The sequence below is a fragment of the Streptomyces sp. Y7 genome, assembly GCF_043195415.1.
Lineage (GTDB): Bacteria > Actinomycetota > Actinomycetes > Streptomycetales > Streptomycetaceae > Streptomyces.
Window position 1 is genome coordinate 57,672 of the sequence record NZ_JBIDDQ010000006.1, and the last position, 114,795, is coordinate 172,466.

Annotated in this window: 99 protein-coding genes and 5 tRNA genes (2 of these 104 running past the window's edge); 36 read left to right on the forward strand and 68 right to left on the reverse strand. The window is 70.7% G+C overall.

Features of this window, described 5'->3' with window-relative positions:
- The 11 genes from lepB (ACGFW6_RS17710) to proS all read right to left on the reverse strand — a co-directional run.
- A protein-coding gene (gene lepB / locus ACGFW6_RS17710; RefSeq protein ID WP_393510032.1) for a signal peptidase I crosses the window boundary here: on the reverse strand, window positions 1-324 show its 5' end (the start). Its footprint begins 450 nt before the window's first position; the window shows 324 of its 774 coding nt (coding positions 1-324); it begins with the start codon at window positions 322-324; the stop codon falls past the left edge of the window.
- 130 nt (window positions 325-454) lie between these two features.
- Window positions 455-1,420, reverse strand: coding sequence for a signal peptidase I (lepB, locus tag ACGFW6_RS17715; RefSeq protein WP_393510035.1), 966 nt, complete (start codon window positions 1,418-1,420; stop codon window positions 455-457).
- Complete coding sequence (gene lepB / locus ACGFW6_RS17720; protein ID WP_393510038.1) at window positions 1,308-2,399, reverse strand: signal peptidase I; 1,092 nt, start codon at window positions 2,397-2,399, stop codon at window positions 1,308-1,310. Before lepB (ACGFW6_RS17720) ends, lepB (ACGFW6_RS17715) begins: the two co-directional genes overlap by 113 nt.
- Window positions 2,392-3,168 (reverse strand): signal peptidase I, encoded by a 777-nt coding sequence (gene lepB / locus ACGFW6_RS17725; RefSeq protein WP_393510041.1) that lies wholly within the window; start codon window positions 3,166-3,168, stop codon window positions 2,392-2,394. The genes lepB (ACGFW6_RS17720) and lepB (ACGFW6_RS17725) overlap by 8 nt, the downstream gene beginning before the upstream one ends.
- 60 nt (window positions 3,169-3,228) lie before the next feature.
- Complete coding sequence (rplS, locus tag ACGFW6_RS17730; RefSeq protein WP_018531094.1) at window positions 3,229-3,579, reverse strand: 50S ribosomal protein L19; 351 nt, start codon at window positions 3,577-3,579, stop codon at window positions 3,229-3,231.
- A 133-nt stretch (window positions 3,580-3,712) separates the two neighbouring features.
- A complete protein-coding gene (gene trmD, locus ACGFW6_RS17735) occupies window positions 3,713-4,546 on the reverse strand; it encodes a tRNA (guanosine(37)-N1)-methyltransferase TrmD (RefSeq protein ID WP_393510044.1) in 834 nt (277 codons plus the stop codon).
- A complete protein-coding gene (rimM, locus tag ACGFW6_RS17740) occupies window positions 4,546-5,097 on the reverse strand; it encodes a ribosome maturation factor RimM (RefSeq protein ID WP_393510047.1) in 552 nt (183 codons plus the stop codon). The genes trmD and rimM overlap by 1 nt, the downstream gene beginning before the upstream one ends.
- Window positions 5,098-5,275: 178 nt before the next feature.
- Complete coding sequence (locus ACGFW6_RS17745) at window positions 5,276-5,515, reverse strand: RNA-binding protein (RefSeq protein ID WP_003973401.1); 240 nt, start codon at window positions 5,513-5,515, stop codon at window positions 5,276-5,278.
- Between the two features lie 2 nt (window positions 5,516-5,517).
- Window positions 5,518-5,937, reverse strand: coding sequence for a 30S ribosomal protein S16 (gene rpsP / locus ACGFW6_RS17750; RefSeq protein WP_393510050.1), 420 nt, complete (start codon window positions 5,935-5,937; stop codon window positions 5,518-5,520).
- A 398-nt stretch (window positions 5,938-6,335) separates the two neighbouring features.
- Window positions 6,336-6,932, reverse strand: a complete 597-nt coding sequence (locus ACGFW6_RS17755) for a hypothetical protein (RefSeq protein WP_062709177.1) — start codon at window positions 6,930-6,932, stop codon at window positions 6,336-6,338.
- Window positions 6,933-7,193: 261 nt separating this feature from the next.
- Entirely contained in the window at window positions 7,194-8,609 is a 1,416-nt protein-coding gene (proS, locus tag ACGFW6_RS17760) for a proline--tRNA ligase (protein ID WP_393510055.1), read from the reverse strand.
- A 199-nt stretch (window positions 8,610-8,808) separates the two neighbouring features.
- On the opposite strand from proS, the gene ACGFW6_RS17765 reads away from it, so the two are divergent.
- Window positions 8,809-9,666, forward strand: coding sequence for an SAM-dependent methyltransferase (locus tag ACGFW6_RS17765; protein WP_393510058.1), 858 nt, complete (start codon window positions 8,809-8,811; stop codon window positions 9,664-9,666).
- A 31-nt stretch (window positions 9,667-9,697) separates the two neighbouring features.
- Here ACGFW6_RS17765 and ftsH read toward each other — a convergent pair whose 3' ends face one another.
- From ftsH to ACGFW6_RS17795, 6 genes are all read right to left on the reverse strand, one after another.
- Window positions 9,698-11,635: an ATP-dependent zinc metalloprotease FtsH gene (ftsH, locus tag ACGFW6_RS17770; protein WP_393510061.1), complete on the reverse strand. Its 1,938-nt coding sequence runs from the start codon at window positions 11,633-11,635 to the stop codon at window positions 9,698-9,700.
- A gap of 106 nt (window positions 11,636-11,741) precedes the next feature.
- Window positions 11,742-13,295 (reverse strand): signal recognition particle protein, encoded by a 1,554-nt coding sequence (gene ffh / locus ACGFW6_RS17775; protein WP_393510064.1) that lies wholly within the window; start codon window positions 13,293-13,295, stop codon window positions 11,742-11,744.
- Window positions 13,296-13,379: 84 nt separating this feature from the next.
- Window positions 13,380-15,827 carry a [protein-PII] uridylyltransferase gene (locus ACGFW6_RS17780; protein ID WP_393510067.1) on the reverse strand — a complete coding sequence of 816 codons (2,448 nt, stop codon included), beginning with the start codon at window positions 15,825-15,827 and terminating at the stop codon, window positions 13,380-13,382.
- A 28-nt stretch (window positions 15,828-15,855) separates the two neighbouring features.
- Complete coding sequence (locus ACGFW6_RS17785; protein ID WP_003997576.1) at window positions 15,856-16,194, reverse strand: P-II family nitrogen regulator; 339 nt, start codon at window positions 16,192-16,194, stop codon at window positions 15,856-15,858.
- The gene (locus tag ACGFW6_RS17790; protein WP_393510072.1) at window positions 16,191-17,537 is read right to left on the reverse strand and encodes an ammonium transporter; all 1,347 of its coding nucleotides are present in this window, start codon (window positions 17,535-17,537) and stop codon (window positions 16,191-16,193) included. Before ACGFW6_RS17790 ends, ACGFW6_RS17785 begins: the two co-directional genes overlap by 4 nt.
- A gap of 336 nt (window positions 17,538-17,873) precedes the next feature.
- Window positions 17,874-19,367 carry a hypothetical protein gene (locus tag ACGFW6_RS17795; protein ID WP_393510075.1) on the reverse strand — a complete coding sequence of 498 codons (1,494 nt, stop codon included), beginning with the start codon at window positions 19,365-19,367 and terminating at the stop codon, window positions 17,874-17,876.
- Between the two features lie 457 nt (window positions 19,368-19,824).
- Here ACGFW6_RS17795 and ACGFW6_RS17800 point away from each other — a divergent pair, with 457 nt between their 5' ends.
- The gene (locus ACGFW6_RS17800; RefSeq protein WP_393510078.1) at window positions 19,825-20,481 is read left to right on the forward strand and encodes a bifunctional DNA primase/polymerase; all 657 of its coding nucleotides are present in this window, start codon (window positions 19,825-19,827) and stop codon (window positions 20,479-20,481) included.
- A gap of 86 nt (window positions 20,482-20,567) precedes the next feature.
- On the opposite strand, the gene ftsY is transcribed toward ACGFW6_RS17800, so the two are convergent.
- Window positions 20,568-21,779 carry a signal recognition particle-docking protein FtsY gene (ftsY, locus tag ACGFW6_RS17805; RefSeq protein WP_393510081.1) on the reverse strand — a complete coding sequence of 404 codons (1,212 nt, stop codon included), beginning with the start codon at window positions 21,777-21,779 and terminating at the stop codon, window positions 20,568-20,570.
- Between the two features lie 105 nt (window positions 21,780-21,884).
- Here ftsY and ACGFW6_RS17810 point away from each other — a divergent pair, with 105 nt between their 5' ends.
- Window positions 21,885-22,856, forward strand: coding sequence for an LLM class flavin-dependent oxidoreductase (locus ACGFW6_RS17810; protein WP_393510084.1), 972 nt, complete (start codon window positions 21,885-21,887; stop codon window positions 22,854-22,856).
- A gap of 118 nt (window positions 22,857-22,974) precedes the next feature.
- Here the strand turns inward: ACGFW6_RS17810 and ACGFW6_RS17815 are convergent, their stop codons facing one another.
- The 4 genes from ACGFW6_RS17815 to ACGFW6_RS17830 form a co-directional block, all read right to left on the reverse strand.
- Window positions 22,975-24,390, reverse strand: coding sequence for a sugar porter family MFS transporter (locus ACGFW6_RS17815; RefSeq protein WP_393510087.1), 1,416 nt, complete (start codon window positions 24,388-24,390; stop codon window positions 22,975-22,977).
- 230 nt (window positions 24,391-24,620) lie between these two features.
- Window positions 24,621-28,205, reverse strand: a complete 3,585-nt coding sequence (gene smc / locus ACGFW6_RS17820; RefSeq protein WP_393510090.1) for a chromosome segregation protein SMC — start codon at window positions 28,203-28,205, stop codon at window positions 24,621-24,623.
- A gap of 236 nt (window positions 28,206-28,441) precedes the next feature.
- Window positions 28,442-28,645, reverse strand: a complete 204-nt coding sequence (locus ACGFW6_RS17825) for a hypothetical protein (RefSeq protein ID WP_030048901.1) — start codon at window positions 28,643-28,645, stop codon at window positions 28,442-28,444.
- A gap of 382 nt (window positions 28,646-29,027) precedes the next feature.
- Window positions 29,028-29,309 (reverse strand): acylphosphatase, encoded by a 282-nt coding sequence (locus ACGFW6_RS17830; protein ID WP_393510093.1) that lies wholly within the window; start codon window positions 29,307-29,309, stop codon window positions 29,028-29,030.
- 151 nt (window positions 29,310-29,460) lie between these two features.
- Between ACGFW6_RS17830 and ACGFW6_RS17835 the strand changes: the two genes are divergently transcribed.
- Window positions 29,461-30,621 (forward strand): CAP domain-containing protein, encoded by a 1,161-nt coding sequence (locus ACGFW6_RS17835; protein WP_393510095.1) that lies wholly within the window; start codon window positions 29,461-29,463, stop codon window positions 30,619-30,621.
- Window positions 30,622-30,799: 178 nt separating this feature from the next.
- Here ACGFW6_RS17835 and ACGFW6_RS17840 read toward each other — a convergent pair whose 3' ends face one another.
- Window positions 30,800-31,879, reverse strand: coding sequence for a tyrosine-type recombinase/integrase (locus tag ACGFW6_RS17840; protein WP_393510096.1), 1,080 nt, complete (start codon window positions 31,877-31,879; stop codon window positions 30,800-30,802).
- Window positions 31,879-32,139, reverse strand: coding sequence for a hypothetical protein (locus ACGFW6_RS17845; protein ID WP_393510097.1), 261 nt, complete (start codon window positions 32,137-32,139; stop codon window positions 31,879-31,881). The genes ACGFW6_RS17840 and ACGFW6_RS17845 overlap by 1 nt, the downstream gene beginning before the upstream one ends.
- Window positions 32,140-32,154: 15 nt before the next feature.
- Here ACGFW6_RS17845 and ACGFW6_RS17850 point away from each other — a divergent pair, with 15 nt between their 5' ends.
- From ACGFW6_RS17850 to ACGFW6_RS17860, 3 genes are all read left to right on the forward strand, one after another.
- Window positions 32,155-32,652, forward strand: coding sequence for a hypothetical protein (locus ACGFW6_RS17850; RefSeq protein WP_393510098.1), 498 nt, complete (start codon window positions 32,155-32,157; stop codon window positions 32,650-32,652).
- Between the two features lie 471 nt (window positions 32,653-33,123).
- The gene (locus ACGFW6_RS17855) at window positions 33,124-33,432 is read left to right on the forward strand and encodes a hypothetical protein (RefSeq protein ID WP_393510099.1); all 309 of its coding nucleotides are present in this window, start codon (window positions 33,124-33,126) and stop codon (window positions 33,430-33,432) included.
- 337 nt (window positions 33,433-33,769) lie between these two features.
- Window positions 33,770-34,225, forward strand: coding sequence for a hypothetical protein (locus tag ACGFW6_RS17860; RefSeq protein ID WP_393510101.1), 456 nt, complete (start codon window positions 33,770-33,772; stop codon window positions 34,223-34,225).
- Window positions 34,226-34,462: 237 nt separating this feature from the next.
- Here ACGFW6_RS17860 and ACGFW6_RS17865 read toward each other — a convergent pair whose 3' ends face one another.
- On the reverse strand, window positions 34,463-35,053 hold the full coding sequence (locus ACGFW6_RS17865; RefSeq protein WP_393510103.1) for a flavodoxin family protein: 591 nt from the start codon (window positions 35,051-35,053) through the stop codon (window positions 34,463-34,465).
- A gap of 108 nt (window positions 35,054-35,161) precedes the next feature.
- On the opposite strand from ACGFW6_RS17865, the gene ACGFW6_RS17870 reads away from it, so the two are divergent.
- Entirely contained in the window at window positions 35,162-35,563 is a 402-nt protein-coding gene (locus tag ACGFW6_RS17870; RefSeq protein WP_393510105.1) for a winged helix-turn-helix transcriptional regulator, read from the forward strand.
- Here ACGFW6_RS17870 and mutM read toward each other — a convergent pair.
- From mutM to recG, 8 genes are all read right to left on the reverse strand, one after another.
- The gene (mutM, locus tag ACGFW6_RS17875) at window positions 35,536-36,396 is read right to left on the reverse strand and encodes a bifunctional DNA-formamidopyrimidine glycosylase/DNA-(apurinic or apyrimidinic site) lyase (protein WP_393510108.1); all 861 of its coding nucleotides are present in this window, start codon (window positions 36,394-36,396) and stop codon (window positions 35,536-35,538) included. The two genes, ACGFW6_RS17870 and mutM, sit on opposite strands and share 28 nt — an antisense overlap.
- A 130-nt stretch (window positions 36,397-36,526) precedes the next feature.
- Complete coding sequence (gene rnc, locus ACGFW6_RS17880; RefSeq protein WP_393510111.1) at window positions 36,527-37,315, reverse strand: ribonuclease III; 789 nt, start codon at window positions 37,313-37,315, stop codon at window positions 36,527-36,529.
- 19 nt (window positions 37,316-37,334) lie between these two features.
- The gene (gene rpmF / locus ACGFW6_RS17885; RefSeq protein WP_003951102.1) at window positions 37,335-37,508 is read right to left on the reverse strand and encodes a 50S ribosomal protein L32; all 174 of its coding nucleotides are present in this window, start codon (window positions 37,506-37,508) and stop codon (window positions 37,335-37,337) included.
- Between the two features lie 2 nt (window positions 37,509-37,510).
- Entirely contained in the window at window positions 37,511-38,155 is a 645-nt protein-coding gene (locus tag ACGFW6_RS17890; RefSeq protein ID WP_393510113.1) for a YceD family protein, read from the reverse strand.
- Between the two features lie 138 nt (window positions 38,156-38,293).
- A complete protein-coding gene (locus tag ACGFW6_RS17895) occupies window positions 38,294-39,379 on the reverse strand; it encodes a cell division initiation protein (protein ID WP_393510116.1) in 1,086 nt (361 codons plus the stop codon).
- A 61-nt stretch (window positions 39,380-39,440) separates the two neighbouring features.
- On the reverse strand, window positions 39,441-39,920 hold the full coding sequence (gene coaD / locus ACGFW6_RS17900) for a pantetheine-phosphate adenylyltransferase (protein ID WP_393510837.1): 480 nt from the start codon (window positions 39,918-39,920) through the stop codon (window positions 39,441-39,443).
- A 26-nt stretch (window positions 39,921-39,946) separates the two neighbouring features.
- On the reverse strand, window positions 39,947-40,564 hold the full coding sequence (gene rsmD / locus ACGFW6_RS17905) for a 16S rRNA (guanine(966)-N(2))-methyltransferase RsmD (RefSeq protein ID WP_393510840.1): 618 nt from the start codon (window positions 40,562-40,564) through the stop codon (window positions 39,947-39,949).
- A gap of 79 nt (window positions 40,565-40,643) precedes the next feature.
- Window positions 40,644-42,851 carry an ATP-dependent DNA helicase RecG gene (gene recG / locus ACGFW6_RS17910; protein WP_393510119.1) on the reverse strand — a complete coding sequence of 736 codons (2,208 nt, stop codon included), beginning with the start codon at window positions 42,849-42,851 and terminating at the stop codon, window positions 40,644-40,646.
- A gap of 189 nt (window positions 42,852-43,040) precedes the next feature.
- Here recG and ACGFW6_RS17915 point away from each other — a divergent pair, with 189 nt between their 5' ends.
- Window positions 43,041-44,879 carry an HSP90 family protein gene (locus tag ACGFW6_RS17915; protein WP_393510122.1) on the forward strand — a complete coding sequence of 613 codons (1,839 nt, stop codon included), beginning with the start codon at window positions 43,041-43,043 and terminating at the stop codon, window positions 44,877-44,879.
- Window positions 44,876-47,806 (forward strand): tetratricopeptide repeat protein, encoded by a 2,931-nt coding sequence (locus tag ACGFW6_RS17920; RefSeq protein ID WP_393510124.1) that lies wholly within the window; start codon window positions 44,876-44,878, stop codon window positions 47,804-47,806. The genes ACGFW6_RS17915 and ACGFW6_RS17920 overlap by 4 nt, the downstream gene beginning before the upstream one ends.
- A gap of 360 nt (window positions 47,807-48,166) precedes the next feature.
- On the opposite strand, the gene ACGFW6_RS17925 is transcribed toward ACGFW6_RS17920, so the two are convergent.
- Complete coding sequence (locus tag ACGFW6_RS17925; protein WP_393510127.1) at window positions 48,167-49,843, reverse strand: DAK2 domain-containing protein; 1,677 nt, start codon at window positions 49,841-49,843, stop codon at window positions 48,167-48,169.
- A 256-nt stretch (window positions 49,844-50,099) separates the two neighbouring features.
- Here ACGFW6_RS17925 and rpmB point away from each other — a divergent pair, with 256 nt between their 5' ends.
- Window positions 50,100-50,285: a 50S ribosomal protein L28 gene (rpmB, locus tag ACGFW6_RS17930; protein WP_003993230.1), complete on the forward strand. Its 186-nt coding sequence runs from the start codon at window positions 50,100-50,102 to the stop codon at window positions 50,283-50,285.
- A gap of 118 nt (window positions 50,286-50,403) precedes the next feature.
- Here the strand turns inward: rpmB and thiD are convergent, their stop codons facing one another.
- Together thiD and ACGFW6_RS17940 are read right to left on the reverse strand one after the other, a co-directional pair.
- Window positions 50,404-51,195 carry a bifunctional hydroxymethylpyrimidine kinase/phosphomethylpyrimidine kinase gene (gene thiD, locus ACGFW6_RS17935; RefSeq protein WP_393510130.1) on the reverse strand — a complete coding sequence of 264 codons (792 nt, stop codon included), beginning with the start codon at window positions 51,193-51,195 and terminating at the stop codon, window positions 50,404-50,406.
- Entirely contained in the window at window positions 51,192-52,160 is a 969-nt protein-coding gene (locus ACGFW6_RS17940; protein ID WP_393510132.1) for a thiamine-phosphate kinase, read from the reverse strand. Before ACGFW6_RS17940 ends, thiD begins: the two co-directional genes overlap by 4 nt.
- A gap of 206 nt (window positions 52,161-52,366) precedes the next feature.
- Here ACGFW6_RS17940 and ACGFW6_RS17945 point away from each other — a divergent pair, with 206 nt between their 5' ends.
- Window positions 52,367-52,600, forward strand: a complete 234-nt coding sequence (locus ACGFW6_RS17945) for an Lrp/AsnC family transcriptional regulator (protein WP_393510135.1) — start codon at window positions 52,367-52,369, stop codon at window positions 52,598-52,600.
- Window positions 52,601-52,620: 20 nt separating this feature from the next.
- The gene (locus ACGFW6_RS17950; protein ID WP_393510138.1) at window positions 52,621-53,130 is read left to right on the forward strand and encodes a DUF3515 domain-containing protein; all 510 of its coding nucleotides are present in this window, start codon (window positions 52,621-52,623) and stop codon (window positions 53,128-53,130) included.
- Between the two features lie 30 nt (window positions 53,131-53,160).
- Here the strand turns inward: ACGFW6_RS17950 and ACGFW6_RS17955 are convergent, their stop codons facing one another.
- The 3 genes from ACGFW6_RS17955 to ACGFW6_RS17965 form a co-directional block, all read right to left on the reverse strand.
- Window positions 53,161-54,318, reverse strand: coding sequence for a D-alanine--D-alanine ligase family protein (locus ACGFW6_RS17955; RefSeq protein ID WP_393510141.1), 1,158 nt, complete (start codon window positions 54,316-54,318; stop codon window positions 53,161-53,163).
- A 157-nt stretch (window positions 54,319-54,475) separates the two neighbouring features.
- Window positions 54,476-55,486 (reverse strand): NAD(P)H-dependent glycerol-3-phosphate dehydrogenase, encoded by a 1,011-nt coding sequence (locus tag ACGFW6_RS17960; RefSeq protein WP_393510144.1) that lies wholly within the window; start codon window positions 55,484-55,486, stop codon window positions 54,476-54,478.
- On the reverse strand, window positions 55,483-56,265 hold the full coding sequence (locus ACGFW6_RS17965) for a lysophospholipid acyltransferase family protein (RefSeq protein ID WP_393510147.1): 783 nt from the start codon (window positions 56,263-56,265) through the stop codon (window positions 55,483-55,485). Before ACGFW6_RS17965 ends, ACGFW6_RS17960 begins: the two co-directional genes overlap by 4 nt.
- 170 nt (window positions 56,266-56,435) lie before the next feature.
- On the opposite strand from ACGFW6_RS17965, the gene cofC reads away from it, so the two are divergent.
- Window positions 56,436-57,074 (forward strand): 2-phospho-L-lactate guanylyltransferase, encoded by a 639-nt coding sequence (gene cofC / locus ACGFW6_RS17970; RefSeq protein ID WP_393510150.1) that lies wholly within the window; start codon window positions 56,436-56,438, stop codon window positions 57,072-57,074.
- 88 nt (window positions 57,075-57,162) lie between these two features.
- Entirely contained in the window at window positions 57,163-57,366 is a 204-nt protein-coding gene (locus ACGFW6_RS17975; RefSeq protein ID WP_393510153.1) for a hypothetical protein, read from the forward strand.
- Window positions 57,367-57,431: 65 nt separating this feature from the next.
- Here the strand turns inward: ACGFW6_RS17975 and ACGFW6_RS17980 are convergent, their stop codons facing one another.
- The 4 genes from ACGFW6_RS17980 to leuC form a co-directional block, all read right to left on the reverse strand.
- A complete protein-coding gene (locus ACGFW6_RS17980) occupies window positions 57,432-58,076 on the reverse strand; it encodes an HU family DNA-binding protein (RefSeq protein WP_393510156.1) in 645 nt (214 codons plus the stop codon).
- A 137-nt stretch (window positions 58,077-58,213) separates the two neighbouring features.
- Entirely contained in the window at window positions 58,214-58,444 is a 231-nt protein-coding gene (locus ACGFW6_RS17985) for a hypothetical protein (RefSeq protein WP_393510159.1), read from the reverse strand.
- A gap of 265 nt (window positions 58,445-58,709) precedes the next feature.
- A complete protein-coding gene (gene leuD, locus ACGFW6_RS17990) occupies window positions 58,710-59,303 on the reverse strand; it encodes a 3-isopropylmalate dehydratase small subunit (protein ID WP_393510162.1) in 594 nt (197 codons plus the stop codon).
- A gap of 6 nt (window positions 59,304-59,309) precedes the next feature.
- Window positions 59,310-60,740, reverse strand: coding sequence for a 3-isopropylmalate dehydratase large subunit (gene leuC, locus ACGFW6_RS17995; RefSeq protein ID WP_393510164.1), 1,431 nt, complete (start codon window positions 60,738-60,740; stop codon window positions 59,310-59,312).
- A gap of 201 nt (window positions 60,741-60,941) precedes the next feature.
- Between leuC and ndgR the strand changes: the two genes are divergently transcribed.
- A complete protein-coding gene (gene ndgR, locus ACGFW6_RS18000; protein WP_048580622.1) occupies window positions 60,942-61,658 on the forward strand; it encodes an IclR family transcriptional regulator NdgR in 717 nt (238 codons plus the stop codon).
- A gap of 206 nt (window positions 61,659-61,864) precedes the next feature.
- Here the strand turns inward: ndgR and ACGFW6_RS18005 are convergent, their stop codons facing one another.
- A complete protein-coding gene (locus tag ACGFW6_RS18005; protein WP_393510843.1) occupies window positions 61,865-62,374 on the reverse strand; it encodes a DUF4188 domain-containing protein in 510 nt (169 codons plus the stop codon).
- 90 nt (window positions 62,375-62,464) lie between these two features.
- On the opposite strand from ACGFW6_RS18005, the gene ACGFW6_RS18010 reads away from it, so the two are divergent.
- Window positions 62,465-63,118 carry a MerR family transcriptional regulator gene (locus ACGFW6_RS18010; protein WP_393510168.1) on the forward strand — a complete coding sequence of 218 codons (654 nt, stop codon included), beginning with the start codon at window positions 62,465-62,467 and terminating at the stop codon, window positions 63,116-63,118.
- A gap of 50 nt (window positions 63,119-63,168) precedes the next feature.
- On the opposite strand, the gene ACGFW6_RS18015 is transcribed toward ACGFW6_RS18010, so the two are convergent.
- The 10 genes from ACGFW6_RS18015 to ACGFW6_RS18060 all read right to left on the reverse strand — a co-directional run bounded on the left by ACGFW6_RS18015 (window position 63,169) and on the right by ACGFW6_RS18060 (window position 69,581).
- Window positions 63,169-63,241, reverse strand: a tRNA-Glu gene (locus ACGFW6_RS18015).
- Window positions 63,242-63,269: 28 nt separating this feature from the next.
- A tRNA-Gln gene (locus tag ACGFW6_RS18020) sits at window positions 63,270-63,341 on the reverse strand.
- Between the two features lie 20 nt (window positions 63,342-63,361).
- A tRNA-Glu gene (locus tag ACGFW6_RS18025) sits at window positions 63,362-63,434 on the reverse strand.
- 62 nt (window positions 63,435-63,496) lie between these two features.
- Window positions 63,497-63,569 (reverse strand) — tRNA-Glu (locus ACGFW6_RS18030).
- A gap of 39 nt (window positions 63,570-63,608) precedes the next feature.
- A tRNA-Gln gene (locus ACGFW6_RS18035) sits at window positions 63,609-63,680 on the reverse strand.
- 91 nt (window positions 63,681-63,771) lie between these two features.
- The gene (locus ACGFW6_RS18040) at window positions 63,772-64,503 is read right to left on the reverse strand and encodes an HAD family hydrolase (protein ID WP_393510171.1); all 732 of its coding nucleotides are present in this window, start codon (window positions 64,501-64,503) and stop codon (window positions 63,772-63,774) included.
- 36 nt (window positions 64,504-64,539) lie between these two features.
- The gene (locus ACGFW6_RS18045; RefSeq protein ID WP_393510174.1) at window positions 64,540-66,753 is read right to left on the reverse strand and encodes a FlgD immunoglobulin-like domain containing protein; all 2,214 of its coding nucleotides are present in this window, start codon (window positions 66,751-66,753) and stop codon (window positions 64,540-64,542) included.
- Window positions 66,754-66,919: 166 nt separating this feature from the next.
- The gene (gene gltX / locus ACGFW6_RS18050) at window positions 66,920-68,404 is read right to left on the reverse strand and encodes a glutamate--tRNA ligase (protein WP_393510177.1); all 1,485 of its coding nucleotides are present in this window, start codon (window positions 68,402-68,404) and stop codon (window positions 66,920-66,922) included.
- Window positions 68,397-69,182: a fumarylacetoacetate hydrolase family protein gene (locus ACGFW6_RS18055; protein WP_393510180.1), complete on the reverse strand. Its 786-nt coding sequence runs from the start codon at window positions 69,180-69,182 to the stop codon at window positions 68,397-68,399. Before ACGFW6_RS18055 ends, gltX begins: the two co-directional genes overlap by 8 nt.
- A gap of 216 nt (window positions 69,183-69,398) precedes the next feature.
- Window positions 69,399-69,581, reverse strand: a complete 183-nt coding sequence (locus tag ACGFW6_RS18060) for a hypothetical protein (RefSeq protein WP_393510183.1) — start codon at window positions 69,579-69,581, stop codon at window positions 69,399-69,401.
- Window positions 69,582-70,143: 562 nt separating this feature from the next.
- Here ACGFW6_RS18060 and ACGFW6_RS18065 point away from each other — a divergent pair.
- From ACGFW6_RS18065 to ACGFW6_RS18105, 9 genes are all read left to right on the forward strand, one after another.
- Window positions 70,144-73,878, forward strand: a complete 3,735-nt coding sequence (locus ACGFW6_RS18065; RefSeq protein ID WP_393510186.1) for a nitrate- and nitrite sensing domain-containing protein — start codon at window positions 70,144-70,146, stop codon at window positions 73,876-73,878.
- A 9-nt stretch (window positions 73,879-73,887) separates the two neighbouring features.
- The gene (locus ACGFW6_RS18070; protein WP_005479910.1) at window positions 73,888-74,301 is read left to right on the forward strand and encodes a roadblock/LC7 domain-containing protein; all 414 of its coding nucleotides are present in this window, start codon (window positions 73,888-73,890) and stop codon (window positions 74,299-74,301) included.
- A 113-nt stretch (window positions 74,302-74,414) separates the two neighbouring features.
- A complete protein-coding gene (locus ACGFW6_RS18075) occupies window positions 74,415-74,813 on the forward strand; it encodes a DUF742 domain-containing protein (protein ID WP_003997626.1) in 399 nt (132 codons plus the stop codon).
- On the forward strand, window positions 74,794-75,369 hold the full coding sequence (locus ACGFW6_RS18080; RefSeq protein WP_030051303.1) for an ATP/GTP-binding protein: 576 nt from the start codon (window positions 74,794-74,796) through the stop codon (window positions 75,367-75,369). Before ACGFW6_RS18075 ends, ACGFW6_RS18080 begins: the two co-directional genes overlap by 20 nt.
- A gap of 387 nt (window positions 75,370-75,756) precedes the next feature.
- On the forward strand, window positions 75,757-78,993 hold the full coding sequence (locus ACGFW6_RS18085; RefSeq protein ID WP_393510189.1) for a nitrate- and nitrite sensing domain-containing protein: 3,237 nt from the start codon (window positions 75,757-75,759) through the stop codon (window positions 78,991-78,993).
- A gap of 10 nt (window positions 78,994-79,003) precedes the next feature.
- A complete protein-coding gene (locus ACGFW6_RS18090; RefSeq protein ID WP_004983065.1) occupies window positions 79,004-79,417 on the forward strand; it encodes a roadblock/LC7 domain-containing protein in 414 nt (137 codons plus the stop codon).
- 95 nt (window positions 79,418-79,512) lie between these two features.
- Window positions 79,513-80,085, forward strand: a complete 573-nt coding sequence (locus tag ACGFW6_RS18095) for a DUF742 domain-containing protein (RefSeq protein ID WP_030948717.1) — start codon at window positions 79,513-79,515, stop codon at window positions 80,083-80,085.
- Window positions 80,066-80,647: an ATP/GTP-binding protein gene (locus ACGFW6_RS18100; RefSeq protein ID WP_026248371.1), complete on the forward strand. Its 582-nt coding sequence runs from the start codon at window positions 80,066-80,068 to the stop codon at window positions 80,645-80,647. The genes ACGFW6_RS18095 and ACGFW6_RS18100 overlap by 20 nt, the downstream gene beginning before the upstream one ends.
- Before the next feature lie 114 nt (window positions 80,648-80,761).
- Window positions 80,762-83,917 (forward strand): NACHT domain-containing protein, encoded by a 3,156-nt coding sequence (locus tag ACGFW6_RS18105; protein ID WP_393510192.1) that lies wholly within the window; start codon window positions 80,762-80,764, stop codon window positions 83,915-83,917.
- A 68-nt stretch (window positions 83,918-83,985) separates the two neighbouring features.
- Here the strand turns inward: ACGFW6_RS18105 and ACGFW6_RS18110 are convergent, their stop codons facing one another.
- From ACGFW6_RS18110 to ACGFW6_RS18120, 3 genes are all read right to left on the reverse strand, one after another.
- The gene (locus tag ACGFW6_RS18110; protein ID WP_393510195.1) at window positions 83,986-84,177 is read right to left on the reverse strand and encodes an acyl-CoA carboxylase subunit epsilon; all 192 of its coding nucleotides are present in this window, start codon (window positions 84,175-84,177) and stop codon (window positions 83,986-83,988) included.
- A gap of 46 nt (window positions 84,178-84,223) precedes the next feature.
- Window positions 84,224-85,807: an acyl-CoA carboxylase subunit beta gene (locus ACGFW6_RS18115; RefSeq protein ID WP_393510198.1), complete on the reverse strand. Its 1,584-nt coding sequence runs from the start codon at window positions 85,805-85,807 to the stop codon at window positions 84,224-84,226.
- A gap of 154 nt (window positions 85,808-85,961) precedes the next feature.
- Complete coding sequence (locus ACGFW6_RS18120; protein WP_393510201.1) at window positions 85,962-88,283, reverse strand: polysaccharide lyase 8 family protein; 2,322 nt, start codon at window positions 88,281-88,283, stop codon at window positions 85,962-85,964.
- A 129-nt stretch (window positions 88,284-88,412) separates the two neighbouring features.
- On the opposite strand from ACGFW6_RS18120, the gene ACGFW6_RS18125 reads away from it, so the two are divergent.
- Window positions 88,413-89,024: a YceI family protein gene (locus ACGFW6_RS18125; RefSeq protein ID WP_393510204.1), complete on the forward strand. Its 612-nt coding sequence runs from the start codon at window positions 88,413-88,415 to the stop codon at window positions 89,022-89,024.
- Window positions 89,025-89,061: 37 nt separating this feature from the next.
- Here ACGFW6_RS18125 and ACGFW6_RS18130 read toward each other — a convergent pair whose 3' ends face one another.
- Window positions 89,062-89,631, reverse strand: a complete 570-nt coding sequence (locus ACGFW6_RS18130) for a YdeI family protein (RefSeq protein ID WP_393510207.1) — start codon at window positions 89,629-89,631, stop codon at window positions 89,062-89,064.
- A 60-nt stretch (window positions 89,632-89,691) separates the two neighbouring features.
- The gene (locus tag ACGFW6_RS18135; RefSeq protein ID WP_393510210.1) at window positions 89,692-90,303 is read right to left on the reverse strand and encodes a TetR/AcrR family transcriptional regulator; all 612 of its coding nucleotides are present in this window, start codon (window positions 90,301-90,303) and stop codon (window positions 89,692-89,694) included.
- A 74-nt stretch (window positions 90,304-90,377) separates the two neighbouring features.
- On the opposite strand from ACGFW6_RS18135, the gene ACGFW6_RS18140 reads away from it, so the two are divergent.
- The 3 genes from ACGFW6_RS18140 to ACGFW6_RS18150 all read left to right on the forward strand — a co-directional run bounded on the left by ACGFW6_RS18140 (window position 90,378) and on the right by ACGFW6_RS18150 (window position 93,773).
- The gene (locus tag ACGFW6_RS18140) at window positions 90,378-91,355 is read left to right on the forward strand and encodes a DMT family transporter (protein WP_393510213.1); all 978 of its coding nucleotides are present in this window, start codon (window positions 90,378-90,380) and stop codon (window positions 91,353-91,355) included.
- A 111-nt stretch (window positions 91,356-91,466) separates the two neighbouring features.
- Window positions 91,467-92,633 carry a Cmx/CmrA family chloramphenicol efflux MFS transporter gene (locus ACGFW6_RS18145; RefSeq protein WP_393510216.1) on the forward strand — a complete coding sequence of 389 codons (1,167 nt, stop codon included), beginning with the start codon at window positions 91,467-91,469 and terminating at the stop codon, window positions 92,631-92,633.
- Window positions 92,634-92,990: 357 nt separating this feature from the next.
- Window positions 92,991-93,773, forward strand: coding sequence for a S1 family peptidase (locus ACGFW6_RS18150; protein ID WP_393510219.1), 783 nt, complete (start codon window positions 92,991-92,993; stop codon window positions 93,771-93,773).
- A 141-nt stretch (window positions 93,774-93,914) separates the two neighbouring features.
- Here ACGFW6_RS18150 and ACGFW6_RS18155 read toward each other — a convergent pair whose 3' ends face one another.
- The gene (locus ACGFW6_RS18155) at window positions 93,915-94,931 is read right to left on the reverse strand and encodes a GlxA family transcriptional regulator (protein ID WP_393510222.1); all 1,017 of its coding nucleotides are present in this window, start codon (window positions 94,929-94,931) and stop codon (window positions 93,915-93,917) included.
- A 153-nt stretch (window positions 94,932-95,084) separates the two neighbouring features.
- Between ACGFW6_RS18155 and ACGFW6_RS18160 the strand changes: the two genes are divergently transcribed.
- The 4 genes from ACGFW6_RS18160 (at window position 95,085) to ACGFW6_RS18175 (ending at window position 99,062) form a co-directional block, all read left to right on the forward strand.
- Window positions 95,085-95,663 (forward strand): cysteine hydrolase family protein, encoded by a 579-nt coding sequence (locus ACGFW6_RS18160; RefSeq protein WP_393510224.1) that lies wholly within the window; start codon window positions 95,085-95,087, stop codon window positions 95,661-95,663.
- Between the two features lies 1 nt (window position 95,664).
- Window positions 95,665-96,393, forward strand: a complete 729-nt coding sequence (locus ACGFW6_RS18165; RefSeq protein WP_393510227.1) for an isochorismatase family protein — start codon at window positions 95,665-95,667, stop codon at window positions 96,391-96,393.
- 183 nt (window positions 96,394-96,576) lie between these two features.
- Entirely contained in the window at window positions 96,577-97,722 is a 1,146-nt protein-coding gene (locus ACGFW6_RS18170; protein WP_393510230.1) for a hypothetical protein, read from the forward strand.
- Window positions 97,723-97,829: 107 nt separating this feature from the next.
- Window positions 97,830-99,062 (forward strand): MFS transporter, encoded by a 1,233-nt coding sequence (locus tag ACGFW6_RS18175; protein WP_393510233.1) that lies wholly within the window; start codon window positions 97,830-97,832, stop codon window positions 99,060-99,062.
- Window positions 99,063-99,100: 38 nt separating this feature from the next.
- Here the strand turns inward: ACGFW6_RS18175 and ACGFW6_RS18180 are convergent, their stop codons facing one another.
- Window positions 99,101-100,453, reverse strand: a complete 1,353-nt coding sequence (locus tag ACGFW6_RS18180) for a hypothetical protein (RefSeq protein ID WP_393510236.1) — start codon at window positions 100,451-100,453, stop codon at window positions 99,101-99,103.
- 104 nt (window positions 100,454-100,557) lie between these two features.
- Window positions 100,558-103,584 carry a glycoside hydrolase family 3 N-terminal domain-containing protein gene (locus ACGFW6_RS18185; protein ID WP_393510239.1) on the reverse strand — a complete coding sequence of 1,009 codons (3,027 nt, stop codon included), beginning with the start codon at window positions 103,582-103,584 and terminating at the stop codon, window positions 100,558-100,560.
- Window positions 103,585-103,822: 238 nt separating this feature from the next.
- Here ACGFW6_RS18185 and ACGFW6_RS18190 point away from each other — a divergent pair, with 238 nt between their 5' ends.
- Window positions 103,823-105,685 (forward strand): lectin, encoded by a 1,863-nt coding sequence (locus tag ACGFW6_RS18190; protein ID WP_393510242.1) that lies wholly within the window; start codon window positions 103,823-103,825, stop codon window positions 105,683-105,685.
- A gap of 539 nt (window positions 105,686-106,224) precedes the next feature.
- Here ACGFW6_RS18190 and cimA read toward each other — a convergent pair.
- The 6 genes from cimA to ureA form a co-directional block, all read right to left on the reverse strand.
- Complete coding sequence (gene cimA / locus ACGFW6_RS18195; protein WP_393510245.1) at window positions 106,225-107,829, reverse strand: citramalate synthase; 1,605 nt, start codon at window positions 107,827-107,829, stop codon at window positions 106,225-106,227.
- Window positions 107,830-108,147: 318 nt separating this feature from the next.
- Window positions 108,148-109,434, reverse strand: coding sequence for a TolB family protein (locus tag ACGFW6_RS18200; protein WP_393510248.1), 1,287 nt, complete (start codon window positions 109,432-109,434; stop codon window positions 108,148-108,150).
- Between the two features lie 114 nt (window positions 109,435-109,548).
- On the reverse strand, window positions 109,549-110,148 hold the full coding sequence (locus ACGFW6_RS18205) for a TetR/AcrR family transcriptional regulator (RefSeq protein WP_393510251.1): 600 nt from the start codon (window positions 110,146-110,148) through the stop codon (window positions 109,549-109,551).
- Between the two features lie 9 nt (window positions 110,149-110,157).
- Complete coding sequence (locus ACGFW6_RS18210) at window positions 110,158-111,198, reverse strand: agmatine/peptidylarginine deiminase (protein WP_393510254.1); 1,041 nt, start codon at window positions 111,196-111,198, stop codon at window positions 110,158-110,160.
- Between the two features lie 9 nt (window positions 111,199-111,207).
- Window positions 111,208-112,917, reverse strand: a complete 1,710-nt coding sequence (locus ACGFW6_RS18215) for an urease subunit alpha (protein WP_393510257.1) — start codon at window positions 112,915-112,917, stop codon at window positions 111,208-111,210.
- A complete protein-coding gene (gene ureA / locus ACGFW6_RS18220) occupies window positions 112,914-113,618 on the reverse strand; it encodes an urease subunit gamma (protein WP_393510260.1) in 705 nt (234 codons plus the stop codon). Before ureA ends, ACGFW6_RS18215 begins: the two co-directional genes overlap by 4 nt.
- Window positions 113,619-113,747: 129 nt before the next feature.
- On the opposite strand from ureA, the gene ACGFW6_RS18225 reads away from it, so the two are divergent.
- A protein-coding gene (locus ACGFW6_RS18225) for a cytosine permease (RefSeq protein WP_393510262.1) crosses the window boundary here: on the forward strand, window positions 113,748-114,795 show its 5' portion. It continues 380 nt past the right edge of the window; 1,048 of the gene's 1,428 nt are visible here — the first part of the coding sequence; the start codon lies at window positions 113,748-113,750; the stop codon falls past the right edge of the window.

The following is a 114,795-nucleotide window of genomic DNA, read 5'->3' on the forward strand; positions in this document are numbered from 1 at the left end:
GGTCGCGACCACGCGCTTGACGACGGGCGCGTTGGTCACCCAGGTCTTGTCGGTGAAGACGACGACGTCGCCCCGGCGGACCTCGTCGCCGTCGACGCGCTCGGCCAGGACCCGCGCACCCGCGCCGATCGTCGGCGCCATCGAACTGGTGGGCACGGTGTACGGCCGGTAGACCACCGCTCCCCAGGCGAACCCGCCCAGGAACAGCACCAGGCCCAGCGCCACGGCCAGTCCGGACAACCGCTGTCCGGTCCGGCTGCCCGCCGGGCCCCTGTTCGCGCCACCGTCACGCGGCGCCGTACGTGTCGTGCTCTCGCCACCCATGGATCCGCACCCTACCCGGCGGTACCGACAGGGGTCAGCCCCTCCCGAGCGCCCGGAACCACCGGCTCGGCAAAGCTTTCCCCAGCGCCGGGCGCCGACCGGAGCCGGGCCCGGGGCGCGGCAGCCGCGCTCAGCGGGTCTCCGCCGCCGCGACCTGACGCCGGCGCCAGAGGACGAACGGCATCGCACCCGCCAGCGCCAGCCCCTGCGGCGCGACCGTGAGGGCCGCGGAGCGGGCGTTCAGGTTCTGCTCGAAGGTGTCCGGGACCGGCAGGGTGTCCCAGCGGTTGATCGGCCAGGCGATGACGATGGCGCGGCCGACGACCTTGTCGACGGGGACCATGCCGTGGTTCGCGTCGGACTGGTTGTAGCGCGAGTCCCGGGAGTTCTGCCGGTGGTCACCCATGACCCAGATGAAGCCCTTCGGGACCTTCACCGTGAACTGGCCGCCCTGTTCGTCCTGGCTGCACGGCGTGTTGCCGGGGTACACGTACGGCTCGTTGAGCGCCTTGCCGTTCACCGTGAGCGGGCCGGTGCCCTCGCACTTGACCGTGTCGCCGCCGACACCGACGACGCGCTTGATGAGGTCCTTCTCCTCGGCGGACGGCATCAGGCCGATCCAGCTCAGGAAGGTCTGCAGGGCGTTGGGATCCGGGGTCGGCTCGCCGGCCAGCCAGTTGTCGGGGTCGTGGAAGACGACGACCTCGCCGCGCTCGGGCTCGGAGCCGAACCAGGGGGTGAGTTTGTCGACCAGGACGCGGTCACCCTGCTGGAGGGTGTTCTGCATCGAGTCCGAGGGGATCGAGAAAGCCTGCACCAGGAATGTCTTGATCAGCAGCGCGAGGACGAGCGCGATACCGATCAGGATCGGCAGCTCCTTCCAGAAGGAGCGCTGCTTCTTCGCGGGGGCGGCCCCGCCCGACCCCTGGCCGTCGGTCGGGGGCTGCCCGCCCGACCCTCCGCCGTCGCCGTCAGAACCGGGCTCATTCCCGGAGGTCACGGCGCCGTCCGCGGCCGGGTCGGCTGCTTCCACGGGGTGTCCGCGGTGCTCCTCGCCGTCGTGCCCGGACCGTGCGCCAACCGCCACATCCCCCACGCCAACTCCTTACTCTGTGCCGCTGCCTGCCCCATAGACGACGCAGGCCCACCACTCCCATAACGAGCGGGAGTTCCGCAGGGGTCGGGAGCTGGATCGTTCCGTTCGAATCGTCGGAAGCAACCCTATGCGACAGCCGGGGAGACGCGGTCGACCCCGTCCCCGAGTCGGCGACCGAAGCGTAGGTGTTCGGCTCCTCCAGGGTGGTCCAGTGCCCGAGCGGCCAGGCGATCCACATCGCCCGTCCGACGACCTCCTCCTCGGAGACCGTGCCGCCGTAGTCCTGGTCCTGGTGTACGCGGGAGTCCGCGGAGTTGGCCCGGTGGTCGCCCATCACCCACAGGCGGCCCTGCGGGACGGTGATGTCGAACTTCGCCTCGGAGGGGGCGTTGCCGGGGTACAGATAGTCCTCGTTCAGGGGAACCCCGTTGACGGTGACCCGGCCCTGCGTGTCACAGCACTTGACGCGGTCGCCGCCGACGCCGACGACGCGCTTGATCAGATCCTTCTCGTCGTCGGACGGCAGCAGGCCGATGAAGGTGAGCGCCTCCTTGACCTGCTTGACGACGACGGGATCCTCCTTCTTCACCGTCGTCTGCTCGTCCTGGAGCCAGCCGCCGGGGTCCTTGAAGACGACGACGTCACCGCGCTGCGGCTTGGAGCCGAACCAGGGGGTGAGCTTGTCGACCAGGACACGGTCGCCGATCTGGATCGTCGCCTCCATGGAGCCGGAGGGGATCACGAAGGCCTGGACGAGGAAGGTCTTCAGGACCAGCGCTATGAGGACCGCGACGCCGACGAGGAGGGGTATCTCCTTGATCGCCGAACGCCTGCGCCGTCGTTTGACCTTGCGCTGGAGCTTGCGCCGCTCCGCGCGCGTGCGGCCGCCGGCGGGGCCGGACGCGCGCCGGGAGCCGGTGGGCAGGAGATTGTCCGCCGCGCTGCTGGGGACGCCGCGGGGCTTGCCACGGTTACCCATGCGCGCCCGCCCCACCGGATGCCTGCGCCCGAGGGGCGCTCCGGCCGGCGCCCAGCGCCCCCTCGGCCTCGGCGGCGGGCACGCGCGCGTACGCGTCGGGACGCTGGAGTCGGGTCCAGTGCGCGGTCGGCCAGACGATCCAGTCGGCGCGGCCGATGACGTCGTCGACCGGGATCATGCCGCCGCCGGGCGAGCCCAGATGGTCGCGGGAGTCGCTGGAGGCGCTGCGGTGGTCGCCGAGGACGAACAGGCTGCCGTCGGGCACGACGACGTCGAAGCGGACCTGGGACGGGCTGTCGCCGGCGTACAGGAACGTCGACTCGTCGACCGACCGGCCGTTCACCTGGATCCTCCCCTCCTTGTCACAGCAGACCACGTGGTCTCCCCCCACACCCACAACGCGTTTGATGTAGTCCGCATCCCCGAAATACCCGGATCCGTCGAACACCACAACATCACCGCGCCGCGGATCGGCACCGAAACGGTACGCCAACTTATTTACGAGAACGCGGTCCCCGATCCTCAATCCGGACTCCATGGATCCGCTGGGAATCTCGAACGGCCGTACCACGAACGAGTTGAGCAGCAGCAGAAACACGAGCAGGACCAGCAGGGTCAGGCTGATCCGCCCGCCCGGCAGCCACTCGGCGATCCGCGGCACCAACGCGAAGCGCGACCGTCCCTCCGGGCCCTCCGACTCCGAGATGTCCTCGGGTTCGGAAGGGCTGGAGGAGCGGTCGCGCTCCGTGGGCTGTGCTTCGGTGTCCATCGGGGCCAGATGTTATCCGGCCCCGCTCGGGACCCCGCGGGGGCGATCCCCCTGAAGCGCTCAGTTCTCGCGCTTCTCCTTGATCTTCGCCGCCTTGCCGCGCAGCTCGCGCAGGTAGTACAGCTTGGCGCGACGCACGTCACCCTTGGTGACGAGCTCGATCTTCTCCACGATCGGGGTGTGCACCGGGAAGGTGCGCTCGACGCCGACGGAGAAGGAGACCTTGCGGACCGTGAAGGTCTCGCGCACGCCGGCACCCTGGCGACGGATCACAACGCCCTTGAACTGCTGCACACGGGAGCGGTTGCCCTCGATGACGCGGACGTGGACGTTGACGGTGTCGCCGGGGCGGAAGGCCGGGACGTCGCTGCGCAGCGACGCGGCGTCGACGGAGTCGAGCAGGTGAGACATTTCGTCTGCTTTCTTCGCTGATGCCACAGGTCATCAACGGAACTAGATGTTCGGTGAGAGTGTCGTGGGCGTCGGGGCGGGCGTCGTGTCCCCCTGTGGCAGGGGCGCACGCCGGACGGCGCACAACAGCGGCCTATTCTTCCACGCCCTCGGTCCTGCGCCAAAATCGGCCGAACGGCTCCCCCTCCGGGTCGGGCGTCCAGCCCAGGATGGAGAGCATCTCGCGGTCCTTCTTGTCGAAGGCTCTGGGGTCGCAGCGTGCGATGAGGTCGGGCCGGTTGGCGGTCGTACGCCTGAGCGCCTCGTCGCGGCGCCAGCGGGCGATCTTGCCGTGGTGGCCGCTGAGCAGCACGTCGGGGATGTCCCGGCCGCGCCACTCGGGGGGCTTGGTGTAGACGGGGCCCTCCAGGAGGCTCGCCATCGCGCCGGGCGCGAAGGAGTCGTCCCGGTGGGACTCGGCGTTGCCGAGCACGCCGGGCAGCAGGCGCGCCACGGCCTCCGTGATGACCAGGACGGCCGCCTCGCCGCCGGCGAGGACGTAGTCGCCGATGGACACCTCGTGGACGGGCATGCGGGTGGCGTACTCGTCGATGACGCGGCGGTCGATGCCCTCGTAGCGGGCCGGCGTGAAGATCAGCCAGGGGCGCTCGGAGAGTTCGACGGCGAGTTCCTGGGTGAACGGGCGGCCGCTCGGGGTGGGCACGATCAGCGTGGGCGCGCCGGCGCCCCGCTCGTAGCCCTCCGCCAGGACGGAGTCCAGCGCGTCGCCCCAGGGGTCGGTCTTCATGACCATGCCCGGCCCGCCGCCGTAGGGGGTGTCGTCGACCGTGTTGTGGCGGTCGTACGTCCAGTCCCGCAGGTCGTGCACCTGGACATTGAGCTGCCCACGCGCGCGTGCCTTGCCGACCAGGGAGACGTTCAGCGGCTCCAGGTACTCGGGGAAGATCGTGACGACGTCGAGCCGCATCAGCCCTCGGCCTCCGCGTCGCGCGTCGAGACGATCTCGGCCCGGTCGTCGATCAGGCCCGGCGGCGGGGTGATGACCGCCCGCTGCTCCTCCAGGTCGATCTCCGCGACGATCTCCTCGACGAAGGGGATCATCACCTCGCTCCCGTCGGGCCGCTCGACGATGAACAGGTCCTGGGAGGGCAGGTGCGAGATCTCGGTGATCCGGCCGACCTCGACGCCGTCGGCGGTGACCACGTCCAGGTCCATGAGCTGGTGGTCGTAGTACTCGTCCTCCTCCTCGGGCAGCGCGTCCGGGTCGACCTCGGCGATCAGGAGGATGTTGCGCAGTTCCTCGGCGGCGGTGCGGTCGCGCACGCCCTCGAAGCGCAGGAGGAGGCGGCCGCTGTGGACACGGCCGGTCTCGATGGTGAGCGGGCCCGCGGAGGCGGGATCGGTGGTGAGTACGGCGCCGGGGGCGAGCCGGAGCTCCGGCTCGTCCGTACGTACCTCGACGGTGACCTCGCCCTTGATGCCGTGGGCGCGGCCGATCCGTGCGACTACCAGCTGCACTGTGCTTGCTCTCCTGTCGGACTGACGGACGACTGCGGGCCGCGGGGCTCGCAGGAGGGGCCACGGAGCCCGCACGACGGACCTCGAAGCCCGCACGACGAGCCGCGAGGCTCATACGACTGCGGGCCGGGGAAGGCCCAGTGGCCCTCCCCGGCCCGAGCCGGTGCTGTGTTCGGCGTCAGCGGACGTGGTCCACGTCGACGAGGTCGACGCGGACACCGCGGCCGCCGATGGCGCCCACGACGGTGCGCAGAGCACGCGCGGTGCGGCCGTTACGGCCGATCACCTTGCCGAGGTCGTCGGGGTGGACCCGGACCTCGAGCACGCGCCCGCGACGCAGGTTGCGGGACGCGACCTGCACATCGTCAGGGTTGTCGACGATGCCCTTCACGAGGTGCTCGAGAGCCTCCTCGAGCATGCTCAGGCCTCGGCCGACTCGGACTCGGCGGCAGCCTCGTCCTTCTTCTCCGCCTTCTTCTTCTGGGTGATCGCCTCACCCTTGCCCTCGTCGTCGCCGCTGAGGGCCTCGAACGACGGGCGCGCCTTCTTCGGCTCGGCGACGAGCAGCGGAGCCGGGGCGGGCTCGCCCTTGAACTTCTGCCAGTCGCCGGTCTTCTTCAGAATGGCGAGGACGGGCTCGGTCGGCTGCGCGCCGACACCCAGCCAGTACGCCACACGCTCGGCGTCCACCTCCATGACCGACGGGTTGTAGGTCGGGTGGTACTTGCCGATCTCCTCGATCGCACGGCCGTCACGGCGGGTGCGGGAGTCGGCGACGACGATGCGGTAGTGAGGCGAACGGATCTTGCCCAGACGCTTCAGCTTGATCTTGACTGCCACGGGAGTGGGTTCTCCTGGTTTTGACGTGGTTGGGCACGGCGAGAGAGCCGCGTGGGGTTGCGGTACCCGAGTGCCCGATGGACGCGTCAGCCGGAGGAGAGAGGGGTCCTGTGCGGCTGTCGAGTACAGCTAGCCATTGTGCCACACCCCGCGGGTCACCTTGGCCGAGGGGGCGGGAGCCGTGCTCGGGCACGACTGCGAGGCACCCGGCGTTCCGGGTGCCGTGGGGGTCGGCCGCGCAGCCCGCCGCCTGCGGGGTGCCGTCCACCCGTGCCGCCCGGCGACACGACTGCCCGCAGGCCCTGCGGGTCACGGCGGCACCCCGACGCGCCGGCGTCCGTACGCCATACGTCCCGACCGGCAGCCACGAGATGCCGGTGCCCGACGACGAGGCGCTGTTACGCCGCTCCGACCACCTCGGGGATCCGGAACGGCTTTCCGCAGCCGCCGCACACGATCGGGGCCTGGGCCAGGACCGAGGGGACGACGCGGACGTTGCGGCCGCAGTCGCAGACCGCCTTGACGCGGACGCCGCCACCGGAGGAACCGTGACGGGCGGCCGGGCCCCGGAAGGTCCGGCTCGTGTCGGCCGAGGTCGCCGCGGTGTGGGCCTTCAGCGCGCGCTGGAGGCGTTCGATGGTCGGCCGGTAGCGCCGCTTCGCCTCGGGGTTGAGCGTGACCAGGGAGAAGCCGCTGCTCGGATGCGGCTCCTCGGGGTGGTCCAGGCCCAGCTCCTCGGCGATCGAGAGGAATCTGCGGTTGTGGTAGCGGCCGGCGCGGGAGGTGTCGCGGACGCCGCGCGCGGCGGCGATGCCATGGACTGCCTCGTGAAGCAGTCGCTCGAAGGAGAGCTCGTGACCGCACGCGGACGACGACTCCCCGATCAGGGACTCTGGCGCGGCGAGATCCGGCAGCTCGGGGTGGTACCGCTGAATGTCGGCCCACGCCTGCGCCAGCTCTGCGGCGAGTACAGGTGGTGTCTGTGTCGTGCTCACGTAATGACAACGAGCCGGAGTGCCGCAGTGTTCCGATTCCGGGGCATCCCAAATAATTTGCACGTACCCGTCAGTTGCGAATGATGCGCCACGACGAGGGCGGGTGCGCCGATCTGCGGAGAAGCCTCACAGCTCATACCAAGCTGGTGCGTAGTCTGACGTACGCGCCGACGAGTAGCCCGTGTCCACCCGCCGGACCCCGTGTGGTTCGCGAATGCGCAAGAGGCGTTTCGGTCGCTCTCGCTCCCCAGGAGCGTCACCTCAGTAAGCGCGCGCGACGACGGCGACGTTACCGGGTGCGTCGTCGGCGTCCGGCACCGACCCGTCCTCGGCGACCAGACACCGTACGGTCACGGCATGCGCGGCCAGTCTGGCCTCGCCTTCTTCGCCGAGCGTGGCCCACGGCAGGCGCGCCCAGCCGCCGGCGCCGGTGGCCTCGACGGCCTCCTCGATCGTCGCCACGTCCGAGGTGCGGGATTCGCGCCGCTCGCGGGACTGGCGCAGCAGCAGAGCCTGGTCCTCCTCCAGGATCGCGGGCAGCAGCCCGGCCATGGCGTCGAGCGCGACGGGCTCCTTGCCGCCCGGGATCCGCCGGGCGAGCATCGCCGTGCCGCTCTCCAGGTCACGGGGCCCGACCTCGATCCGTACCGGCACGCCCTTGAGTTCCCAGTCGACCGCGCGGCGCCCGAACGGCGTGTCCGTGCGGTCGTCGACGTGGACGCGGACGCCCGCGGCGCGCAGCCGGTCGCCGATCTCGCGGACCTTGGCCAGAACCGGCTCGTCCCCCTTGATCGCGAGGACGACCGCCTGGACGGGCGCGAGCCGCGGCGGCACCCGCAGTCCGTCGTCGTCGCCGTGGGCCATGATCAGGCCGCCGACCATCCGGGTGGAGGAGCCCCAGGAGGTCTGCCAGACGTACTCCTCGCGGCCCTCCTTCGACAGGTAGCGGGTGTGGAAGGCCTTGGCGAAGTTCTGGCCGAGCTCGTGGCTGGTGCCCATCTGGAGGGCCTTGCCGTCGCCCGTCATCGCTTCGAGGGTGAGGGTGTTGATCGCCCCGGCGAAGCGCTCGCTCGCGGTCTTGCGGCCGAGCACCACGTCGATGCCCAGGACGCCGACCATGAAGTCGGCGTACACCTCCCGGTGGATGTGGGCGGCGTAGTCCCGGGCGTCCTCGTAGGTGGCGTGGGCGGTGTGGCCCTCCTGCCAGAGGAACTCCGTCGTCCGCAGGAACACGCGCGGGCGCATCTCCCAACGCACCACGTTGGCCCACTGGTTGATCAGCAGCGGCAGGTCGCGGTAGCTCTGCACCCACTTGGCGAAGTAGTCGTTGATGATCGTCTCGGAGGTGGGCCGGACGACGACGGGCTCCTCGAGCTCCTTGCCGCCGCCGTGCGTGACGACGGCGAGTTCGGGCGCGAAGCCCTCGACGTGCTCGGCCTCCCGCCTCAGGTACGACTGCGGGATGAAGAGCGGGAAGTAGGCGTTGGAGGCACCGGCGCGCTTGATGCGGGCGTCCATCTCGGCCTGCATCCGCTCCCACAGCCCGTACCCGTACGGCCGGATCACCATCGTGCCGCGCACCGGACCGTTGTCCGCCAGCTCGCCCTTGCTGACGACGTCCTGGTACCAGCGCGGGAAGTCATGTGCCCGTGGCGTAAGAACGGGTGCCTTTGCCATGGCCAGATGGTACGGGCCCATGTTGCCGGAATGTGAATTTCGGCCACGGACGGCCGGATCCCGCAAGCAGGGCCCCGAGACCCCTGGACGCGACGCATGGCGCGGAGTTTCCTGGCATACGGGGGAGCGTGAGCGCCTCGTCACAGGGCGCTACGGCATCGGGCACAGGGACAACTCTCGGCGGAATGGGGCGCTTTACATGACACCTACGCTCGTGCGGCAGCACCTCTCCCATACGGGCGCGACACCCCGTGTGGACCCGTGTGCACGCGCGCGTGACTGGTCCGAGATCCAGGAGCGGATGCTGGTGCCGCTCTACGAGGCCGTCTACGAGCGACTGGAAGTGGGCCCGGACACCCGGCTGCTGGGCCTGGGCTGCGGCAGCGGGCTGGCCCTGCTGATGGCGGCGTCCAGAGGCGCGGCCGTCACCGGTGTCGAGACCGGCTCCCCCGAACGACTGACGCTCGCCCGGCAGCGTCTGCTGCCCGCGGCCTGGGACACCCGCGCGGGGGGCGACGTCCGACTCGTCGACGGCTCGCCCGAGGACGCGGCCGGCGCGGAGACGCCCGCGTACACCCTGGTGACCGCCTTCGAGCCGATCGGGTGCCTCGCGGGGGACTCGGAGGGCCTCGGCGAAGGGCTCGCGGCCGTCACCCCGCTCGCCGAGCGGGGGGCGCCGGTGGTGCTCGCGGGCTGGGGCCCGCCGGAGCGCTGCGCCACGTCGTCGGTGCTGCGGGTCGCGACCAAGCTGGCCGAGCCCCTGCGCAGCACGGGGAGTTGGCGCCCGGCCCTGCGCGACGACCTGGAGGAGGTCGCCCACCGCGCGGGCCTACGGCCCGACGGTTCGGGGCGGGTGGCCTGCCCCTTCGGCTACGCCGACGTCGACAGTGCCGTACGGGGGCTGCTGTCGACAGGGTTGTTCGACGCGGCGATCCGGGCGACCGACCAGGTCCAGGTCGACAAGGAGTTGGCCGAGGCGCTGCATCCGCACCAGCGGCGGGACGGCACGGTGTGGATGCCGAACGTGTTCCGGTACCTGATCGCGCGCGTGCCCTGAGCCCGGGCGGGCGACCCCACCGGGCGTGGCTCTACTCGGCCTCGTCCTTCTTCAGCCGGGTGATCCCCGCGATCCGGTAGGCGTCGGCCTCCTCCAGCGTCTCGTGCTCCAGCAGGGCCTCCGCGAGCGCGTCCAGCCGGCCGCGGTGGTCGCGGAGCTTGCGGAGCGCCTCCTCGTAGCAGTCGTCGACGATCCGGCGCATCTCGGCGTCGATGGCGTCGAGTGTCTGCGGCGCGGCGGAGAGCCCGTACGCCTGCTGGGCGTCGCTCGGCAGGGCCGACAGCCGGCCCACGCGCTCACTCATGCCCCAGCGGGCCACCATCCCGCGTGCGATGTGGGTGACCTGTTCGAGGTCGTTCTCCGCGCCGGTGGTGACGACCCCGTAGACCACGTCCTCGGCGGCCATGCCGCCCAGGGCGCCGATGATCCGGCCGCGCAGGTACTCCTCCGAGTGCGCGTACCGCTCCACCTCCGGGGTCGACATCGTCACGCCGAGCGCCCGGCCGCGCGGCACGATGGTGATCTTGCGGACGGGGTCGGCGCCCGGCTGGAGCATGCCGAGCAGGGCGTGCCCGCTCTCGTGGAACGCGGTGCGGCGGCGGTCCTCCTCGGGCATCACGAGGGTGCGTTCGGCGCCCAGCTGCACCTTCTCCAGGGCCTCGGAGAGGTCTGCGGCGGTGACCTGTTCCTGGCCCCGCTTGACCGCGAGCAGCGCCCCCTCGTTGGCGAGGTTGGCCAGATCCGCACCGGTCATGCCGGGCGTCTTGCGGGCCAGCTGGACGAGGTCCACGTCCTCGGCGAGCGGGATGTCGCGGGTGTGGATCCCGAGGATCGCCTCGCGTCCGCGGCGGTCCGGCGGGGAGACGTTGACGACCCGGTCGAAGCGGCCGGGCCGGGTGAGCGCCGGGTCCAGGATGTCGGCGCGGTTGGTCGCGGCGATGACGATCACGCCCTCGGAGCCGGAGAAGCCGTCCATCTCGGTGAGGATCTGGTTCAGCGTCTGCTCGCGCTCGTCGTGACCGCTGACCGAGGCGCCGCCGCTGCGCACCCGGCCGATGGTGTCGATCTCGTCGATGAAGATGATCGACGGCGCCACCTTGCGGGCCTCGGCGAACAGCTCGCGCACCCGTGAGGCGCCGACTCCGACGATCATCTCGATGAACTCGGACGCCGAGGCGGAGAAGAACGGCACGCCCGCCTCACCGGCCACCGCCCGCGCCAGCAGGGTCTTGCCGGTGCCGGGCGAGCCCGCGAGCAGCACGCCGCGGGGCATCTTCGCGCCCATCCTGCGATAGGCGTCGGGGTGTTCGAGGAAGTCGACGACATCGTCCAGCTCGCCCTTGACCTCGTCGATGCCGGCCACGTCGGCGAACGTCGTGCGGTGCTTGCCCGGCAGAAGCTCGACCGGTTTGGGCGGCGCCTTGCGCCCGAACATGCCGCCCGCGCCGCCCCGGCCGCCGGCGAACCGCCGGGCGATGAAGAGCCACAACGCGACGATGATCACGAGGGGCGCGAGCGAGATCAGCAGGTTGACCAGGAGGCCGCGCTGCTTCACGACCGGCTGCGCGGTCACCGTGACGTCGTTCCTGCTCAGCTCCTGCCAGAGGTCGTCGTCGGCGAAGGCCGGGCGCTGGGTCTTGAACTTGGTGTACTTGCCGTCGCCCTCGGGGTTGTCCCTGGAGCTCTTCAGCTCGCCCTGGATGGCGTCGCCCTTGGAGTAGATCTTGGAGACGTTGCCGTCGTCGACCTGCCGGCTGAACTCCGTGTAGGAGATCGTCGGCTCGCTGCCCTCGTCGAGGTACGTCAGTCCGATGTACGCCAGCAGGAACACGATCACGCCGGTGACCAGCAGGCTCCACCAGCGGCCGCGTGGGCGCCGGCCGCCGGACTTCCTGGGTGGCTCGTCCGGGGTGCCCTCGGTGCGCCACGGCTGGTCAGGGGCCTTGCGTGGTGGCGCCGCATCGCTCATATCTGGACGTTACGGCAGACAGCGGGCCATGGCACGCGCAAAGGGCGCCCCTCGTGGAGAGGGACGCCCTTGCCGCGTACGGGAGGAGACGGTCCTGCGAGAGCCGTCAGCCCATGAACTTCTTGAACTCGTCCGGCAGCTCGAAGTCCTGGCCGGCCTGCTGGCCCGGCAGTCCGAGGGCGCCCCCGGCCTGCGCCGCGGCGGCCCGGCGGGCGGCCTCCTCCTGCTCCTGCTGCTTGCGCTTCATCGGGTTGCCGGAGCGCTGCTTGCCCTTGGCCTTCTTCGGCTGCTTCTTGGTCCGGCCCGGACCGCCGCCCATGCCCGGCATCCCCGGCATCCCGGGCATGCCGCCGCCCTGGGCCATGCGGGACATCATCTTGCGGGCCTCGAAGAACCGCTCGACGAGGTTCTTGACCGCGCTGACCTCGACGCCGGAACCCTTGGCGATACGGGCGCGGCGGGAGCCGTTGATGATCGTCGGCTCCTGGCGCTCGGCCGGGGTCATCGACTTGATGATGGCGGCCGTGCGGTCGACGTCCCGCTCGTCCAGGTTGTTGATCTGGTCCTTGATCTGGCCCATGCCCGGGAGCATGCCGAGCAGCTTGGAGATGGAGCCCATCTTCCTGACCTGCTCCATCTGGGCCAGGAAGTCGTCGAGGGTGAAGTCCTGGCCCTTCTTGGAGGCCAGCTTCTCCGCCATCTTCTGGGCTTCGGCCTGGTCGAAGGTCTTCTCCGCCTGCTCGATCAGGGTGAGCAGGTCACCCATGTCGAGGATGCGGGAGGCCATCCGGTCCGGGTGGAAGGCGTCGAACTCGTCGAGCTTCTCGCCGTTCGACGCGAACATGATCGGCTTGCCGGTGATCTGGCGGATCGACAGGGCGGCACCACCGCGGGCGTCACCGTCGAGCTTGGAGAGCACCACGCCGTCGAAGCCGACGCCGTCGCGGAAGGCCTCGGCGGTGTTGACCGCGTCCTGGCCGATCATCGCGTCGACGACGAAGAGGATCTCGTCCGGCGAGACCGCGTCACGGATGTCCGCGGCCTGCTGCATCATCTCCTGGTCGATGCCCAGGCGGCCGGCGGTGTCCACGATCACGATGTCGTGGACCTTGGCCTTGGCGTGCTCGATGGAGTCCTTGGCGACCTTGACCGGGTCGCCGACGCCGTTGCCCGGCTCGGGTGCGTAGACCGCGACGCCGGCGCGCTCGGCGACGACGCTGAGCTGGTTCACGGCGTTCGGGCGCTGGAGGTCGGCGGCGACGAGCAGCGGCGAGTGGCCCTGCTCCTTCAGCCAGTGGGCGAGCTTGCCCGCGAGGGTGGTCTTACCGGCGCCCTGGAGACCGGCCAGCATGATCACGGTCGGCGGCTGCTTGGCGAAGCGCAGGCGGCGGGTCTCGCCACCGAGGATCGTCACGAGCTCGTCGTTGACGATCTTCAGGACCTGCTGGGCCGGGTTCAGCGCCTTGGAGACCTCGGCGCCGAGGGCACGCTCCTTGACGTTCTTGATGAACGTGCGGACGACGGGCAGCGCCACGTCCGCTTCGAGGAGCGCGATACGGATCTCGCGCGCGGTGGCGTCGATGTCCGCCTCGGAGAGCCGTCCCTTGCCGCGCAGGTTCTTGAAAGTCGCTGAGAGGCGATCGGAGAGAGTATCGAACACGGCGCTCGCGGTCCTCGGGGTCGGTGGCAGCTGGGAATCGCCCTCCAGGGTATCCCGGCGGCACAGGTTGCCGGGATCCCCGGTTCAGCCCCGCAATGTCTCCTCCAGCTTGCGTGCCACGGCCGCCGCCTCTTCCCGGGGCAACGGAGCCCCCTCGGGCCCTGTGACATAGAACGCGTCGACGGCGTTGGCGCCCAGGGTGCTGACGTGCGCGCTGCGCACCCGCACGCTCGCGTCCTCCAGGGCCCGGCCGATCCGGAACAGCAGCCCCGGGGCGTCCTGGGCGCGCACCTCGATGACCGTCGCCAGCCGGGAGGCGGCCGGATGCACGGTCACTCTCGGCGGCGGTGCCACCACGCCCCGGCGGCGTGGATAGGCCGCGTCCCGCTCGGCGAGACGGCCGGCGACGTCCAGGGAGCCGTCCAGCGCCCGTACGAGGTCGGCGCGGAGCCGGGCGGCCTGCGGCAGGGAGCCGTACTCGGCGGCGACCCGCCAGTTCAGCAGCAGGACGGCGCCCTCGACGCCGTCGGGCAGGTCCAGGGCCCTCAGCTCGGCGGTGCGCACGGTCAGGCGGTGCATGGCGAGGACTCCGGCCACGGCGGGCAGCACGCCCGGCTGGTCGGGGACGGCGATGACGAGTTCCACGCCGAGCGGCTCGGGATCGTCCGGTGCCTGCTCCTCGGTCGGCGGCTCGGTCTGGGCGCGCAGCGCCAGTACGGGGCTGCCGGTGGCGATCGCCTCGATGGCGAGCCGTTCCTGCTCCGCGGTGGGCGCGGCGGCCTCGGGCTCGTCGGGGTCGTCACCGGCGAGCACCGCGCCGACCCGTTTGACCAGGTCGGCGACGAGGGAGCCGCGCCAGGACGACCACGCCGCCGGGCCGGTGGCCAGGGCGTCCGCCTCGGTCAGGGCGTGCAGCAGCTCCAGGGTGCCCTGCGAGCCGACGGCCTCGGCGACCGAGCGCACGGTGGCCGGGTCCTCCAGGTCGCGCCGGGTGGCCGTCTCCACGAGCAGCAGGTGGTGGAGGACGAGGGTGGAGAGCACGGCCACGTCGTCGCGGTCGAAGCCGATGCGCGCGGCGACGTCCTTGACGATGATCTCGCCGGCCACCGAGTGGTCGCCGGGCCAGCCCTTGCCGATGTCGTGCAGCAGCGCGGCGACCAGGAGCAGGTCGGGGCGGTGGACGCGGCGGGTGAACTCGGAGGCGCGCACGGCCGTCTCGATCAGATGCCGGTCGACGGTCCAGATGTGCACGGCGTTGCGCTGCGGGCGGCAGCGCACCCGTTCCCAGTCGGGCAGGAAGTGCGTGATCAGCCCCTCGGCCTCCAGCGCCTCCCATACGTCGACGGTCGGCCGGCCGGAGCCCAGGAGGGTGACGAGCTGCTCACGCGCCTCGGCGGGCCAGGGCGTGGGCAGCGGGCGCACGTTCGCCGCCATCCGCCGTACGGCGTGCAGGGAGAGCGGCAGTCCGGCCTGAGCGGCGGCGGCCGCGGCGCGCAGGGGGAGCACGGCGTCGCGGTCGGGGCGTGCGGCGCGGGCGAGCACGACCTCGCCGTCCTGCTCCACGACGCCCTCGGCGAGCGGGGAGCGCTCGGCGGTGGGCTTCCCGCCGCCCAGCATGGCGCGCAGACGTGGCCGTACGGCGCGCGCCCTCAGCACGCGCCCCACTTCACGCCAAGTGACATCACTCGCATACGAGATGACACGGGCCGCCTCGTACACCTGCCGCAGCAGCGTGTCCGCGTCGAGCAGCCCGAGCTCGGCGGCGACCTGGTCCTGCTCCTGGAGCGAGAGCCGGTCGGTCGCCCGCCCGGTGGTCAGATGCAGGGCGTCGCGTACGTCGAGGAGCCGGCGCCGGGCGTCGTCGAGGCCCTCGCGCGGGGCGTCGGCCAGCCAGGACGCGGCGACGGCCCGCAGGATGGTGGCGTCCCGCAGCCCGCCGCGGGCCTCCTTCAGGTCGGGTTCCAGGAGGTACTGCAGCTCGCCCTGGCGTTCGGCGCGCTCGGCGGACAGTTCCTGGAGTTCGGGCAGCCGCTTGGGCGCCTGGTTGCGCCAGTCGGCGAGGACCGACGTGCGCAGTCCGGCCGTGAGGCCGAGATCGCCCGCCACGTGCCGGGCGTCCAGCAGGCCGAGCTGGACCTTGAGGTCCTCGCCGGCGGTCCTGCGGGCCTCGGCCGGCGTCCGCACGGAGTGGTCGAGGGCGAGGCCGAGGTCCCAGACGGGGTACCAGATGCGGTCGGCCAGCGCGGCCACCGCCTTGCTGTCGCCGCCGTCGTGCAGCAGGAGCAGATCCAGGTCGCTGCGCGGGGACAGCTCACCGCGGCCGTAGCCGCCGACGGCGACCAGGGAGACGCCGCGCAGCCCCTCGGCACCGGCCGCGAACAGGCCGGTCAGCCACTCGTCGGTCAGTTCCGCGAGGGCGGCACGGCGCGGCGGCCCGGACCGCGCCCCCTCGGTGAGGAGACGCAGCCGGGCCGCCGCGTAGCCGCTGGGTCCCGAGTCCTCTGCATCCTTGGAAACGTCCGTGCTCGTCACCCAGCGACTCCTGTTCTGTTTCCCTGCCTCAGAGCGCGTCGGGCCCGCGCTCGCCGGTCCGTACCCGTACGGCCGTCTCGACCGGCAGGGACCAGACCTTGCCGTCACCGATCTTGCCGGTGCGGGCGGCCTTGACGATGACGTCGATCAGCTGCTCGGCGTCGTCGTCCTCGGCCAGGACCTCGATGCGGATCTTCGGGACCAGGTCGACGGTGTACTCGGCACCGCGGTAGACCTCGGTGTGGCCCCGCTGACGACCGTAGCCGCTCGCCTCGGTGACCGTCAGGCCGTGGACTCCGAAGGCCTGGAGGGCTTCCTTGATCTCGTCGAGCCGGTGGGGCTTGACGACGGCGGTGATGAGCTTCATGCGTCCACCTTCTTGCTCGCGGCTGCCGCGACCGGGGCCGGGGCGGCGGCGGTGCGGGCGGCACCGCCGCCGGCACCGCTGAAGTCGTATGCGGTCTCGGCGTGCTCGGCCTGGTCGATGCCGGCCACCTCGTCGTCCTCGGAGACCCGCATTCCGATGGTCTTGTCGAGGATGAAGGCGAGGATCGCGGAGACGACCAGCGAATAGGCCAGGACCGCGAAGACACCGGCGCACTGCTTCCAGAACTGGTCGAGGCCGCCGCCGTAGAAGAGACCCTTGACCTCGGACTGGCCCTTGCCGCTGGCGAAGAAGCCGATCAGCAGGGAGCCGACGACACCGCCGACCAGGTGGACGCCGACGACGTCGAGCGAGTCGTCGTAGCCGAGCTTGTACTTCAGGCCCACCGCCATGGCGCACAGCAGACCGGCGATGGCACCGACGGCGATCGCGCCGAGCGGGGAGACCGCGCCGCCGGACGGGGTGATGGCGACCAGACCGGCGACCGCGCCGGAGGCGGCGCCCAGCGTGGTGAACGCGCCGTGCCGGATCTTCTCGTAGATGAGCCAGGCCAGCATGGCGGCGGCGGTGGCGACCTGGGTGTTGACGAACATCAGCGCGCCGACGCCGTCGTCGTTGCCGAGCCACGAACCGGCGTTGAAGCCGAACCAGCCGAACCACAGCAGGCCGGCGCCCAGCATGACCAGCGGGAGGCTGTGCGGGCGCATCGGGTCCTTCTTGAAGCCGACGCGCTTGCCGATGACGAGGATCACACCGAGCGCCGCGGCACCCGCGTTGATGTGCACCGCCGTACCACCGGCGAAGTCGATCACGCCCAGCTCGAAGGCCCAGCCACCGGCGCCCCAGACCCAGTGCGCGACCGGGAAGTAGACGAGCGTGGCCCACAGCGCGACGAACAGCGCCCAGGCGGTGAACTTCACCCGGTCGGCCAGCGCACCGCTTATCAGGGCCGGTGTGATGATCGCGAACATCAGCTGGAAGACCATGAACACGAAGATCGGGATGGTGTAGCCGTCCCACAGTTCGGTCAGGCCGATGTTGCTGAGGCCCACCCAGTCCGAGTTCCAGCCGATGATGCTGCCGGAGTCGGTGCCGAACGCCATGGAGAAGCCGTACAGCACCCACAGGATGGTGACGATCCCCAGGCTGATGAAACTCATCATCAGCATGTTCAGGGTGCTCTTGACGCGGACCATGCCTCCGTAGAAGAAGGCCAGGCCCGGGGTCATGAGCATCACCAGGGCAGAACAGATGAGCATGAAGCCTGTGTTGGCGGACGACAGCGTGGGTGCGTCCGCCGCAAGCGTGATGGCGGCTGATGCCATCGGCGTCTCCTCGTCGATTGGTACGGCCCCGTGCGGGCGAAGCCTGAGCGGAATGAGGGGTGGGCCGGTTATGCGCCAAGAGATTGGCGCAGCGCCGTTTCGGTGGAAGCCCCTCGTTGTTTCGCCGCCGTGACGAAGGCGCCCTGCGTGTTACGCGTCGATGAACTGCCGGATGTCCGGCCGCCTGATCGTTATCGTGGCGCAACCTTCGAAGAGGGAAAAAAGGCCGGCCGCGGTCGGCCTTCCGATGACCTGGCATGGGGGAGCCGAGTCGGGCAGTTCGGGAGGGCCGGCCGCGGCCGGGGTTCCGGGATTCCCAGGGATCGCCCCTGGGGATCAGACCGCCTCGGCGGTCTCCGGGAGCTCGATGGCGAGCTTGTCGGTGAGGTCCACGACCTCGGCGAGCTCCCCGAAATCGCGTACGGCCGTGTCGACCGTCTTTCGGATACGAGTGTTGACGCGTTCGGAGCGCACCTTCTTGGCGACCGCCATGGCCTGCTCGGCATAGACCGCGCTCTGCTCGGGCTCGCGCCGCAGCAGATGGACCGTGGCCACACCGATGAGGTTCAGGGCGTACGACCGCTGGTGCTCGCCGTCCTTCGCGAACAGGTCCACGGCCTGCTGCATCAGCGGCTCGGCCAGCGAGGCGTAGGTCGGGCTGCGGCCGGCGACATAGGCGAGGTCGCGGAAGGAGTGGGAGTTCTCCCCGTACAGCTCGGCCTCGGAGAAGAAGCGGATCCAGTCCGGGTCCGGCTCGTCCCACTCGTCGGAGTCGGCGAAGGTGTCCTCGGCCATCCGGACGGCCCGCTTGCACTTGCCGGGCTGGCCCATGTTGGCGTACGCGCGGGCCTCCATCGCATACAGCATCGACTGGGTACGCGGGCTCGCGCAGTCCCGGCTGCCGTACTGCGCGAGATGGATCAGTTCCAGGGCGTCGTCGGGCCGGCCGAGGTGGATCATCTGGCGGCTCATGCTGGACAGCACGTATGAGCCGAGGGGCCGGTCGCCGGCCTCCTTGGCGGCGTGCAGCGCGAGGACGAAGTACTTCTGCGCGGTGGGCTGCAGCCCGACGTCGTACGACATCCAGCCGGCCAGCTCGGCCAGCTCGGCGGCGACCTTGAACAGCTTGCGGGTGGTGGACTCGGGCTGGGGCTCCTGGAGGAGATCGGTGACCTCGTGCAGCTGGCCGACGACCGCCTTGCGGCGCAGGCCGCCGCCGCACTGGGCGTCCCACTGCCGGAACATCACGGTGGTGGACTCCAGCAGGTCCAGCTCGGGCTTGGACAGCCGGCCGCGCGCACGTGAGGACGGGACGGCGCGGGACTCGTGGTGCGGGGCGGGCGGCGCGGGAACCAGCCAGCGCTGCATCGGCTCGATGAGCGCCGGGCCCGCGGACAGGGCCAGCGAGCTGCCGAGGAAGCCGCGCCGCGCCAGCATCAGGTCGCTGCGCGAGAACTCGCTGAGCAGCGCCACCGTCTGCGGGGCCGTCCAGGGCAGGTCGACGCCGGAGACGGAGGGTGACTGGCGCGGGGCGCGCAGGCCGAGGTCCTCGACCGAGACGACGCAGCCGAAGCGCTCGGAGAACAGCTCGGACAGGATCCTGGGGATCGGCTCGCGGGGGTTCTCGCCGTCCAGCCAGCGCCGTACGCGGGAGGTGTCGGTCGAGATGTGGTTGGCACCCAACTGGCGGGCCCGGCGGTTCACTTGGCGGGCGAGTTCGCCCTTCGACCAGCCGCTGCGGACGAACCAGGACGTGAGGAGCTCGTTCGGGCGCTTGTCAGCGTGCGATGCGCCACCGGCACTCGTACCGCCTTCGCTGTTGCCGCTCACTGGAACGCCCCCATCCCTTGGACCACTTGTCACCGAGTGCGCCAAGCCCTATCAGAATGCCGGTAAATACGGTCGGCCGTCCGGCAGTTCTCACCCTTCGAACGGAATGCCGACTTGCCTGCGGCATACCCACGAGCGCATGTGCCCCGAAGCTCCGTGCACACACGGTAATCCTACGATCACTGCTCCAGCCATGGCGATCCCTGAATCGCCACCATTCGCCACCCCTTCGAATGAACTCACGGTCGCCTGTACGCGATTCACTTGACATAGGACGGCCGGAAGTGGGCGGAGCGAAGCACTCAGGGGCGCGTGTTGCCCAGCCCACCACCCGGGGCACTTCGAAGCGCCGTGTGGACCGAGCGGCGCGAAACGGGTACCGGTCACCGAGGAACACACAGGGTCACGTTCCGCATTCGCGTCGTAACCACCGGCGCGCTGGACCGTTGGAGGGGGCATGGGCTTCACGATCGGCGGCATCCGAGAGATGCGATCCGGCTCGCGGCGACGCGGCCGCGCCTCGGAGTGCACCGCCGTCGCCGAGTTCACCGGACTGTGGGGCTGGGACACGGTGCCCGGCGCGCGCGCCGCGGCGGGCGCCTGCTCGTGCGGCCGCTCCGACTGCGCCGCGCCCGGCGCACACCCCCTGGACTTCGCGCCCCAGGTCCCGGCCGGCGCCACGCTCGACGAGGTCACCAAGGCGTGGTCGGAGTTCCCGGGCGCCGCCGTGATGCTGCCGGTCGGGCGGGCGTTCGACGTCATCGAGGTGGCCGAGCCCGCCGGACGGCGCGCGCTGACCCGGCTCGAACGCATGGGCCTGCCCCTCGGCCCGGTCACCGCCACCCCCGACGGCCGCGCGCACTTCTTCGTCGCCCCCGGCGCCGCCGCCGAGCTCCCCGAGATCCTCTACCGCATGGGCTGGGACGACCCGACCCACCTCGATCTGCGCGGCCTCGGCCCCGGTGAGCACATCACGGCCCCGCCGTCCGACCGGGGCGGTCTGGGCCCGGTGCGCTGGCTGCGTCCGCCTGCGCTGGACACCGCGACGAAGCCGCCGGCGGCCCGGCTGCTGCTGGGCACGCTGGCCTACGTCGCGCACAGGTCGCGCGCATAGGCGTACACAGCGAAGCGCCCGCCTCCCAACTGCACCTTGGAGGGCGGGCGCTTCTTGCACCGCGTACCGAAGTCGGTGGCCCGGTGTCACTCCCCGATAAGGGCGTCAACGAACGCCTCCGGCTCGAACGGCGCCAGATCGTCGGCGCCCTCCCCCAGCCCGATCAGCTTCACGGGCACGCCCAGCTCGCGCTGGACCGCGACGACGATGCCGCCCTTGGCGGTGCCGTCCAGCTTGGTCAGCACGATGCCGGTGATGTCGACGACCTCGGCGAAGACACGGGCCTGCACGAGGCCGTTCTGCCCGGTGGTGGCGTCCAGCACGAGCAGCACCTCGTCCAGCGGCGCGTGCTTCTCCACGACCCGCTTGACCTTGCCGAGCTCGTCCATGAGGCCGGTCTTGGTGTGCAGGCGCCCGGCGGTGTCGATGAGGACGACGTCGGAGCCCATCTCCTTGCCCTCCTTCACCGCGTCGAAGGCGACGGAGGCGGGGTCGCCGCCCTCCGGACCGCGCACGGTGTAGGCGCCGACGCGCTCGCCCCAGGTCTGGAGCTGGTCGGCGGCGGCGGCACGGAAGGTGTCGGCGGCGCCCAGCACCACGCTGCGGCCGTCGGCCACGAGGACGCGCGCGAGCTTGCCGGTGGTGGTGGTCTTGCCGGTGCCGTTGACGCCGACGACCATCACGATGCCGGGCTTGCTGGCCTCGGGCTCGGTCTTGACCACGCGGTCCATGTCGGTGCCGACCAGCTTCAGGAGCTCCTCGCGCAGCAGGCCGCGCAGTTCCTCCGGAGTGCGGGTGCCGAGGACCTTCACGCGCTCGCGCAGGCCCTCGACCAGTTCCTGGGTGGGGGCCACGCCGACGTCGGCGGTGAGCAGCGTGTCCTCGATCTCCTCCCAGGTGTCCTCGTCGAGATGCTCACGCGACAGGAGCGTGAGCAGCCCCTTGCCGAGTGCGGTCTGCGAACGGGAGAGCCGGGCGCGCAGCCGGACCAGGCGGCCGGCGGTGGGCTCCGGCACCTCGATCTCGGTCGGCGGGAGCTCTTCGACGACGGGCGGTTCCTCGACGGCGACTCCGGTCGAGCCGTCGGGAAGGTCCACCTCCTCTATGGTCCGGCGCTCTTCGTCGCGCGGTGTCTCGGCCTCGTCGCCGACGTGCGGCTCGGCCGGTGGGGCGGTGATGTCGGGCGCGGCGGGCGGCGGCGGGGGCAGCTGCTTCTTGCGACGGCTGCCGACGATGAGCCCGCCGAGCGCGCCGAGCACGACCACGGCGATGACTACAGCAAGGATGACGATGTCCATAACCCGTCCAGTATCGGCCATGGAGTCCGGCGACACCCCTCTGGATGTCTGACACACCGTCAGCTAACGTCCGCCTTCATACCCGCCCGGTGAAGGGGGACCCCCATGCCCGTCTCGGTCGTACGCTTCAACCTCGTCGAGCCCGACGCAACCCCCGCCTCGCTCGCCGCCCGCTACCGGGCGGCCCTGGAGATGGCCGCGTACGCCGACGAGCACGGCATCACCACGGTGCAGACGGAGGAGCACCACGGCGCCGAGAACAACTGGCTGCCGTCACCGTTCGCCTTCGCCTCCGCCGTCTTCGGCGCCACGCGGCGCGTCGCGGTCACCGTCTCGGCGATCATCGGCCCGCTGCACGACCCGCTGCGGCTCGCCGAGGAGATCGCGGTCCTGGACCTGCTCAGCGGCGGACGGCTGGTCACGGTCGCCGGGATCGGGTACCGGCCCGAGGAGTACGCCCTGTTCGACGTGGAGTGGAAGCAGCGGGGCCGCCTCCAGGACGAGCTGCTGGAGACGCTGCTGAAGGCGTGGACCGGCGAGCCCTTCGAGTACCGGGGCCGTACGGTACGGATCACCCCGCGCCCGTTCACCGACCCGCACCCCCTGCTGCTGGTCGGCGGCTCCTCGAAGGCCGCCGCCCGCCGGGCCGCCCGCCTGGGCCTGCCGTTCTTCCCCAGCGCGCATCTGCCGGAGCTGGAGGCGTACTACAAGGAGCTCCTGGTGGAGTACGGCACCGAGGGCTGGACGATGATGCCGGCCGCCGAGACGCCGCTGCTGCACATCGCCGAGGACCCGGACCGGACCTGGGCCGAGCACGGCCGCCACTTCCTGCACGAGGCCCGCACCTACGCCTCCTGGCAGTCCGGCGAGATCCGCTCGGCGGTGAAGTCGGCGGCCACGACGGTGGAGGAGCTGCGCGCCGAGGGCGTGTACCGGATCGTGACGCCCGAGGAGTGCGTGGCGCTGGGGTTCGACAACTACGTGCTGCATCCGCTGTCGGGCGGGATGCCGCCGGAGGAGGGGTGGCGGAGTCTGCGGCTCTTCTGCGAGCGGGTGCTGCCGGCGCTGGACGCCTGACCCGTCGCACACGACACCGCCGCCCCGGCTCGGGCAGTGGCCGAGCCGGGGCGGCGGTGGGGTCACGGGGAGAGGGGCAGCGGGGACTTGGCCCTTCCCCCCGAGTTCAGGGGGCCGCTCAGCCCATCTCCTCCAGCTTCTTGCCCTTGGTCTCGGGCACGAACTTGAGGATGAAGGGGATGGAGAGGAAGGCGAACACCGCGTACATGACGTAGGTGAGCGACAGGTTCCAGTCCGCCAGGTCCGGGAAGGTGATCGTGATCAGCCAGTTGGCGATCCACTGGGCCGAGGCGGCCACGCCCAGGGCGGCGGCGCGGATCTTGTTCGGGAAGACCTCGCCGAGCATGACCCAGACGACCACACCCCAGGACAGGGCGAAGAAGAGGACGAAGGCGTTGGCGGCGATCAGCGCCACGTAGCCCTGCGCGGTCGGGAGCGGGTCGCTGCCGTTCTGGAAGGAGAACGCCCAGGCGGCCGCCGCGAGCGAGATGCCCATGCCGATGGAGCCGATGAGGGCCAGCGGCTTGCGGCCGATCCGGTCCACGAAGATCATCGCGATCACGGTGCCGATGATGTTGATGATCGAGGTCTCGAACGAGTAGAAGAACGAGCTCGACGGGTCGACGCCGACGGACTGCCACAGCAGGTTCGAGTAGTAGAAGATGACGTTGATGCCGACCAGCTGCTGGAAGACGGAGAGGCCGATACCGATCCACACGATCGGCAGCAGGCCGAACTTCCCGCCCAACAGGTCCTTGAACGTCGACTTGTGGTCGCTCTTCATGGCCTGCTCGATCTCGGCGACGCGGCCGTCGAGGTCGGTGCCGCCCTCGACGTCGGCGAGCACCTTCTTCGCGTCGGCGACACGGCCGACGCTGATCAGGTAGCGCGGGGACTCGGGGATGGCGAAGGACAGCAGGCCGTAGATCACGGCGGGCACGAGCATCACGCCGAGCATCCACTGCCAGGCCTCCAGGCCCGCGATGGTGCCACGCTCCTCGCCGTCGGCCATGTTCAGCAGGGCCCAGTTGACCAGCTGCGAGATGGCGATGCCGATGACGATGGCGGCCTGCTGGAAGGAGGCGAGCCGGCCTCGGTAGGCGGGCGGGGCGACCTCGGCGATGTAGGCCGGGCCGATGACCGAGGCCATACCGATGGCGATACCGCCGAGGACACGCCAGGCGGCGAGGTCCCACGCGGCGAACGGCAGACCGGAACCGACGGCACTCACCGCGAACAGCACCGCCGCGATCTGCATGACGCGGATCCGGCCGATGCGGTCGGCTATGCGGCCGGCGATCGCGGCGCCGAGGGCGCTGCCGAGCAGGGCACTGGCGGCGACGGTACCGGTGACGCCCGAGCTGAGGTCGAACCGGGCCTGGATGCCGCCGTTGGCTCCGTTGATGACGGAGCTGTCATAACCGAACAGGAAGCCGCCCATGGCGGCTGCCGCGGTGATGAAGACGACGTGCCCGAGATGTTCGGGGTGGGCCGCCTTGGCTCCTGGTGTGGACGCCTGCGCTGTGCTGGTCACGTGTACTCCTCGGGCACCGGCAACGCTGCCGGGTGGGGGACAGCCGCTTCAGGCCGTGATACCTGAAGTTAAAAGCAACGTGGGAGACCCTATGCCTTCAAGTATCGAAGTCAATAGGGAGGCTGCTGTGACTTTAGAGACGCATCCGAGTAGCAAGTGTTCACTTCTTGAAGTGAAGGTGAAGAGGTGAAGGGCGGTCGGGGCAGGCCCGCGGCCGAGCAGCCCGGGGGTCAGCGCAGCTTCTGGCTGATGACCTTCGACACGCCGTCGCCCTGCATGGAGACGCCGTACAGCGCGTCGGCGACCTCCATCGTGCGCTTCTGATGGGTGATCACGATCAGCTGGGAGGCTTCCTGGAGCTCCTGCATGATGCGGATCAGCCGCTGGAGGTTGGTGTCGTCGAGGGCGGCCTCGACCTCGTCCATGACGTAGAACGGGCTCGGCCGCGCCTTGAAGATCGACACCAGCATCGCGACGGCGGTGAGTGAACGCTCACCACCCGAGAGCAGCGACAGCCGCTTGACCTTCTTGCCCGGCGGACGCGCCTCGACGTCGACACCCGTGGTGAGCATGTTGTCGGGATCGGTCAGGATCAACCGCCCCTCACCGCCCGGGAAGAGCCGACTGAAGACGCCCTCGAACTCCCGGGCCGTGTCCCAGTACGCCTCGGTGAAGACCTGCTCGACGCGTTCGTCGACCTCCTTGACGACCTGGAGCAGGTCGGCGCGGGTCTTCTTCAGGTCCTCCAGTTGCTCGCTGAGGAACTTGTGCCGCTCCTCCAGCGCCGCGAACTCCTCCAGGGCGAGCGGGTTGACCTTGCCGAGCTGCTGGTAGGCCCGCTCGGCGGCCTTGAGCCGCTTCTCCTGCTCGGCCCGCACGAACGGCTTGGGCTGGTTGCGGGGGTGCTCGGGGTCGTCGGGAAGCTGCTCGCCCTCGGCGGCCAGGGACGGCGGTACGAGCTGGTGGGGGCCGTACTCGGAGACGAGTCCGGCGGGCTCCACGCCCAGCTCCTCCAGCGCCTTGGTCTCCAGCTGCTCGATCCGCATCCGTTTCTCGGCGCCGAGGACCTCGCCGCGGTGCACGGAGTCGGTGAGCTTGTCGAGTTCGGCCTTGAGGTCCCGGCCGGCGTTGCGGGCGGCGGTCAGCTCCTGTTCGCGCAGGGCCTTGGCGGATTCCGCCGCGCCGCGCTCCTCCTCGGCCCGGGCGAGGGAGACCTCTACATGCGCCAGCAGCTGCCGCGCACCGGAGGCGACGGCCTCCGCGACGGCCGCTTCGTGGCGCAGCCGCGCCCGCCGCTGCTCGGCACGCGCGCGTGCCTCGCGTTCGGCGCGGGCGGCCCGGTCCAGCGAGTCGGCCCGTCCGGCCAGTCCCTTGACCCGCTCCTCGTGCGTACGGACCTGGAGGCGGGCCTCCATCTCGGTCTGCCGGGCGTTGGCGCCGTCGGCGGCGAGCCGGTCCCGGGCCGAGGTGTCGGGCTCCTCCTCGACCGGCATCTCCTCGGCCACGGCGAGCCGCTCGGCCAGTTCCTCGGCATCCATGAGCGCCTTGTCGAGGGCCTCCTGGGCCCGCGCGGCGGCGGCGACGGACCGCTCGGCCTCGCCCGCGGCACCGCGCGCCTGCCCGGCGAGCCGGCCGAGCTGCTGCGCCACGGACGACTTCTCCCGGTCGGCCGCCCTGCGCCGCTCCCCCAGTTCCTCGACGAGCGCCGCACATTCCTTGCGCCGCTCGGTGGCCGCGTGCTGCGCGCCGGTGACTTCCTCGCAGCGGACGGCCAGCTCTTCGAGTTCGGCGGCGGCCTCGTCCACGGAGGCCTGCACTTCGAGGAGGCTGGGTGCGCCCGCGGAGCCGCCGTGGGCGAAGTGGGCGCCGAGGAGGTCGCCTTCGGCGGTCACGGCGGTGAGGTGGGGGTGGGTGTAGACGAGGTCCTCGGCCTCTTCGAGGGTGCCCACGACGACGATGCCGTGCAGGAGGCGGCGGATGGCGGGCATGAGGTCGGAAGGGCCGCGGACCAGATCTGCCGCGTGATGCCGTCCGGCGGGTGCGGGTTCGTCGTGGCCGGTCGCGCCGTTCCCCGCGGCCCTGAGGGGCGCCTCCGGTGCACCGGCGAGCAGAAGGGAAGCCCTGCCCGCGTCCTGCTTCCGCAGCAGACGGATCGCCTCTGCCGCTGCGGACGGTGAGGTCACGGCGATGGCGTCCGCCGCCGCTCCGAACGCCGCCGCCAGCGGTACCTCGTAGCCCGGTGTCACGGTCAGCAGTTCCGCGGCAGGGCCCAGCAGCCCTGTGAGGCGATCCTTCGCGCCGAGCAGCGCGCCCGTGCCGTCCTTGCGGCGCAGGCCCATGGCCAGCGCCTCGTGGCGGGCCTGGGTCGCGGCGCGCCTGCGCTCGGTCGCGGTGGCCGCCTCGCGGGCCGCCGTCAGGGCGGCCTCCGCCTCCGCGAGCTGGGCCTTCGCCGTGTCGTGCTGCTCGCCGAGTTCCGCGTCGCCGGCGTCCAGTCCGTCGACCTCGGCCTTGAGCGCCTCGTACTCCTCCTGGGCGGAGACGGCCCGCTCCTGGGCCTCGTCCCGGGCCGCGGCAAGCCGGTCGATCTCGGACTGGGCGGCGGCGGCACGCGAACGGGCCGCGTTGACCTGGCCGTTCAGCCGGGCCAGGCCCTCGCGGCGGTCGGCGATGGCGCGGGCCACGTCCTTCAGCCGGCGTTCCTCGAGGCCGAGCTCCCGCTCCAGTTCGGCGCGGTGGGCGACCGTGTCCTCCAGCGCCCGCTCGGCCGCTTCGAGGGCCGCCTCCAGCTCGGCCTCCTGCTCGCGGATGCGGGCGGCCTCGCGCTCCATGTCCTCGGGGTCCCGGCCCCGGCGCTCCTCCGGCGGCGCGGACGTCGCGCTCTTCACACGCGCGTCGGCCAGCGAGATCGTGCCGCGCACCCGCTCGGCGAGCTGGGACAGCTCGTACCAGGTCTGCTGGGCCCGCTGCAGGCGCGGGGTGAGCCGGCGGACCTCGCCCTCCAGAAGGGCCTCGCGCTGGAGCGCCTTCTTCAGCTCCTGCTCGGCGGCCTCCTTGCGCTCCTTCAGCGCGGCCTCGTCGGCGACCTCGGCCTGCAGCGCCTCCCGCAGCCGTACGAGATCGTCGGCGAGGAGGCGGAGCCGGGCGTCGCGCAGGTCCGCCTGGATGACGGCGGCCCTGCGGGCGACGGCCGCCTGGCGGCCCAGCGGCTTGAGCTGGCGGCGCAGTTCGTCGGTGAGGTCCTGCACGCGCGCGAGGTTGGCCTGCATCGCGTCCAGCTTGCGCAGCGCCTTCTCCTTGCGCTTGCGGTGCTTGAGGACGCCGGCCGCCTCTTCGATGAAGGCGCGGCGGCCCATCGGGTCGGCGTGCAGGACGGAGTCGAGCTGCCCCTGCCCGACGATGACGTGCATCTCGCGGCCGATACCGGAGTCGGAGAGCAGTTCCTGGATGTCGAGAAGGCGACAGGTGTCACCGTTGATCTGGTACTCGCTGCCGCCGTTGCGGAACATGATCCGCGTGATGGTGACCTCGGAGTACTCGATGGGCAGTGCCCCGTCGGAGTTGTCGATGGTCAGCGACACCTCGGCGCGGCCCAGCGGGGGGCGGCCGGTGGTGCCGGCGAAGATGACGTCCTCCATCTTGCCGCCGCGCAGCGACTTGGCGCCCTGCTCGCCCATGACCCAGCTGAGCGCGTCCACGACGTTGGACTTGCCCGAGCCGTTCGGACCGACGACGCACGTGATGCCCGGCTCGAACCGGAGCGTGGTCGCCGAGGCGAACGACTTGAACCCTCGGAGGGTCAGGGCCTTGAGGTGCACGCCGGTGGACTCTACCTTCCGGGGAAGTCTCGCTCCATGAACGCACGGTTTCACCGGTGAACGTGCAGGGCACACCAGACGTTAAAGAGGGTGAAAGGATGCGGGGGAAAGAAAGAAGGGACGCCGAAGCGTCCCTTGCAACTTCTGAACGGCTGGCAGACCCAGTCGTCCGACAACTTAGCGGTTGATACGGGCTGCCCAACCACTGCTGTAGCTGTTGTGGAGCGATGCAGTGATCAGGTGAGCGCAGGCTCCGCCTGGTGTGCGTCGATGCTCTCCATGATCCTGTCGTGAGAAGCGGCAGCCGTCAGCGCGTCGTTCTCGGCCTGGATCCGACCGAGCTCGGACTCGAGGTCCTGGACACGCTGCTGGAGCCGTCGCATCTCGGCGAGGAGTCGCGGGTCGGAGCCGCCGACGTAACCGAGAAGCGCCTTTGCCATGATGGATGGTCCTCCACACTGAGTGACCGACCGATGCGGTGTGGGTCGTGAGGGAATCGCACCCGCGGTTGCTTGGCAGGCCTGGAGTTGTGCTGCCGTTCAGCCACGCCAAACAGCTAGGGTGCGCGGGGCTTTCAGCGTCTCACCAAAAAGTTTGACGGTCAACACGATCACGCCCCGTATTGGCGGGCAAACCCGGGCGCACACGGCCACGGACGGCGACACGGCTCGTCCGGCGGGCCCCTCGGGGCGTGGCGATCATCCTTAAGTGCGGAGCCTGCCACCGCGAGCCGTTCTTGGCAACCACCTGCTCATTTCTGCTCGGGGCAGTTGCCGGTGGCAGGTCCCTCCGCTTGCGCCTGGGTCGCTTTACAGAAACGACTCAACGGATGGCGAAGCCGTCGTAACCCCCGCGAGGTGTGTCCCAGATCTCGGTGACACCGTCGACCCGCCCGGGCGTGTCGTTGCCCTGGAGCCAGTCGAGCAGCCCCTCGCAGCCGCCCCGGGAACCCTCCGCGACGACCTGGACCCGGCCGTCGTCCAAATTGAGAGCAAAACCACTCAGGCCGCCGATCTCGAGGGCCTTGGCCCGCGTGAACCAGCGAAAACCCACACCTTGGACGCGTCCACGCACCCAGGCGACCAATCGCACATCCTCGCTCATGACTGCAACCTAACGGGCCAATGTCTCTCGGGGCACTCCTTCCTCTGGCGCCATGCGGTACCGTCCCGACCCAATGAATCTCATATGAAACTCACTCGATCGTGTGAGTTCCGTGAGGACGTTGAGACGCAGGGACGAGGAAGGCCAGGACATGGGACGCCACCGACGCTCCGCCGCCGGACGCGCCGCCACGGGCCGCGCCACCGGGGTCACGAATACGGACGGCTCCTACACGGAGAGCCACGACCCACTGGACTCGTACGCCGGCGACCGGCCGACGAGGGGCATCGCGCCCTATCTGCACCCGGAGCACCAGGAGGCCTACGCCGAGGCCTCCGCACGAAGCGACGCGTACCTCTTCGCCACGGAAGAGGACTACGCGCGGTTCAACGACACCACCGCCTTCCCGGTCGACGAGACCGGCGCCTTCCGGAGCGAGGGCTTCACGCCCGATTCCGGCGCCCGGCGTCCCGGGGGCTCGCACCGCCGCCGCAAGAAGAAGGCCGCGGCGCCGGTGAAGACCGGTCTGCTCGGCGTCTCCGCCGCGGTCGCCATCGGCACGGTCGCGGTCGCCGCGGGCGTGGTGCCGGGCATCGACAACTACCAGCTCGGCGGCGGCAACGGCTCGGACCGGGTGCAGTCGGCCGGCTCCCCGACCAACTCCCCCGCCGAACAGGGCGGCACGTCCGGCAGCGCGGACCGGGACGACAGCGGCGGCTCGACGAGCCGTGACGTCCAGCGGCCCTCCTCGCCGGCTCCGTCGACCTCGTCGGCCGCGCCGACGAAGACGCCCTCGAAGAAGCCGTCGGCCACGCCCAGCGAGAAGCCGAAGGACACGCCGTCGCGCAAGGCGACGAAGGCGCCCGAGAAGCCGCAGACCAAGAAGCCGCCGAAGTCCGACGAGCAGACCGACGTCCCCGTGACGGTGTCCGCCGAGGCCGCTGCCGCGGCCGAGGTGCTCCGGCTGGTGAACGACGAGCGCGCCCAGGTGGGCTGCAGCCCGGTCGCGGCCAACAGCGCGCTCGCCGATCTCGCCCAGGACTTCAGCGAGGCCATGGCCGATCAGGGCTTCTTCGACCACACCGATCCCAACGGGGCCTCCCCGTGGGACCGGGCGGCGAAGGCAGGCATCACCGACCTCGGCGGCGAGAACATAGCCCGCGGCCAGGCCGACGCCGCCGCGGTCATGGAAGCCTGGATGAACAGCCCGGGCCACAAGGCCAACATCCTGAACTGCGACTTCAAGACCCTCGGCGTCGGCGTGCACATCGGAGCCGGCGGCCCTTGGTGGACGCAGGACTTCGGCTACTGAGATAACCGCAGGTCAGAGACCTAGGAACCCTTCTGGGCCGTCTCGGGGCCGTCATCCGCAGATTCGTCGTCCCCGAAGACGCGATCTACGGCGGCCCTGGTCCGGGTCTCACTCGACGGCATCAGGTGCGTGTACGTACGGAGCGTGAAGCCGGGGTCATGGTGGCCCAGGTACTCACTCAACGCTTTGATGCTCCCCCCCCCGCGTCCAGGAGCACCGACGCATAGAAGTGCCTCAGCGCGTGTCGCCGTTGTCCCGCCCCTCTCGACGTCCACAGCCCGCAGAGCCGGACGCCAGACGCGGTCATTGAAGCGGTTGCGATCGAGGGCCAGGCCAGCGGAACCCGTGAAGAGCAGCGACGCTGTGACCGGTGGGCCATCGACGGTCTTCCACAGGTGATCTCGGTAGCCGGGTGACGCTTCAGGTGCGCGGCGAGCGCGAAGGCGACGGACTCAGGCAGGGGAACGTCACGCTCCTTGCCGCCCTTGGGCGGAGCGAACACCGGCCGGTGGCGTTGGAGAAGCTTGACCTGTCGCACGACGTGCACGACACCGCCCAGGAAGTCGACGTCTTCCACGGCCAGGCCGAAGGCTTCGCCCTGTCGTAAGCCGAGGCCGGCCGCCACGCTGACGAGTGCCTGATAGGGATCCGGCAGCGCAGCGCGAACGGCCATGACGCGTTCGGTGGACCAGGGCTTGACCTTGCGAGGCTCCAGCCGAGGCGCCCGAACAGACCATGCCCTGCACGGGTTCTCACGGATGACCCGGTCCTCTACAGCGGCAGTGAAGACGGTCGAAACGTACGCGAAGATCCCACGCCGATACCCCGCCGACAGCCCTCGGTCTTCCAACGTCCTTAGCCACAACCGGAGATGCGACGGCGTGAACGACCCCATGGGGCGGGTGCCCAGGTACGGAATCGCGTGGAGCCGTAGCCGACTCTCGACAGACTCCCGCGTCAGGGGATCAGTGATCTGCGTGGTCATCCACTCGGTGGCGTACTGCTGGAAGGTGACTTTGCCCGCGTCCGGACTGACGTAGTCGCCGCGCGACATGTCCGCCTCGACGTTGGCCAACCACTGTTCTGCCTTGCGCTTCTGCTTGTCCGGGAAGCTCTTGGACTTCTCGGAGCCGTCGGGGCCGATATACCGGGCGCGATAGCGCAGACAGACGCCGAAGCGGTCGGTCTTCACCTTGCTGGTCTTGCCATCGGCGCCTGTCTCGACCTTGTACCAGCGGTCTTGGATGTGTCCGGCCATCAGGCGGCCCTTTCCATGTGGGACTCGACCCAGACGCGGACGTCTTCGGGGTCGAAGCGGAGATGCCGGCCAACGCGGAAGATGGGCTGCACGTCGACCTGCGCTCCCCAGCACAGGGTGCGGGCGGGAAGGTTCACGGCGGCCGGGACCGGTATGGAAACGCGGGCGGCGGCGGCCCGGATCGCAGCGTCCCAGGAGAGCGACAGCCACGGCCGCACGACCCAAGGCATCCGCAGGGCATCGAAGTAAAGTGCAGCCACCAAATGGGGGGTGCCATGAGTCCGCTCACGATCACTTGGACGTTGCGTCATCACGGCTGGGCGTTCTGCAAGGTAGTTGATGACGAGGGCGAGGCAGAGGTCTTCGCGTCTTACGTCACCGACGGGCCTGAGCAGCTCCTGCAAACGATCACGAAACTGGCACTGACGGACACGGAGGGACGGGTGGAGTTCGAGGGCGAGCCTCAGGTCTACCGGTGGCTCTTCCGCCGTGAAGGGGCCGACGTCGAGATCCGCCTGTTGAGGGCTCCCAACTTCAAGCAGCCCGACAGCGCAGGCGTTGTCCTCTGGTCTAGCCACCAGACGATCACGGCCCTCGTGAGGGCTGCACTTCGCGCCTTCGACCAGGTAGCTCACGAGCTTGGCGAAGACGGCTACGCCTCCCAGTGGGGCCGTCCGTTCCCTCATGTCGAACTTGAAGCGCTACGGGCCGCTCTCCACGCCGTCCCGGACGGGCGCCGTCCTCAGCCGATGGACGGCACCTCGCTGGCTTGACTCGGTCATTAAGACTCCACCGACCGCTACCGCACGTTTCGGCGAAATCTCGCACTGCTTTCCTAGATCTTGCCGATCGGCAAGGGGCCATGGTTGCGCAAGTGGATCAGCCTCGGTCTCACCATGTAGTTCAGAGATCGTGCGCCCGCGCCAAAGCCGGAAGACGATTTCTGCGCGCCGATGTACCCAGTCATGTGCCCCGTCAGGCGCGAGCCGCCTCGGCAGGCCGACGGTGCAACCGGGCGACCAGCAGGCACTACCGAGCGCCCCGGCCAGCGGAGTGAACCCGTTTCGCAAGCTGGAGAAGGAAATGGGTGTGCACGTAGAAGCACGGCGTCTCTACGAGATCCCGGGCGGTCGGCGTGCTGGTAGGCAACCAGCGCGCGACGGCACCCCAACAGCGATGTGGGAGCTCTCGCGAGCTGACGCTACTTCGCAGTCACTGTCAGCATCCAAAAGGGAGCATGACGCATGGCCATGATCCAGACGGGTCGGCTCGACCTCTCATCCACCAACCCCACCGAGACCAGCGGCGGCGACACCTCCACCTTCACCCAGGTCACCTTCCCCACTCCGTTCCCGCCCAACTCTGAAGTCATCGTCTTCGTCCAGGTCCAGACGTTCCTCGGCCCGGACACTCCCGGTGTGCGCATCCACGGCGTCAACATCAACGGGTTCAAGATCCGGCTCAATGAGCTCGTCGGCAACGGTGCGGCCCTGGCCGACGGCAAGCACGCCGCCGAGTCTGTCGGCTGGATCGCTACCACCGTCGGCGGTTGACCCCTCTGAGTAGCCCTGGGCGCGTGCTGCCGATGGCGGTGCGCGCCCTCGTGCCACTCTCGTGCCAGATCCAGCGGGGAACCACGGGGAACGGCGGTGCCGGCGGGCGACTGCCCCTCGATCCGTCCATGTGGTCACTTCCCAGGTCAGAGCAGCAGTTGCCCTACCTCGCTCCTAAAGCGGCGGCCGGCGGCGGCCCCGTGCCCTTCGCGGGAGAGAGGCAGCGGCGCTGACTGAGTCATTGAGACTCCGGTCCAAAGCCGCTCGGTTGATCGCGTGGGCACCGAACGGCCCGGGTAAGCACCCCTGGACTGCTGGCAGACGCCTGGGGGGCTCGATGGCTGGCGACGTTGAAGTACTGCTTCAGATGTATCAAGAGCAACACAACCAAGCTCGGCAGCTCGAAACTCAGCGCGCCACGCTCAGCAACTTGATCATCATCATTGCCTCCGCTGCACTCGGGTTCACTGCCCAACGCGGCCTCGAAATGATCATGCTGGTCATATCCCTGCCCATGGTTGGCCTCGGAGCCTATGGCGTGCTCGCCTGCCTCAAGTACCACGAACGCTCCGTCCTGCATCACAGGGCAGCTCGACGGTTCAGCCAGAGCATCGAAGAACGCCTGCCGTCACTCCGCATCGATGACGGATGGGCACAGCTACACACGCAGCAGCGTCAGCGCTTCCCGAAGATCTTTAAGATGCGCCTCTACCACCTGTGGATCGCTCTACACACCGGTGTCGCGGCAAGTGGCGTAGCCCTTTCGACGGTCATCCTCGCCCGAGGGGCATGACGGTGGCGGCCCTTCTGGGCCGCGTCCGGGCCGTTAGAGGGCACTCAACGACGACCAACGCTGACAACCACCGACACCTAAGTCGCAGGTCGCAGCGTTGATCGATTAAACGGCCGCAGGTCAGAGACCCGGCCCTTCACTTCTTCGGCTACCAGGCCGTCCTCCACGCACGAGGGGCTCCCGCCCGGCCGTCACCGGGTGGGAGCCCCTCGTGCGTGGACGCCCGCGCGAGCGCGCCTACGCGGCGACCGCGGCGCGGCCCAGGGCGAACGTCTTCGCGGTCTCCGTCACCCGGCGGCCCAGGTGCTCGGCCGTCGCCACGTCGGCCTTGTGGACGGCCTCCGGGCCCTGGTCGGCGTTGGTCTGAGCGGCGGCGCCGGCGAAGAAGCCGAGGCGGTTGATGTCGTTCTCGGAACCGGCGCTGTGGTTCCAGCCCGGGAGCAGGCCGAGGTTGACCCAGTGCATGCCGAGCTGGGCGGCCAGGATCTGGAAGAACTGCAGGGTGTGCAGCTTGTCGCCGCTCTTGGAGGCGGAGTTGGTGAAGCCGGCGGCCAGCTTGTCCGTCCAGGCCCGCTCGGCCCAGCGCTTCGAGGTGGCCTCGGCGAAGACGTGGAAGGCGCCGGACGCGGTGCCCATGTAGGTCGGCGAGCCGAAGACGATGGCGTCCGAGGCGTCCAGGATCGCCCACTGCTCCTCGGTGATCTCGTCCACCTTGATCAGGTGCACCTCGGCACCGGCCTCGACGGCACCGGCACGGACGGCCTCGGCGATCACGGCGGTGTGGCCGAAGCCGGAGTGGTAGGCGATGGAGACGACGGGGGTGGTCACGTGGGCACTCCTGTGGATAGACAGCTCGTTGGCGGTAACCAAAGGAAAGCACTAACTTCTGGTTAGTGCAACCTGCCAGTTAGCGCTGCGTTCGAGTACGCTTCAGTCATGGACACCACGCAGGAGCTCATGGAGGCGCAGGACCTCCCGTACAACGTGTTCGCGAAGGCCTGCCCCTCGCGCGTCACGCTGGAGCACGTCACGGGCCGCTGGGGCGGACTGACTCTGAGCGCCCTGCACGAGGGCTCGCTGCGCTTCAACGAGCTGCGCCGACGGGTCGACGGCGTCAGCGAGAAGATGCTGTCCCAGACGCTGCACGCCCTGGAGCGGGACGGCCTGGTACGCCGCGACGCCCAGCCGACGAATCCGCCGCGGGTCGACTACGAGCTGACGCCCCTCGGGCGCGGGGTCGCGGAGCGGCTGCTGAGCCTCATCCACTTCGTGGAGGGCCAGATGGACGACGTGCTCGAAGCACGCCGGAGCTACGACGAGACGCGCGGCGCCCTCTGACACTTCGGGCAGAAGTAGCTGGACCGGTTCATCCAGGGCCGTCGGCGCATCGGCGTGCCGCACCGCTTGCAGGGCAGCCCCTCACGGCCGTACGCGTCGAGTGAGCGGTCGAAGTAGCCCGACTCGCCGTTGACGTTGACGTACAGGCTGTCGAAGCTGGTGCCGCCCACCGACAGGGCCGCGTTCATCACGTCCCGTACATGGCCCAGGAGTTCCAGGGTACGCGGGCGGGTGAAGGTGCCGGTGGGGCGCTCGTAGTGCAGACGGGCGCGCCAAAGGGCCTCGTCCGCATAGATGTTGCCGACGCCGCTGATCAACGACTGGTCGAGCAGGGCCCGTTTGATGGTGCTGCGCTTGCGGCGCAGGGCCTGATGGAAGGCCTCGTCGTCGAAGAGCGGGTCCAGCGGGTCGCGTGCGATGTGCGCGATGACGTCGGGCAGTCCGTCCGGGGTGGTGTCGTGCAACGACAGCCCGCCGAAGGTGCGTTGGTCCACGAACCGCAGCTCGGTGCCGAGCGCGTCCGCGAAACGCACCCGGATCCTGAGGTGCTTCTCGTCCGCCGCGGTGTGCGGCTGGACCAGCAGCTGACCGCTCATGCCGAGGTGGGCCAGGACCGACTGGGCGGTGTCCTCCAGGGGCAGCCACAGGTACTTGCCGCGGCGGCTGGGGACGCCGATGCGGTGGCCCTTCAGCCGGTGCGCGAAGTCGTCCGCGCCGGCGATGTGCCGCCGTACGGCACGCGGGTGCAGCACCTCGGCGTCGGCGACCGTGCGATGGGCGACCCACCGCTCCAGGCCACGCCGCACGACCTCGACCTCGGGCAACTCGGGCATCGGATCCCCTGTACACCTGCGAGGGGACGTAGGGCTGTCGTACCGCTACGTGCCCCCTCAGAGCCTGCTCAATGGGCCGAGCGCCCGCCCCGGCTGAGGGTCGGGCGCTCGGATCGCGCTCTTCGTTCGGTCAGGCGGAGGCCGACGACGCGTCCGCGTCGGGCTCGTCGGCGTTCGCGGCCGCCTTCTTGGCACGCTCCTCCGCGGCGTCCTTGATGGACCGCCACGCGGATTCAGCTGCCTGCTGCTCCGCCTCCTTCTTGCTGCGGCCGGTGCCGGTGCCGTACGAGACGCCTCCGACGCGGGCGGCAGCAGTGAAGGTCTTCTCGTGGTCCGGGCCGGTCTCCGTGACCAGGTACTCGGGCACGCCGAGCCCCTCGGTCGCGGTGAGCTCCTGGAGACTGGTCTTCCAGTCCAGGCCGGCTCCGAGATTCGAGGACTTCTCGATCAGCGGGTCGAACAGACGGTGCACCAGCTCCGCCGCCGATTCCAGTCCCTGGTCGAGATAGACCGCGCCGATCACCGCTTCCAGGGTGTCGGCGAGGATGGACGCCTTGTCCCGGCCGCCCGTGCCCTCTTCACCACGGCCGAGCCGGATGAAGGAGCCCAGGTCGAGCCCACGGCCGACCTCCGCCAGCGCACGCGAATTGACCACCGCGGCCCGCAGCTTGGCCAGCTGGCCCTCGGGCAGATCGGGGTGGGTTCGGTACAGCGTGTCCGTGACCACGAGACCCAGGACGGAGTCCCCGAGGAACTCCAGCCGCTCGTTGGTCGGCAGACCGCCGTTCTCGTACGCGTAGGACCGGTGGGTCAGCGCACGCACCAGAAGGGCGGACTCGAGCTTGTACCCGAGCCGCCCTTCCAACAGCGTGTGGGACGAGGCTGTGTTGTCCGCAGCGTTCTTCTTAGGCGTGGACACAGTGCCTCTCACCAGCCGCTCAGACCTCGAGGACCTGGCGCTTGTTGTAAGTGCCGCAAGACGGGCACGCGATGTGCTGCTGCTTGGGCTCGTGGCAGCGCTCGCACGCAACCAGGGTGGGGACCGCAGCCTTCCACTGCGACCGGCGGTGGCGCGTGTTGCTGCGCGACATCTTCCGCTTCGGAACAGCCACGGCTACTTCTCCTGCTTCTCGTCGACGCCCGCTTCCGCTTCGGCGCCGCTCATCTCGTCCTTCTCGCCGTCTCCGAGTGAACCGGCGAGTCCCTTCAGTGCCGCCCAACGAATGTCGACGGCGTCATGGTGGTGGTCCGGGTCGTCCGCCAGCCGGGCTCCGCACTCGGAGCACAGGCCGGGGCAGTCTTCCTGGCACACCGGCTGCATCGGCAGTGCGAGCACCACCGCATCACGCAGCACGGGTTCGAGGTCGAACAAGCCGTCCTCGAGAAAGAGCCTGTCCTCGTCGTCCTCGGCGTCGTCGCCGGGTTCCGCTTGGACGCGGCCCCGGTCGTCGGCGTCAGGGTACGAGAACATCTCCTGGAAATCCGCTTCGACGTCGAGCTGAAGCGGCTCCAGACACCTTACGCACTCCCCCTCGGCCTGTGCACGGGCGGTGCCTGTGACAAGCACCCCTTCCATGACCGACTCGAGCCGGAGTTCGAGCTCCACCGGGGCGCCTTCCGGCACTCCGACGACTCCCTGGATACCGAGATCCTTGGGGGCGTCGACCGTACGGGTCAGGCGCTGCAGCGCACCGGGCCGCCGACCCAGCTCGTGTGTGTCGAACACGAGAGGGTTGCGGTGGTCGAGGCGGGCTGTCACGCCATTCCTGCTTTCGATCTGCTGAGCTCAGGGGGTCACTGCCCTGCGGTGCTCCCGGGCAGCGTTGATCGCGGACGTACGCGCGACCGAAGAGCCAGGATACTGGACCTTTCGCTCACGGCCCAATCCGGTGGTCCCTTACTGGCCGCGCCCCTGCTCGTACGCCCTCAGCTGCTCCGGAGTGATCATGCTCGTGTCGAAGAGGCTGGTCTCGTCGAGGGCGTACGACTGGTGGGCGGCCTGCTGGGGCTGCTGCTGGTCGTAGCCCGCCTGCTGCTGGTCGTAGCCGGCCTGCTGCTGGTCGTAGTTCTGATAGGCGTACGGATCGGCCTGCTGGTAGCCGTACGGGTCCTGCTGCTGGGCGTAGCCCTGCTGCTGCGGATAACCGCCGTAGGTGTCCGTCTGCTGGTAGCCGTACGCCGGCTGCATGGGCTGCGGGTCGTACTGCGGCTGCGCCGGTACGGCCGGCGACGGCTGCTCGGCCGGGGCGGCCGCGGTGTCCTGCTCCGCGAGCGCGGCGAGGTCGGCGAGGTAGTCGGCGTCGCTGGAGTGCTGGACGGTGCTCAGGTCGTCGGACAGGGCGCCGAGGTCGTCGCTGGCGATCCGGCCGTGCAGCTTCTGCCGGCCGCGGCCGACGGCCTCCAGGGTCTTGGCGAGCACGGCCTCGAAGGCGCCGAGCTTGGCGTCGACGTACTGGTCGGCCGTCCGGCGCAGGGTCTCCGGGTCGTGGCTGCGCTCCGGGGCGTCCTCGTCCTCGTAGCCCTGCTCGTCGAGGCCGGGTCCGGTGCCGAGGAGCTTCTCGCGGCCCCGGCCGACGGAGCCGAGGGTCTTGGTGAGGACGACCTCGAAGTTGGCGAGCTTGGAGTCGACGTAGTCGTCGGCCTCCGCGCGGACGTCCTCGGCCTCCTTGCGGGCCTCGGCGAGGATGCGGTCGCCCTCGACCTGGGAGCGGCGGGCGACCTCGGTGTCGGAGATCAGCGAACCGCGCTCGGCGTGCGCCTGCCCGATGATGCGCTCGGCCTCCTGGCGGGCCTGCTCGACCATCTGCTCGCGGTCGCCGATCAGCTCCTGGGCCTGGGCGAGGGAGCCGGGCAGGGCCGCGCGGACCTCTTCCAGCAAGGAGAGCAGTTCGGCGCGGTTGACCACGCACGAGGCCGACATCGGCATCGACCGGGCACCAGAGACCGCCGCGACGATCTCGTCGAGCTTGTTCTGTACGTCCACCGTGTGCTCGCCACTCTCTACAGCTGTGATGGAGACGGACGGAACGACTGTAGCCGCCCGTTCAGCCTTGGCGCAGACGCTTGTTGAGGGCCTCAAGCACCACCGGCGGCACCAGGTGGGACACGTCACCGCCCCACGTCGCGACCTCCTTCACCAGCGAGGAGGACAGGAAGCTGTAGGTGGGGTTGGTCGGCACGAACAGCGTCTCCACGCCGGACAGACCGTTGTTCATCTGCGCCATCTGCAGCTCGTAGTCGAAGTCGCTGACCGCGCGCAGGCCCTTCACGATGGCCGGGATGTCGCGCTGCTTGCAGAAGTCGACGAGCAGGCCGTGGAAGGCCTCGATGCGGACGTTCCCGTACTCGGCCGTGACCTCGCGGATCAGGTCGAGGCGTTCATCGACCTCGAACAGGCCCTTCTTGGCCTTGTTGATCATGACTGCGACGTAGACCTCGTCGTACAGCCTGGATGCGCGGGAAATGATGTCGAGGTGTCCGTTGGTGATCGGGTCGAACGACCCGGGACATACGGCGCGGCGCACTTGTGATCCCTCGCTCTCCGGTCCGGTCATCGTGCGTCTTCGCACGTAGAGGCGGCGCGACCGTACCAAAACGTTCCCTCGCCGTAACGACGGGCCCGGATCGCTTCAAATCCGTCGGGCCACCGGAATTCCCCGCCTCTGGTGCTGCGCTCCACGGTGACGAGCGCCTCGGGCGCGAGCCAGCCCCCGGAGCGGAGTGTGAGGAGAATCTCCCGAAGATCGTCGTCCGTGACCGCGTACGGCGGGTCCAGGAAGACGATGTCGTACGGCTCGGTCGGTGCCGGTGTTCGGATGATCTGTTCGGCTTTGCCCGCGCGGACCTCGGCGCCGGGGAGGCCGAGGTTCTTGACGTTCTCGCGGACGACGCGGGCCGCTCGCGCGTCGGCTTCGACGAGGAGGGTGTGGCTCGCGCCTCGGGAGAGTGCCTCCAGGCCGACGGCGCCTGAGCCCGCGTACAGGTCGAGGACCCGTTCACCCTCCAGCGGGCCGCCCAGGAGGGACTGCCAGGTGGAGAGGAGACCTTCGCGTGCGCGGTCGGAGGTGGGGCGGGTGCCGGTCCCTGGCGGGACGGCCAGGCGACGTCCGCCGGCGGTGCCGGCGATCACGCGGGTCATCTTCGGTCCTTGGTCGTGGACGGCTTTCAGGTATCAGTGTGGCTGGTCGCGCCCGTGCGGCGGTAGCCGCATAGTCCATACAGCCCCGCGCCCCTTGGGCCGTTCCCTTTCACCCCTTTTCCAGGTACTGCTCTCTCTCCTCGTCCAGGAGGGCGTCCAAGGCCGTGCGCAGGCCGGGAAGCCGCGTCAGCTCCGGGTCGGCCGCCACGACGCTCGTGGCCTCCTCCCTCGCCTCCGCGATGATCTCCTCGTCCTCGATGACCGCCAGCATCCGCAGGCTGGTGCGGGCACCGGACTGGGCCTGGCCGAGGACGTCGCCCTCGCGGCGCTGCTCGAGGTCGATGCGGGAGAGCTCGAAGCCGTCGAGGGTGGCGGCGACGGCGTTGAGCCGCTGGCGGGCCGCGCTTGCCTCCGGCATCTCGGTGACCAGCAGGCACAGGCCCGCCGCCGAGCCACGGCCGACGCGGCCGCGCAGCTGGTGGAGCTGGGAGACGCCGAAGCGGTCGGCGTCCATGATCACCATCGCGGTGGCGTTGGGGACGTTCACACCGACCTCGATGACCGTCGTGGCGACCAGCACGTCCGTCTCGCCGGCCGCGAAGCGGCGCATGACGGCGTCCTTGTCGTCGGGATGCATACGGCCGTGCAGGACCTCGACCTTCAGGCCCTGGAGCGGCCCCTTGGCGAGCTGGTCCGCCACGTCGAGGACGGCGAGCGGCGGGCGCTTCTCCGCCTCGTCCTCGGGGGACTTCTTCTTGCCGGCCTTCTTCGGGTCGTCCTCCTCGTCGCCGATGCGCGGGCAGACGACGTACGCCTGATGGCCGTTGCCGACCTCCTCGCGCACCCGCTCCCAGGCGCGGGCCAGGAAGTGCGGTTTGTCGGCGGCCGGGACGACGTGCGAGGCGATGGGCGAGCGGCCGGCCGGGAGCTGGTCCAGGACCGAGGTCTCCAGGTCGCCGAAGACCGTCATCGCGACCGTGCGCGGAATGGGCGTCGCCGTCATGACGAGCAGATGGGGCGGCTGCTTGCCCTTGCCGCGCAGGGCGTCGCGCTGCTCCACACCGAACCGGTGCTGCTCGTCCACCACGACCAGCCCGAGGTCGTGGAACTGCACCTTGTCCTCGATCAGGGCGTGCGTGCCGATGACGATCCCGGCCTCGCCGGTCACGAGATCGAGCAACGCCTGCCGCCGCCCGGCCGCGCCCATGGACCCCGTCAGCAGCACCACCTTGGTCGCCTGCTCGGCACCGCCCAGCATCCCGCCCTCGGCGAGCTCCCCCATCATCTCGACGATCGACCGGTGGTGCTGCTGCGCCAGCACCTCGGTGGGCGCGAGCATGGCGGCCTGCCCACCGGCATCGACGACAGCGAGCATGGCGCGCAGCGCCACCATCGTCTTTCCCGATCCGACCTCTCCCTGGAGCAGCCGGTGCATCGGGTGCTCGGTGGCGAGGTCGTCGAAGATCTCCTTCGACACCTTCCGCTGGCCCTCGGTGAGGGTGAAGGGGAGGCGGGCGTCGAAGGTGGTGAGGAGGCCGTCGGGGCTGGGCCGGCGGGCCACGGCGGGGAGTTGGGCGTCGGCGTGCCGGCGGCGGGCGAGGGCGACCTGGAGGACGAAGGCCTCGTCCCACTTGAGGCGGGAGCGGGCGTCCTCGATGTCCGCCTTGGTGTGCGGGCGGTGGATCTTGAGGAGGGCCTCGGGGAGGGTGACCAGGCCGCGGCCCTCGCGGAGGGTGCCGGGGAGCGGGTCGACGGCTTCCTGGGCGCTGGGCAGGACCGTCTGGATGGCCTTGCCGATCTTCCAGGACTCCAGCTTGGCGGTGGCGGGGTAGATGGGGATGAGGGCGCCGGCCCAGGTCTCGACGGTCTCGTCCGAGTCGCCGCGCAGCAACTCGTACGCCGGGTGTGCCAGTTGCATGCGGCGGTTGAAGACGGAGACCTTGCCCGCGAACATCGCGCGGGTGCCCGGCAGGAGCTCCTTGTGGGGCTTGTGAACGCCGTTGCCGAAGAAGACCAGTTGGAGGCGGCCGCTGCCGTCGGTGATGGTGACTTCGAGGCGCTGGCCCTTGCCCCGGGGTGCCTTGCTGGAGGCGAAGGTGTGCAGGCGGGCGTCGGCGACCATGGCGACGACCGTGACGTGCTCGTCCATCGGGAGGTCGGCGAGGTGGGTGAGCTGGCCGCGCTCCTCGTATCTGCGCGGGTAGTGGTGCAGCAGGTCGCCCACGGTGTGCAGGCCGAGATGCTCGGCCATCACCTTCGCGGTGGGAGGGCCGAGCACTTTCTTCAGTGGTTCTTCCAGTGCGGGCACGAGATCCATTCCACACCACGGCACTGACAAAGCCGTAGAGGCCGCTGCGCCCGTCCTGGTAAACGTCCCGGAAACCCCTGGTCAGGCGGCTCGCTTCGGCCCTAGGATGGCGCGCTCCGGCCATCCTTTCGCGGTCACCGCCTCACCGGGGCCGCCCGACCCCGCGCCGTCTGCGAGACCCCCGACGGCGCTGCGACGATGGACTCCCAGACCTCACAGTCATCCCAGGCCCCTCAGCCGTCCCAGTCACCTCATACGTTCCAGGTCGACCTGCGCGGTCTGGTGGACCTGCTCTCCCACCACCTCTACTCCAGCCCCAAGGTCTACCTGCGGGAGCTCCTGCAGAACGCCGTCGACGCCGTCACCGCCAGACGCGCCGAGGAACCGGGCGCGCCCGCCGTGGTGCGGCTGTACGCCGAGTCGGGCGCGCTGCGCGTCGAGGACTCCGGGATCGGGCTGACCGAGGCGGACGTGCACAGCCTCCTCGCGACGATCGGGCGCAGTTCCAAGCGCGCGGAGGGCCTTCAGGAGGCCCGGTCCGACTTCCTGGGGCAGTTCGGCATCGGTCTGCTGGCCTGTTTCGTGGTCGCCGAGCGGATCCGGGTGGTCAGCCGCAGCGCCCGTACGCCGGACGCGCCGCCGGTGGAGTGGACGGCGGCGGACGACGGTTCGTACACCGTGCGGACCCTGCCGGACGACGCCCGGCCCGAACCGGGTACGACCGTGCACCTGGTGGCGCGCGCCGGTGCCGCCGAGTGGCTCGCCGAGGACCGGGTCCTGGCGCTGGCGCGCGACTTCGGCTCGCTGCTGCCGTACGACGTCCGGGTCGGCGGTGAGGCGGTCACCGACCTGCCGGCGCCCTGGGACCGTTCGTACCCCTCCCCCGCCAACCGCCGGGTGGCGCTGGCCCGGCACTGCCAGGACCTGTTCGGTTTCACCCCGCTGGACTCGATCGAGCTGAACGTGCCGCTGGCCGGCATCCGCGGGGTGGCGTACGTCCTGCCAGCCGCGGTCAGCCCGGCCCAGCGGGCGGGTCATCGCGTCCACCTCAAGGGGATGCTGCTGACGGAGCGGGCCGAACAGCTCCTGCCGGACTGGGCGTTCTTCGTGCGCTGCGTCCTGGACACCGACAGCCTGCGGCCGACGGCCTCGCGCGAGGCGCTGTACGAGGACGAGACGCTGGCGGGCGTACGGGACGCGCTGGGGGAACGGATCCGGTCCTGGCTGACGGGGCTGGCGGCGGGTGATCCGCAGCGGCTGGCGGCGTTCCTGTCCGTGCACCACCTGGGCGTGAAGTCCCTGGCGCGGCACGACAAGGAGATGCTGCGCACGATGCTGCCGTGGCTGCCGTTCGAGACGTCCGACGGGCGGCTGTCCCTGGAGGAGTTCGCGCAGCGGCACGCGGTGGTGCACTTCACGCGGACCGTGGAGGAGTACCGGCAGGTCGCGCCGATCGCCTCCGCGCAGGGCGTCGGAGTGATCAACGGCGGCTACACCTACGACAGCGAGCTGATCGAGGCGCTGCCGTCGGTGCGGCCGGGGACGGTCGTCGCCGAGCTGGACGCCGACACGGTGACCGCCCATCTGGACGCGGTCGACCCGGCGGAGGAGCTGGCCCTGTCGGGCTTCCTGGCGGCCGCGCGGGCGAAGCTGGACCCGCTGGGCTGTGACGTCGTGCTGCGGGCCTTCCATCCGCTGTCCGTGCCCGCGCTGCACCTGGACGACCGGGCGGCCCGGCACGAGCAGGCGCGGGCCGAGGCTCAGGAGCAGGCCGACGATCTGTGGGCGGACATCCTCGGTTCGCTGCGCGGCAGCGCCCCACGCGCGCGTCTCGTGCTGAACCATCTCAACCCGCTGATCCGGCGGATCGGTTCGCTGGGCGACGCGGAGCTGATCGGCACCGCCACGGAGTCGCTGTACGGGCAGGCGCTGCTGATGGCGCAGCGTCCGCTCAGGCCCGCCGACTCGGCGTTGCTGAACCGGGCCTTCATCGGTCTGCTGGAGTGGGCCACGAACGGCGAGGGAGGCCGCGGATGAGTGAGATCACCGACTTCGACTCGCTGCGCCGGGCCATGGCGGAGAACGGCGAGGAGCCGGAGGGTCCCGCCCGCAACGCGCGCGCGGAGCAGCTGCTCGCCGAGGCGGAGAAGCTGAACATCCCGCTGGCCGTGATCGAGGCGCTCGGGCATCAGCTGAAGGTCTACAACTACAGCTCCGAGAAGGGGAAGATGTTCGTCCCCTTCGCGCGTCTGCTGCGTATGTGGGACGAGCGGCCCGAGGACTTCGACGAGTACGAGACGCATGCGCTGCACTGGGTCTTCAAGTGGATGTCGTCGGGCATGCTCGACCAGCCGCACGTGCCGCTGGCCTCGATCGAGAAGTGGCTCGGCGAGATGGAGCACCGCTACCGGCTCGCCGGGCACTCCGAACGGGCGGTGCGGAGCGCGGAGTTCAGCGTGGCCGCGCATGTCGGTGACGTGGCGCGGGCGGAGCGGGCGTACGGCGCCTGGCTGGCCGCCGACCGGGACGCCATGGCCGACTGCCACGCGTGCGAGCTGCACGGGCAGGGGTGGTGGCAGGCCGAGCGGGGGCGGGAGGCCGAGGCGATCCGGCTGTGGGGTCCGGTGCTGCAGGGCGAGTTCACCTGCGCCCACGAGCCGCACACGGTCCTCGCGTCGTCCCTGACGCCGCTGCTGCGCCTGGGCCGCGTGGACGAGGCCCGCGCCAACCATCTGCGCGGCTTCCGGCTCGTGCGGGCGATGGAGAGCATGCGCGGGGCGTACGCGGACCACGTGGAGTTCTGTGTGCTGACCGGGAACGAGGCGCGCGGCCTGGAGCTGCTCGCGGAGCGGCCGGCGTACTTCACCGACGACGGGCATCCGCGCAGCAAGCTGGAGTTCATGTCGGTCGTGGCGCTGCTGATGGACCGCCTGAGCGCGCTGGGGCTGGGCGAGCGGCAGGTGCCCGGTCCGGCGGGCCGCACCTGGACGGCCCGCGAACTCGCCGTGCACGCGCGCGAGGAGGCGCTCGCCCTGGCCGCCCGCTTCGACGAGCGCAACGGCACGGCCCACATGAGCGAGCGGGCACGCGCGCGTATGGAACAGGAGCCCCTGGTGGAGCGGCTGCCCCTCGGGGTGCGGACGACGGCCCGGCCGGCGCCGGTCGCGCCCGTGGCGCACGCCGCGGAGACCCCGGAGGGCACCGGGCGCGACCTGCCGGCGCTGATCGCCGAGGCCCGGCGGCTGTCGGACACCCTCCAGCCCAATGCCGTCGAGGCGTGGGCGGCCGTCTCGCGGGCCGCCGAGGGTGCCGAGCTGGACGCCCTCGACCGCGCGGAGATCGCCGACCACCGGGCAATGGACCTGGGGCCCGAGGGCATCGCCCTGTTCGAGGAGGCCGCCGGGCTGTACGCGGAGGCGGGCGATCCCGGCGAGGCGCTGGCGGCACGCGCGCGTGGGGCGTACGTACGGGCCCTGACGGGCGAGGTGTCCGAGGCCCTCACGGCGATCGCGGGGCTGTACGACCGGGTGCTCGCGCTGTACGCCGACGACGGTACGGGCGTGCGGCAGACGGCGGCCGTGCTGATGAGCCGGGCGCGGATCCTGATGCGGCGGGTGCACGAGGCGGAGGACTCCGTGCCGCAGGCCGTCGTGGCGGAGGCCGAGGGCGCCGCCCGTGAGGTGCTGGCGCTCGTGGACGGGCAGTCCGGGGACGACGTACGGCTGGCCTCGCGGATCGCGGAGGCCCAGGCCATGCTCGCGGAGCTGAAGGCGCTCGCGGGGGACGTGGAGGGCGCCGCGGAGCTGTTCGCGCGAGCCTCGGCGGCGTTCGTCGGGGCGGGGCTGCCGTGGTTCGCGGTGGAGTACGAGGCCCGGCTGGCCGGGCTCGCGCACCATCTCGGCGACACGGCGGAGGCCGAGCGGGCGCTGCGGGCGGCCCTGGAGCACGGCGGGCCGCATCTGGAGGCCACGGGCCGGGCCCAGCTGCACCTCCAGCTGGCCGAGGTGCTGGGCGGGCGGGGGCTGGCCGAGGAGGCCGCGGAACACGCCCTGGAGGCGGCGCACTGGGCCGACGAGGCGGGCGAGAGCCGGACGCTGGGTGCCTGGGCGCGGCATCAGCTGGGCGGGTTCCTGCTGCGGCAGGGACGGTTCGCCGAGGCCGCCGAGGTGCTGGAGTCGGCGCTGCCGGACCTGTCCGCCGAGACGCACGGCGACGGGGCCGTGGTCCAGACGCAGTGGTGGCTCGGCGACTGCCTGAGCGAGCTGGGCGAGCACCGGGCGGCGGCCGAACGCCGTCTGCAGGCCGCCGAGATCGCCCGGCACTGGCCGGAGCAGCACGACCACGCCACGCTCGCGCACCTCGCCGCCGAGTCGCTGGGCCATGCGGGCCTGCACGCGGAGGCGGACGGGGCGTACGCGCGCGCGGGCGCGCTGTGGCGTGCGGTCGGCAACGTCCACGGTCTCGTCCGGTCGCTGCGCGCACGCGCGTGGCTGGCGCTGGGCGAGGCCGACCGGGAGGACGCCGCTTCCGAGCTGATGGCGAGCGCGGTCCAGGAGTGCCGGGCGGCGCTGGAGTCGGTCGACGACGAGGAGGCGCGCGAGCGGCTCGTCGGCGAGCTCGGCCACACCCACCGGCAGTTCGGCGATCTGCTGGCACGGTCCGCCGCGGAGGACGCGGAGGACGATTCGATCCGTGGTGCGCTGGAGCGGGCTCTGTCCCAGATGACGCGGGCCGTCGAGGTGTTCGCCTCGCTCGGCGACGACGCCCTGCACAGCCGTACCGGTGCCGAACTCGCCGCGGGCTGGCTGGAGGCCGACCTGAGCCGCCCCGCCGAGGCGGCGGCACGCGCGCGTGCGGTGCTGGCGGCGTACGACGGCGCCGGCGAGGACGACCGGACGGCGCAGGAGCGGCGGGCGGAGGCCGGGCAGATGCTCCAGGTGGTGCGGGAGCAGGACGGAGCGTAGGCCCACGGCCGGACTCACTGCACACCGATGGCTCCGGCCGGGCTCACTTCACGCGTATGGCTCCGGCCGGGCTCATTCACCCCGGCAACCCCGGCCGGACTCACTCCACGTCCATGGCCCACGGCCGGGCCCACTCCACCCCGGCAACCCGGCCGGGCTCACTTCACGCGTATGGCTCCAGCCGGACTCACTCCACGCCGGATGGCTCCGGCCGGGCTCATTCACCCCGGCAACCCCGGCCGGACTCACTCCACGTCCATGGCCTGCGGCCGGGCCCACTCCACCCCGGCAACCCGGCCGGACTCACTCCACCCCGGCAACCCAGCCAAACTCACTCCACCCCGACGACCCCCGCCGGACTCACTCCACCCCGATGAGCAGCACGGCGCCCTGTCGGCCGCCCCGGTACACGACCGTGTCGACGGCGAGGTAGGACTCGCGCACGCGTGCTTCGAGGTGCTCGGCGATCGTCTCGGGCGCCTCGTCGCCGAGGACGAGGGTGACGAGTTCGCCGCCCGCGGAGAGCATGCGGTCGAGGACGCCCGCGGCGGTGGCGGTGACGTCCGTGCCGATCACGGCGACGTCGCCGTCGATGAGGCCGAGGACGTCGCCGGCCTGGCAGATGCCGGCCATGGTCCAGGACTGGCGTTCGGCGACGGCGACCTCGGCGTATCGGGTCGCGCCGGCCGCCGAGGTCATCGACACGACGTCCTCGTCGAAGCGGCGGTCCGGCTCGTGCACGGCGAGTGCCGCGATGCCCTGGACCGCGGAGCGGGTGGGGATCAGTGCCACGCGGATGCCCTCCGCGCGGGCCTGCTCGGCCGCGGCGGCCGCGGTGTGCCGCAGTTCGGCGTCGTTGGGCAGCAGCACGACCTCGCGCGCGTGGGCCCGCCGTACGGCCTGGACCAGCTCTCCGCTGGCCGGCGGCTCCCCGGGGCGCGCGAGGACGGTGGTCGCGCCGGCCTCGCCGTACAGCCCGGCCAGGCCCTCGCCGGGCACGACGGCGACGACGGCCCGCTGCACCCGCTCCCGGGGCAGCCGCTCGCCGGTGGTGTGCGCGTCCCCGGCCCCGAAGTGGGTGATCCGGATCCGGTACGGCCGTCCGGCCTCGACGCCGGCTTCCACAGCGGCCCCGGCGTCGTCGACGTGCACGTGGACGTTCCACAGTCCGTCGCCGCCGACGATCACGAGCGAGTCCCCGAGGCCGTCGAGCCGCTCCCGCAGCCGGGCCACGGCCGCGTCCTCGGCCTCCAGGAGGTAGATCACCTCGAAGGCGGGCCCGCCCGCGTCCAGGACGTCGGCGCAGTCCGCGGTCTCGGCGAGCGGGGCGCCGTCCCCGGCGGCCCGGGAGCCCGCCACGCGCGTGTGTGCCCCGGCGACCGGGGAGACCGCCTCCCCCGTGAACGTCTCCACCAGCGCGCCCAGCACCGCCAGCAGCCCCCGCCCCCCGGCGTCGACCACCCCCGCGCGCTCCAGGACCGCCAGCTGTCCGGGCGTCGCGTCCAGCGCCGTGCGCGCCCCTTCGTAGGCGGCCCGCGCGACGGCGCCGCAGTCGTCCCCCGCAGCGCTGTGGGCCGCGTCGGCGGCGGCCGAGGCGACCGTGAGGACGGTGCCCTCGACGGGGTGGGCGACGGCCCGGCGGGCGGAGTCGGCGGCCTGCCGCAGGGCGAGGCGCAGACCGGAGCCGTCGGTGTGAGCCGTCTCACCGTCGGCGAGCACCTGGGCCATGCCGCGCAGGAGCTGGGCGAGGATCGTGCCGGAGTTCCCGCGGGCGCCTATGAGGGCGCCGTGCGCCATGGCGCGGGCGGCGTCCGCGAGCGTGGGCCTGCCCACCTCGTAGGCGGTGAACACCGCCTCCACCGCGCCGACCGCCGACTCCACGGTCAGATACAGGTTCGTGCCGGTGTCGCCGTCGGCCACGGGATAGACGTTGATCGCGTCGATCTCCTCGCGGGCGCGACCGAGCGACTCCAACGCGAGGCCGCACCAGGTGCGCACCGCGAGAGCATCGAAGAATGTCTGCGGCACCTGCGCCACCTGCGCCTCCTTGAGCGGCCGAACGTGGCACGCAGCGTAGACCCAGGGCCGGTGGGCGCCGGAAGAGGGCCGGGAGCGGGCCCCTGAGCAGCCATGGTAGTTTCGTTCCACTGGCGCAGTCGTTGTATGCTGCTCCGGTTGCCCGATGAAAATCGGGCCGTTCCCCTGGCAACGCCACTCAGATCTCTGATCCTTGATCTTGATCCCGGCCTGCCGGGATTAACCGTAAGTGCATCTGAAGTCTTTGGAGTGACCCGTGGCTGCCAACTGCGACGTCTGCGGCAAGGGGCCGGGCTTCGGCAACAACATCTCGCACTCGCACCGCCGTACGTCCCGTCGCTGGAACCCGAACATCCAGCGCGTCCGTACCGTGGTCGGCGGGACGCCGAAGCGCGTGAACGCCTGCACCTCGTGCATCAAGGCCGGCAAGGTCTCGCGCTGACGCCCACAGCTGAGCGCGCGGCCACTGCTGGTTCGCTGCACTGAGCCGGTCCACCTCGGTGGACCGGCTCTTTGCTTTGCCCGGCGACCGCCAGTGACTGCGGGCGGCTACGCGAGGGCTAGGCGCCGGCGCGGAACCGCCACCCGTGATCCACGGGCCCGATGCCCCCGCCCAGCGCGAACCCGGCCTCGATCGCCCCGGTGACGTACTCCTTCGCCGCCGTCACGGCCTCCGGCACGGCGAGCCCCTTCGCCAGCCCCGAGGCGATCGCCGAAGCGAGTGTGCAGCCCGTCCCGTGCGTGTGGCGGTTGTCGTGGCGAGGCGCTCGCAGCCAGTGTTCCGCGGAGCCGTCGGTGAGCAGATCCACGGCGTCCCCGGGCAGATGACCGCCCTTGATCAGCACCCAGCGCGGCCCGTACGCCAGCACGGCCGCCGCGGCCTCGCGCAGCTGCTCCTCGGACTCGACGTACACGCCGGTCAGTTGCGCCACCTCGTCGAGGTTGGGCGTCGCCACGGTCGCCACCGGCAGCAGCTTCGTACGCACGGATTCGAGCGCGGACGACGCCAGCAGCGAGTCGCCGTGCTTGGAGACGCCGACCGGGTCGATCACGGCGGGCGCGTCGGTGCCGCCGATCAACTCGGCCACCGTCTCGACCAGTTCCGCCGAGGCGAGCATGCCCGTCTTGACCGCCTGGACGCCGATGTCGTCGACGACACTGCGGTACTGGGCCCGCACCGCCTCCACCGGCAGCTCCCAGGCACCCTGCACGCCGAGGGAGTTCTGGGCGGTGACGGCGGTGATCACGCTCATGCCGTGCACGCCGAGCGCGAGCATCGTCTTCAGGTCGGCCTGGATGCCCGCTCCGCCGCCGGAGTCGGAGCCCGCCACCGTGAGAACGCGCGCGATCATGACTCGATGTCCCCGCCGAAGTGGTCCCAGCCGCCCTTCCTGGTCCACGGCGCCCCGTCCACCGTGACCTGGGGCAGCGCCGAGGGGTTGAGGACCTCGCCGATGACCTTCCAGCGGGCCGGCAGCTTCACGTCCGGCGGGAAGGTCGCCACGATCGCGTGGTCCTCTCCCCCGGTGAGCACCCACTGCATCGGGTCGACGCCGACGGCCTGCCCGATGTCGTTCATCTGCGTCGGGATGTCGATCGCACCCGAGCGGATGTCAATGCGGACCTTGCTGGCCTCGGCGATGTGCCCGAGGTCGGCGATCAGCCCGTCGCTCACGTCGCACATCGCGGTCGCGCCGAGCCCCGCGGCGGCCGGACCCGCGTGATACGGCGGCTCAGGACGCCGGTGCGCCTCCACGAAGGCCCGCGGCGAGCGGAAACCCCGGGCGAGCACGGCATATCCGGCCGCGGACCAGCCGAGCCAGCCGGTCACGGCGACGAGGTCGCCGGGCTGCGCGCCGGCCCGGGTGACGGGCTCCTGGTTGCGCAGATCGCCGAGCGCGGTGATCGACACCATGATCGTGTCGCCGCGTACGACGTCCCCGCCGACCACGGAGGCACCCGCGACCTGGCACTCGTCGCGCAGCCCGTCCATCAGCTCGCTCGGCCAGGTGACCGGGAGTTCGGCCGGCACGACCAGGCCGAGCAGCAGCGCGGTCGGTACGGCGCCCATCGCGGCGATGTCCGCGAGGTTCTGTGCGGCGGCCTTGCGGCCGACGTCGTAGGCCGTGGACCAGTCGCGGCGGAAGTGCCGTCCCTCCAGCAGGATGTCCGTGCTGGCGACCACCCGTCGGTCGGGCGCGGCCACCACCGCGGCGTCGTCGCCCGGGCCGACCCGGACCGCCGGGGTGGTGGTGAGACGGGAGGTGAGCTCCCTGATGAGCCCGAACTCCCCGAGCTCACCAACAGTGCCCTTCATTTCCCTTACGCCCCTTCTGTCCCAGTACGCACCCGGTCGCGGGTCCCCAGGGTGCTCGCTACGGTCGAGATGTACGTCAACTTCGGTCGTTCCCGCACCACGGCGCGGGAGCCCTGGCCATCGAGGGTCTCCCCGCGACGAGCGGCGACGCGATACCGTGGCGTTCCTTTTCCCCACATGATCCTCGTGGCCGCCCTGGAGGTTCCGTGGTACAGGCGTACATCCTGATCCAGACTGAGGTCGGCAAGGCGTCGACCGTCGCCGAGACGATCAGCAAGATCCCTGGTGTCATCCAGGCCGAGGACGTCACGGGTCCGTACGACGTCATCGTGCGCGCCCAGGCCGACACCGTCGACGACCTGGGACGCATGGTGGTCGCGAAGGTCCAGGGGGTGGACGGCATCACTCGCACCCTGACCTGCCCGGTCGTACATCTGTAGCCCCCGTCTACCCTTGGCCGGTGAACTCTTTCCGTCACCGGCCCCTTTCTGTCATCGGGCTGCCCGCACTCGTCCTGCTGATCACCGCGGCGGGCTGCTCATCAGCAGACGGCAGCGCGTCGGCGGCGGTTCCCAGCCCCGGCGCGAAAACCGCGAAGCTGTGCCAGAACCTCGACGAGGTACTGCCGGCCGAGGTGGACGGTGCCGGCCGCGAGGATCCCTCGCCCGCTTCCGCGCTGACCGCGGGCTGGGGAGACCCGGCGATCATACTGCGGTGCGGTGTCGTACGACCGCCGAAGATGGTCGACCCCAAGGTGGCCGAGGGCAGGGACGCCGACGCGGTGGCCGGTGGCGTGAACGGCGTGAACTGGCTGATGGAGCACGAGGACGACGGCGGGTACCGGTTCACGACCGCGAGCCGTCAGGCATACGTCGAGGTCACCGTGCCGGAAGGGCGCGACAGCTCGGGTGCGCTGATCGACCTGGCGTCGGCCGTCAAGAAGGCGATCCCCGAGGGGATCGCCGACTGAGCCGCCTGAACCGGCTGAACGGGACGCGTCCTACCTGAGCCCGGTGGACCGCCGCAGCGCGGCCTGGATCAGCCGGTCCACCAGGTCCGCGTAGCCGATCCCGCTCGCCTGCCACATCTGCGGGTACATCGAGATCGGCGTGAAACCGGGCATGGTGTTGATCTCGTTGATCACGAACTCCCCGTCCTCGGTGAGGAAGAAGTCCGCGCGCACCAGGCCCTCGCAGGAGGCCGCCACGAAGGCGTCCACGGCCAGCCGCTGCACCTCGGCCGTCTCCTCGGGCGTCAGCGGCGCCGGCACCAGGCCGGGCGTGGAGTCGATGTACTTGGCCTCGAAGTCGTAGTACGCGTGCGCGTCCGGCGGCGGAATCTCGGCCGGGACGGAGGCGCGCGGGCCGTCCTCGAACTCCAGCACCCCGCACTCGATCTCCCGGCCGCGCAGGGCCGCCTCGACGAGGATCTTCGGGTCGTGCCGCTGCGCCTCGGCGATCGCGTCGTCTAGGCCGGACAGGTCCTCGACCTTGGTGATGCCGATCGACGAGCCCGCGCGGGCGGGCTTCACGAACAGCGGCCAGCCGTGGTCACCGGCAAGGTCGATGATCTTCTTGCGGGCGGCGGACTCGTCCTGCTCCCACTCGCGCGGCCGGATCACCACGTACGGGCCCACCTTGAGCCCGAAGGAGGTGAACACCCGCTTCATGTACTCCTTGTCCTGGCCGACGGCCGAGGCGAGCACACCGGAGCCCACGTAGGGCACCCCGGAGAGCTCCAGCAGGCCCTGGAGGGTGCCGTCCTCGCCGTAGGGGCCGTGCAGCACCGGGAAGACCACGTCGATCTCACCGAGTGCCTTGGGCACCGATCCGGGCTCGGTGTAGACGACTTCGCGGTTCGCGGGGTCCACGGGGAGCACCACGCCGCCCTCCCCGGACTCGGCCAGTTGCTCGACGTCGGGCGTACGGCGCTCGGTGATCGCCATGCGTTCCGGCTCGTCGGCGGTGAGCACCCACCGGCCCTTCTGCGTGATGCCGATCGGCAGGACGTCGTACTTCGTCCGGTCGATCGCGCGCAGGACGGCGCCGGCGGTGACCGCGGAGATCCCGTGTTCGGAGCTGCGGCCGCCGAACACGACAGCCACACGCGGCTTGCGCTGCGGCTGGTCTGGGCTCTGGGGGAGGTTCTCGGTGCTCATATCGCGTTGAGGGTACCCGGTGGTAGGGGACGGAGTCAGCGTCCGTTGACGACGGCGGTTCGCGCAGCGCGCCGAAAGGGGCGCGGGGGAACTGCGCGAGCAACCACAACGACGCCGCGGCCGCCCTACGACCACCCGGCGCCCCCTGGCGGAGCGCCTAGCGCCGCTCGGGCTTCGCGCTGCGCGACATCAGCTCCTTGAGGGCCACGACCGGCGGCTTGCCCTCGTGCACGATGCCGACGACCGTCTCCGTGATCGGCATGTCGACGCCGTGCCGACGGGCGAGATCCAGCACGGACTCGCAGGACTTGACGCCCTCGGCGGTCTGCTTGGTGACCGCGATGGTCTCCTGGAGGGTCATGCCCTTGCCGAGGTTGGTGCCGAAGGTGTGGTTGCGCGACAGCGGCGAGGAGCAGGTCGCCACCAGATCGCCGAGGCCGGCGAGTCCGGAGAACGTCAGCGGGTCGGCGCCCAGCGCGACCCCGAGCCGGGTCGTCTCGGCGAGACCACGGGTGATCAGCGAGCCCTTGGCGTTGTCGCCGAGGCCCATGCCGTCCGCGATGCCGACGGCGAGGCCGATCACGTTCTTCACGGCTCCGCCCAGTTCGCAACCCACCACGTCCGTATTGGTGTACGGGCGGAAGTACGGGGTGTGGCTGGCGGTCTGGAGGCGCTGGGCGACGGACTCGTCGGTGCAGGCCACGACGGCCGCGGCGGGCATGCGGGAGGCGATCTCACGGGCCAGGTTGGGGCCGGTGACGACGGCGATGCGGTCGTGGCCGACCTTGGCCACGTCCTCGATGACCTCGCTCATCCGCATGGTGGTGCCGAGTTCGACGCCCTTCATCAGCGACACCAGCACCGTGCCCGGGGCCAGCATCGGGGTCCACTCCGCGAGGTTGGCGCGCAGCGTCTGGGAGGGGACGGAGAGCACCGTGAAGTCGGCGCCGGCCATGGCCTCGGCGGGGTCGGTGGTGGCACGCATGCCCTGCGGGAGCTCGACGCCGGGGAAGTAGTCGGGGTTCGTGCGGGTCGAGTTGATGGCGTCGGCGACCTCGGGGCGGCGGGCCCACAGGGTGACGTCGCAGCCGGCGTCGGCGAGGACGATGCCGAAGGCCGTGCCCCACGAACCGGCACTCAGGACTGCCGCCTTGACGGGCTTGCTCACGTGCCCTGCCCCTCTTCCTGCTCGGCCTTCGCCTGCCGGTTGTTCTGCGCGGCGGTCCTGCGGCGCTGCTCGATGCGCTCCTGGCGCGGGTCGTACGTCGTCTCGGGCGCCTTCTCGCCGCGGATCTCCTCCAGCTGGCGGGTGATGGCGGCCATGATGACCTCGGTCGCCTCCTTGAGGAGGTCCGGGGTCATCTCCTTGTCGTAGAAGCTCGTCAGGTCCACGGGCGGGCCCGCGAGAACCTGGTGGGTCTTGCGCGGAAGGAGGTTGAGCTTCTTGGCGTACGGCGGCAGCAGTTCGTTGGCGCCCCACTGCGCGACCGGGATCACCGGGCACTTGGTCTGCAGGGCCACACGCGCGGCGCCGGTCTTGCCCGTCATGGGCCACTGGTCGGGGTCGCGGGTGATGGTGCCCTCCGGGTAGAAGGCGACGCATTCACCGCGCTCCACGGCGTCGATCGCGGCGCGGAAGGCGCTCAGCGCGTCCGTGGTCTCCCGGTAGACGGGGATCTGCCCGGTGCCGCGCATCGCGGCGCCGACGAATCCCTTCTTGAAAAGGCCGCTCTTCGCGAGGAATCGCGGAACCCGGCCGGTGTTGTACTGAAAGTGCGCGTACGCGAAGGGATCGATGTGCGAATTATGGTTCACCGCGGTGATAAATCCACCCTCGGCCGGAATGTGCTCCATTCCACGCCAGTCCCGCTTGATCAGAACCACCAGCGGCGGTTTGCAGAGCACCGCGGCGAAGCGGTACCAGAAGCCGATTCTGCGGCGGGGCACGCGTGCACCTTCCTCTAGAGAGCAAACGACGTCGGGCCTGGGGGCCGCACAAGTGTCGCCCCAGGCCGCCGGTCTGTCGAGAACACCGTACGCCTCGCGGCCGCGACCGCCAGATGGCCCTGGTGACGGCTGAGTGACAATGACCGCGACTAGAGAGGGACGGAACGCTGGTGCAGTGGACCTTGGTCGTACCCCTGAAGCCCTTGGCTCGGGCGAAGAGCAGGCTTGCGGACACCGCGGCGGACGGATTGCGCCCGGGCCTGGCTCTCGCCTTCGCTCTGGACACCGTGGCCGCCGCGCTGGCCTGCCCGGCGGTGAAGGATGTGGCCGTCGTCACGGACGACGCCCTGGCCGGGCGCGAGCTGGGCGCACTTGGCGCGCACATCGTTCCCGACGAGCCCGGCGGCGGCCTGAACGCCGCGCTGGCGCACGCGGCGGCGGTCGTACGCACGTCCCGTCCCGAAACGCCGGTCGCCGCCCTGAACGCCGACCTTCCGGCACTGCGGCCGCTGGAATTGGCCCGGGTTCTGGACGCGGCGGCGGAATTCCCGCGTGCTTTTCTCCCCGACGCGGCGGAACTCGGCACGACTCTGCTGGCCTCTTCCCCCGGCCATGAATTGCTCCCCGCATTCGGCACGGATTCCCGCGCTCGCCATCGCGCGTCCGGTGCGGTGGAACTGGTCCTCGACGCGGTGGATTCCGTACGCCAGGACGTCGACACCGGCGCGGATCTGCGGGCCGCGCTGCTTCTGGGAGTGGGCCCGCGCACGGCGGCGATGGCGGCACGGCTACTGATCAAGGAACAGTGACCGTCACGTCTTCACGGGGCGCGGGGAACTGCGCGAACGACCCCCATGGCACCGCGCCCGGCTCACAACCCGTCGTAGGCTGACGCCCATGCAGGCCACCGCATACACCTACGACGCCGAAACCCGCTCCGGGAGCGTCCTCCTGGACGACGGCACCCCCGTCCCCTTCGACGCCGCCGCCTTCGACGCGGGCGACCTGCGTCTGCTGCGCCCCGGGCAACGGGTCCGCATCGAGACGGAGGGCGAGGGCGAGAACCTGCGGATCACGCTGGTGACGTTGCAGACCCTCTGAGAACACGCCGCGGGCCGGACTCCCAGCGGAGTCCGGCCCGGCGCGTGAGTGCCCCTTGTACGGTCCTACCTGCTGCGCGTGGTCCTCTTGGCCGTGGACTTGCGCGCGGTCGACTTCTTGGCCGGCGCCTTCTTGGCGGTGGCCTTCTTCGCCGGGGCCTTCTTCGCCGTCGCCTTCTTGGCGGTGGCCTTCTTCGCCGCGGTGGTCTTCTTGGCGGCGGCCGTGGTCTTCTTGGCCGTCGTCTTCTTCGCCGCGGTGGTCTTCTTGGCGGCAGCCGTCGTCTTCTTGGCCGTCGTCTTCTTCGCGGTGGTCTTCTTCGCGGCCGCCTTGGTGGTCTTCTTCGCCGCGGCCTTCTTGACCGTCGCCGAGGCACCACCGGTCAGGCTGCCCTTGGGCGCCTTCTTGACGGCGACCTCGCCGCCCCGGGGGAGCTTCTTCGAGCCGCTCACCAGGTCCTTGAAGCCCTGACCCGCACGGAAGCGCGGAACGGAGGTCTTCTTGACCCGAACCCGCTCGCCCGTCTGAGGGTTACGGGCGTACCGGGCCGGGCGGTCGACCTTCTCGAACGAACCGAAGCCGGTGACGGAGACCCGCTCACCCGAGACGACCGCGCGGACGATCGCGTCCAGTACGTGGTCGACAGCATCGGCGGCCTGCTGGCGGCCGCCCATCTTGTCGGCAATCGCTTCTACGAGCTGCGCCTTGTTCACGTCTTCCCCTTCGGAGACATCGCCAGAACGAAAGTGTTCAAGCTTTTTCGCACGTTAGGCAGATATATACCGCAAATCAAACACGAAACGGGCTAATCACCCTTGTGCCGCAACAGACTCGACTGTCTCGAAGGTGTTCAGCGTTCCTCTTCGGGGAATCGCCCCGCGTCGAGATCCGCCATGAACCGCTCCAGACGCCTTGTCGCTTCGGCGACGTCGTGCTTGGCCGCGGCCGTAATGACCAGCAGCTTCCGGGTCAGCGCCATCCGTACGCCCTCCGGGACTTGCAGTGCGCGCACCCTTGTGTGCGCTTCCTTCAGTTGGCCCGCGACTGCCGCATAGAGCTCGAGTTGGCCGTCGTGTTCCATGCACAGATTGTGCCATCTGGGGCGAGTTGTCGCCTGCCAGGGGTGCAACTCCGGCCTCAAATGGCCTTCCGGGCACTTGCGGAAGTCACCGACGCACCACTCGCGTACCCCGGCAACACCCGTCGTAACGTGGGAAGTTGAGCGGGGCACGTACCTGGCACAGGACCGTTCGGGTGCAGACATGCCAGTACCCCCGATCGGGCTGATCGGGGGTACTGGGTGGCTGTTGCGGTGTCCGAAAGTCGCCTTGCGCGCGGCCTCGGGGTCAGCTCTGGAGGGTGCGCGGCTTGAACGACGGCCGCTTCGCCTCGTAGGCGGCGATGTCGTCCTCGTTCCGGAGGGTGATCGAGATGTCGTCGAGGCCGTTCAGCAGCCGCCAGCGGGAGTTCTCGTCCAGCTCGAACGAGGTCGTGATGCCCTCGGCGCGCACCTCGCGGGCCTCCAGGTCGACCGTGACCTCGGCCTGCGGGTCCCGCTCCGTGAGCTCCCACAGCGCGTCCACGATCTTCTGCTCCAGAACCACTGTGAGCAGGCCGTTCTTGAGCGAGTTGCCGCGGAAGATGTCAGCGAAGCGGGAGGAGATGACGGTCTTGAAACCGTAGTTCTGCAGCGCCCAGACGGCGTGCTCGCGGGAGGAGCCGGTGCCGAAGTCGGGGCCGGCGACCAGCACGGTGGCGCCCTCGCGCTCGGGCCGGTTGAGCACGAACTCCGGGTCCTTGCGCCAGGCCTCGAACAGCCCGTCCTCGAACCCGTCCCTGGTCACCTTCTTGAGCCAGTGAGCAGGGATGATCTGGTCGGTGTCGACGTTGGAGCGGCGCAGCGGAACGGCCCGGCCGGTGTGCTTGGTGAATGCTTCCATGACTTCTCAGACTCCAGCGGGCGTACGGGTCTCGGCGTCGGACAGGTCGGCCGGAGAGGCCAGGTGGCCCAGGACCGCGGTGGCCGCCGCGACCTGCGGCGACACCAGATGCGTACGGCCGCCCTTGCCCTGCCGCCCCTCGAAGTTGCGGTTGGAGGTGGACGCGGAACGCTCACCGGGGGCGAGCTGGTCCGGGTTCATGCCCAGGCACATCGAGCAGCCCGCGTGCCGCCACTCGGCGCCGGCCTCCTTGAAGACGACGTCCAGACCCTCGGAAACGGCCTGGAGACCGACCCGCGCGGAACCGGGGACGACCAGCATCCGTACACCGTCGGCGACTTTGCGGCCCTTGACGAGCTCGGCGGCGGCGCGCAGGTCCTCGATGCGGCCGTTGGTGCACGAGCCTACGAAGACGGTGTCCACCTTGATGGAGCGCAGCGACTGACCGGCCTCCAACCCCATGTACTCCAGGGCCTTTTCGGCGGCGAGGCGCTCCGAAGCGTCTTCGTACGAAGCAGGATCGGGGACGGACGCCGAAAGCGGCGCACCCTGGCCCGGGTTGGTGCCCCAGGTGACGAACGGCGACAGTTCGGCGGCCTCGATGACGACCTCGGCGTCGAACTCGGCGTCCGCGTCCGTCTTCAGCGTCTTCCAGTACGCGACGGCGGCGTCCCAGTCCTCGCCCTTGGGGGCGTGCGGACGGCCTTCGAGGTAGTCGAAGGTGGTCTGGTCGGGGGCGATCATGCCCGCGCGGGCGCCGGCCTCGATCGACATGTTGCAGATGGTCATCCGGGCCTCCATCGAGAGCTTCTCGATGGCGGAGCCGCGGTACTCCAGGACGTAGCCCTGGCCGCCGCCGGTGCCGATCCGGGCGATGATCGCCAGGATCAGGTCCTTGGCGGTGACACCGTCGGGCAGCTCGCCGTTGACCGTGATGGCCATGGTCTTGGGACGGGCCATGGGCAGCGTCTGGGTGGCCAGCACATGCTCCACCTGGGAGGTGCCGATGCCGAAGGCCAGACCGCCGAAGGCGCCGTGGGTGGAGGTGTGGGAGTCACCGCAGACGACGGTCATGCCCGGCTGGGTCAGGCCCAGCTGCGGGCCGACGACGTGCACGACACCCTGCTCGACGTCGCCCAGCGGGTGCAGGCGCACGCCGAACTCGGCGGCGTTCTTGCGCAGCGTCTCCAGCTGTACCCGGGAGACCGGGTCCGCGATGGGCTTGTCGATGTCGAGCGTCGGGGTGTTGTGGTCCTCGGTGGCGATGGTCAGGTCGAGCCGGCGCACCTGGCGACCGCTCTTGCGGAGGCCGTCGAAGGCCTGCGGGCTGGTCACCTCGTGCAGCAGGTGCAGATCGATGAAGAGGAGGTCGGGCTCGCCCTCGGCGCGCCGGACGACGTGGTCGTCCCAGACCTTCTCCGCGAGTGTCCTACCCATCGCTTTCCCTCCGGCCGGCATACGGTCCACCGGCCCAACTAGAGATCTTGAGAAGGCGACCGCCGCTCGCGCCCCTGCTTCCGGGCGCCCGCCGCCAGGCCCGTTCTGTTCACGGGCCGCTCTGCCTTCGTTCTTCCAGAGTGGCGTGTTCCACGGAAAATTGAACTTGCGTTTCACAGAGTGAGACGCGAGTATCGTTTCATGGACAACAGTAGCGGCGTCGGCGTTCTGGACAAGGCAGCCCTTGTCCTGAGCGCCCTGGAGTCCGGTCCGGCCACCCTCGCAGGGCTCGTCTCGGCCACCGGACTGGCACGACCCACGGCCCATCGGCTGGCCGTGGCTCTGGAACACCACCGCATGGTGGCGCGTGACATGCAGGGCAGGTTCATTCTGGGCCCTCGCCTCGCGGAACTGGCCGCGGCGGCCGGTGAGGACCGTCTCCTCGCGACGGCAGGCCCGGTCCTCACCCACCTCCGTGACGTCACCGGCGAGAGCGCGCAGCTCTATCGCCGCCAGGGCGACATGCGCATCTGCGTCGCCGCGGCGGAACGCCTGTCCGGCCTTCGGGACACGGTCCCGGTCGGCTCGACGCTCACGATGAAGGCGGGCTCTTCCGCGCAGATCCTCATGGCCTGGGAGGAGCCGGAGCGACTGCACCGCGGTCTTCAGGGCGCCCGCTTCACGGCCACCGCCCTCTCCGGCGTACGGCGTCGTGGCTGGGCCCAGTCGATCGGCGAGCGCGAGCCGGGCGTCGCCTCGGTCTCCGCGCCGGTGCGCGGCCCGTCCAACCGCGTGGTGGCCGCCGTCTCGGTCTCCGGCCCCATCGAGCGCCTCACCCGTCACCCCGGCCGCATGCACGCGCAGGCGGTCATCGACGCCGCGGGCCGCCTCTCCGAGGCCCTGCGCCGCACGGGCTGAGGGCATCCCCGTACGTCGGGACAGGGCAGCCTCAACGCCGCGGCGGCCCTTCTCCGACGGTCAGGTGACACACCCAGGGGCGCGGGGAACTGCGCGACCAGCCACATACATCCCGCACCCGAAGACCCCACGGCGCAGAATCCGCCACCACCGGCCGTGTGCCGTCCGCGACACCGCCGTAGCTGATCGCGCAGTTCCCCGCGCCCCTAGGATGGTGCAGTCCCGGACCTGTGGGCGAACCGGTCCTTCGCATACCGGCCCCGCCGCTCCACCGGCACTTGGCCGTGCGCCGCCGCCAACCCGAACGCCGGCATGTCCGCGTAGATCGACTCGTACGCCCCCTCGGGCACCACGTACGCCTCGTGCCAGATCCCCACGTGCCCGCGTGTCTTCCCGGCCCGCTCCTTGCGGTTGATGATCCCCCACACCTTGTGGTGGAACATGTCCGGCGAGGTCGCGTACGCGTACAGCTTCTCCTTGGACTCCCAGTACTGGACGACGTAGTACGTCCGCGGCGACGCCGTCAGCAGCACCCGCCCCAGCAGCCCCCGGTCGCCGTCCCGCGCGAGCTCCCCCAGCATGCGGATCATCGACAGCATGACCGGGAGCCACTGGTGCACCGCCCAGAAGTGGTTGATCCGCATCCCGATGAGCAGGACCACCACATCGCCCTCGGCATCCGCTGTCGTACGGCCCAGCACCGGCTTCGCGAACATGGCGTCCCCCATGACTGCCTCGTGGGATAGCGGCACTATCCTCCTGTGCGATGCTTGGATAGTGGCACTTCCCAATGAGAGGCGCAAGACATGCGGCTGGCCGAACTCAGCGAGCGCAGCGGGGTGCCCATCGCGACGATCAAGTACTACCTGCGCGAGGGGCTGTTGGCGCCCGGCCGGCAGATCAACGCCCGCACCGCCGAGTACGACGAGGAGCATCTGCGCCGGCTACGGCTCGTGCGGGCGATGATCCAGGTCGGCCGGATGCCGGTGGCGACGGTCCGCGAGGTGCTCGGGCATGTCGACGACGACTCGCTCCCCCGCACGATCCGTATGGGCGCGGCCCTGTGGGCCCTGCCGCAGGTGCCCGAGCCGGACGAGGAGGACGAGTACGTCCGGTCCGCGCACGAGGCGGCCGATCAACTGCTGGAGTCCCTGGGCTGGTCGAACGCCCAGGCCCTGGTCACGATCTCGCCCTCGTACCGTTCGCTGGTGGTGGCGATGGCCGCGCTCGGACGGCTCGGCTACGACTGGGACCCGCAACTGCTACTGGCGTACGCGCGGTTGATGCACCAGACGGCCGCCCTCGACCTGGACTTCGTGGAGACCCACGGGTCGGAGGCGGAGAGGGTCGAGACGGCGGTGCTGGGGGCGGTCCTGGTCGAGCCGATGCTCCAGGCCCTGCACCGGCTCGCCCAGGAGGAGGAGTCGGCGCGGCGGTACGGCTTCGGCGAGCAGGAGTGACGCGGGCACGGCGAAGGCCCCCCACCGAAGTGGAGGGCCTTCCCTGTGCGTACCCCCGACCGGATTCGAACCGGCGCTACCGCCTTGAGAGGGCGGCGTGCTAGGCCGCTACACAACGGGGGCGTGGATCTTACGTTTCCGCAGATCCGAGCTGGTCTACCTGGACTCGAACCAAGACTAACTGAACCAGAATCAGTCGTGCTGCCAATTACACCATAGACCAATGTGGTTTAGACCAGTTCGTACCCCCGACCGGATTCGAACCGGCGCTACCGCCTTGAGAGGGCGGCGTGCTAGGCCGCTACACAACGGGGGCCCTAGCGATCCTGCATCGAGATCGGTGGGAGCTACCCGAACCGTCCTCGCGGGAAGGATCTGTACCCCCGACCGGATTCGAACCGGCGCTACTGCCTTGAGAGGGCAGCGTGCTAGGCCGCTACACAACGGGGGCTTTGCGGATGACATCCGCGGCGCAGATGAGCTCTGCGAGCTGGCCTACCTGGACTCGAACCAAGACTAACTGAACCAGAATCAGTCGTGCTGCCAATTACACCATAGGCCACTGGAACGCAAGCCCCGGAGGGGATCTTGTTCTAGTTCGCTCCCCCGGTTCCCGGCCTTTCGGCCCGCTCCCCGGCGGCGCAGGAAGAACATTACCTGAAGGTGGACGGGGCTCCAAAACGGGTATCCGAGCCGAGGATCGCGGGGAGTTCGGCGAGGGAGGCGATCCGGCGCGGTCCGCCGGGGCCGTCGTCGCTGGTGTACGCCCCGTCACGGTCGATCCACACCGACAGCAGCCCGGCGTCCGCGGCCCCCCGCCCGTCGATCTCGGGGTGATCGCCGACATACGCCACCTGGTGCGGGGCGAGGTCGAGGGCGGCGCATGCGGCGTGGAAGGCGCCGGCCTCCGGCTTGGAGACGCCGAGCTCGGCGGCGCACAGGATGGCCTCGAAGCGGTCGTGGACGCCGAGCACGCGCAGCTTGCGGTCCTGGACGGTGAGGCTGGAGTTGGACAGCACGGCGTGCCGGTGGCTGGCGGCGAGGATGTCGAGGACGGGCAGGACGTCCGGGAAGAGCGCCCAGGCGGCCTCGTAGTGCCCTATGTAGCGCTCGAACCACGCGTCGGCCTCGGCGTCGGTGAGTTCCGTGCCCAGGAAGACCCGGACGCGATCACGCCGCTGGCCCTGGAAGGTCCCCTCGCCGGCGGAGAAGCGCGCCCACTGGGCGTCGGTGACCTGCCGCCAGCGCGCGAGGGCCTGTTCGACGCTGTCGTAGCCGTCGAGCAGGCCCTCGGCCAGCAGGTGCCCGCGCATTCCGGCGCGGTCGGCGGCCGTGTAGTCGAAGAGGGTGTCGTCGACGTCCCACACCACGGCGCGAATGCTCATGATCCGACGGTAACCCGGACGCCGGGAGCCTGTCCGTCAGTTGACCGCGACGGTCCCGGTCACGGTGAGGGCCGGGCCCTGGGCGTCGCGGGGCTGGGCGGTCAGCTTCCAGGTGTAGGTGCCGGCGGTACGGCGGCCGTCCTCGCCGTAACCGTCCCAGGCGGCCCGGACGGCGGCGCCCTTGGTGGCGCCGGTCAGGGTGCGGACCACCGTGCCGCCGCTGTTACTCAGGGTGAGGGTCCAGTCGGCGGGCTTGTTGAGCTGCCAGACCGGCTGCCACGGGTTCAGGTTCGTCGGGCCGCCCGGCGGGGTGGCCGTCTGGGCCTCCATCTGAGCCAGCGCCGAGGCGGGGACTCCGCTGCCCACGATCGACACCTCACCCAAGGTGCCGTTGAGGTAGGCGATGTGACCGCCGAAGCGGTCCGCGGCCCAGCGGCCGTTGCTGCCTCCGGTGTTCCAGTCACCGGTGGGCAGCTTGACCAGGACGCGGGTCGCGGCCGTGCCGGTGTGGAAGTCGGTGATCAGCAGTTCGTGCGTGGTGCGGTTCTCTCGGAGCAGGTAGCCGTCGGCGAGGCGGGCCGGGCCGTTGTCGGCCGGGACCGTGATCTTCCGGCCGGTCGCCCGGTCGTAGACGCCCGCGGTGCCGCCGCAGGCCCAGTACAGCCAGGTGTTCACGGCCTGGATGTCGGTGGGCGCGCAGGGCGCGCCGGTGGCCACCGTGCCGACCGTCTGGCCGGTCTTGAGGTGGGTGCCGACGACGGAGCCCTGGGTGGTGCCGGGGGTCCACATGACCTGACCCCAGACGGCGGCCGCGGTGCGGGGGCGGGTGAGGACGGTGGTGCCGTCGGTCGTGCCGGTGGGGAAGTCGACGACCCGCTGGGTTCCGGAACCGCCGTTGTAGAGCACGTAACGTCCGCTGCCACCGGGGATGCGGCCGGCCCCGTCGCCGTCCGTGGGCTCGTTGCGGATGGTGGTGGTGTCGAGGCCGACGTTGAGGACGGATTCCTGGCCGTCGGTGTGGGTCCAGAGGTAGGAGACCCGGCCGTCGCCCATGGCCTCCAGCTGGGGGCATGCGGCGTCGCCGGGGAGGCAGGTGCTGCCGCTCAGTGCGGGGCTGCGACGGGTCTGCTGACCGGTGGGCCTGCCCATGGCGTCGAGCTGGAAGCTGCTGTAGCGGTAACCGACGCCGGTCGTCTCGCCGTACACGAACAACTCACCGCCGGCGAGGGCCAGTCCCTGCACGCCGACCGAGTAAGGGGGGAGCTGGGCGACCTTCTCGGTGGCGATGCCTCCGTCCTCGGTGGGTGTGATCCGGTGGACGTTCCAGTCGAGGCCGGACGGGCCGGCGGTGGCGAGGGCGCCGCCGTCGAGGGTCGGGCCGATGCCGCCGAAGGACGGACTGAGCACGGTGCTCGCGGCGCCGGTCACGAGGGAGCGGGAGCTGAGTGCGGGCGGGGTGCCGCCTTGGACGAAGTCCGGGTCGGAGGCGAGGACTTGGTCGCCCACGACGGCTTTGAGCCGGCCGGGCAGCCCGGCGACCCGGGCGGGCTGGGTGCCGGGCTCGGCGTCGATCCGGATCGATTTCCAGTCGGCCACGAGCCAGCGGTCGTTGAAGACGGCCTCCGAGTCCTCGGCCACATCGGTGACGTAGGTGCGGAAGGTGCCGTCCGCGAGGTCGACGAGGCCGACGGACCGCTTGCCGTCCAGGGTGTGGACGATCGCGAGCCGGCGGACCGAGCCGCCGGTGACGTAGGCGGTGGGCCGGGCGCCCGCGGGGAAATCGGCGACCGGGAGGTCCGTGGTGGTGCCGTCGGCGGCGGCGCGCAGCACATGCAGGGCGCCGGTGGCGTCCTGGGTGAGGACGCTCCAGCCGACGGCGGCCGCGTAGGTCTGGCCGGACGGGATCGTGACGGTGGCGGTGGTGTCCGTGGAGCGGTGCCGCTGTGTGACGGTGGAGCCGCTGCGGGTGTTGACGACGTCGGTGCCGGTGGCCAGGTCGTCCGGGCCCGCGTGGGCGGGCGGTTCGACGTCCGGGTAGTCCACCCAGGTGGTGGAGCTGCCGGAGGTCGGCCGGTACTGGAAGCCGGACGCGCCGGCCCAGGTGTACGTGATCTCCACCCGCTTCTCCGTGCTGAGCCGGACCGTCCCCACGGGCGCGTCGGCGGCCTGCGCGGGCGTGACCGGCAGAGCACACGCGAGTGCCACGGCTCCGGTCAGCGCCACCTCGGCAAGTCTTCGTGAGCGAGTCACTTTCCCCTCCCCCTGCTCCAGGGTGCACACGCACATCATGTGCACTGGGAGCATCCAACGGCCGTTCGGCAAGCGGCTGTTGGCCGGAAGGGTGAACTCCCGGTGACGGCTGGGCGGACATGCGAAGGGCGGCGTCCGAACCGGACGCCGCCCCGCTGTGAAAGTGCTATGCGGCCAGCTTCGCCAGCGCCGCGTCGATCCGGGCCAGGGTCGTCTCCTTGCCCAGGACCTCCAGGGACTCGAAGAGCGGCAGACCGACCGTGCGGCCGGTGACGGCGACCCGGACCGGGGCCTGGGCCTTGCCGAGCTTGAGGCCGTGCACCTCACCGGCGGCCAGGACCGCGTCCTTGAGGGAGTCCGGGGAGGACCAGTCGGCCGCGTCCAGCTTCTCGCGGGCCGTCCGCAGCAGGGCGTCCGAGCCCTCCTTCATGGCCTTCGTCCAGGACGCCTCGTCGAAGACCGGCTCCGCGAGGAACAGGAAGTCGACGTTGTCCGTGATCTCGGACAGGACCTTCAGACGGGTCTGCGCGTGCGGCGCGATGGCCTGCCACTTGACCTCGTCGAAGGCCTCCGGGGCCCAGGGGGCGAACGGGGCCTGGAGCCACGGGCGGCAGCGCTCGGTGAAGTCCTTCACCTCGAGCAGGCGGATGTGGTCGCCGTTGATCGACTCGCACTTCTTGAGGTCGAAGCGGGCCGGGTTCGGGTTCACGTCCGCGATCTCGAAGGCCGCGACCATCTCGTCCATCGTGAAGATGTCCTGGTCGGCGGAGAGCGACCAGCCGAGCAGGGAGAGGTAGTTGAGCAGGCCCTCGGGCAGGAAGCCGCGCTCGCGGTAGAGGTTCAGCGAGGACTGCGGGTCACGCTTGGAGAGCTTCTTGTTGCCCTCGCCCATGACGTACGGCAGGTGACCGAAGGCCGGGGTCTGCTTGGCGATGCCCAGCTCGGTGAGCGCCTTGTACAGGGCGATCTGGCGCGGGGTGGAGGAGAGCAGGTCCTCGCCGCGCAGGACGTGGGTGATCTCCATCAGGGCGTCGTCGACCGGGTTGACGAGCGTGTACAGCGGGGCGCCGTTGGCGCGGACGATGCCGTAGTCCGGGACGTTCTCCGGGGTGAAGGTCAGCTCGCCGCGGACCAGGTCCGTGAAGGTGATCGTCTCGTCGGGCATGCGGAAGCGGACGATCGGGGCGCGGCCCTGGGCCTTGTACTCCTCGACCTGCGCGTCGCTCAGGTCGCGGCAGTGCCCGTCGTAGCCGGAGGGCTTGCCGGCGGCGCGGGCGGCCTCGCGGCGGCTGTCCAGCTCCTCCTGCGAGCAGTAGCAGTGGTAGGCGTGGCCGCCGTCCAGGAGCTTGGCGGCGACGTCCTTGTAGAGGTCCATGCGCTGCGACTGGCGGTAGGGCGCGTGCGGGCCGCCGACCTCGGGGCCCTCGTCCCAGTCGAAGCCCAGCCAGCGCATCGAGTCGAGCAGCTGGGTGTAGGACTCCTCGGAGTCGCGGGCCGCGTCGGTGTCCTCGATACGGAAGACCAGGGTGCCCTGGTGGTGCTTGGCGAACGCCCAGTTGAACAGGGCGGTGCGGACCAGGCCCACGTGGGGGTTACCGGTGGGCGAGGGACAGAATCGGACGCGGACTGGGGAGCCGGGTGCGCTAGCCACGCTTGACAACCTTGTTGGTGAGAGTGCCGATGCCTTCGATGGTGACGGCGACCTCGTCGCCGACGTTCAGGGGGCCGACCCCTGCCGGGGTGCCCGTGAGGATCACGTCGCCGGGGAGCAGCGTCATGGCCTCGGTGATGTTGACGATCAGATCCTCGATGCGGTGGATCATCTCGCTGGTGCGGCCGAGCTGGCGCTGCTCGCCGTTGACGGTGAGCTGGATGGTGAGGTCGGACGCGGCCTGCAGGTCCAGGCCGGTCTCCACCCAGGGGCCCAGCGGGCAGGAGGAGTCGAAGCCCTTGGCCCGCGCCCACTGCTTCTCGCGCTTCTGGACGTCCCGGGCGGTGATGTCGTTGGCGCAGGTGAAGCCGAAGATCACGTCCTTCACGCGCTCGCGCGGGACCTCGCGGCACATGCGGCCGATGACGACGGCCAACTCGGCCTCGTGGTGGAGGTCCTCGGTGAAGGACGGGTACTGGATCTCGTCGCCGGGGCCGATCACCGCGGTGGAGGGCTTGAAGAAGGCGAACGGGGCGTCCGGCACCTCGTTGCCGAGTTCACGGGCGTGCTCGGCGTAGTTGCGGCCGAAGGCCACGACCTTGTTGGGGAGCACCGGCGGCAGCAGCCTGACCTTGCTCAGCGGGACCTTCGTACCGGAGAGCTCGAAGTCCGCGAACGGGATGCCCTTGATGATGTCGAGGACGAGCTCGTCCGGCCTGTCGCCCTCGACCGCGCCGAAGGCGACGTTCCCGTCGATGGAGAATCTGGCGATGCGCACGGGATCTTGCGCCCCTCTATTGAGCCGGCTGGAGTCTGACGCTCCAGGCTAACGCGGCAGGGGGCAGGCGCCTCGCCCATTGTCGCGGGCGCCCTGACCGTGGTGGACCGCCGTACGGGAGCCGTCACAGGACCGATTGTCCGCACGCGTTGTTCGTACGGGTTGTTCGTACGGGTTGTTCGTACGCGATTGAACAATCGGTCGCGCTTCCCCGTACTACTGGGCGGCGGCGGTGACGGGGATCTCTTCGAGGGTGATGCGCCTGGGGTTCGCGGTCTGAGTGGGAAGATCGACGGAGTGCTCCGGCTGCTGCGGGATGTGCAGCTCCCCGGCGTCGGCGAGGTGGGCCAGCGTCGTGCGCCGCGGGTTGGCTATGGTGCGGATCATCGTCGTCTTCACGGCTGTACTGGGTCCTGTCGTAGCGGGTTGGCAGAATCATCCCTCTTGTAAAACGTCAGGCTAAACATGCGATTCCCGCGAGAAGCCGCGAAGACCGCTTGATCGGTATGTGAGTTTGCTCACTGAGTCGCAGGCAAAAGGGTCAATTCAGACCTGCAATGCGACCCGACGAAACGGACATTGCACCCCTGAACCCGTCATTCCGCTCCTGATCATGGCGACTGGGACACCTTTCGCGCACGAGCGGCTCGCGGGCATAAGTCCGTTATGAGGGAGATTAGTTTCTACGGCAGGTAATCTCGCCCTCACGTGGCGTCACGTATGTCACGGCTCGACCTACGGGCCTTGTTGGAGATCCTGCACTGTGCTGGAATCTCACGGACCGCCGCAGGATCGAGCCGGCGCGCAGGGGGCGCATCGAGCGCCGAGCGGCGGCGAGAAGGGGAGCCAGCGCCGGTCACTCACGACCATCGGGGAGCGTGTTCAGGACGCTCCCTCATACGCCGACACCGTGTCCCTCCGTTCACGCGGAAGGACGCCTGGTCCAGAGGTTGCGACGCTAGTGCAGGGACGTTTCAAGAGGGATGGCAGCGCTTCGGCGGAGCCGGAGCACGGCGGGACCGACCGAGGTCCCTCGGCCCAGCACGCCCAGAACCCGGGCCCGACCGCGTCGGTGGACGGCGGTGAGCGCTCCGGGCGCCCCGCCGTGTCGGCGTCTTCGAGCACGGCTAACCCGACCGCGCCGCCGGCCAGGGCCTCCAAGAGCCCTGTCGGCCCGGGATCGCGAATAGCCCTGCGCAACTGGCGTATCTCCACACGCCTCGTCGCGCTGCTGACGCTCCCGGTGGTCGCGGCCACCTCGCTGGGCGCACTGCGCATCAGCGACAACATGGACGACATCCAGCAGCTCGAGAACATGCGGCTGCTGACGGACATGACCAAGCGGGCCACCGAGCTGGCCGCCGCGCTCCAGGAGGAGCGCGACCAGTCCGCCGGTCCCCTCGCGCACGGCGCCAAGGCCTCCGACTACACCGTCAAGGGCTTCCGGGACAAGACCGACCGGGCCATGACGGGCTTCATCGAGGCCTCCGAGGAGATCGACGACAACAGCAAGGACGGCAACCTCAAGGGCGTCCGCGACAACCTCGTCCAGCTCGTCGGCGACCTCAACGACATCGCGCGGATCCGTAACACCGCCTACGAGGCCGACGGCAACTCCACCCAGACCGTGGAGGCCTACCACCGGCTGATCACCAACCTGCTGAGCCTCTCCCAGGACATGGCCGAGGCGACCAGCAACCCGGAGATGATCCAGAGCACGCGTGCTCTGTCCGCCTTCTCCACCGCCAAGGAGTACGCCTCCATCCAGCGCGCGGTCCTCGCCGCGGCCCTCCCGCCGAACAACACCTCGCGCGGTGACCTCACCGAGAACGACCGGCTGTACGCCTCCTCGGCGCTGGCGAGCCAGAAGTCCGAGCTGCGTCAGTTCAAGAGCATCTACGGCGCGGAGTCCGCCGAGCTGCTGAAGCCCATCGAAGAGGGCAACCCGACCATCGCGGCCACCGACAAGTACGCCGGCCGCGCCCTCGGCAACCCCAACGGCCTCGCCGACCTGGACCGCCGCTCCTATCGGGACTGGGTGGACGACAGCACCACCAAGCTCCAGGGCATGCGCGCCATCGAGACCACGCTGCTCGAGGAGATGGAGCAGAAGGCCCGCGAGCTGCGCAACGAGTCGGAGCGCGAGGCGATCATCTCCGGTGCGCTGATCCTGCTCGTGCTCGGTGTCTCGCTCGTCGGCGCCTTCGTCGTCGCCCGCTCCATGATCCGCTCGCTGCGCCGCCTGGAGGAGACCGCCACCAAGGTCGCCCAGGACCGGCTGCCCGAGCTGGTCAAGCAGCTCTCGGAGGCGGACCCGCAGGACGTCGACACCTCCGTCGAGTCGGTCGGTGTGCACTCCCGGGACGAGATCGGCCAGGTGGCCGCGGCCTTCGACGACGTGCACCGCGAGGCGGTCCGCCTCGCCGCCGAGCAGGCCCTGCTGCGGGGCAACGTCAACGCGATGTTCACCAACCTCTCGCGCCGCTCCCAGGGTCTTATCCAGCGCCAGCTGTCGCTGATCTCCGAGCTCGAGTCCCGTGAGGCCGACCCGGACCAGCTGTCCTCGCTGTTCAAGCTCGACCACCTCGCGACCCGCATGCGTCGTAACGGTGAGAACCTCCTCGTCCTCGCCGGTGAGGAGCCCGGCCGTCGCTGGACCCGCCCGGTCCCGCTGGTCGACGTGCTCCGTGCCGCCGCGTCCGAGGTGGAGCAGTACGAGCGCATCGAGCTGGCCGCCGTGCCGACCACCGAAGTGGCCGGCCGCGTGGTCAACGACCTCGTGCACCTCCTCGCCGAGCTGCTCGAGAACGCGACCTCCTTCTCCTCGCCGCAGACCAAGGTCAAGGTCACCGGTCACGCGCTGCCGGACGGCCGTGTGCTGATCGAGATCCACGACACCGGTATCGGCCTCTCCCCCGAGGACCTCGCGGCGATCAACGAGCGGCTCGCCTCGCCGCCCACCGTGGACGTCTCCGTCTCCCGCCGCATGGGCCTGTTCGTGGTCGGTCGTCTGTCGCAGCGGCACGGCATCCGCATCCAGCTGCGCCCGTCCGACTCCGGTGGTACGACCGCGCTGGTCATGCTGCCGGTGGACGTCGCCCAGGGCGGCAAGAAGCCGGCCGGTGGCAAGCCCGGTCCGAACGGCCCCGGCGCCTCCGGCGGTCCGGCCGCCGCGCAGGCCGCCGCGGGTGCGGCAGCCGCGCGTCGTCAGGCCCAGGCCGGCGGCGGCTCGCTCGGCGCCGGTCCGCAGAGCGGTGCGCTCGGCGCGGGCGCGTCCGGCGGTGGCCGGCTCGGCGCCGGTCAGGGACCGCGGGCCGCGCTGCCCGGACGGGACGGCGCTCCGCAGGGCGGGCCCGGCGCACCGCGTGGCCAGCAGGGCCCGGGTGCCCCGTCGCAGGGCCGGCCGGCTCCGGCCGGCGCGGGCTTCGGCGGCCAGGCTCCGGGTGCCCCGCAGGGCATGCAGTCCGCGGGCATGGGCATGGACGCGTTCGGTGGCCAGGACGCCTTCGGCGGGAACCGCGGCCCCGGCCGTGAGCAGCCCCGGCACGGCGGCTCCCCGGCACCGCAGTCGCCGCCCGCCGGTGGCGAGAAGGGCCGTCGTGGCCGTCAGCCGCAGCTCCCGCCGCGCGGTGGTGCGCGTGCCGAGCTGCCGGGTGCCGGTCAGCCCTCGCGCCCCAGCTGGAGCGACGAGAACGCGCAGCCGCCGGTGCCGCGCGCCTCGCTCGACACCCCGCGCGGGCACGACGAGGACCACGCGCAGACCTCCCGGATGCCGCGCATCGACGACCGGCAGGGCCCCGGCTCCACCTCGGAGTTCGCCCGCCCGGACTTCGACGCCCCGGCCCCGGGCTCGTACAACCCGCAGAACACGGGTCAGTTCGCCCGCCCCGGCACGAACGCGCCGCAGAACCCCTCCGCGAACGGACAGCAGAACACGGGTTCGTTCGTCCGCCCGGACGTCTACGGCGCCCCGGGCCAGAACAACGGCTCGCAGACGGGCCAGTTCGCGGCACCACAGGCTTACGACGGCAGCCAGACGGGGCAGCACGCCCTGCCCGGCCGCCACAACGGCGACTCCACCGGCCAGTTCGAGCGGCCCCAGGTCAACGGCAGCTACGGCGGCAACTCCGGCCTCGTCGGCCCGGCGCAGCCCCCGGTCCCGCCGCGTCCGCAGCAGCGGCCGCGCCAGGAGCCCGAGGCCCTGCCGCCCGCGACGGGTCCCGGCGACGGACGCACCCCCCTGTACGACACGCTGGAGACCAACTGGTTCCACGGCGGTCCGCAGGGGCGGCAGCCCGATGCCGGTGGTCCGGCCCCGGCGTCCGCGCCGCGCCAGGAGCCGCAGGCTCCCGCCGAGCGGCCGCAGCAGTCCCCCGCTCCCCAGCGTCCCGCGTCGACCGCCTGGCGCAGCTCGCCGAACGACGATCTCGTCCGGCAGGCTGAACGTGTCCGGCAGCCGGCGGCGGGCGGTGTCACCACCTCCGGCCTGCCGCGCCGAGTGCCCAGGGCGAACCTCGTCGCGGGCACGGCGCAGCAGCAACAGCACCAAACCGGTCCGCAGATCTCGCGTGCGCCCGATGACGTACGCGGTCGGCTGACCAATCTCCGTCGGGGTATCGCACAGGGTCGTCAGGCCGGTACCGGTACCGGTCAGACCGGCAGCTTCCCGAGCCCCACTCACCAGCAGGAGCGTTAGTTGAGCCAGATGAGCCAGGCGGCACAGAACCTCAACTGGTTGATCACCAACTTCGTGGACAACACCCCCGGGGTGTCCCACACCGTCGTCGTGTCAGCCGACGGTCTGCTGCTGGCGATGTCGGAGGGCTTCCCGCGCGACCGAGCCGACCAGCTCGCGGCCGTCGCGTCGGGCCTGACGTCGCTGACGGCGGGCGCGTCCCGGATCTTCGAGGGCGGCGACGTCGCTCAGACCGTCGTGGAAATGGAACGAGGGTTCCTATTCCTGATGTCGGTCTCCGACGGTTCGTCCCTCGCGGTCCTGGCCCACCCCGAATGCGACATCGGCCTCGTCGGCTACGAGATGGCGCTGCTGGTCGACCGCGCGGGCGCGGTGCTCACGCCCGATCTGCGCGCCGAACTGCAAGGCAGTCTGCTCCACTGATCGCCCGGATCCAACCCGTCTCACCAAATCACCGTCCGGCCGCCACAATCCCCCCACTGGCCCTCACCCAGACGGCTTGACTGACCGACTTGCTGTCCCAGCCCGGAGGATTCATGACCCCGCCCACCGCCTCTCATGATCCGTACGCGGAGCCGTACGAGGATGAGGGCGACCAGCCGCTGGTACGTCCGTACGCGATGACCGGTGGCCGGACCCGGCCGCGCTACCAGCTGGCCATCGAGGCCCTGATCAGCACGACGGCCGACCCGGCAGCGCTCATGGGGCTCCTCCCGGAGCACCAGCGGATCTGCCACCTGTGCCGTGAGGTGAAGTCGGTCGCCGAGGTCTCCGCTCTGCTGTCCATGCCGCTGGGCGTGGCCAGGATCCTCGTCGCGGACCTTGCCGAGGCCGGCCTGGTCGCCATCCACCAGCCGGGTGGCGACGAGAACAACGGCGGCGCTCCGGACGTGACGCTGCTCGAAAGGGTGCTCAGTGGACTTCGCAAGCTCTGAACCGGGTCGGGCGACCACTTCCGCCAAGATCGTGGTGGCGGGTGGCTTCGGCGTGGGCAAGACCACGTTCGTCGGCGCCGTCTCGGAGATCAACCCGCTGCGCACCGAGGCCGTCATGACGTCCGCGAGCGCGGGCATCGACGACCTCACGCACACCGGTGACAAGACCACCACCACGGTGGCCATGGACTTCGGCCGTATCACCCTGGACCAGGACCTGATCCTGTACCTGTTCGGTACGCCGGGCCAGGACCGCTTCTGGTTCATGTGGGACGACCTGGTGCGCGGCGCCATCGGCGCGGTGGTGCTCGTGGACACCCGGCGCCTGGCCGACTGCTTCCCCGCGGTCGACTACTTCGAGAACAGCGGTCTGCCGTTCGTCATAGCCCTCAACGGCTTCGACGGGCACCAGCCCTACACGCCGGACGAGGTGCGCGAGGCCCTGCAGATCGGTCCGGACGCGCCGATCATCACCACGGACGCCCGGCACCGGGCCGATGCCAAGAGTGCGCTGATCACGCTGGTCGAGCACGCTCTCATGGCCCGGCTGCGGTAGGGCAAGTCGGCAGCGCCATACGGCAGTTGTCGTAGATGTGCCGGAGCCGGCTGTGGCCTTTGACACGGTCGGCTCCGTTGTTCATAACGTTTCGGCAGAGGAATCGGGTGGTACGGCCACTCGTCGCGGTCAAGCGGTCTCGCTGCGCGTACAAACGCCCCGCCTTTTGGCGGGGCTCGCTCTTTATGACCGTTTTATCTAGGGCATTCACGGCTCAGAATCTGCTCCTTCCACTGTTTGGAAGAGCGCAGGCCCACGTGCTGGAATGCGAGAACTGCCCAATAGTCAAAGACGTACTCAGCAGTACTGCGTACTCCAAGACGAACTGGGCTCTGAGACACTGCGGCACAACGTAGGTGCCGACCCCGCCGGAAGGTTGTTGGTCGAGTGAGGCGAAGCAAGAACAGTCCCGAGCCGTCGGCCCGGGGCAACTTCACCCCGCCGCCGCGCGGAGCGGCGCCCGCCCCTGTGCCCGGATCGGAACCAACGGCGGCGCCCGCGCCAAGCGGCGGCCGCCTCTCGCCGCGCAACTGGCGCGTGCCGACCCGGCTGAACGCGATCCTGCTCATACCCGTGATGGTCGGCCTCGTCATGGGCGGCTTCCAGGTGAAGAGCTCGATCGACACCTGGCAGGAGGCTGAGGACGCGGAGAACACCGCGCGCCTGGTCGCCGCCGCCCTCACCTACGGTGACGCCCTGCTCGTCGAGCGCGATGTGTCCGCCGCCCCCCTCCTGCAGGGCAAGGGCGAGGACGACCCGACGGTCGTCAAGGTCCGCGCCGCGACCGACAAGGCCGCCGACCTCTTCGACGAGGCCGCCCAGAACATGCCGGACCGGCCCAACCTGGAGCGCCGTCTGGAGCGCTTCCGCGAGGTCGAGCCGGACCTGACGGAACTGCGTGCCGCCGCCTACACCAACAAGCTCCAGGGCGTGGAGACCGAAGAGGGCTACGTCGAGGTCGAGCACCGGCTGCTGGAGTTCTCCAACGAGCTGGGTCTGGGCACCGGAAACATCACCAGCTACGGCCGTACCGTCTACGCCATCTCGCTGACCAAGGGCGCGCTCTCGCTGGAGCGCTCCATCGGTATGCACATGCTGGTCAAGCCGGGCCCCAAGCCCACGGACCTGGCCCGGCAGCGCGTCGCCCTGTCCTCGTACGCCTACCTGGAGGGCATCGCCATCCAGGAGTACACGAGCGGTGGTACCGAGGAGGACAACCAGAAGCTGGTCGACTCCACCAAGGAGATCAAGGCCGAGGGCGCCGCGATGGCCAAGGCGGCCAAGCAGAAGAACCCGGACTACGTGCCGCCGCCGGCCAAGACGGAGGAACTGGTCGGGGCGCTGGCCCAGCTCAGCTCCACGGACACCAGTGAGCGTGCCGCGCTCGCCTCGCAGGGCATCACCGCCGAGAACTGGTGGGCGGTCAACACCCTCAAGTACAACGCCTACCGCGACATCGAGAACGACCTCGCCAACACCGCGGTGAACGAGGCCTCGGCCATCTCCGACGACGCCAAGCGCGACGCCCTGATCACCGGTGCCGCCGTCGTCGTCGCCCTGCTCGCCGCGTTCATCCTGGCCGGCATGGTCGCCCGCCAGATGTCCCGCGCGATGCGCCAGCTGCGCAACGCCGCCTTCGGCATCGCCGAGCAGCGTCTGCCGATGCTGGTCGACCAGCTCTCGCGCACCGACCCCGGCCGTGTCGACACCCGGGTCGCGCCCATCCCGATCAACACGCGGGACGAGATCGGCGAAGTCGCCCGCGCCTTCGACCAGGTCCACCGCGAGGCCGTCCGGCTCGCCGCCGAGCAGGCCCTGCTGCGGGGCAACATCAACGCGATCTTCACCAACCTGTCGCGCCGCAACCAGTCGCTGATCGAGGGCCAGCTGACCCTGATCACCGACCTGGAGAACAACGAGGCCGACCCGGACCAGCTGGAGAACCTCTTCAAGCTGGACCACCTCGCGACCCGTATGCGCCGCAACGGCGAGAACCTCCTCGTCCTCGCCGGCGAGGAGCCCGGCCGCCGCTGGGACCAGCCGGTCCCGCTGGTCGACGTGCTGCGCGCCGCCTCCTCCGAGGTGGAGCAGTACGAGCGCATCGAGCTCTCCGGCGTCCCGGAGGCCGAGATCCACGGCCGTGCCGTGACCGACCTCGTGCACCTGCTCGCCGAGCTGCTGGAGAACGCGACGACGTTCTCCTCCCCGCAGACCAAGGTTCGCGTGACCGCCACCCGTCTCCCCGACGGTCGGGTCATGATCGAGATCCACGACAAGGGCATCGGCCTCACCGCCGAGGACTTCGCGGACATCAACCACAAGCTGGCCAACCCGCCGACCGTCGACGCCGCGATATCCCAGCGCATGGGCCTGTTCGTGGTCGGCCGGCTGTCCGACCGGCACGGCATCCGCGTCCAGCTCCGCCCCTCCGGCGAGCAGGCCGGCACGACCTCGCTGGTCATGCTGCCGGACGCGATCACGCACGGTGGTGGCGGCGAGCAGCAGCCGGCCCAGGACGAGTTCACCGTCTCGCAGATCATCCCGGAGCAGCACTTCCAGGGTGAGAACTTCAACCAGCCGCAGATGCGTACGGCCGCGGAGCTGGGCTTCGACGACAGCCGTTACACCGAGGTCCCGGACGACCTGCGCGATCTGGACCCGGTCGGGCGCTCGCTGATGCGCGAGGAGCGCCGTGCGGCGCTCGAGGCCGAGATCCAGACGCCGGGCCAGGAGACGCCTGAGCTGACCGGATACGCCGACGACTTCCCGGCCCAGCCGTCCTACGGCAACGGGGCGAACGGCTTCGGTGACCAGCGCGAGGGCTACGACCGGCAGCAGGCGTACGAGGAGCGGCAGCAGGCGGCGTACGACGAGCCGCAGATGCCGTCGTACGAGGAGCAGCAGCAGACGTACGACGACACGTACTACGCGCCGAACGGCGGGCTGCCGCGCAACGACACCTTCTCGTCCGGTGGCGGCTACCCCGAGCCCTCCTATGCGGAACCCGCTCGTGAGGAGCCCGCGGCCGCCACTCCGGAGTCTTTCCCGGCCTTCGAGCAGCGCCGTCACCAGGACGACTGGCCGCAGCAGGACGGCTTCCGCAACGGCTACCCGGACCAGTACGCTCCGCAAGCGGAATCCGCGCAGGCCGATGACGCAGGTGAGCGCGACCGCGTAGGCTTCGACCGTCCGGGAGCGGCTCCCGCCGCCGGCCACATGACCGACGCCGGGCTTCCGCGTCGCGGTGCTCCCGCGAACGGCACCAACGGCGCGCGGTCCGCGCGGCAGGAGGCGCCGACGCCGGCGCCCGTGCCGGAGAGCAACGGCGACGAGTCCTGGCGCTCGCAGAACGACGAGCGCTGGCAGCAGGCATCGGCGCTCCGCAAGCCCAAGGCAGGCGGGGTCACCTCCTCCGGCCTGCCGCGGCGGGTACCCAAGGCCAACCTGGTCCAGGGAGCCGCCGAAGCCACCCCCCAGGGCGGCCCACAGGTCTCCCGCGCTCCCGAGGACGTCAGGGGCAGGCTGAGCAACCTGCGCCGGGGTGTCCAGCGGGGCCGCAGTGCGGGAAGTGAAACGAACGGCCAGGGCTTCGGTCCTGACAGCACCTACAACCAGGAGCGTTAGTGTGAGCCCGATGAGCCAGGCGGCACAGAACCTGAACTGGTTGATCACCAACTTCGTGGACAACACCCCCGGGGTGTCGCACACGGTGGTGGTCTCCGCCGACGGACTCCTTCTGGCGATGTCCGAAGGCTTTCCGCGCGACCGCGCCGACCAGCTCGCGGCCGTCGCCTCCGGTCTGACGTCTCTGACGGCAGGCGCCTCCCGCATCTTCGAGGGTGGCAGCGTGAATCAGACGGTTGTGGAGATGGAGCGGGGATTCCTGTTCATCATGTCCATCTCCGACGGTTCGTCGCTCGCCGTTCTCGCACACCCCGAGGCGGACATCGGCCTCATTGGGTACGAGATGGCGCTTCTGGTCGACCGTGCCGGTACGGTCCTGACGCCGGATCTGCGTGCGGAGCTCCAAGGCAGCCTGCTCAACTAACAGACAGTCGGTGCGTTTTGGCGTCCCGTGGCCGTAAGGTTTCGGGACGCGGCTCCACATGATGGGTGCCAGGCACAGTCGGAGGAGGAGAGAAAGTGGCAACACCCCCAGACGGTTCGTCATCGGGCAACTGGTCGTACGGCCCTGCCCAGGGCCAGAACGACGGTTCCCAGAACCGGTACAACTTCCCCTCCCAGCCCAGCCAGCGGCAGCCGTACGCGCCCCAGGGCCCCGGGCCCTCGCCGTACGACCAGCCGCCCGCGCCGCGCATCCAGCCGGTGCAGCCGCAGCGACGCGCCCCTGAGCCGGCGCCCGCCGGGGCGTCGAACAATCCCCTGGTGCGCCCGTACGCCATGACCGGCGGCCGGACGCGCCCGCGCTACCAGCTCGCCATCGAGGCGCTGGTGCACACCACCGCGCAGCCGCATCAGATGCAGGGCCAACTGCCCGAGCATCAGCGGATCTGCAACCTCTGCCGTGAGATCAAGTCGGTCGCCGAGGTCTCGGCCCTGCTGACGATCCCTCTCGGCGTGGCCAGGATCCTCGTCGCCGACTTGGCGGAGGCGGGACTGGTCGCGATCCATCAGCCCGGCGGCGACGAGAACGCCGGCGGCCAGCCAGACGTGACACTGCTCGAAAGGGTGCTCAGTGGACTTCGCAAGCTCTAGCGGCGGTCCTTCCCGCTCCACCACCTCCGCGAAGATTGTGGTGGCGGGCGGCTTCGGCGTGGGCAAGACCACGTTCGTCGGCGCCGTCTCGGAGATCAACCCGCTGCGCACAGAGGCCGTGATGACGTCAGCTTCGGCGGGCATCGACGACCTCACTCACACCGGGGACAAGACGACCACCACGGTCGCCATGGACTTCGGACGCATCACCCTGGACCAGGACCTGATCCTGTACCTCTTCGGTACGCCGGGCCAGGACCGCTTCTGGTTCATGTGGGACGACCTGGTACGCGGCGCCATCGGCGCGATCGTCCTGGTGGACACCCGACGTCTCGCCGACTGCTTCCCCGCGGTCGACTACTTCGAGAACTCGGGTCTCCCCTTCGTGATCGCCCTGAACGGCTTCGACGGCAACCAGCCGTACAACCCGGACGAGGTCCGTGAGGCCCTCCAGATCGGCCCCGACACCCCGATCATCACGACGGACGCCCGCCACCGCGCGGACGCGAAGTCGGCGCTCATCACCCTGGTCGAGCACGCGCTGATGGCGCGGCTGCGGTAGCCGACGGCCGCATCACGGCCGGACTTCATAGGGGGCTTCTCCACGCAGAGAAGCCCCCTCTGTCGTGCCCGGCTGCCAAACTGAACTCCGGCTCCGTCTCGGGGGGGGATGCGGATGAGCGTCGAATTGGCCGCCGTTCGGCTCGGGCAGACGGTGGCGACCTGCGCGGTACGGCTGTGGCTCAGCGGCCGCAGGGGCCAGCAGGAGCGCCATATAGGGATGACGGAACTGATCCGGCTGCGAGTGCCCGGACTGCGCGCTCAGCGAAGCGTGGAGCGGCAGTTCGAGGAGATCGCAGACGCGGTGGCGGGCCGCGTAGAGCCGCTTCTGGCGCATGAGTTCGTGGGACTCGCCGAGAACGAGCGGCTGGCCGCGGCACAGGCGGTGACGGACACTTTCGCCCGGGCCGACCTGTCGGACGAAGCGGTGATGGAATCCGACGCCGATCCTGCCGATCTGGCACGCCGCATTCGACAAAACGCTCCACGCCCGGTGGCGTTGGGCGAGTCGGCCGAGCGCTACTACGACGTGCTGTTCGCCGAGTGCTGCGAGTGCTACTTGCGGATCCTCCGCCGACTCCCGGTATTCACTGAGCGTGCGGTGACGGAACTACTCGCTCGGACCACGTCGCTCGGGGCCGAACTGGCGCGGGTCCTGGAGCGGATGCCTGCCCGCTCGCTCTACGCGCCGAACGGCGCGGACGAGGACACGGCGTTCCTGCGGGAGTACCTGGAACTGGTGAGCCGCTCCCTCGACGAAGTGGAGCTGTTCCGGTTGGCCTCGGAGCGGTCGACGCGGGCAAAACTCTCGGTGGCGTACGTGAGCCTGCGAGCCGTCGACGAGGAAGAGGCACGTCGTCGGCCTCCCGGGTCTCGCCCTCCACTACGCCAGGGGTTACGCGAATGGCAGGAACCGGAAGGCCCCGGTATGCGGGTGGAGGCCGCGCTGGGTGGCTCGAAGCGGGTGTTGTTGCGCGGCGAGGCCGGCTCGGGCAAGACGACGCTCATGCAGTGGCTTGCCGTCACGGCGGCCCGTGGCACGTTCTCCGGCCCGCTCGGCGGCTGGAACGGTCTCGTGCCCGCCCTGGTGAAGCTGCGCCGCTATGCGGGGCGTGATCTGCCCTCCCCGGAAGCTCTGCTGGACGGCGTGGCCGGTCCGTTGACGGGCCACATGCCGAAGGGCTGGGTAGACCGTGCACTACGGGACGGGCGGGTCCTCCTGCTGGCGGACGGAGTGGACGAGCTCCTGGCCGACGCGCGCCGCACCGTCCGCGAGTGGTTGCGCGACCTGCTGCTCGCGTACCCAGAGACAAGGGTCATCGTCACCTCACGGCCGGCCGCCGCCCGCACCGACTGGCTGCGCACCGAGAGATTCACGGCCCTGCAACTGGATCGCATGGCCCCGGCGGACCTCACCGCGTTCGTTCGGAATTGGCACCGGGCAGTCCGCGAGCAGGGGGACGAACTGCCTTGTGCGGTGGAGGACCTCCCCGCATACGAGCAGTCCCTGCTGACCAGCCTCCAGGACCGACCTCATCTGCAGTCCCTGGCGGCCAACCCGCTGCTGGCCGCACTGATCTGCGCCCTGCATCTCGTGAAGGGCAACCAACTTCCCCGCAACCGTATGGAGTTGTACGCGATAGCACTGGAAACGTTGGTCCAGCACCGGGACGCGGACCGGCGAGTGCCCAGCGCCTTCGCCACGCCACTGACGCTTCCGGACAAGCTCTGCGTACTGCGGGACCTGGCCTGGCGGTTGTCGGACAACAATCGCACGGAGATCGGCATCGAGCAGGCGAGCCGGTTCGTCACCTCCCGGCTCGCCGCGATGCGGCATCTGGACGGGGCCGACGGCTCCGCCGTTCTCGACCATCTGATGGCTCGCTCAGGCGTTCTACGCTCCCCCGTCGAAGGTCGCATCGACTTCCTGCATCGGACCTTCCAGGAGTACCTTGCGGCCCAGGACGCCGCAGACGAGGACAACATGGGCAACCTGGTCGAGCGGGCACACCTCGATCTGTGGCGCGAGACCATCGTCATGGCAGCCGGGCACGCGAATCTGCGGCAGCGGCGCGAACTGGTCGGGGGGATCCTCGACCGAGCGGAGAGCGAGTCACGCCACACGCGCCGGCTGCGTCTCCTGGCCGCCTCCTGTCTGGAGACGATGACCACGGTTCCGGCGGACCTGGCGGGGCGGCTGGAAGGAGCTGTCACCGCGCTGCTGCCGCCGAGGCGCGGAACGGAGGCCAGATCGCTGGCTGTCGTGGGGCCGGTGCTGATACCGCGGCTCCCCTCGGACCTCGACGGACTGACGTCACAGACTGCTCGCCATACGGTGCGTACGGCGGCTCTGATCGGGGGTGGAGCGGCTCTTGACCGTCTCGCTCGGTACGCGGAGCACGCCGATGCCGCCGTTCACGGTGAGCTGGTCGACGTCTGGGAGTACTTCGATCCCGACGAGTACGCGGACCGCGTGCTGCCCCGTCTGCCGCTGGACAAGACCTGGCTGAGGGTCTCGCACCCGGCGCAGTGGCCCGCGCTGCTCCGCCTCCAGGACGCACGTCACGTCTGGATCAGATACGACTTCACGAGTGGTCTGCACGCGACCACTGCCCTGGGCGAGTTGGAGGCGCTCTGGATACCGTCCCTGAGACGGGACAATGACCTCTCTCCCCTACAGGGACGGACGTCGCTGACCAACCTGGTTCTGTGCTGCGACGACCTGCCACTGGTGGACGTGGAACCGCTACGTGGCCTGACGAACCTGACCAACCTGCAACTGGAGGGATGGGCCTCGGTTCCCCGGCTGGCGGATATCCCCCTGGCCGAGAGCCTGACCGGCCTCGGGCTGGGCAGGCTCGAACAGGACACCGATCTCGGACCGCTGGTCGAACGGGGCCGATGGGTGTTCCTGGGCTTCGTAGGCAGAGGCACTCCGCGCGGGCTCGACGATCTGGCGGAACTGCCGGACCTGGAGAGTCTGACATTGCAGGAATTCGACCTCGTGCAATGGCTACCGGCTGTTTCGCGAGCCCCCAGTCTCAGCGAACTCAGTCTCTGGGCATGCCGGCTGCCCGCCGACCTCTCGCAGATCGCCGCGGTGAAGTGGTTGCGGCGCCTGGACCTGCGCGGGTGCCGGACCCTCGATGATTCGACACCCATCCTTCAGAGCCTGGCCCGCGCTTCCGGGCAGCCACCCCTGCTCGTCGAGGTGGACCCGGACGTGCAGTTGCTCACCGACATACCAGGGGTCCGGATGAAACACCGCTGACCTCGCTCCGCCCACGTGTACGGCCCCGCTCCCTGAGGGGGAACGGGGCCGTGGCCACACTCAAAGACTCAGCGCCAGCTGTGCGGGGCGCGGAAGCCCGGCTCGCGTTCCAGGCGGCGCCAGCCCGCCTTCGCCCGGCCTCGGTGGGTCGGTGCGGCGGTCGGGCGGGCGGCGGCGCGGGCCAGGAGGATCGCCGTGATGGCGGCGACTTCCTCGGGCTCGGCGTGACCCTTCTCGACGCGGATATCAGGGAGGTTCATGGGTGTCAGTCTCCGTGAGAGAGGTTTCCGCAGCGGTACGGGTGGGTTACTGCGGGGGGTTGCCGTGCTTGCGGGACGGCAGGTCGGCGTGCTTGGTGTGCAGCATCGCCAGGGAGCGGACCAGGACCTCGCGGGTCTCGGTGGGGTCGATCACGTCGTCCACCAGGCCGCGCTCGGCCGCGTAGTAGGGGTGCATGAGCTCGGACTTGTACTCCTTGACCATGCGGGCCCGCATGACCTCGGGGTCCTCGGCCTCGGCGATCTGACGGCGGAAGATGACGTTGGCCGCGCCTTCCGCGCCCATCACGGCGATCTCGTTCGTCGGCCACGCATAGGTGAGGTCCGCACCGATGGACTGGCTGTCCATGACGATGTAGGCACCTCCGTACGCCTTGCGCAGGATCAGCGAGATCCGCGGCACGGTCGCGTTGCAGTAGGCGTAGAGGAGCTTCGCGCCGTGCCGGATGATGCCGCCGTGCTCCTGGTCGACACCGGGAAGGAACCCGGGGACGTCCAGGAAAGTGACGATCGGGATGTTAAAAGCGTCACACATCTGGACAAAGCGCGCAGCTTTTTCCGATGCCTCGATGTCCAGCACACCGGCGAGCGCCTGCGGCTGGTTGGCGACGATGCCGACGACCTGGCCGTCGAGACGGGCCAGCGCGCAGATGATGTTCCGCGCCCAGCGCTCGTGGACCTCCAGGTACTCGCCGTCGTCGACGATCTCCTCGATGACCTTGGCCATGTCGTACGGCCGGTTGCCGTCCGCCGGGACCAGGTCGAGGAGCACCTCGCTGCGGCGGTCGGGGGCGTCCGAGGACTCGACCCGGGGCGGGTTCTCGCGGTTGTTCTGCGGGAGCATCGACAGGAGGTAGCGGACCTCCGCGATGCACGTCTCCTCGTCGTCGTACGCGAAGTGGCAGACGCCGGAGGTCTCGGCGTGCACGTCGGCGCCGCCCAGGCCGTTCTGGGTGATCTCCTCGCCCGTCACCGCCTTGACCACGTCCGGGCCGGTGATGAACATCTGGGAGGTCTCGCGGACCATGAACACGAAGTCCGTGAGGGCCGGCGAGTAGGCCGCGCCGCCCGCGCAGGGGCCGAGCATCACCGAGATCTGCGGGATGACGCCCGACGCCTTGGTGTTGCGCTGGAAGATGCCGCCGTAGCCGGCGAGCGCCGAGACGCCCTCCTGGATACGGGCGCCGGCGCCGTCGTTCAGGGAGACCAGCGGCGCACCGGCCGCGATGGCCATGTCCATGATCTTGTGGATCTTGGTGGCGTGGGCCTCGCCCAGCGCGCCGCCGAAGATCCGGAAGTCGTGCGCGTACACGAAGACCGTGCGGCCCTCGACCGTGCCCCAGCCGGTGATGACACCGTCGGTGAACGGCTTCTTGGCCTCGAGCCCGAATCCCTGGGCCCGGTGCCGGCGCAGCTGCTCGACCTCCCGGAAGGTACCCGGGTCCAGGAGCAGCTCGATGCGCTCCCGGGCGGTCAGCTTGCCCTTGGCGTGCTGCGCCGCGGTCGCCTTCTCGCTCGGGCCGGCCAGCGCCTGCGCACGGATCTCGTGCAGCTCGGCCGTCCGCCCGCGGGCGTCGATCGGCTCACCCGGTGCCTCATCCAAAACGGTCATGTAGCGACCTTACGAAGGACGCGCGCGAAAGCGAGCCGTTGACTCCGTACAGTCTCCGGACCCATTTCCTGGTACCACTGAACAGAACCATGGCCGCATGCAGCCTTTCCGACTGCTCAGAGGGCCTCCGCGTTGTGGGGGTCGCACAAAGCCGTCAGGCGAGAGCCACCTCACATCGATGACTGGCGCATACCACCCCCGGAGTGACACGGAGGCGCAGTCGGCGTCCCGTCCCGAGGATCTCCACCGACTCGTCCGCCCACAGGATCCCTCGCACCGGGTGGTCCCAGACGATCTCCAGCGGCTCGCCGGTGCGCGGTGGCTCGCTCGCGCAGAGCGTAGCGGTACGGCCCCGGCGCCGGAGCAGCACACTGGCGCCGGCGGAGGCGGTGAGCGGACCGGCCGTGCCCCGCTGCCAGAAGTTGGCCGCCGTGAGGCCCAGGGAGGGGACGTGGACCGCCTGGCGGCCGGCGTCGTTGGCCAGGACCGACAGCCACGACCGGTCGGCGGCGCGGGCGGCCACCTCCGCGCGGCGGGCGCCGGGCATGAGCAGGTAGACGTAGGTCGCGTCCGTCGGGTCGGTGCCGTGATCCAGCCACAGGGTCTGCCAGTGGCGGGTGCGGCGCTCGGTCGTGCTGGTGGTGTTGATGTCGGCCCAGGCGCCGGTGCGGGCCTCGCGCAGGGTGCGCAGTTCGCCGTACGGCAGCACCCAGCCGCCGTGGCCCGCCAGGTGGGCCCAGCGGGAGCCGCGGGTGAGGGCCCGGGTGCCGTCCTCCCCCAGGTTGCGGTTGTCGACGACCGTCTCCACGGGCACCCCGTCCGTGCAGGTGATCCCGGCCCCGAGGCAGATCACGGCGTCCGCGGCGCAGAACCACGACTTGCGGGCCTCCAGGGTCGAGCCGAGCCCCTTCAGGTGCTGTCCGATCGCCGCGTACTCGCCGTCCGTCGTGCCGCCGACCCAGCGCACGGCGGGTTTGGGCTCACCCCACTCGCCGCCCGCCCTGTCGGGGAGCCGGCGGGTGGAGACGGTCGTGCCGGGGAGGCGGTACCAGTCGACGGTGGGCCAGTACCAGTCGGTGTACTGGTCGGCCGGGCCGTCGGCCCACCAGGAGAGCATGCCGGCGCCGGTGTGCCAGCCGCGCGGGTTCTCGCCGTTGCCGCACTCGTAGTGGGCGATGCGGTCGCTGGCCATGGCGAGGTGCGCGACGAAGCGGGGGCGGCGGTGCACCGCCCGGTCCATCGCGGCGAAGAGATGGTGGCCGACGGGATCGGAGGCCGCCGGGACCGGTGATCCGGCGACGGCGTGCAGCCGGGCGAGGTCGGCGACGTCGAACTGGGGCGCCGTCAGGATCGGTGTGACGGTGTCCCGTTGGATCCAGCCCTTGACCCGGCCGTACCAGCGCTCGCGTTCCGCCGCGCTCGCGCCGCCGGCGAGCAGCGCGATCGCGGCGATGATGCCCTGCCCGTGGTAGTGGTCGCTGCGCATGACCTGCCGGTCGTCGCTCTTGAGGTAACCCCGGCTGATGGCACGGCCGTTGACGCCGTCCATCACCAGCCCGTCGTGGATGAGGGGCGCGTAGGCCCGTTCGACGCTGTCGAGCACGATCTGGCGGTGCGGGTCGGTCACCTCCCACTCGGATCCGGCGAGCAGCGCGAAGAGCCGGCCGAGGCCGTCGAGGAGGACCTGGCCGTAGGTGCCGGAGTAGGCGACCCAGGTGTGCTGGACGAAGGAGCCGTCGGCGTAGGGGCCGTCGCCCTTGATGACGTGGGGGAAGACCGGGGAGAGCGCGTCCCGGGCGAGCGCGATCTTCGCCGGGGTCCGGCCCAGGATGCCGCGCAGGGCGACGCTGCGGCACAGGTCGACGCGGTTGGCGCCGGTGGAGGTGCCGGAGTAGTCGGTGAGCATCTCGTCGGGGACGAAGTGGTCGACGGCCGCGCAGGCCGCGGCGACGCGGGCGTCGCCGAGGTGGTCGTACAGCGCCGCCGTGATGTCGGTCAGCAGCCGGGGGCTGCCGATCTGCCACTCCCACCAGTTGCCGTAGCGGGTGGTGGAGGGGTTGTAGACGGTGGCGGAGAGGTGGTCGAGGCCGCGCAGGACGTCGGCGAGGAGGTCCGGGTCGGCGGTGGACCCGGTGCCCTGCTGGACGTAGGCCCGGGTCATCGTCCACAGCCGGCTGTAGCTCTGGGTGATGCCGGCGGGCGGGTCGAAGGGATGACCGGGCCACAGGGAGTTCGAGGTGGGGGTCATGGTGGAACGGAAGCCGCGCGCGAGGGTGCCGGTCTCGGCGAGGCGGGAGGCGTACGGCTCCGTCGCCGGGTCGTAGCCGGCGCCGAGGGCGATGTCGAGCCAGCGCCTGCGCAGGGCGTCGTAGGGGTCGGCGTCCGCCGCGCCGGCCGGGGCTCCGGTGGCGTGGGCGAGCGGCGCGGCGAGGGCGGCGGCGTACAGGAAGGCACGGCGCGAGGGGGTCATGTCCATGCCCTATCACGTCACGGCGGGTAACTCCACCGACACACCCCCGAAGATGTTGAACGCTGAACGGAATAGGTCTACGGTGGTCCGCGTTGAGTAGTTCAAGATTCAACATCACCTCCCGAGGAGCACACCATGGGCATCTTCAACCGCAAGGACAACGCCGAGACCACCGCCCCGGCCGCTGCCGCCGCCGTCAGCCCCGACCTGGCCGCGCTGACCGGCGAGTACACGATCGACCCGGCGCACTCCACGATCGGCTTCGTCGCGCGGCACGCCATGGTCACCAACGTCAAGGGCAAGTTCCTCGACTTCAGCGGCGCGCTGCACCTGGACGGCAGCGACCCGTCGGCGTCGACGGCGTCCCTCGACATCAAGATGGAGAGCATCGACACCGGCTCCGCGGACCGTGACGGCCACCTCAAGAGCGCGGACTTCTTCAAGATCGAGGAGTTCCCGACGATGACCTTCCGCTCCACCAAGGCGGAGGCCCTCGGCGGCGACGACTACCGCATCACCGGCGACCTGGAGATCCTCGGCACCACCCGGCCGATCACCATCGACCTGGAGTTCAACGGCGCCGCGAAGGACCCGTTCGGCAACGAGCGCGTCGGTTTCGAGGGCAAGGCGGAGATCCTGCGCTCCGAGTGGGGCCTGACCTGGAACGCCGCGCTGGAGACGGGCGGTGTCCTGGTCTCCGACAAGATCAAGCTGAACTTCGACATCTCGGCGATCCGGAACGCGTGACCCCACGCACTCCTCGAAGCGCCGGTGAGCAGCACGCTCACCGGCGCTTCGCCATGTCCCGCACGATCGCGGAGACCTGGGCCGCCCGGCCGCGCTCGGTCCGGGCCTGCAGCAGGCCGAGCATGACCTGGTAGCGCTCGGTCCTGCCCAGCTTCTCGAAGGCCGCCCCGGCCCGGGGGTGCTCCGCCAGCGCCGCCGCCAGCTCGGCCGGGACCTCGGCCACGGCCTGCGACTCGTAGGCCCCCGCCCACCGGCCGTCCGCCTTCGCCGACTCCACCTCGGCCAGGCCCGCCGGGCGCATCCGGCCCTCCGCGGCGAGTTCCGCCACCCGCCGCACATTCACCATCGACCAGACGCTGCCGGGCCGGCGCGGAGTGATCTTCTGAAGGTAGGCCGACGCGTCGAGGCCCTTGCGCTGCCCCGTGATCCAGCCGTGGCACAGCGCCACGTCGTTCACCTCGGCGGCGGTGACGGAGGGGAGGCCGGAACCCTTCTTGGCGACCTTGATCCAGAGGCCGGGGTGCGGCGCGGGGTGGCCGGCCAGCCAGGCGTCGAGGGCGGCGGCGGACTCGAAGGCGAGCGGCTGGGTGCCGTCGGAGGGGGTCATGGGAGCACGCTAGGCGGGAAAGAGGACAGGTCCTGACCCGATGGGCGACGCGTCGCGGACTCAGGTTCCGCCGGTCACGGCGTCGAGCAGGGCCGCCGCCTCGTCGCGGGCGTGTGCCACGGGATCCGGGAACACGTCCAGGCCGTGGGCGACGAGGGCGCCCTCGTGCAGAAGCATCAGCGTCCGGCCCAGGCGGTCCGGATCGGCTCCGGGGATCTCCCGGGCGAGGCCGGTGAACAGGGCGAGCATCCACTCCTTCTGCCCGGCGATGACCGGGAAGGCCGGGTGGGAGGGGTCGCTGATCTCGGCGTGCGCGTTGACCATGCTGCAGCCCTTGGCGCCGAATCGCGCCGACCATGCGCGGGAGGCGTCGAACACGGCCAGGACGCGGGCCCGCGGTGTCGCGTGCGCCGCGTCGAGGTGGTCGTCCAGGTAGCGCGCGAGGAAGGCCCGCCAGCGCTCGTCGCGGCCGGCCAGGTACTCCACGACGATCCGCTCCTTGGAGCCGAAGCGGTCGTAGAGGGTCTTCTTGGTCACTCCCGCCTCCGCGGCGATGAGATCCACCCCGACGGCATGGATGCCCCGCTCGTAGAACAGCCGCTCGGCGGCCTCCAGAACGCGCCTCGCGGCACGCGTCATCGTCACGCGCTGCGGCTTCTCTGCGGTGCCCATGCCGGAAAGTATACCGATCTGTATACTCAGGAACCGGAGCCAGGTATACCGATCTGTCTACTGGATGTGATCCCGTGAACGCCCTGCTCTCGATCGCGTTCGTCCTGTGCTGGAGCTCCGGTTTCATCGGAGCCAAGCTGGGCGCGGGCAGCGCGTCCGCCGTCACGGTCCTGATGTGGCGGTTCCTGCCGCTCGCCGTGATCCTGCTCGTCGTCGCCGCCACCGCGGGCCGCGCCTCCTGGCGAGGGCTCGCCGCGCGGGAGGTCGTACGGCAGGTCGCGATCGGCGTGCTGTCGCAGAGCGGCTATCTGCTCACCGTCTACTACGCCATCCAGCTCGGCGTCTCCAGCGGCACCACCGCCCTGATCGACGGCGTCCAGCCGCTCGTCGCCGGAGCCCTGGCCGGACCGCTGCTGCACCAGTACGTCTCCCGCCGGCAGTGGCTCGGCCTGTGTCTGGGAGTGGGCGGCGTCGCGCTCGTCACCACGGCCGACGCCATGGCCGCGACCGGTGTCGCCGTGTGGGCCTATCTCGTGCCGTTCCTCGGCATGCTCTCGCTGGTGGCGGCGACGTTCCTGCAGAGCCGCTCGCGCACGCAGGTCGCGCCCGGGGTGGCGCTGACCGTCCACTGCGCCACCAGCGCGGTGCTGTTCTCGGTCCTCGCGCTGGGCACCGGGGCGGCCGCGCCGCCCGCCGAGGCCGGTTTCTGGACGGCGGTCGTCTGGCTCGTCGCCCTGTCCACCTTCGGCGGGTACGGGCTGTACTGGATCATCCTGCGCCGCTCCGGGGTGACCGAGGTGAACGCGCTCATGTTCCTGATGGCTCCGGTCACGGCGGTCTGGGGAGCGCTGATGTTCGGTGAGCCGTTCGGCGCGCAGACCGCCCTCGGCCTGGCCGTCGGGCTGGCGGCGGTGGTCGTCGTGCGGCGCGACGGCCGCGCGGGCCGGCGGAAAACCGGTGGCTCCCCGCCCGGGGATCCGCATAGCCTGCCTCCGTGTCCAGCCCCGAAGCCTCAAGAATCCGGCCACCGGCTCTCCGGTGGCTGCTCGTGATGCCGGCCTGACCAGCGTTCCGCGTTCACCCGCTTCCGGGCTCACTCCGCCACCGGACGGCCGTTCCGACGTGCCGTTTTCGACTTCGACTTCGGGTTGCGGAGATTCTTCATGCCGTTCGCTCTCTTTCTGCTGGGCGTCGCCGTGTTCGCACAGGGGACGTCCGAGTTCATGCTGTCCGGGCTGGTGCCGGACATCGCCCGGGACCTGGGGGTCTCCGTGCCCTCGGCCGGGTCACTCACCTCGGCCTTCGCCGTGGGGATGGTGGCCGGGGCGCCGCTCATGGCCGGGCTCGCGCGGCGCTGGTCGCGGCGGGGCGCGTTGCTGGGGTTCCTGGCGGTGTTCCTCGCCGTCCATGTCGTGGGGGCGGTGACCGACAGCTTCGGGGTGCTGGTCGCCACGCGGGTCGTCGGGGCGCTGGCCAACGCCGGGTTCCTGGCCGTCGCCCTCGTCACGGCCGTCGGGATGGTCGGCCCCGAGGCCACGGGGCGGGCCACGTCCACCCTGCTGGGCGGGGTCACGCTGGCGTGCGTCGCGGGCGTCCCGGCCGGGGCCCTGCTCGGTCAACTCTGGGGCTGGCGTGCGGCGTTCTGGGCCGTCGCGCTGGTGTCGCTGCCCGCCGTGGTGGCCGTGGCCCGGTCGGTACCCGCGGGCACGGCCGGCTCCGAACGCCCTTCGCTGCGCGCTGAACTGCGGTCGCTGCGCAGCCCCCGGCTCCGCCTCACCCTGTTCCTGGGCGCCCTCGTGAACGGGGCGACCTTCTGCACCTTCACCTATCTCGCGCCCCTGGTCACGAACGTGACGGGGCTGGGAGGCGGGTGGGTGCCCGTGGTGCTGGCGCTGTTCGGGGCGGGGTCGTTCGTGGGTGTCGCTCTCGGCGGGCGCCTCGCCGACCGCCGGCCCGGTGCGGTCCTGGCCGGCGGCGGGGGCGCCCTGTGCCTGGGGTGGGCCGCCTTCGCGCTCGGCGCCGGGACCCCGGCCCTGACGCTGGGTCTCGTCCTCGTGCAGGGCGCGCTGTCCTTCGGGGTCGGTTCCACGCTCATCTCACGGGCGCTGTACGCCGCGCCCGACGCCCCCACCCTGGCCGGCGGGTTCGCGACGGCGGCCTTCAACGTCGGCGCGGCGCTGGGCCCTTGGCTCGGCGGTACGGCCATCGGGGCGGGCCTCGGCTACCGGTCGCCGGTGTGGGTGAGTGCCGTGCTGGTCGCGCTGTGCCTGGTGGTGGCAGGGGTCCGCAGGGGCATGACTGTCCCGGCCGAGTGCGGCGGGAATGCGTGACGGCCACAGCCGAGTGCGGCGGGAATGCGTGACGGCCACAGCCGAGTGCGGCGGGAATGCGTGACGGCCACAGCCGAGTGCGGCGGGAATGCGTGACGGCCACGGCCGAGTGCGGCGGGAATGCGTGACGGCCACGGCCGAGTGCGGCGGGGGTGCGTGAGGGCCCCCGCCCGTGCCCGGCCCCCGGTCGGGTGGGGTGGCCGGAATCTGCCCCTTGTGGGGGTGGTCACAGGATTCCCATAATCCAGCAAAGGAATTGACCCGCGCATGTCAGCAGACGCTCACTCCCCCTGCTTGGCATGCTCTCGACATTCCCGTGCTCTCTCGTATGTCCAACCCCCCACGGAAGGCATTACGTTGAAGAAGCTCCTCACCGCGCTCAAGAGATGCGCGGTCCTCGGCGCCGCCGCTCTCGCGATCGTCAGCCTCCAGCCCGTCTCGGCCGCGCAGGCCGCCGACTCCCGTGTCGTCGGCGGAACCCGTGCCACGCAGGGCGAGTTCCCGTTCATGGTCCGGCTCTCCATGGGCTGTGGCGGCGCGCTCTACACCCAGCAGATCGTGCTGACCGCAGCGCACTGTGTGGGCGCGACCGGCGCCAACACCTCCATCACCGCCACCGCGGGCGTCGTGGACCTCCAGTCCACCAGCGGCCGGGTGCAGGTCCGCTCCACGTACGTGTACCGGGCCCCCGGCTACAACGGCGACGGCAAGGACTGGGCGCTGATCAAGCTCGCCCAGCCGATCAACCTGCCGACGCTGAAGATCGCCACGACCACGCAGTACAACACCGGCACCTTCACCGTCGCCGGCTGGGGCGCGGCTCGTGAGGGCGGCGCCCAGCAGCGCTACCTGCTCAAGGCCAACGTGCCGTTCGTCAGCGACGCCCAGTGCCGCTCCTACAGCGGCTACAGCGGCCTCATCGCGAACGAGGAGATCTGCGCCGGTCTGCCCGCGGGCGGCGTCGACACCTGCCAGGGCGACTCCGGCGGCCCGATGTTCCGCCGCGACAGCGCCAACCAGTGGATCCAGGTCGGCATCGTCAGCTGGGGCATAGGCTGCGCCCGCCCCAACGCCCCCGGCGTCTACACGGAGGTCTCCACCTTCGCCTCCGCCATCGCCTCCGCGGCGTCCTCGCTCTGACGCCGCTCAACTGCCGCGGCCTGCCGCCGCGTTCGCCGATCCCGGCGACCCGCTGAGCGTGCGGCGGCCCCCGGCTCACCAGCACGGCGACGGCCCGGTGTCCTCGGACGCCGGGCCGTCGCCGTGCCGCGTGCGGCGCGATCAGGCCGTCTCGGCCGGGCCACGGGCCGGGACCGGGCGGAACCGGGCCCGGTACTCGCTCGGTGTCGTGCCGTGGCGGCGGCGGAACGCCCGGATGAGGGTGTCGACCGTGCCGAACCCGCAGGCGGAGGCGACCCGTTCCAGCGTGTCGTCGGTGGTCTCCAGCAGATTCCCGGCCAGTTCGACCCGGGCCGACTCGATGTAGGCGTGCGGGGTCGTGCCGAGTTCGGTCTTGAAGATCCGGGTGAGCTGCCGGTCGCTGACATGCGCGAACGCGGCCAGGTCCGGGACGGTGAGCCGCCGGTCGATGTGGTTCAGGATGTGGTGCCGCAGCTCCTCCACCCGCCGCGTCGTGGACACCCGCTCCAACGGCACGCTGAACTGCGACTGCCCGCCGGGCCGCTTCAGGTACATCACGAGCTGACGGGCGACGCGTAGCGCGACCTGCTCGCCGAAGTCCTCCGCGACCAGGGCGAGGGACAGGTCCAGACAGGCGCTGATCCCGGCCCCCGTCCACACCTCGCCCTCCTCGCGGATGAAGATCGGGTGCGGGTCGACCCGCACCGCCGGATGGTCGGCGGCGAGCCGCTGCGCGGTCGACCAGTGCGTGGTGGCGCGTTTGCCGTCCAGGAGTCCGGCGGCGGCGAGGATGTGCGCGCCGACGCACACCGACGCCACCCGTCGGGTGCGGGTGGCCAGCGACTTCACCCGGGCCACCGTGCCGGGGTCGGTGACGGGGTGGACGCGGCGTTCGTCGTCCACCTCGACGGATCCCGGCACCAGCAGCGTGTCGATGGCCCGCTCGGCGACCTCGTGGAACGTGGCGTCGGGCAGGATCCGCACACCGGCCGCCGTCGTCACCGGTGCCGCCGTCTCGGCGGCCAGCACGACCTCGTAGCCGGCTCCTCCCGCGGTCTCCCGCGGGACGAGGGAGAACACCTCCGGCGGGCCGGTGACGTCGAGGAGGTCGACGCCCTCGAACAGCACGATCACGATCAACCGGTTCACGGCCCCCACCCTGTAACCCCCTGTTTCCCTCGCGGACGCGGGCGTCGGTTTCTGCAAATAGCACGTCATTGCCGACAGCCCGGTGCGAGCCATAGCGTCGCATACGTGTTCAACAACCTGTTGAACAACTCGTCCGAGTCCCCCAACCCTTGGAGACGACCTGTGGCAAGCAAGACGCTGCGCGAACTCGGCGGTGCCGACGACACCCCGGCGGCCCTCGCGTCCTCGACGCTGATCCTCGTCGACTACCAGAACACCTACACCCGCGGTGCGATGGAGCTCGACGGCTGGCGGCCCGCCCTGGCGGCGGCGTCGGACCTGCTGTCCCGCGCCCGTGCGGCGGGCGCCGAGGTCATCCACGTCCAGCACGACGGCGGCGAGGGTTCGGCGTACGACATCCGCGCGGAGATCGGGGCGATCCACCCCGACGTCGCGCCGGTCGAGGGCGAGCGCGTGGTCGTCAAGCAGGCCCCGGACGCCTTCCACGGCACCGAACTCGGCGAGCTGGTGGACGAGGCCGGGAACGACACCGTGATCGTCGCCGGGTTCATGACCCACATGTGCATCGCCTACACGTCGGCGTCCGCGGCCCTGCGCGGCAACCCGCCCACGGTCCCGGCGGACGCCTGTGCCACCCGGTCGATCGTGGACGTGTCCGCCGACGAGCTGCACCGCAGTGCGCTGGCGGCCATCGCCGACGCGTACGGCGTCGTCGTGGCGTCCGGGAAGGAACTGGCCTGACGTGGCGGAGCAGAGGCAGGACGGCCCGTCCCGCCGCGGGTTGCTGAAGGCGGGCGGCGCGGCCGTCGTCGGCGGTGCCACGGTGTTCGGCGTCACCCGGCTCGGCGACTCCCCCGCGCAGGCGGCGGAGGCGGACACGTCGGGCACGACGACGCTCCGCAGGCTCAACGGCCTCGCCGACAAGCCGGCCTCGCTCGCCTCCGCCACGCTGATCATGGTCGACTACCAGAACACCTACACCCGCGGTGTGATGGAGCTCGACGGCTGGCGGCCCGCCCTGGACGCCGCGGCCGATCTGCTGACCGCGGCCCGGAGGGCGGGCACGACCGTCATCCACGTCGTCAACGACGGCGGGGCGGGCACCCCGTACGACATCCGCCGGCCGATCGGCCGCATCCACGACCGGGTCCGGCCCGCGCAGGGCGAACGGACCGTGGTGAAGAAGGCTCCGAACGCCTTCGTGAACACCGGCCTCGGCGACCTGGTCGACCGGGCGGGCAACCAGCACCTGGTCATCGCCGGGTTCATGACGCACATGTGCGTGACCTTCACCGCGGAGGGCGCGTTCCTGCGCGGGAACAGGCCCACCGTGGTCGCGGACGCCTGCGCCACCCGGCCGCTGCCCTCGGTCGGCGGCGGGCTGTCCGCCGACCAGATCCACCACAGCGCGCTCGCGACGATCGCCGACCTGTACGGCGTCGTCGTTCCCTCCCCCACCGCGCTCACGTAGCAACGCCCGCGGTTCTCCCTCTCCGGCGGCCCCCGCAGCGCCACGCCGTCGGAGAGGGGCGGGCCCTCCTCGCATCGCTCCCCGCGTCCCGGCCGACGGCGGCTCCCGGCGGGTCTGTTCCCCCCACACCACCGCTTCCCCCACGGCGGGAACACCGACGACCGATTCGCTACGGAGCAAGTCATGGCAACACGCCGGAAATTCATCGGTGGCGCGGGCGGGATAAGCGCCGCGACGTTCCTCGGCCACACGGTGGCCCAGGCCGACACAGCATCGGCCCTCGACGCCGCACCGGCCGCGGAGGCGGTGACCGCCCGGAGCGCCGCACGCGACTCCATCCGCGCGGTGAACGCGGCGATGCGCACCAACTACGCGGCCCTCAAGGCCGATCTGGTCAAGAACCTCGGGCCCGTCATCGTGGTGCAGAACGACGCCAAGGGCGGCACGTTCACCCTGGTCCACGAGGGCAAGCGGTACGTCGAACACCCGGTGGCCGAGGAGTTCGAGCTGGCGAAGTCCATCGCCCACGTCCCGCTCGGGATCTACTCCACGCTCGCGGAATACCTCTCGGACAAGGTCCCGAACGTCCCCAACGGCGACCGGATCGACGCCCACGACCTCGACATGGTGGCGATGAAGGGCCCCGGCACCGACGCCTGGACCACGCCACTCCAGACCTTCGCGAACACACTGACCACGGCGAAGAACAGCCTCGCCGCGGCGGGCCTGCCGCAGAACCTGCACAACTCCTGCGCGAAGATCCTCGACGAGGCGCTGACGTTCATCGCCGACTCCGTGCGCGCCCGCGCCTTCGACATCGCCTCGTTCCAGGTCTTCGCGGGCCGCGTGTACCCGTCGATCCGGGTGAACATGCAGTACGCCGCCGAGGCCCAGATCTCCGGAGTGCAGGGCCTGTGCCGGAAATGGCGCGCGCAGATCGGTGAGGCGGCCTGGGCCGACCTCTACACCGTGGTGCTGTCGATCTGGACGACATCGGTGCTGAACCAGGCCGAGATCATCATCAAGCCGATGATGAACCAGAAGAAGGTGAACACCCATCTGATCGACATCCCCACGGCGCAGTTGCCGTCGGACCCGATCGGGGTGGCGCTGGACAACCTCGCGCGGATCGTGCAGGACAACATCGCCGCGGAGCTGGTGTTCGTCTCCGACACCAAGGTCGCCGACGCCCTCAAGGGCAAGGAGGACCTGCTGTCCGACGAGATCCTGAAGCAGCTCGGGTCGCCCGCCTCCCCCGGGGCGACCGGCGTGGCGTTCCGCACCGCCGGCCGGGCGGCGTGTCCGGTCGAGCACGGCATGCGCGTCTGACCGACGCCCACGCGGCGCCCGAAGCACACCACGCACCACCACAAAGCCCGGCGGCCCTCTCCTGGACGGAGGAGGGGGCCGCCGTCGCGTCCACGGGGGAAACACACGTGACAAGCAGACTGTGGCTCATCACCGGTCTGATACTGCTGGCCGTCAATCTCCGCGCGGCGATCACCGGGACCTCGCCGCTCCTGGGGCAGGTGCAACAGGCCCTGGCGCTCTCCGGCACCCAGGTCGGTGTGCTGGCCACCTTGCCGGTGCTGTGCCTGGGCGCCTTCGCCTGGCTCGCGCCCCGGCTGGCCCGTCGCCTGGGCACGCGGGCCGCCGTGTGCGCGGCCGCCTGGGTGCTGGCGCTGGGCGCCGCCGTGCGGGCGCTGCCGTGGCCCGCGGCGCTCTTCGCCGGGACGGTGCTGTCCGGGGCCGGCATCGCCGTCGGCAACGTGCTGCTGCCCGCGATCATCAAGGACTTCTTCGCCCGGCAGATCGGTCTGTTCACCGGGCTCACCATGACCGTGATGGCCCTCTCCGGCGCCCTCGCCGCCGCGGTGGCGGTGCCGCTGGCCGCGGGGACCGGATGGCAGTGCGCCCTGGCGCTGTGGGCGGTCCCCGCGGTGCTGGCCGCCGCCGTCTGGGGGCTGCCGGCCGCTTCCGCGGCGGACGGCGGGCACCGCGGTGCCCGGCCCCCGGCACCGCCGGCACGGGGGGCCGCGCACGGGTCCTTACTGCGCCACCCACTGGCCTGGTGGGTGTCGGCGTTCCTGGGGCTCGTGTCGCTGATGTTCTACTCGCTGGTGGCGTGGCTGCCGCAGATCATGCGGGCGAGCGGCTACCCGCCCGCGCAGGCCGGGCTGATGATGTCGGTGATGCTGACCATCGGTGTCCCGCTCGGGTTCCTCGTCCCCCTGGCCGCCGCCCGGATGCGGGGCCAGCGGCTCCTGGTGGTCGCCGTGACGGCGGCGAAGCTGCTCTCCCTCACCGGTCTGCTGCTGGTCCCCGCGCTCGGCTGGGCGTGGGTGTGCCTGCTCGGTGCCGCGACCGGCAGCGCCTTTCCGCTCGCGATGACCCTGCTCGGGCTGCGGGCGGACGGACCGCGGGTCGCCGCCGAGCTCTCGGGCATGGCACAGACGGTCGGCTATCTGCTGGCCGGCCTCGGTCCGCTGGCCCTGGGGGTCCTCCACGACATGTCCGGCGGCTGGCGTGTGCCCCTCGTCGTCCTGATCGCCCTGGTCGTTCCCGAGGCGGCGGCGGGACTCCTGGCCGCCCGGCCCGGGCAGATACGCCCCGGCAGGCGCGGCGGCGACCCCGCGCGGCGCACCGCCTCCGCGGGCGCTCTCGTGTAGCGGACCGGAGCGGGAGGGCGCGGGCGGACGGCAGGTCCTCAGAAGCCTCCGCCGAAGTCGCCGCCGCCACCGAAGTCCCCGCCCCCGAATCCTCCGCCGTCGAAACCGCCGAAGTCTCCGCTGTCGAAGTCGGCTCCGGAGACGTCGCCGCCCTCGTAACCACCGCCGTAGCCGTAGCCCGCGCCGTAGTCGGCCGCGTAGGACGGGGTCGCCATCAGGGAGCCGAGCAGCGTGCCGACGAGCAGGCCGGGCAGGAGGCCGCCGCCGAAGTAGCCGCCGGCCCAGGGGCCGTAGGCGGGGCCCGCCTCCCAGTACGGGCGGCGGCCCTGGTCGGTGTCGACCTCGCGGACCACGGGGTCGCGGCCCTCGGACAGCCGGGTGCGGTCGGCCGCGCAGACCGGGACCTCGCGGCTGGTGCCGCCGGGCGGGGTCCAGGTCTCGTCGGCCACCGACGGGCCGTGCCGCGGGTCGAAGAAGCAGGGCGGCCGGCGTTGCGGCAGCGGCCGGCGCTCCCGGCGGGCGGCCAGCTGGGTGAGGGAGAACCGGCCGTCGTCCAGGGCCTGCGTGACCGCCTTGACGTCCTCCGGTTTCCGGGCGGAGTCCATCAGCCGTTTCGCCTGGTCGTAGGAGTCCAGGGCCCGCTCGTAGTCGGCGCGCATCGCGTCGTCGGCGCCGGGCTCCGCCGGGTGGAAGTCCAGACGGTCCAGTTCCTCGCCGAACGCGGTGATGTCCTCGTCGACCACGACCCGCAGCTTGTCCAGCGCCGCGCGCTGCTCCGCCTCGTGGCGCCGCCGGTTGCGCCGGACCAGCGCGTAGGCGCCCGCGCCACCCGCCGCCACCACCGCGCCGAAGGCGATCAGGCCGCTGACGTCCACGCCCGGGCCGCCCCCGCCGTCGCTCCAGCTCGCCGGAGCCGTGCCGCGGACGTTGCGCAGCGCCGAGTCGACGAAGTCGTTCAGCTGAGCCTTGGGGTCACCGGCGGACTGCACCGAGGCGACCAGGTTGTCCACGGACTGCCGGGACATCACCGAGGCGTCGGCCGCCGCGTCGAAGCGGTCGCCGACGCGGACGCCGTACAGGCCCGTGATGCCGGTCTCCGTGCGGAGGTTCAGCAGCAGGTTCCGGGTCGGCTGGTCGGCCGGGAGGACGGCGACGAAGACCGGTTTGTCGGCGTCCTCGATCTTGTCGGCAAGAGCCTCGGCGTCCGCCGACGACAGCTGGTCCGAGGCGGCGGGGTCCACGTACACGGGGCCGTCGCGCAGCGCCTCGGCGACCTTCGAAAGGTCCGTGGCCGCATGTGCGCCGGGCGCGCCTGCCGTGAGCACCGCGAGCGCGGCGGCGACCGGCACGATCAGCGAGCGCATGAGGCCCCGGAAGAGCGGAGTCCTCATACCTCGACGCTACCTGATGAAGCGGGCAAAGGCGCCGGTCCCGGTGGCTGGAACCCACCGGGACCGGCGGCCGTACGGCATCCCGCCGCGTGCCGTACGGCGGCTCAGGCCGCGCGGTACGCCGCGCTCAGCCTCTCCACCGCCGCCCCGTACCGGCCGGTCAGCAGCAGATGGTCGGCGTCGGCGAAGGGCTTCGCCACCGCCTCGGTGATGCCCGCGCCCGCGGCCCGCTGCTGGACGATCAGCCGGGCCCTGGTGACCAGCGCACGCCCCACCGCCCCGGCGCCCGCCTTCTCGGCGGCCCGGGCCGCGATGCCGAGCGCCTTGAGGGTCGCGGCACCGCCTTCGGGCACCTTGGTCAGCGTGGTCAGGCCCCAGCCGTAGGGGAAGCGCGGGTCGTACGCGGCGTCGCCGACGTTGATCGGCAGCTGCGTCTCGCTCTTCGGCCACGTCACGGGGAGCTGTCCGCTGAAGGGCCGCTTGCCGAAGAGGACGTCCGCGACGCCGTCGCCCTCGGTGCCGGGCAGCCAGGAGGCGACCAGGGCGTCGATCCCGGCCAGCTGCTCGACCTCCAGGAGCTGCGGCCGGCCGGAGACGATCAGCACCGCGCACTTCATCGCGCCGCACACCTTGTCCACGGCGGCCCGGTCGGCGGCGCTCAGCCGGAGGTCGTGGCCGTTGCCGACGTCCCCGACACCCTCGGCGTACGGGGTCTCGCCGACGACGACCACACCGACGTCGTGGCCGGTCAGAGGTGCGGAGGCGTCCTTGGAGTACGTCAGCTCCGTGGCGTTCCTCCGCATCGCCTCCAGGATCGTCGTGCCGGGCGTGATGTCCCCGGACGAGCCCTGCCAGGTGATCGTCCAGCCGCCGCTCTGGTTGCCGATGTCGTCGGCGTTGGACCCGGCGACGTAGACCTTCTGGGACTTCCTCAGGGGCAGGACGCCGCCGGTGTTCTTCAGCAGCACCTGCGACTCGGCCACCGCCTGGCGCGCGACCGACCGGTGCGCGGCGGAGCCGATCTGGCGCGCGCCGGTCGTGTCGGCGTACGGCTGCTCGAAGAGCCCCAGCCGGAACTTCTGGGTGAGGATGCGGGAGACGGCGTCGTCGATCCGCGCCTCGCTGATCCGTCCGGCCTCGACCTCCTTCACGAGCGTGGTGTGGAAGTCCCGGAAGGCGTACGGGGCCATGACCATGTCCAGGCCGGCGTTGACCGACGTACGGATGTCGGAGGCGTAGTCGCCGGGGATCTGGTCGATGCCGTTCCAGTCGCTGATGACGAAGCCGTCGAAGCCCATGCGGTCCTTGAGCACGCCGTTGATCATGTCCGCGCGGGCGTGCATCTTGACCGGGCCCTGTCCGTCACCGACGAGGTCGAGCGAGGAGTAGGACGGCATGACCGTGCCGACCCCGCGGTCGACGGCCGTTCGGTACGGCGCCAGGTGCACGGCCTCCAGTTGCTGCCGGGTGACCTTGGTGACGCCCTGGTCGATGGTGTAGGTGCCGTTGGTGGAGGAGCCGTACGCGGTGCCGCCGTCGCCGACGAAGTGCTTGGCGGTGGCGAGGACCTTGTCGTGGTCCTTCAGGTCCGTGCCGTTCGCGGCGCCCTGGAGGCCCTGGATGATCGTCTCCATGGAGTCGACGAGGGCCGGGTCCTCGCCGAAGGACTCGTACGCCCGTCCCCAGCGGTCGTCCCGGGTCACGCACAGGCAGGGCGCGAAGTCCCACGGGATGCCGGTGGCGCGGGTCTCGGCGGCCGTCACGGCGCCCGCCCGGCGGGCGAGGTCCGGGTCGCGGGTCGCGCCGAGGCCGACGTTGTGCGGCATGATCGTCGCGCCGGCCAGGTTGTTGTGGCCGTGCACCGCGTCCACGCCGTAGATCAGCGGGATCTGGAAGCGAGTGGCCCGCGCGCGCAGCTGGAAGCCGTCGATCATCCGGGCCCAGGCCGCGGCGGTGTTGGGAGTCGGCGTCGAACCGCCGCCGGACAGGATCGAGCCGAGGTCGTACGCGGCGACGTCACCCGCGTTCGTCAGGGCGCCGCGCTCGGCCTGGGTCATCTGACCGGCCTTCTCCGCCAGGGACATCCGGGCGAGGAGATCGGCGACGCGCTCGCTCACCGGCAACCTGCTGTTCAGATACGGCAGTCCGTGCGCGTCGAGGACGACCTGCGGGGTATCGGCCGGGGCCTTCGCGCCGGTGACCGCCAGCTTCAGCGGGACCGTCTCGGCGGGCTCGGCGGAGGTGTCCTTCAGGGTGGGGACGCGGACGACGCGCGAGGTGCCGGAGACGGTGCCGGCGGGGAAGGTGACGGTGCCGCTGACGGGTGTGTAGTCCTTCCCGGCGTCCGCGGTGCCGCCCGCGGTCTCGTAGGCGACGGTCACGGGCTCTTCGAGCGGGGCGGATCCGGTGGTGGCGACCGAGATCCGCACGGCGGCCGTGCCGCCCTCCCGCACCGGGTACACCGCGGCGTCGGTGAGCACGGAGGCGCGCAGGGCGGGATCCGCCTTCCCGTACAACTCGACGCCGTCCATGGCGAATTCGCCCTTGGTGCCGGCGGGCAGGGTGACGGAGTAGCCCCAGCTCTCGGTGAGGCCGAGGATGTGGTCGATGCCGCCGACGGGCTGGTAGTCCGTGCGATAGGTGAACGCGGTGAAGGGCAGCTCGATCTGTTTCCAGCCGCTGAAGTCGTCGGTGAAGGAGGTCGTCCACAGCTCGCTGGCCTCGCCGTCGGCGCCGCCGTCCTTGAGCTCGAAGGCGATCTTCCTGCCGTTGTCCTGGCCGTCCCACCACAGCCGGATGCCCTGGTGGGCGGACCAGTCGTGAGCGGGCTCGGCGAAGGCGAAGTCATGGGTGAAGCCGCCGTAGCCGCTGATGTCGTAGCTGCCGCCGAGGACCTTCTCGCCCTCGGGGGCGTCGTCGCGGGCGGTCAGGCTCAGGGTGGGCGGGTCGTCGGTGTCGCTCCCCCAGGTGAAGAGGCCCTCGGCGGGCGGGCGCGCGAAGGGGACCTCGCCCTCGAAGCGGTCCACGGGGACCGGGGCGGGGTCGTCGGCGCCGGACGCGGGGGCCGCGGCGGTGAGCGGGAGCAGGGTGGTGAAGAGCGCGGCGGAGACGAGCAGGGCGGTTCTTCGCATGGAACGTCCCTCGACTCTCATGGTCCACTTATGACTTACCTCACGCCTTGAGTTAACTGGGGGTGCAGTTTGGCGTCAAGACTTCACGTCAGAACCGGTGCAACCCCAAGTCCTGGCCGGATCACAGGCGTTGTCCCTTCATCTCATGAACGCGCGACCTCTTGACGCGTACACGAAGCCGTCCTTTACTCACGCCTCGCATGCCCCCCAACCCCCACCTGAAGAAGGGCTGCGCTCCATGAGGAGATCCACTCGGACGCTCGGGCTGCTTGTCGCCGGGCTCCTCACCACGGCCGGTTTCTCGGCGGCCACGCCCGCGCAGGCCGCGGGCGAGCAGGTCACCGCCTGGCTCACCACCACGGACGACTCCGGCGGCCGCCATGTGGTCCGCGGGCTCCAGCAGCAGACACCGTTCGCCTTCCAGGCGGGCTCCGGCGGCGGTGGCGAGAACATCACCGTCGACGAGAACACCCGCTACCAGAGCTTCACCGGCGGCGGCGCGTCCTTCACGGACACCGCGGCCTGGCTGATGGACGGCAGCGGTGCGCTGTCGCAGGCCACCCGGGACGAGACGATGCGCAAGCTGTTCTCTCCCACGGAGGGCATCGGACTGTCGTTCCTGCGCAATCCGATGGGCGGGTCCGACCTCGCCCGGTTCGGCTACACCTACGACGACGTGCCGGCCGGGCAGACCGACCCGGACCTGTCCGAGTTCTCGATCGCACACGACCTCCAGGACGTCGTGCCGCTGACCAGGCAGGCGCGTCAGCTCAACCCGCAGCTCACCGTGATGGCCTCGCCGTGGACGGCCCCTGCCTGGATGAAGGACAACGGGCAGCTCAACGGCGGCTGGCTGAAGGCCGAGTACTACGGCGCGTACGCCTCGTACTTCGTGAAGTACGCGCAGGCCTACCAGGCCCAGGGCATTCCGATCGCATACGTCACCGCGCAGAACGAGCCGACGTGCTGTTCGGGGTACCCCTCGATGAGCTGGAACGCGAGCGGGCTCGCGTACTTCACCAAGAACGAGCTGCTGCCCAAGCTCCAGGCGGCCGGGCTGTCCACCAAGGTGCTCGCGCACGACTGGAACTGGGACACCTACGACGCCTACGCCGCGCAGACGGTCGACGACGCGGCGGTGCGCAGCCATCCGAACTTCGGCGGGATCGCCTGGCACGGCTACGGCGGTGACGTGGCCAAGCAGACGCAGGTGCACAACCAGTACCCGCAGCTGGACGCGTTCGGAACCGAGCACTCGGGCGGTACCTGGATCGCCAACCAGCAGCGCGAGGACATGATGAACATCATCGACTACACCCGGAACTGGGCGAAGTCGGTGACGAAGTGGTCGCTGGCGGTGGACCAGAACCGGGGGCCGCACAACGGTGGCTGCGGGACCTGCGACGGGTTCATCACCGTGCACAACGGTGACTCTCGGCACGGGCAGGTCGACTACACGATCGAGTACTACACGATGGGCCATCTGACGAAGTTCGTGAAGCCGGGTGCGCAGCGGATCGCGTCGACGGCGTCCTCGTCGGTGCCGAACGTCGCGTGGCGCAATCCTGATGGTTCGAAGGCGCTGATCGCCTACAACGACGCGTCGAGCGCGAAGACCGTGACGATCAACTGGGGTTCGCAGCACGCCACTTACTCGTTGCCGGGCAAGACGTCGGCGACGTTCACGTGGGCGGGCGCACAGACCGAGGGGCCGTCGCAGTCGGGGGCGTTCGTGGGGCTCGCGGGCAAGTGCCTCGATGTGGCGGGGGGTTCGTCCGCCAACGGGACGGCCGTGCAGCTGTACGACTGCAACGGCTCGAGCGCGCAGCGGTGGACCGTGCAGTCCGACGGGTCGGTGCGTGCGCTCGGCAAGTGCCTGGACGTCACGTCCGGCTCCACGGCGGACGGGGCGAAGGTCCAGTTGTACGACTGCAACGGCTCGGGTGCGCAGCAGTGGTCGTACAACGCGTCGACCGGGGATGTGGTCAACCGGGCCGCGAACAGGTGCCTGGACGTGACGGACAACTCCTCTGCGAACGGGGCCCGTGCGCAGATCTGGAGCTGCACGGGGGCCGCGAACCAGAAGTGGCGCTTGCAGTAGGAGCAGTGGGAGCAGTAGGAGGAACACACGTCCCTGCCGGCCTGCGGCCTGCCTGTGCGGGTTCGGTGGGGGTGCGTGTAGCGCCTGCGGGGTGGTGGGTGGGTCGGGGGCGCGCCGGGGGGTGTCCGTCCTCGGTCGGGCGGTTGCTGTCTTTCCAAGGGTGCTCTGCGTTGACGCCCGCCGCTGCGGGCGGACACCCCCCGGCCCGCCCCCTCCTCGCCGTCGGCGCCTGCAACCCCCTGCTTTTCAGGGGCGCGGGGAACTGCGCGAACGGTGGCAAGGGCGCCGGTCGCCTCTGGGCGCGGGCCGGCCGCAACGCCCTTCTTTTCTTTCAGGGGCGCGGGGAACTGCGCGAACGGTGGTGAGGGCGGCGGTCACGGCTTGGCGCAGGTGCACTGCAACCCCCTTCTTTTCAGGGGCGCGGGGAACTGCGCGGGCGGTGGTGACGGCCGCGGTCGCGGCTTGGCGCAGGCCGGCTGCGGCGCCCCGCCTTCAGGGGCGCGCGAAACGGGTCCGCGGCCGTCGGGTGGGCTGGGTTCCTACTCGGCCGGTGTCACCCCTGCCCGCAGGAGGCCGTAGGTGTACGCGTCCTCCAGAGCCTGCCACGACGCGGCGATGACGTTCTCGGCGACACCGACCGTCGACCACTCCCCCGCACCGTCGGACGTGGAGATCAGCACGCGGGTCGTGGACTGGGTCCCGTGCACACCCTCCAGGATGCGGACCTTGTAGTCGACGAGGTCCAGCTTGGCGAGCTGGGGGTAGATCTTTTCGAGGGCGACGCGGAGCGCGCGGTCGAGGGCGTTGACCGGGCCGTTGCCCTCGGCCGTGGCGACGATGCGCTCGCCCTTGGCGAAGAGCTTCACCGTGGCCTCGTTGGCGTGGCTGCCGTCGGGCCGGTCCTCGACGATCGCTCGCCAGGACTCGACCTGGAAGTAGCTGAGGGACTTGCCCTCGACCTCGGCGCGCAGGAGCAGTTCGAAGCTCGCGTCGGCCGCCTCGTAGGTGTAGCCCTTGAGCTCGCGCTCCTTCACACGCTCCACCACCCGGCCGACCAGCGCGCGGTCGCCGCCGAGGTCGATGCCGAGCTCCTTGCCCTTGAGCTCGACGGAGGCCCGGCCGGCCATGTCGGAGACCAGCATCCGCATGGTGTTGCCGACCTGCTCGGGGTCGATGTGCTGGTACAGGTCCGGGTCGACCTTGATCGCGGAGGCGTGCAGACCGGCCTTGTGCGCGAACGCGGAGACACCGACGTAGGGCTGGTGGGTGGAGGGGGTGAGGTTGACGACCTCCGCGATGGCGTGGCTGATGCGCGTCATTTCGCGCAGGTGGCCGTCGGGGAGGACCTTCTTGCCGTACTTCAGTTCCAGGGCGGCGACCACCGGGAAGAGGTTGGCGTTGCCGACTCGCTCGCCGTAGCCGTTGGCCGTGCACTGGACGTGGGTCGCGCCCGCGTCGACCGCGGCGAGGGTGTTGGCGACCGCGCAGCCGGTGTCGTCCTGGGCGTGGATGCCGAGCCGGGCGCCGGTGTCGGCGAGGACGGTGGAGACGACCGCCTGGACCTGGGCGGGGAGCATGCCGCCGTTGGTGTCACAGAGGATCACGACGTCGGCTCCGGCCTCGGAGGCGGTGCGTACGACGGCTTTCGCGTACTCGGGGTTGGCGCGGTAGCCGTCGAAGAAGTGCTCGCAGTCGACGAAGACGCGGCGGCCCTGCGAGCTCAGGTAGGACACCGTGTCGCGGACCATGTCCAGGTTCTCGTCCAGGGTGGTGCGCAGGGCCAGCTCGACGTGCCGGTCGTGGGACTTCGCGACGAGGGTGATCACCGGGGCGCCCGAGGCCAGGAGCGCGTTGACCTGCGGGTCCTCGGACGCCTTGGCGCCCGCGCGGCGGGTCGCGCCGAAGGCGACCAGCTGGGCGTGCTGGAAGTCGATCTCCTGCTGGGCGCGCGCGAAGAACTCGGTGTCGCGCGGGTTGGCGCCGGGCCAGCCGCCCTCGATGAAGCCCACACCGAACTCGTCCAGGTGCCGTGCGATGGCCAGCTTGTCCGCGACGGTGAGGTTGATGCCCTCCCGCTGCGCGCCGTCGCGCAGGGTGGTGTCGAAGACGTGGAACGAATCGTCGAGCTCGCTGGTTGCGGTCATGGTGTCAAGGCTCCTGCTGTTGGATCCCGTTGGATCGCGGTCTTTACCGGAATGACCGGCTCCACCGTCCTCCTATGATCCCTCGCGCTTTGCTCCCGGCTGGGGGTGGGCCAGAAAAGCGAAAAACCCCTCGCGGGTGCGAGAGGTCTGCGCGCGGGTCGAGGACGACGGTGTCCACCCGTACCTGGTCGTACGTGGTGGTCACTGCGGACCGGCGCGCCTGCTGCCAATAATCATGGCGAACGAGAGCACGGGGGCAGTCTGGCACAGACCGCCCCCGGGCTCACCGTCCGTCTCAGGATGCGAGCACTGCGTCGATCATCGTGGCCTGCGCACGAAGCCGTCGCTCGCGTCGTTGGTGTCGCCGGCGACGAGCTGGGAGGAGTCGCTGCCGAGGGCGAGGCGCTCCGCCCCCTTGCTGACCGAGGACAGCCACACCGACGCGTCCGTCACGGGCCCGCCGGCCAGGGACCGGCTGACCAGGCGGGTGCCGCCGGTGCGCAGGTCGCGGAGGTAGATGTTGGCCGGGCCGGGCGTTCCGTCGGGCAGGCGCGGGGTGGCCTCGTAGCCGACGTACCGGCCGTCCTCGCTGATCACGGGACGGTCGGGCATGCTCTCGCCGTCGGGGCCGGCGTCGATCCGCCGGGTGACGTCGGTGCGCAGGTCGCGGACGTAGATGTCGGAGGCGTCGGGGCCGCCGCCGGGGAGCAGGTCCTCGTCCCAGTTCTGGAAGGCGACGGTGCGGCCGTCCGCGGAGAGCGTGGCCGGCAGGGCGTAGCGCGGTGCCGGGGAACCGTCGGCCTTGACGTTGACCCGCTCCTCGGTGCCGGTGCGGCGGTCGTGCACCCAGGTGATCCCGTCGGAGCTGCGCGGGACGAGCTGGGTGTAGAGGACGTACCGGCCGTCGGCGCTCACGTCCTGGAAGAGCGCCGGGTTGGTGGGCCGGTCCGGATTGCTGACCCGCGTCGTCCTTCCGGTGGTGCGGTCGACGTCGTACACGGCGCCGAAGAGGTCGGCGGCGCCCTCCTCCATGCGGTCGGCCTTGGCGTTGAACGTGATGTGGCGGGCGTCGCTCGACAGGGCGGCGCCGGCCGCGTAGGCGGAACCCCCGTCGAAGGCGACGCTGATCCGCTTCGTGGTGCCGGTGCGCCGGTCGTGCAGGTAGATGTCGTCGGCTCCCGCGTCCGCGGGCGGTGTGTCCCAGTGGACCAGGTTCCTGGCGTTGGAGCGGAACAGGACGTAGCGGCCGTCGGCGCTGATGCCCTGCACGGTCGAACGCTGGTCGGCCTGGCTGCCGTCCGAGGCGACGCTGACCCGCTCGACGGCCCCCGTGCGCAGGTCGCGCACGAAGACGTCCGACACGTCGTTGGTGTCGCCGGCCACCAGGTTGGACGCGTCCGCCGTGAACGCCGCGAAGCGGCCGTCGGCGCTGAACTCGGGCGCGTAGGAGTGGCTGTTGCCCTGCTCGCCCGTCGCCGAGAGGGTGACCCGCTCGACGGTCGGGACGCGGGGCCCGGCGCTCGCCTGCGGGCCGGCCAGGGCCGCCGTGGTGGCGGCGAGGACTACGGCGACGGCGAGCGCGCGGACTCGCTTGCTGCTGTGCATGGTTGTTCCCCCGTGGACGATTTCCCCCGGCCCTCGCCGAAGGCTCCCTACGAGGCAAACGCATCGAGCGTTACATGGTCAATCCCCCATATTGAGTACAACCGGGGCGCGGTTTCAGGAGTCCGCGAGGAGGCTGTCGTCGAGGAACTCCCTTACGTGGCGCAGAATCTGCGCCCGGTCCGTGCCCCGCAGTCCGATGGCGACGTGGATCGAGAACCCGTCGAGGAGCGCCCGCAGCCGGGCCGCGAAACGGTCCGGGTCGACCGCCCGGAACTCGCCCCTCGACACGCCCTCCGCCAGCAGCGCCACCAGGTCGCGGTGCCAGGCGCCCTCGATGGCGGCCTGCCGGGCGCGGGCGTCGTCGTCGGCGTTCTGCGAGCGGTTCCAGACCTCCAGCCACAGGGTCCAGTGCGGATCGCGGTGACCGTCGGGGACGTACAGGTCGACGTAGGCGTCGAGCCGTTCGCGGGCGGAGGCGGACCGGGTCAGGAGCCGGCCGCGCTCGGTGCCGAGCCGCCCCTCGCTCCACTCCAGGGTGCGCAGCAGCAGCTCGTCCTTGGAGTGGAAGTAGTACAGGAGATGGCCGCTGCTCATGCCGACCGCGCTGCCGAGCGCCGCCATGGTGAGCTTCTCCAGACCGCGCTCGGCGATCATCTCCATGGCGGCGGCGAGCACCTCGTCGCGGGGCGGCGCCTGCCTGCGCCCACCGGCCATCTGCGGCTCCTAGATCCTCGGCTGCTGCTGTGTGATGCAGTGGATGCCTCCACCACCCGCGAAGATCGTACGGGCGTCGACGAGGGTCACCGTCCGCTCCGGGAAGAGCCGCCGGAAGATGCCGGCCGCGATCTCGTCGCGCGGGTCGTCGAAGCCGCAGAGCACCACGCCGCCGTTGCACAGGTAGTGGTTGATGTAGGAGTAGTCGGCCCAGTGGCCGTCGGCCTCCAGGACGGTCGGGGCGGGTACCTCCACGACCTCCAGGCGGCGGCCGCGCGCGTCGGTCTGCGACCTCAGCAGGCCGACGATCTCCTTGGTCACCTCGTGGTCGGGGTGCGCCGGGTCCGGCTGCACATGGGCCACGACCACGCCGGGCCGGGCGAACGCGGCGACGATGTCGACATGGCCGAGGGTGCCGAAGCCGTAGGGCGGATAGTCGCCGGTGAGGCCGCGGGGCAGCCAGATCGCCTTGCGGGTGCCGAGCATGCCGTGGATCTCGGCCTCGACCTCCTCCCGTGTCCAGTGCGGGTTGCGCTCCGGGCCGAGCTGGACGGTCTCGGTGAGCAGGACCGTCCCCTCGCCGTCGACATGGATCGCCCCGCCCTCGTTCACCAGCTTCGAGGCGTACGTCCTTCTCGAGCCGGCCAGGTCGGAGACGTGCGCGGCGATCTTCGCGTCGTGCTCCCAGCTCGCCCAGTCCTGGGCGCCCCAGCCGTTGAACGTCCAGTCGACGGCGGCGAGTTCACCGGCCCCGTTGGTGAGGAACGTCGGGCCGATGTCGCGCATCCAGGCGTCGTCGAGGTCCCGTTCGACGGTCTCCACACCCGGCCCGAGCAGCGTCCGGGCCTCCTCGGACTGTCCCGGGCCGCACACCACCGTCACCGGTTCGAAGCGCCGCACGGCACGGGCGACCGACGCCCAGGCCCGGCGGGCCGCCACGAGGTCCTCGGCGTCCTCGAAGGTCACGTTCGGACCCGGCCAGGCCATCCAGGTGCGCTCGTGCGGGGTCCACTCGGCGGGCATACGGAAGCCGTCGGAGGCAGCAGACATGGGGGGTCCTTAGAGGAAGTAGAGGCGATTGAGGGAGACGGACTCGGCCGGCTCGGAGTGCAGCGGCTCGCCGTCGAGGGTGACCAGGCCCGTGCGCTGGTCGACGTCGACGGCTCCGGTACGGGAGTTGCGGCGCAGGTCGGCGGGCCCGATGCCGCGCGTGCCGCGCACGGCGACCCTGCGGCGCCGGGTCGGCATCGTGTCGTGCCCCTGGTCGACGGCGGCCCGCGCCACGAAGGCGACGGAGATGTCGGCGGGGGTGGCGCCGTACGCCCCGAACTGCGGGCCCAGGACGAGGGGTTCGCAGGTGTCGGTGGCGGCGTTCGGGTCGCCGGTCACGCCGTAGGCCGGGAAGCCGGACTTGAGCACCAGCTGCGGCTTGGCGCCGAAGAACTCCGGGCGCCACAGCACGATGTCCGCCAGCTTGCCGACCTCGATCGAGCCGACCTCGTGCGCGAGGCCGTGGGCGATGGCCGGGTTGATGGTCAGCTTGGCCAGGTAGCGCAGGACGCGTTCGTTGTCGTGCTCGTCGGGTGCGCCGAACTCGGCCTTCATCTTCCCGGCCATCGCGAAGGTGCGGCGGACGGTCTCGCCGGCCCGGCCCATGCCCTGGGCGTCGGATGAGGTGATGCCGATGGCGCCCAGGTCGTGCAGCACGTCCTCGGCGCCCATGGTCCCGGAGCGGATGCGGTCGCGGGCCATCGCGGCGTCGCCGGGCAGGTCCGTCTTCAGGTCGTGGACGGAGACGATCATGCCGTAGTGCTCGGCGACCGCGTCCCGTCCGAAGGGCAGGGTGGGGTTGGTGGAGGAGCCGATGACGTTCGGGACCCCGGCCATCTTCAGCACGTTGGGGACGTGTCCGCCGCCGCAGCCCTCGATGTGGAAGGCGTGGATGGTGCGGCCCTCCAGGACCCGCAGGGTGTCCTCGACCGAGAGGCACTCGTTCAGCCCGTCGCTGTGCAGGGCCACCTGCACGTCGTGCTCCTCGGCGACGCGCAACGCCGTGTCCAGGGCGCGGGTGTGGGCGCCCATGTCCTCGTGCACCTTGAAGCCGGACGCGCCTCCCTCGGCGAGGGCCTCGATCAGCGGAGCCTCGTGCGAGGACGAACCCCGCCCGAGGAAGCCGATGTTGACCGGCCAGGCGTCGAAGGCGTTGAACGCGTGCCTGAGCGCCCAGGGCGAGTTGACGCCGACGCCCCACACCGGCCCGAACTCCTGGCCGATGATCGTGGTCACCCCGGAGGCGAGCGACGCCTCCATGACGCGCGGCGACAGCAGATGGACATGGGTGTCGACGGCCCCGGCGGTGGCGATGAGCCCCTCGCCGGACACGATCGAGGTGCCGGTGCCGACGACGACGTCCACCCCGTCGAGGGTGTCGGGGTTCCCGGCCCGGCCGATCGAGCAGATCCGGCCCTCCCGGATGCCGATGGAGACCTTGCGGATGCCGAGCGCCGCGTCGATCACCACGACGTTGCTGATGACGACGTCGCAGGTGTCGCGGACGGCGGCGGCCTTGAGGTGCAGCCCGTCCCGGGCGGTCTTGCCGAACCCGGCGAGGAACTCCTCGCCGTAGCGCTGCGCGTCGGCCTCGACCCGGATCGTCAGCCCGGAGTCGCCGAGCCGGATGCGGTCACCGGCGCGGGGGCCGTGCGTGGCCGCGTACTCGTACGGGGTGAGGCGTCGCGCCTCGGCGGGGTGGCCTCCCGGACGGCTCATCGCGTGCCCTCCTGATCAGGTGTGTGCGGTGTTCCGAGGTAGCCGCAGGCGGCGGCGCGGCGCAGTGCCTCGGCGCGGGCGCCGGGCGCGTCCAGCGGCCCGTCGACGAGTCCCGCGAACCCGATCGCGATCCGCTCGCCGCCGATGGGCACGAGCCCGACCTCGACGCTCTCCCCGGGTCCGAAGCGCACGGAGGAACCGGCGGGCACGGACAGCCGCATGCCGTACGCCCGTTCGCGCGGGAAGTCGAGCCGCGGGTTGGCCTCGAAGAAGTGGAAGTGGGAGGTGACCGAGACGGGCACGGTCGCGGTGTTGGTGACCGTCAGCCGCACGGCCGCTTCCGGCTCGGCGTGCTGCGGGCCCGGCAGCAGCGCGCCGGGGGCCTCGGCGCCGAGTCCGCCGCCGAGGGGGTCGGACACGACCGCGAGCCGGGAGCCGTCGTCGAAGACCGCCTCCACGTGCACCTCGGTGACGACGTCCGCCACGCCCGGCAGCACGTCGTCGGGACCGAGCACGCCGCGGGCGCGCTCGATCGCCTCGGCGAGCCGCGCCCCGTCCCGGGCGGCCTCGCACACGGTGTCCGCGATGAGCGCGGTCGCCTCCGGGACGTTCAGCCGCAGCCCGCGGGCCCTGCGGGCGCGGGCCAGTTCGGCGGCTCCGAAGAGCAGCAGCCGGTCACGTTCCGTGGGGGTCAGTCTCACGACGCGGCACCTCCTTGCCAGACTCGACTTTAGAGCATCACTCTAAACATGAAATTCCCCTGATCGAAAGGTTGACAGCAAACCTGGGGCACTTCAGATTGAACGTCACTCAAACCGAGGGAGCCACCCATGCCGATGGAACAGCGCGGAGTCGACACCATCCCCGAGGAGGAACGCACGAGCGGTCCCCGGGACCTCGTCTCGATCCTGCTCGGATCGAACCTCTGTCTAGGGGTGATCGTCTTCGGCTGGCTGCCCCCGTCGTTCGGGCTCGGCTGGTGGGCGTCGGTGAGCTCGATCGTGGTGGGCACCGTGGTCGGCACGGCCCTGACCGCCCCGCTCGCCCTGATCTCCCTGCGCACGGCGACGAACCTGTCCACCTCCTCCGGCGCCCAGTTCGGCGTGCGCGGCCGCCTGGTCGGCTCGGTGGTCGGCCTGCTGCTCGCCCTCGGCTACACGGCCCTGACCGTGTGGATCGGCGGGGATGTGATGGTGGGCGTACTGGGCCGGCTGGTCGGACTGCCGGCGAACGGGGTGTCGTACGGCGTGGTCTACGGGCTGCTGGCCGCCGCGACCGTCGCCGGTGCCGTGTACGGCTACCGGGTGCTGCTCGCCATGTCCCGCGTCCTCGCGGTCGGCATGACGGCCCTGCTGATCCTCGGGGTGATCGCCTACGCCCCGCACTTCACCACGGACGCGCTGCCCGAGGCGGGCGGCTATCTGCTGGGCGGTTTCTGGCCGACGTGGCTGCTGGCGACGGTGGCGGCGGGGCTGTCGGGCCCGATCGCCTTCATCACCCTGCTCGGCGACTACACCCGCTACATCTCCCCGGCCCGCCACACCTCGCGCCGGGTGCTGCACGCGACCTGGCTCGGTCTGCTCCTCGGGCTGCTGGTCCCGCAGCTCTTCGGCACCTTCACGTCGTACGCGGCACGGGCCGCCCTCGACTACGCTGGCCCCCTGGTCGACGCCTCCCCCGCCTGGTACCTGGTGCCGCTGCTGCTGGCCGCCTCGGCCGGCTCGGTCGGCAACGCGGGCCTGATGCTCTACTCCATGGGCCTCGACCTCGACGCGATCCTGCCGCGCGCCTCCCGGGCCCGCGCCACCTACACCGTCGCGGTCGTCGCCACGATCTGCGTCTTCGTCGGCCACTACGCCTCGACCGCGCAGAACGCGA

Bases quoted from the DNA above. Each gene is read 5' to 3' on its own strand.
- lepB (WP_393510038.1), bottom strand. From the start codon at position 2,399: ATGGGTAACCGTGGCAAGCCCCGCGGCGTCCCCAGCAGCGCGGCGGAC.
- lepB (WP_393510041.1), bottom strand. From the start codon at position 3,168: ATGGACACCGAAGCACAGCCCACGGAGCGCGACCGCTCCTCCAGCCCT.
- rplS (WP_018531094.1), bottom strand. From the start codon at position 3,579: ATGTCTCACCTGCTCGACTCCGTCGACGCCGCGTCGCTGCGCAGCGAC.
- trmD (WP_393510044.1), bottom strand. From the start codon at position 4,546: ATGCGGCTCGACGTCGTCACGATCTTCCCCGAGTACCTGGAGCCGCTG.
- ACGFW6_RS17745 (WP_003973401.1), bottom strand. From the start codon at position 5,515: ATGCTCGAGGAGGCTCTCGAGCACCTCGTGAAGGGCATCGTCGACAAC.
- proS (WP_393510055.1), bottom strand. From the start codon at position 8,609: ATGGCAAAGGCACCCGTTCTTACGCCACGGGCACATGACTTCCCGCGC.
- ACGFW6_RS17765 (WP_393510058.1), top strand. From the start codon at position 8,809: ATGACACCTACGCTCGTGCGGCAGCACCTCTCCCATACGGGCGCGACA.
- ftsH (WP_393510061.1), bottom strand. From the start codon at position 11,635: ATGAGCGATGCGGCGCCACCACGCAAGGCCCCTGACCAGCCGTGGCGC.
- ACGFW6_RS17785 (WP_003997576.1), bottom strand. From the start codon at position 16,194: ATGAAGCTCATCACCGCCGTCGTCAAGCCCCACCGGCTCGACGAGATC.
- ACGFW6_RS17790 (WP_393510072.1), bottom strand. From the start codon at position 17,537: ATGGCATCAGCCGCCATCACGCTTGCGGCGGACGCACCCACGCTGTCG.
- ACGFW6_RS17800 (WP_393510078.1), top strand. From the start codon at position 19,825: ATGGGCTTCACGATCGGCGGCATCCGAGAGATGCGATCCGGCTCGCGG.
- ftsY (WP_393510081.1), bottom strand. From the start codon at position 21,779: ATGGACATCGTCATCCTTGCTGTAGTCATCGCCGTGGTCGTGCTCGGC.
- ACGFW6_RS17810 (WP_393510084.1), top strand. From the start codon at position 21,885: ATGCCCGTCTCGGTCGTACGCTTCAACCTCGTCGAGCCCGACGCAACC.
- ACGFW6_RS17825 (WP_030048901.1), bottom strand. From the start codon at position 28,645: ATGGCAAAGGCGCTTCTCGGTTACGTCGGCGGCTCCGACCCGCGACTC.
- ACGFW6_RS17830 (WP_393510093.1), bottom strand. From the start codon at position 29,309: ATGAGCGAGGATGTGCGATTGGTCGCCTGGGTGCGTGGACGCGTCCAA.
- ACGFW6_RS17835 (WP_393510095.1), top strand. From the start codon at position 29,461: ATGGGACGCCACCGACGCTCCGCCGCCGGACGCGCCGCCACGGGCCGC.
- ACGFW6_RS17840 (WP_393510096.1), bottom strand. From the start codon at position 31,879: ATGGCCGGACACATCCAAGACCGCTGGTACAAGGTCGAGACAGGCGCC.
- ACGFW6_RS17850 (WP_393510098.1), top strand. From the start codon at position 32,155: ATGAGTCCGCTCACGATCACTTGGACGTTGCGTCATCACGGCTGGGCG.
- ACGFW6_RS17855 (WP_393510099.1), top strand. From the start codon at position 33,124: ATGGCCATGATCCAGACGGGTCGGCTCGACCTCTCATCCACCAACCCC.
- ACGFW6_RS17860 (WP_393510101.1), top strand. From the start codon at position 33,770: ATGGCTGGCGACGTTGAAGTACTGCTTCAGATGTATCAAGAGCAACAC.
- ACGFW6_RS17870 (WP_393510105.1), top strand. From the start codon at position 35,162: ATGGACACCACGCAGGAGCTCATGGAGGCGCAGGACCTCCCGTACAAC.
- mutM (WP_393510108.1), bottom strand. From the start codon at position 36,396: ATGCCCGAGTTGCCCGAGGTCGAGGTCGTGCGGCGTGGCCTGGAGCGG.
- recG (WP_393510119.1), bottom strand. From the start codon at position 42,851: ATGGATCTCGTGCCCGCACTGGAAGAACCACTGAAGAAAGTGCTCGGC.
- ACGFW6_RS17915 (WP_393510122.1), top strand. From the start codon at position 43,041: ATGGACTCCCAGACCTCACAGTCATCCCAGGCCCCTCAGCCGTCCCAG.
- ACGFW6_RS17920 (WP_393510124.1), top strand. From the start codon at position 44,876: ATGAGTGAGATCACCGACTTCGACTCGCTGCGCCGGGCCATGGCGGAG.
- thiD (WP_393510130.1), bottom strand. From the start codon at position 51,195: ATGATCGCGCGCGTTCTCACGGTGGCGGGCTCCGACTCCGGCGGCGGA.
- ACGFW6_RS17940 (WP_393510132.1), bottom strand. From the start codon at position 52,160: ATGAAGGGCACTGTTGGTGAGCTCGGGGAGTTCGGGCTCATCAGGGAG.
- ACGFW6_RS17955 (WP_393510141.1), bottom strand. From the start codon at position 54,318: ATGAGCACCGAGAACCTCCCCCAGAGCCCAGACCAGCCGCAGCGCAAG.
- ACGFW6_RS17975 (WP_393510153.1), top strand. From the start codon at position 57,163: ATGCAGGCCACCGCATACACCTACGACGCCGAAACCCGCTCCGGGAGC.
- ACGFW6_RS17985 (WP_393510159.1), bottom strand. From the start codon at position 58,444: ATGGAACACGACGGCCAACTCGAGCTCTATGCGGCAGTCGCGGGCCAA.
- leuD (WP_393510162.1), bottom strand. From the start codon at position 59,303: ATGGAAGCATTCACCAAGCACACCGGCCGGGCCGTTCCGCTGCGCCGC.
- leuC (WP_393510164.1), bottom strand. From the start codon at position 60,740: ATGGGTAGGACACTCGCGGAGAAGGTCTGGGACGACCACGTCGTCCGG.
- ndgR (WP_048580622.1), top strand. From the start codon at position 60,942: ATGGACAACAGTAGCGGCGTCGGCGTTCTGGACAAGGCAGCCCTTGTC.
- ACGFW6_RS18005 (WP_393510843.1), bottom strand. From the start codon at position 62,374: ATGTTCGCGAAGCCGGTGCTGGGCCGTACGACAGCGGATGCCGAGGGC.
- ACGFW6_RS18010 (WP_393510168.1), top strand. From the start codon at position 62,465: ATGCGGCTGGCCGAACTCAGCGAGCGCAGCGGGGTGCCCATCGCGACG.
- ACGFW6_RS18040 (WP_393510171.1), bottom strand. From the start codon at position 64,503: ATGAGCATTCGCGCCGTGGTGTGGGACGTCGACGACACCCTCTTCGAC.
- ACGFW6_RS18070 (WP_005479910.1), top strand. From the start codon at position 73,888: ATGAGCCAGGCGGCACAGAACCTCAACTGGTTGATCACCAACTTCGTG.
- ACGFW6_RS18075 (WP_003997626.1), top strand. From the start codon at position 74,415: ATGACCCCGCCCACCGCCTCTCATGATCCGTACGCGGAGCCGTACGAG.
- ACGFW6_RS18090 (WP_004983065.1), top strand. From the start codon at position 79,004: ATGAGCCAGGCGGCACAGAACCTGAACTGGTTGATCACCAACTTCGTG.
- ACGFW6_RS18105 (WP_393510192.1), top strand. From the start codon at position 80,762: ATGAGCGTCGAATTGGCCGCCGTTCGGCTCGGGCAGACGGTGGCGACC.
- ACGFW6_RS18110 (WP_393510195.1), bottom strand. From the start codon at position 84,177: ATGAACCTCCCTGATATCCGCGTCGAGAAGGGTCACGCCGAGCCCGAG.
- ACGFW6_RS18115 (WP_393510198.1), bottom strand. From the start codon at position 85,807: ATGACCGTTTTGGATGAGGCACCGGGTGAGCCGATCGACGCCCGCGGG.
- ACGFW6_RS18120 (WP_393510201.1), bottom strand. From the start codon at position 88,283: ATGGACATGACCCCCTCGCGCCGTGCCTTCCTGTACGCCGCCGCCCTC.
- ACGFW6_RS18125 (WP_393510204.1), top strand. From the start codon at position 88,413: ATGGGCATCTTCAACCGCAAGGACAACGCCGAGACCACCGCCCCGGCC.
- ACGFW6_RS18130 (WP_393510207.1), bottom strand. From the start codon at position 89,631: ATGACCCCCTCCGACGGCACCCAGCCGCTCGCCTTCGAGTCCGCCGCC.
- ACGFW6_RS18135 (WP_393510210.1), bottom strand. From the start codon at position 90,303: ATGGGCACCGCAGAGAAGCCGCAGCGCGTGACGATGACGCGTGCCGCG.
- ACGFW6_RS18145 (WP_393510216.1), top strand. From the start codon at position 91,467: ATGCCGTTCGCTCTCTTTCTGCTGGGCGTCGCCGTGTTCGCACAGGGG.
- ACGFW6_RS18170 (WP_393510230.1), top strand. From the start codon at position 96,577: ATGGCAACACGCCGGAAATTCATCGGTGGCGCGGGCGGGATAAGCGCC.
- ACGFW6_RS18180 (WP_393510236.1), bottom strand. From the start codon at position 100,453: ATGAGGACTCCGCTCTTCCGGGGCCTCATGCGCTCGCTGATCGTGCCG.
- ACGFW6_RS18185 (WP_393510239.1), bottom strand. From the start codon at position 103,584: ATGCGAAGAACCGCCCTGCTCGTCTCCGCCGCGCTCTTCACCACCCTG.
- ACGFW6_RS18190 (WP_393510242.1), top strand. From the start codon at position 103,823: ATGAGGAGATCCACTCGGACGCTCGGGCTGCTTGTCGCCGGGCTCCTC.
- cimA (WP_393510245.1), bottom strand. From the start codon at position 107,829: ATGACCGCAACCAGCGAGCTCGACGATTCGTTCCACGTCTTCGACACC.
- ACGFW6_RS18200 (WP_393510248.1), bottom strand. From the start codon at position 109,434: ATGCACAGCAGCAAGCGAGTCCGCGCGCTCGCCGTCGCCGTAGTCCTC.
- ACGFW6_RS18205 (WP_393510251.1), bottom strand. From the start codon at position 110,148: ATGGCCGGTGGGCGCAGGCAGGCGCCGCCCCGCGACGAGGTGCTCGCC.
- ACGFW6_RS18210 (WP_393510254.1), bottom strand. From the start codon at position 111,198: ATGTCTGCTGCCTCCGACGGCTTCCGTATGCCCGCCGAGTGGACCCCG.
- ACGFW6_RS18215 (WP_393510257.1), bottom strand. From the start codon at position 112,917: ATGAGCCGTCCGGGAGGCCACCCCGCCGAGGCGCGACGCCTCACCCCG.